Source organism: Streptomyces sp. NPDC002773 (assembly GCF_040295605.1).
In the GTDB taxonomy this organism is placed as follows: domain Bacteria; phylum Actinomycetota; class Actinomycetes; order Streptomycetales; family Streptomycetaceae; genus Streptomyces.
Genome location: NZ_JBEOVO010000007.1, coordinates 1 through 113843, shown reverse-complemented (window position 1 = coordinate 113843; position 113843 = coordinate 1). Strand labels below are relative to the sequence as shown.

Annotated in this window: 100 protein-coding genes and 3 pseudogenes (1 of these 103 running past the window's edge); 53 read left to right on the top strand and 50 right to left on the bottom strand. The window is 72.9% G+C overall.

Going from position 1 to position 113843, the window contains the following annotated elements:
* The 4 genes in view from ABT034_RS12015 to ABT034_RS12000 are tightly spaced (at most 2 nt apart) and all read right to left on the bottom strand, a layout consistent with a single transcriptional unit that may run on beyond the window.
* Positions 1 to 874: the 5' portion of a M20 family metallopeptidase gene (locus ABT034_RS12015; RefSeq protein WP_351213953.1), read on the bottom strand. The gene continues 341 nt to the left of window position 1, outside the view; 874 of the gene's 1215 nt are visible here — the first part of the coding sequence; it begins with the start codon at positions 872 to 874; the stop codon falls past the left edge of the window.
* On the bottom strand, positions 871 to 1635 hold the full coding sequence (locus ABT034_RS12010) for an amino acid ABC transporter ATP-binding protein (RefSeq protein ID WP_502972888.1): 765 nt from the start codon (positions 1633 to 1635) through the stop codon (positions 871 to 873). The genes ABT034_RS12015 and ABT034_RS12010 overlap by 4 nt, the downstream gene beginning before the upstream one ends.
* Positions 1632 to 2594 carry an amino acid ABC transporter permease gene (locus ABT034_RS12005; RefSeq protein ID WP_351213951.1) on the bottom strand — a complete coding sequence of 321 codons (963 nt, stop codon included), beginning with the start codon at positions 2592 to 2594 and terminating at the stop codon, positions 1632 to 1634. The genes ABT034_RS12010 and ABT034_RS12005 overlap by 4 nt, the downstream gene beginning before the upstream one ends.
* 2 nt (positions 2595 to 2596) lie before the next feature.
* Positions 2597 to 3541, bottom strand: coding sequence for an ABC transporter substrate-binding protein (locus ABT034_RS12000; protein WP_351213949.1), 945 nt, complete (start codon positions 3539 to 3541; stop codon positions 2597 to 2599).
* Between the two features lie 335 nt (positions 3542 to 3876).
* Between ABT034_RS12000 and ABT034_RS11995 the strand changes: the two genes are divergently transcribed.
* Positions 3877 to 5304: a pre-peptidase C-terminal domain-containing protein gene (locus tag ABT034_RS11995; RefSeq protein WP_351213947.1), complete on the top strand. Its 1428-nt coding sequence runs from the start codon at positions 3877 to 3879 to the stop codon at positions 5302 to 5304.
* Positions 5305 to 5961: 657 nt separating this feature from the next.
* Here ABT034_RS11995 and ABT034_RS11990 read toward each other — a convergent pair.
* Complete coding sequence (locus ABT034_RS11990; RefSeq protein ID WP_351213945.1) at positions 5962 to 6390, bottom strand: YdhR family protein; 429 nt, start codon at positions 6388 to 6390, stop codon at positions 5962 to 5964.
* Positions 6391 to 6429: 39 nt separating this feature from the next.
* On the opposite strand from ABT034_RS11990, the gene ABT034_RS11985 reads away from it, so the two are divergent.
* The 5 genes from ABT034_RS11985 to ABT034_RS11965 all read left to right on the top strand — a co-directional run bounded on the left by ABT034_RS11985 (position 6430) and on the right by ABT034_RS11965 (position 11350).
* Positions 6430 to 7584 (top strand): IS701 family transposase, encoded by a 1155-nt coding sequence (locus ABT034_RS11985; RefSeq protein WP_502972897.1) that lies wholly within the window; start codon positions 6430 to 6432, stop codon positions 7582 to 7584.
* Positions 7585 to 7987: 403 nt separating this feature from the next.
* Positions 7988 to 8431, top strand: a complete 444-nt coding sequence (panD, locus tag ABT034_RS11980; RefSeq protein ID WP_351213943.1) for an aspartate 1-decarboxylase — start codon at positions 7988 to 7990, stop codon at positions 8429 to 8431.
* A gap of 28 nt (positions 8432 to 8459) precedes the next feature.
* The gene (locus ABT034_RS11975) at positions 8460 to 8804 is read left to right on the top strand and encodes a GNAT family N-acetyltransferase (protein WP_351213941.1); all 345 of its coding nucleotides are present in this window, start codon (positions 8460 to 8462) and stop codon (positions 8802 to 8804) included.
* Positions 8798 to 9490, top strand: a complete 693-nt coding sequence (locus tag ABT034_RS11970) for an arylsulfatase (protein ID WP_351213939.1) — start codon at positions 8798 to 8800, stop codon at positions 9488 to 9490. Before ABT034_RS11975 ends, ABT034_RS11970 begins: the two co-directional genes overlap by 7 nt.
* Before the next feature lie 390 nt (positions 9491 to 9880).
* Positions 9881 to 11350 (top strand): transglycosylase family protein, encoded by a 1470-nt coding sequence (locus ABT034_RS11965; protein ID WP_351213937.1) that lies wholly within the window; start codon positions 9881 to 9883, stop codon positions 11348 to 11350.
* Here ABT034_RS11965 and ABT034_RS11960 read toward each other — a convergent pair.
* Positions 11231 to 12196, bottom strand: a complete 966-nt coding sequence (locus ABT034_RS11960) for a DMT family transporter (RefSeq protein ID WP_351213935.1) — start codon at positions 12194 to 12196, stop codon at positions 11231 to 11233. The two genes, ABT034_RS11965 and ABT034_RS11960, sit on opposite strands and share 120 nt — an antisense overlap.
* A 243-nt stretch (positions 12197 to 12439) precedes the next feature.
* Between ABT034_RS11960 and ABT034_RS11955 the strand changes: the two genes are divergently transcribed.
* The 3 genes from ABT034_RS11955 (at position 12440) to ABT034_RS11945 (ending at position 15189) form a co-directional block, all read left to right on the top strand.
* Positions 12440 to 13153: a (2Fe-2S)-binding protein gene (locus ABT034_RS11955; protein WP_351213933.1), complete on the top strand. Its 714-nt coding sequence runs from the start codon at positions 12440 to 12442 to the stop codon at positions 13151 to 13153.
* Between the two features lie 78 nt (positions 13154 to 13231).
* The gene (locus ABT034_RS11950; protein WP_351213931.1) at positions 13232 to 14716 is read left to right on the top strand and encodes an SDR family NAD(P)-dependent oxidoreductase; all 1485 of its coding nucleotides are present in this window, start codon (positions 13232 to 13234) and stop codon (positions 14714 to 14716) included.
* 302 nt (positions 14717 to 15018) lie between these two features.
* Positions 15019 to 15189, top strand: a complete 171-nt coding sequence (locus ABT034_RS11945; protein ID WP_198942251.1) for a hypothetical protein — start codon at positions 15019 to 15021, stop codon at positions 15187 to 15189.
* 57 nt (positions 15190 to 15246) lie between these two features.
* On the opposite strand, the gene ABT034_RS11940 is transcribed toward ABT034_RS11945, so the two are convergent.
* From ABT034_RS11940 to ABT034_RS11930, 3 genes are read right to left on the bottom strand one after another with little or no spacing between them, the layout of a single operon-like run.
* Positions 15247 to 16674 (bottom strand): lipase maturation factor family protein, encoded by a 1428-nt coding sequence (locus ABT034_RS11940; RefSeq protein WP_351213929.1) that lies wholly within the window; start codon positions 16672 to 16674, stop codon positions 15247 to 15249.
* 22 nt (positions 16675 to 16696) lie between these two features.
* The gene (locus ABT034_RS11935; RefSeq protein WP_351213927.1) at positions 16697 to 17248 is read right to left on the bottom strand and encodes a DUF1990 domain-containing protein; all 552 of its coding nucleotides are present in this window, start codon (positions 17246 to 17248) and stop codon (positions 16697 to 16699) included.
* Entirely contained in the window at positions 17245 to 18123 is an 879-nt protein-coding gene (locus tag ABT034_RS11930; protein ID WP_351214246.1) for a YndJ family protein, read from the bottom strand. The genes ABT034_RS11935 and ABT034_RS11930 overlap by 4 nt, the downstream gene beginning before the upstream one ends.
* A gap of 208 nt (positions 18124 to 18331) precedes the next feature.
* Here ABT034_RS11930 and ABT034_RS11925 point away from each other — a divergent pair, with 208 nt between their 5' ends.
* The 3 genes from ABT034_RS11925 (at position 18332) to ABT034_RS11915 (ending at position 23276) form a co-directional block, all read left to right on the top strand.
* Positions 18332 to 19624, top strand: a complete 1293-nt coding sequence (locus ABT034_RS11925; protein WP_351213925.1) for a DUF6777 domain-containing protein — start codon at positions 18332 to 18334, stop codon at positions 19622 to 19624.
* A gap of 49 nt (positions 19625 to 19673) precedes the next feature.
* Entirely contained in the window at positions 19674 to 21785 is a 2112-nt protein-coding gene (locus ABT034_RS11920) for a SpoIIE family protein phosphatase (RefSeq protein WP_502972886.1), read from the top strand.
* A gap of 99 nt (positions 21786 to 21884) precedes the next feature.
* On the top strand, positions 21885 to 23276 hold the full coding sequence (locus tag ABT034_RS11915) for a wax ester/triacylglycerol synthase family O-acyltransferase (RefSeq protein ID WP_351213923.1): 1392 nt from the start codon (positions 21885 to 21887) through the stop codon (positions 23274 to 23276).
* 23 nt (positions 23277 to 23299) lie between these two features.
* Here the strand turns inward: ABT034_RS11915 and ABT034_RS11910 are convergent, their stop codons facing one another.
* The 3 genes from ABT034_RS11910 to ABT034_RS11900 all read right to left on the bottom strand — a co-directional run bounded on the left by ABT034_RS11910 (position 23300) and on the right by ABT034_RS11900 (position 27193).
* Complete coding sequence (locus ABT034_RS11910; protein WP_351213921.1) at positions 23300 to 25015, bottom strand: alpha/beta hydrolase; 1716 nt, start codon at positions 25013 to 25015, stop codon at positions 23300 to 23302.
* Positions 25016 to 25097: 82 nt separating this feature from the next.
* Positions 25098 to 26435 (bottom strand): sensor histidine kinase, encoded by a 1338-nt coding sequence (locus ABT034_RS11905; protein WP_351213919.1) that lies wholly within the window; start codon positions 26433 to 26435, stop codon positions 25098 to 25100.
* Positions 26436 to 26521: 86 nt separating this feature from the next.
* Positions 26522 to 27193: a response regulator transcription factor gene (locus ABT034_RS11900; RefSeq protein ID WP_351213917.1), complete on the bottom strand. Its 672-nt coding sequence runs from the start codon at positions 27191 to 27193 to the stop codon at positions 26522 to 26524.
* 285 nt (positions 27194 to 27478) lie between these two features.
* Here ABT034_RS11900 and ABT034_RS11895 point away from each other — a divergent pair, with 285 nt between their 5' ends.
* The 5 genes from ABT034_RS11895 (at position 27479) to ABT034_RS11875 (ending at position 32760) form a co-directional block, all read left to right on the top strand.
* Positions 27479 to 28351, top strand: coding sequence for an Fpg/Nei family DNA glycosylase (locus tag ABT034_RS11895; protein WP_351213915.1), 873 nt, complete (start codon positions 27479 to 27481; stop codon positions 28349 to 28351).
* Between the two features lie 20 nt (positions 28352 to 28371).
* The gene (locus ABT034_RS11890) at positions 28372 to 29151 is read left to right on the top strand and encodes a LytR/AlgR family response regulator transcription factor (protein WP_351213913.1); all 780 of its coding nucleotides are present in this window, start codon (positions 28372 to 28374) and stop codon (positions 29149 to 29151) included.
* A 111-nt stretch (positions 29152 to 29262) separates the two neighbouring features.
* On the top strand, positions 29263 to 29676 hold the full coding sequence (locus ABT034_RS11885; protein ID WP_351213911.1) for a DUF485 domain-containing protein: 414 nt from the start codon (positions 29263 to 29265) through the stop codon (positions 29674 to 29676).
* A 37-nt stretch (positions 29677 to 29713) separates the two neighbouring features.
* Entirely contained in the window at positions 29714 to 31447 is a 1734-nt protein-coding gene (locus ABT034_RS11880; RefSeq protein ID WP_351213909.1) for a sodium/solute symporter, read from the top strand.
* Positions 31448 to 31548: 101 nt separating this feature from the next.
* A complete protein-coding gene (locus ABT034_RS11875; RefSeq protein ID WP_351213907.1) occupies positions 31549 to 32760 on the top strand; it encodes a histidine kinase in 1212 nt (403 codons plus the stop codon).
* 15 nt (positions 32761 to 32775) lie between these two features.
* On the opposite strand, the gene ABT034_RS11870 is transcribed toward ABT034_RS11875, so the two are convergent.
* From ABT034_RS11870 to ABT034_RS11860, 3 genes are all read right to left on the bottom strand, one after another.
* Positions 32776 to 33282 carry a hypothetical protein gene (locus ABT034_RS11870; protein ID WP_351213905.1) on the bottom strand — a complete coding sequence of 169 codons (507 nt, stop codon included), beginning with the start codon at positions 33280 to 33282 and terminating at the stop codon, positions 32776 to 32778.
* A 245-nt stretch (positions 33283 to 33527) separates the two neighbouring features.
* On the bottom strand, positions 33528 to 33950 hold the full coding sequence (locus tag ABT034_RS11865) for a PaaI family thioesterase (protein ID WP_351213903.1): 423 nt from the start codon (positions 33948 to 33950) through the stop codon (positions 33528 to 33530).
* A gap of 4 nt (positions 33951 to 33954) precedes the next feature.
* Positions 33955 to 34515, bottom strand: a complete 561-nt coding sequence (locus ABT034_RS11860; protein ID WP_351213901.1) for a sigma-70 family RNA polymerase sigma factor — start codon at positions 34513 to 34515, stop codon at positions 33955 to 33957.
* 270 nt (positions 34516 to 34785) lie between these two features.
* Between ABT034_RS11860 and ABT034_RS11855 the strand changes: the two genes are divergently transcribed.
* Both ABT034_RS11855 and ABT034_RS11850 read left to right on the top strand, forming a co-directional pair.
* Positions 34786 to 36003 (top strand): CapA family protein, encoded by a 1218-nt coding sequence (locus ABT034_RS11855; RefSeq protein WP_351213899.1) that lies wholly within the window; start codon positions 34786 to 34788, stop codon positions 36001 to 36003.
* A gap of 106 nt (positions 36004 to 36109) precedes the next feature.
* Positions 36110 to 36997: a polysaccharide deacetylase family protein gene (locus tag ABT034_RS11850; RefSeq protein WP_502972885.1), complete on the top strand. Its 888-nt coding sequence runs from the start codon at positions 36110 to 36112 to the stop codon at positions 36995 to 36997.
* A 63-nt stretch (positions 36998 to 37060) separates the two neighbouring features.
* Here the strand turns inward: ABT034_RS11850 and ABT034_RS11845 are convergent, their stop codons facing one another.
* Positions 37061 to 37723 carry a class F sortase gene (locus ABT034_RS11845; protein WP_351213895.1) on the bottom strand — a complete coding sequence of 221 codons (663 nt, stop codon included), beginning with the start codon at positions 37721 to 37723 and terminating at the stop codon, positions 37061 to 37063.
* Between the two features lie 439 nt (positions 37724 to 38162).
* On the opposite strand from ABT034_RS11845, the gene ABT034_RS11840 reads away from it, so the two are divergent.
* On the top strand, positions 38163 to 38648 hold the full coding sequence (locus ABT034_RS11840; protein ID WP_351213893.1) for a hypothetical protein: 486 nt from the start codon (positions 38163 to 38165) through the stop codon (positions 38646 to 38648).
* A gap of 122 nt (positions 38649 to 38770) precedes the next feature.
* Here ABT034_RS11840 and ABT034_RS11835 read toward each other — a convergent pair whose 3' ends face one another.
* The 3 genes from ABT034_RS11835 to ABT034_RS11825 all read right to left on the bottom strand — a co-directional run bounded on the left by ABT034_RS11835 (position 38771) and on the right by ABT034_RS11825 (position 40864).
* Positions 38771 to 39325 carry a hypothetical protein gene (locus ABT034_RS11835; RefSeq protein WP_351213891.1) on the bottom strand — a complete coding sequence of 185 codons (555 nt, stop codon included), beginning with the start codon at positions 39323 to 39325 and terminating at the stop codon, positions 38771 to 38773.
* A 168-nt stretch (positions 39326 to 39493) separates the two neighbouring features.
* Positions 39494 to 40258: a bestrophin-like domain gene (locus ABT034_RS11830; protein WP_351213889.1), complete on the bottom strand. Its 765-nt coding sequence runs from the start codon at positions 40256 to 40258 to the stop codon at positions 39494 to 39496.
* 18 nt (positions 40259 to 40276) lie between these two features.
* Entirely contained in the window at positions 40277 to 40864 is a 588-nt protein-coding gene (locus ABT034_RS11825; protein WP_351213887.1) for a hypothetical protein, read from the bottom strand.
* A gap of 540 nt (positions 40865 to 41404) precedes the next feature.
* Between ABT034_RS11825 and ABT034_RS11820 the strand changes: the two genes are divergently transcribed.
* Both ABT034_RS11820 and ABT034_RS11815 read left to right on the top strand, forming a co-directional pair.
* Positions 41405 to 42217: an SAM-dependent methyltransferase gene (locus ABT034_RS11820; protein WP_351213885.1), complete on the top strand. Its 813-nt coding sequence runs from the start codon at positions 41405 to 41407 to the stop codon at positions 42215 to 42217.
* Entirely contained in the window at positions 42214 to 44397 is a 2184-nt protein-coding gene (locus ABT034_RS11815) for a putative bifunctional diguanylate cyclase/phosphodiesterase (protein ID WP_351213883.1), read from the top strand. The genes ABT034_RS11820 and ABT034_RS11815 overlap by 4 nt, the downstream gene beginning before the upstream one ends.
* A 140-nt stretch (positions 44398 to 44537) precedes the next feature.
* On the opposite strand, the gene ABT034_RS11810 is transcribed toward ABT034_RS11815, so the two are convergent.
* The gene (locus tag ABT034_RS11810) at positions 44538 to 46715 is read right to left on the bottom strand and encodes a hypothetical protein (protein WP_351213881.1); all 2178 of its coding nucleotides are present in this window, start codon (positions 46713 to 46715) and stop codon (positions 44538 to 44540) included.
* Positions 46716 to 46788: 73 nt separating this feature from the next.
* Positions 46789 to 47700 (bottom strand): LysR family transcriptional regulator, encoded by a 912-nt coding sequence (locus tag ABT034_RS11805; RefSeq protein ID WP_351213879.1) that lies wholly within the window; start codon positions 47698 to 47700, stop codon positions 46789 to 46791.
* Between the two features lie 96 nt (positions 47701 to 47796).
* Between ABT034_RS11805 and ABT034_RS11800 the strand changes: the two genes are divergently transcribed.
* From ABT034_RS11800 to melC2, 5 genes are all read left to right on the top strand, one after another.
* Positions 47797 to 48522: a succinate dehydrogenase gene (locus ABT034_RS11800; RefSeq protein WP_502972884.1), complete on the top strand. Its 726-nt coding sequence runs from the start codon at positions 47797 to 47799 to the stop codon at positions 48520 to 48522.
* A 1-nt stretch (position 48523) separates the two neighbouring features.
* Positions 48524 to 50467 (top strand): fumarate reductase/succinate dehydrogenase flavoprotein subunit, encoded by a 1944-nt coding sequence (locus ABT034_RS11795; RefSeq protein ID WP_351213877.1) that lies wholly within the window; start codon positions 48524 to 48526, stop codon positions 50465 to 50467.
* Complete coding sequence (locus ABT034_RS11790; RefSeq protein ID WP_351213875.1) at positions 50464 to 51210, top strand: succinate dehydrogenase/fumarate reductase iron-sulfur subunit; 747 nt, start codon at positions 50464 to 50466, stop codon at positions 51208 to 51210. The genes ABT034_RS11795 and ABT034_RS11790 overlap by 4 nt, the downstream gene beginning before the upstream one ends.
* Before the next feature lie 368 nt (positions 51211 to 51578).
* Entirely contained in the window at positions 51579 to 51983 is a 405-nt protein-coding gene (gene melC1 / locus ABT034_RS11785; RefSeq protein WP_351213873.1) for an apotyrosinase chaperone MelC1, read from the top strand.
* Between the two features lie 24 nt (positions 51984 to 52007).
* The gene (melC2, locus tag ABT034_RS11780; protein WP_351213871.1) at positions 52008 to 52835 is read left to right on the top strand and encodes a tyrosinase MelC2; all 828 of its coding nucleotides are present in this window, start codon (positions 52008 to 52010) and stop codon (positions 52833 to 52835) included.
* Positions 52836 to 52846: 11 nt separating this feature from the next.
* Here the strand turns inward: melC2 and ABT034_RS11775 are convergent, their stop codons facing one another.
* Positions 52847 to 55213, bottom strand: coding sequence for an ATP-binding cassette domain-containing protein (locus ABT034_RS11775; RefSeq protein ID WP_351213869.1), 2367 nt, complete (start codon positions 55211 to 55213; stop codon positions 52847 to 52849).
* Positions 55214 to 55321: 108 nt separating this feature from the next.
* On the bottom strand, positions 55322 to 56341 hold the full coding sequence (locus ABT034_RS11770; RefSeq protein WP_351213867.1) for an MsnO8 family LLM class oxidoreductase: 1020 nt from the start codon (positions 56339 to 56341) through the stop codon (positions 55322 to 55324).
* A 228-nt stretch (positions 56342 to 56569) separates the two neighbouring features.
* Here ABT034_RS11770 and ABT034_RS11765 point away from each other — a divergent pair, with 228 nt between their 5' ends.
* Positions 56570 to 57058: a phosphatase domain-containing protein gene (locus tag ABT034_RS11765; RefSeq protein ID WP_351213865.1), complete on the top strand. Its 489-nt coding sequence runs from the start codon at positions 56570 to 56572 to the stop codon at positions 57056 to 57058.
* 40 nt (positions 57059 to 57098) lie between these two features.
* Here the strand turns inward: ABT034_RS11765 and ABT034_RS11760 are convergent, their stop codons facing one another.
* Positions 57099 to 57314: a dodecin gene (locus tag ABT034_RS11760; protein WP_351213863.1), complete on the bottom strand. Its 216-nt coding sequence runs from the start codon at positions 57312 to 57314 to the stop codon at positions 57099 to 57101.
* Positions 57315 to 57618: 304 nt separating this feature from the next.
* On the opposite strand from ABT034_RS11760, the gene ABT034_RS11755 reads away from it, so the two are divergent.
* The 3 genes from ABT034_RS11755 to ABT034_RS11745 all read left to right on the top strand — a co-directional run bounded on the left by ABT034_RS11755 (position 57619) and on the right by ABT034_RS11745 (position 60936).
* Entirely contained in the window at positions 57619 to 58869 is a 1251-nt protein-coding gene (locus ABT034_RS11755) for an extracellular solute-binding protein (RefSeq protein WP_351213861.1), read from the top strand.
* 136 nt (positions 58870 to 59005) lie between these two features.
* Positions 59006 to 59893, top strand: a complete 888-nt coding sequence (locus ABT034_RS11750) for a GNAT family N-acetyltransferase (RefSeq protein WP_351213859.1) — start codon at positions 59006 to 59008, stop codon at positions 59891 to 59893.
* Entirely contained in the window at positions 59890 to 60936 is a 1047-nt protein-coding gene (locus tag ABT034_RS11745; protein WP_351213857.1) for a lysophospholipid acyltransferase family protein, read from the top strand. The genes ABT034_RS11750 and ABT034_RS11745 overlap by 4 nt, the downstream gene beginning before the upstream one ends.
* On the opposite strand, the gene egtD is transcribed toward ABT034_RS11745, so the two are convergent.
* Genes egtD through egtA form a run of 4 tightly spaced genes read right to left on the bottom strand, consistent with a single transcriptional unit; the run spans position 60831 to position 65138 of the window.
* The gene (gene egtD, locus ABT034_RS11740; protein ID WP_351213855.1) at positions 60831 to 61796 is read right to left on the bottom strand and encodes an L-histidine N(alpha)-methyltransferase; all 966 of its coding nucleotides are present in this window, start codon (positions 61794 to 61796) and stop codon (positions 60831 to 60833) included. The genes ABT034_RS11745 and egtD overlap by 106 nt on opposite strands.
* Complete coding sequence (gene egtC, locus ABT034_RS11735) at positions 61793 to 62545, bottom strand: ergothioneine biosynthesis protein EgtC (RefSeq protein ID WP_351213853.1); 753 nt, start codon at positions 62543 to 62545, stop codon at positions 61793 to 61795. The genes egtD and egtC overlap by 4 nt, the downstream gene beginning before the upstream one ends.
* Positions 62545 to 63882 (bottom strand): ergothioneine biosynthesis protein EgtB, encoded by a 1338-nt coding sequence (gene egtB / locus ABT034_RS11730; protein ID WP_351213851.1) that lies wholly within the window; start codon positions 63880 to 63882, stop codon positions 62545 to 62547. Before egtB ends, egtC begins: the two co-directional genes overlap by 1 nt.
* Positions 63879 to 65138 (bottom strand): ergothioneine biosynthesis glutamate--cysteine ligase EgtA, encoded by a 1260-nt coding sequence (gene egtA, locus ABT034_RS11725; RefSeq protein WP_351213849.1) that lies wholly within the window; start codon positions 65136 to 65138, stop codon positions 63879 to 63881. Before egtA ends, egtB begins: the two co-directional genes overlap by 4 nt.
* A gap of 239 nt (positions 65139 to 65377) precedes the next feature.
* On the opposite strand from egtA, the gene ABT034_RS11720 reads away from it, so the two are divergent.
* Together ABT034_RS11720 and ABT034_RS11715 are read left to right on the top strand one after the other, a co-directional pair.
* Positions 65378 to 66208 carry a TIGR02452 family protein gene (locus tag ABT034_RS11720; RefSeq protein WP_351213847.1) on the top strand — a complete coding sequence of 277 codons (831 nt, stop codon included), beginning with the start codon at positions 65378 to 65380 and terminating at the stop codon, positions 66206 to 66208.
* Between the two features lie 77 nt (positions 66209 to 66285).
* On the top strand, positions 66286 to 66456 hold the full coding sequence (locus ABT034_RS11715; RefSeq protein ID WP_351213845.1) for a hypothetical protein: 171 nt from the start codon (positions 66286 to 66288) through the stop codon (positions 66454 to 66456).
* A gap of 77 nt (positions 66457 to 66533) precedes the next feature.
* Here ABT034_RS11715 and ABT034_RS11710 read toward each other — a convergent pair whose 3' ends face one another.
* From ABT034_RS11710 to ABT034_RS11700, 3 genes are all read right to left on the bottom strand, one after another.
* Positions 66534 to 67946: a flotillin family protein gene (locus ABT034_RS11710; RefSeq protein WP_351213843.1), complete on the bottom strand. Its 1413-nt coding sequence runs from the start codon at positions 67944 to 67946 to the stop codon at positions 66534 to 66536.
* Positions 67947 to 68029: 83 nt separating this feature from the next.
* Complete coding sequence (locus ABT034_RS11705; RefSeq protein ID WP_502972896.1) at positions 68030 to 68233, bottom strand: NfeD C-terminal domain-containing protein; 204 nt, start codon at positions 68231 to 68233, stop codon at positions 68030 to 68032.
* A gap of 149 nt (positions 68234 to 68382) precedes the next feature.
* Complete coding sequence (locus tag ABT034_RS11700) at positions 68383 to 69699, bottom strand: MFS transporter (RefSeq protein WP_351213839.1); 1317 nt, start codon at positions 69697 to 69699, stop codon at positions 68383 to 68385.
* 155 nt (positions 69700 to 69854) lie between these two features.
* Here ABT034_RS11700 and ABT034_RS11695 point away from each other — a divergent pair, with 155 nt between their 5' ends.
* Both ABT034_RS11695 and ABT034_RS11690 read left to right on the top strand, forming a co-directional pair.
* Positions 69855 to 70889: a LacI family DNA-binding transcriptional regulator gene (locus tag ABT034_RS11695; RefSeq protein WP_351213837.1), complete on the top strand. Its 1035-nt coding sequence runs from the start codon at positions 69855 to 69857 to the stop codon at positions 70887 to 70889.
* Between the two features lie 17 nt (positions 70890 to 70906).
* The gene (locus ABT034_RS11690; RefSeq protein WP_351213835.1) at positions 70907 to 71176 is read left to right on the top strand and encodes a hypothetical protein; all 270 of its coding nucleotides are present in this window, start codon (positions 70907 to 70909) and stop codon (positions 71174 to 71176) included.
* Positions 71177 to 71289: 113 nt separating this feature from the next.
* Here ABT034_RS11690 and trxA read toward each other — a convergent pair whose 3' ends face one another.
* Positions 71290 to 71655, bottom strand: a complete 366-nt coding sequence (gene trxA / locus ABT034_RS11685) for a thioredoxin (protein ID WP_351213833.1) — start codon at positions 71653 to 71655, stop codon at positions 71290 to 71292.
* Positions 71656 to 71771: 116 nt separating this feature from the next.
* Between trxA and ABT034_RS11680 the strand changes: the two genes are divergently transcribed.
* Positions 71772 to 73214, top strand: a complete 1443-nt coding sequence (locus ABT034_RS11680; protein WP_351213831.1) for a dihydrolipoyl dehydrogenase family protein — start codon at positions 71772 to 71774, stop codon at positions 73212 to 73214.
* Between the two features lie 7 nt (positions 73215 to 73221).
* On the opposite strand, the gene ABT034_RS11675 is transcribed toward ABT034_RS11680, so the two are convergent.
* Entirely contained in the window at positions 73222 to 73869 is a 648-nt protein-coding gene (locus ABT034_RS11675; protein ID WP_351213829.1) for a TetR/AcrR family transcriptional regulator, read from the bottom strand.
* Between the two features lie 148 nt (positions 73870 to 74017).
* Here ABT034_RS11675 and ABT034_RS11670 point away from each other — a divergent pair, with 148 nt between their 5' ends.
* Positions 74018 to 75436, top strand: coding sequence for a purine-cytosine permease family protein (locus ABT034_RS11670; RefSeq protein WP_351213827.1), 1419 nt, complete (start codon positions 74018 to 74020; stop codon positions 75434 to 75436).
* Between the two features lie 77 nt (positions 75437 to 75513).
* Positions 75514 to 77208: an amidohydrolase gene (locus ABT034_RS11665; protein WP_351213825.1), complete on the top strand. Its 1695-nt coding sequence runs from the start codon at positions 75514 to 75516 to the stop codon at positions 77206 to 77208.
* Positions 77209 to 77299: 91 nt separating this feature from the next.
* Here the strand turns inward: ABT034_RS11665 and ABT034_RS11660 are convergent, their stop codons facing one another.
* From ABT034_RS11660 to ABT034_RS11650, 3 genes are all read right to left on the bottom strand, one after another.
* On the bottom strand, positions 77300 to 77920 hold the full coding sequence (locus ABT034_RS11660) for a DUF305 domain-containing protein (RefSeq protein WP_351213823.1): 621 nt from the start codon (positions 77918 to 77920) through the stop codon (positions 77300 to 77302).
* A gap of 94 nt (positions 77921 to 78014) precedes the next feature.
* Complete coding sequence (locus ABT034_RS11655; protein ID WP_502972882.1) at positions 78015 to 78452, bottom strand: DUF6153 family protein; 438 nt, start codon at positions 78450 to 78452, stop codon at positions 78015 to 78017.
* A 109-nt stretch (positions 78453 to 78561) separates the two neighbouring features.
* Complete coding sequence (locus tag ABT034_RS11650; protein ID WP_351213819.1) at positions 78562 to 78909, bottom strand: tetratricopeptide repeat protein; 348 nt, start codon at positions 78907 to 78909, stop codon at positions 78562 to 78564.
* A 154-nt stretch (positions 78910 to 79063) separates the two neighbouring features.
* Here ABT034_RS11650 and ABT034_RS11645 point away from each other — a divergent pair, with 154 nt between their 5' ends.
* Together ABT034_RS11645 and ABT034_RS11640 are read left to right on the top strand one after the other, a co-directional pair.
* Positions 79064 to 80029 (top strand): pirin family protein, encoded by a 966-nt coding sequence (locus ABT034_RS11645; protein ID WP_351213817.1) that lies wholly within the window; start codon positions 79064 to 79066, stop codon positions 80027 to 80029.
* A gap of 431 nt (positions 80030 to 80460) precedes the next feature.
* Complete coding sequence (locus tag ABT034_RS11640; protein ID WP_351213815.1) at positions 80461 to 80823, top strand: PRC-barrel domain-containing protein; 363 nt, start codon at positions 80461 to 80463, stop codon at positions 80821 to 80823.
* Between the two features lie 158 nt (positions 80824 to 80981).
* Here ABT034_RS11640 and ABT034_RS11635 read toward each other — a convergent pair whose 3' ends face one another.
* Positions 80982 to 82676, bottom strand: coding sequence for an alkaline phosphatase D family protein (locus ABT034_RS11635; protein WP_351213813.1), 1695 nt, complete (start codon positions 82674 to 82676; stop codon positions 80982 to 80984).
* Positions 82677 to 82969: 293 nt separating this feature from the next.
* Here ABT034_RS11635 and ABT034_RS11630 point away from each other — a divergent pair, with 293 nt between their 5' ends.
* Complete coding sequence (locus ABT034_RS11630; RefSeq protein ID WP_351214240.1) at positions 82970 to 83887, top strand: NADP-dependent oxidoreductase; 918 nt, start codon at positions 82970 to 82972, stop codon at positions 83885 to 83887.
* Between the two features lie 471 nt (positions 83888 to 84358).
* A complete protein-coding gene (locus ABT034_RS11625; protein WP_351213811.1) occupies positions 84359 to 84970 on the top strand; it encodes a helix-turn-helix transcriptional regulator in 612 nt (203 codons plus the stop codon).
* Positions 84971 to 85006: 36 nt separating this feature from the next.
* Here ABT034_RS11625 and ABT034_RS11620 read toward each other — a convergent pair whose 3' ends face one another.
* From ABT034_RS11620 to lanKC, 4 genes are all read right to left on the bottom strand, one after another.
* Positions 85007 to 86842, bottom strand: coding sequence for an ATP-binding cassette domain-containing protein (locus ABT034_RS11620; protein WP_351213809.1), 1836 nt, complete (start codon positions 86840 to 86842; stop codon positions 85007 to 85009).
* Positions 86839 to 88659: an ABC transporter ATP-binding protein gene (locus tag ABT034_RS11615; protein WP_351213807.1), complete on the bottom strand. Its 1821-nt coding sequence runs from the start codon at positions 88657 to 88659 to the stop codon at positions 86839 to 86841. Before ABT034_RS11615 ends, ABT034_RS11620 begins: the two co-directional genes overlap by 4 nt.
* 150 nt (positions 88660 to 88809) lie before the next feature.
* A complete protein-coding gene (gene ramS, locus ABT034_RS11610) occupies positions 88810 to 88938 on the bottom strand; it encodes a mycelium formation morphogenetic lantipeptide SapB (RefSeq protein ID WP_015037662.1) in 129 nt (42 codons plus the stop codon).
* 43 nt (positions 88939 to 88981) lie between these two features.
* A complete protein-coding gene (gene lanKC, locus ABT034_RS11605) occupies positions 88982 to 91615 on the bottom strand; it encodes a class III lanthionine synthetase LanKC (RefSeq protein ID WP_351213806.1) in 2634 nt (877 codons plus the stop codon).
* 823 nt (positions 91616 to 92438) lie between these two features.
* Here lanKC and ABT034_RS11600 point away from each other — a divergent pair.
* Positions 92439 to 92603: pseudogene (locus tag ABT034_RS11600) on the top strand (pirin family protein); the annotation flags it as partial.
* Positions 92604 to 92786: 183 nt separating this feature from the next.
* Here the strand turns inward: ABT034_RS11600 and ABT034_RS11595 are convergent.
* Positions 92787 to 93254, bottom strand: coding sequence for a hypothetical protein (locus ABT034_RS11595; RefSeq protein ID WP_351213804.1), 468 nt, complete (start codon positions 93252 to 93254; stop codon positions 92787 to 92789).
* A 210-nt stretch (positions 93255 to 93464) separates the two neighbouring features.
* The gene (locus ABT034_RS11590) at positions 93465 to 94964 is read right to left on the bottom strand and encodes a cryptochrome/photolyase family protein (RefSeq protein WP_351213802.1); all 1500 of its coding nucleotides are present in this window, start codon (positions 94962 to 94964) and stop codon (positions 93465 to 93467) included.
* A gap of 250 nt (positions 94965 to 95214) precedes the next feature.
* Here ABT034_RS11590 and ABT034_RS11585 point away from each other — a divergent pair, with 250 nt between their 5' ends.
* Positions 95215 to 95793 carry a fasciclin domain-containing protein gene (locus ABT034_RS11585; protein ID WP_351213800.1) on the top strand — a complete coding sequence of 193 codons (579 nt, stop codon included), beginning with the start codon at positions 95215 to 95217 and terminating at the stop codon, positions 95791 to 95793.
* 36 nt (positions 95794 to 95829) lie between these two features.
* On the opposite strand, the gene ABT034_RS11580 is transcribed toward ABT034_RS11585, so the two are convergent.
* From ABT034_RS11580 to ABT034_RS11565, 4 genes are read right to left on the bottom strand one after another with little or no spacing between them, the layout of a single operon-like run.
* Positions 95830 to 96840 (bottom strand): Rieske (2Fe-2S) protein, encoded by a 1011-nt coding sequence (locus tag ABT034_RS11580; protein ID WP_351213798.1) that lies wholly within the window; start codon positions 96838 to 96840, stop codon positions 95830 to 95832.
* Positions 96837 to 97991 (bottom strand): phytoene/squalene synthase family protein, encoded by a 1155-nt coding sequence (locus ABT034_RS11575; protein WP_351213796.1) that lies wholly within the window; start codon positions 97989 to 97991, stop codon positions 96837 to 96839. Before ABT034_RS11575 ends, ABT034_RS11580 begins: the two co-directional genes overlap by 4 nt.
* The gene (gene crtI / locus ABT034_RS11570; RefSeq protein ID WP_351213794.1) at positions 97988 to 99511 is read right to left on the bottom strand and encodes a phytoene desaturase family protein; all 1524 of its coding nucleotides are present in this window, start codon (positions 99509 to 99511) and stop codon (positions 97988 to 97990) included. Before crtI ends, ABT034_RS11575 begins: the two co-directional genes overlap by 4 nt.
* The gene (locus ABT034_RS11565; protein WP_351213792.1) at positions 99508 to 101049 is read right to left on the bottom strand and encodes a polyprenyl synthetase family protein; all 1542 of its coding nucleotides are present in this window, start codon (positions 101047 to 101049) and stop codon (positions 99508 to 99510) included. The genes crtI and ABT034_RS11565 overlap by 4 nt, the downstream gene beginning before the upstream one ends.
* A 219-nt stretch (positions 101050 to 101268) precedes the next feature.
* Here ABT034_RS11565 and ABT034_RS11560 point away from each other — a divergent pair, with 219 nt between their 5' ends.
* The 7 genes from ABT034_RS11560 to ABT034_RS11530 all read left to right on the top strand — a co-directional run bounded on the left by ABT034_RS11560 (position 101269) and on the right by ABT034_RS11530 (position 108260).
* The gene (locus tag ABT034_RS11560; protein WP_351213790.1) at positions 101269 to 102465 is read left to right on the top strand and encodes a lycopene cyclase family protein; all 1197 of its coding nucleotides are present in this window, start codon (positions 101269 to 101271) and stop codon (positions 102463 to 102465) included.
* A gap of 66 nt (positions 102466 to 102531) precedes the next feature.
* Positions 102532 to 103251, top strand: coding sequence for a class I SAM-dependent methyltransferase (locus ABT034_RS11555; protein ID WP_351213788.1), 720 nt, complete (start codon positions 102532 to 102534; stop codon positions 103249 to 103251).
* Positions 103248 to 104804 (top strand): FAD-dependent oxidoreductase, encoded by a 1557-nt coding sequence (locus ABT034_RS11550; RefSeq protein ID WP_351213786.1) that lies wholly within the window; start codon positions 103248 to 103250, stop codon positions 104802 to 104804. The genes ABT034_RS11555 and ABT034_RS11550 overlap by 4 nt, the downstream gene beginning before the upstream one ends.
* A gap of 84 nt (positions 104805 to 104888) precedes the next feature.
* Positions 104889 to 106214 (top strand): NAD(P)/FAD-dependent oxidoreductase, encoded by a 1326-nt coding sequence (locus ABT034_RS11545; protein WP_351213784.1) that lies wholly within the window; start codon positions 104889 to 104891, stop codon positions 106212 to 106214.
* 45 nt (positions 106215 to 106259) lie between these two features.
* On the top strand, positions 106260 to 106700 hold the full coding sequence (locus tag ABT034_RS11540) for a DUF6325 family protein (RefSeq protein WP_351213782.1): 441 nt from the start codon (positions 106260 to 106262) through the stop codon (positions 106698 to 106700).
* Positions 106701 to 106704: 4 nt separating this feature from the next.
* Positions 106705 to 107046, top strand: coding sequence for an SHOCT domain-containing protein (locus tag ABT034_RS11535; protein WP_351213780.1), 342 nt, complete (start codon positions 106705 to 106707; stop codon positions 107044 to 107046).
* A 194-nt stretch (positions 107047 to 107240) separates the two neighbouring features.
* The gene (locus ABT034_RS11530) at positions 107241 to 108260 is read left to right on the top strand and encodes a TIGR00341 family protein (RefSeq protein ID WP_351213778.1); all 1020 of its coding nucleotides are present in this window, start codon (positions 107241 to 107243) and stop codon (positions 108258 to 108260) included.
* Between the two features lie 118 nt (positions 108261 to 108378).
* On the opposite strand, the gene ABT034_RS11525 is transcribed toward ABT034_RS11530, so the two are convergent.
* The 3 genes and pseudogenes from ABT034_RS11525 to ABT034_RS11515 form a co-directional block, all read right to left on the bottom strand.
* Positions 108379 to 109635, bottom strand: a complete 1257-nt coding sequence (locus tag ABT034_RS11525) for an extracellular solute-binding protein (protein ID WP_351213776.1) — start codon at positions 109633 to 109635, stop codon at positions 108379 to 108381.
* A gap of 455 nt (positions 109636 to 110090) precedes the next feature.
* The gene (locus ABT034_RS11520) at positions 110091 to 110981 is read right to left on the bottom strand and encodes a PhzF family phenazine biosynthesis protein (protein WP_351213774.1); all 891 of its coding nucleotides are present in this window, start codon (positions 110979 to 110981) and stop codon (positions 110091 to 110093) included.
* Between the two features lie 140 nt (positions 110982 to 111121).
* A pseudogene (locus ABT034_RS11515) lies at positions 111122 to 112221 on the bottom strand (ATP-binding cassette domain-containing protein); the annotation flags it as partial.
* A gap of 87 nt (positions 112222 to 112308) precedes the next feature.
* Here ABT034_RS11515 and ABT034_RS11510 point away from each other — a divergent pair.
* Complete coding sequence (locus ABT034_RS11510) at positions 112309 to 113700, top strand: Mucin-2 (RefSeq protein WP_351213772.1); 1392 nt, start codon at positions 112309 to 112311, stop codon at positions 113698 to 113700.
* Between the two features lie 48 nt (positions 113701 to 113748).
* Positions 113749 to 113843: pseudogene (locus ABT034_RS11505) on the top strand (lipase); the annotation flags it as partial.

Below are 113843 nucleotides of genomic sequence, written 5' to 3'. Positions count from 1 at the left end.
GGATGGCCCGCTTCACACGCCGGACGTCGGCCGTGGTGGCCGCGCGCACTTCGACGCGCAGTTCTGCTTCCGGGCAGACGATGTTGGCGCGCGTGCCGGCCCTGACCACGCCCACGTTGAGGGTGACGTCGTCCCAGTGGCCGTTGAGGGCTTGGAGGGCGACGATCAGGTGCGCGGCCGCGAGGGCGGCGTTGGCGCCGCGCTCGGGTTCGATGCCGGCGTGCGCGGCTCTGCCGGTGACGGTGAGGCGGAAGTCGGCGACGCCTTTGCGGGCGATGACGAGGTCGCCGTTCTCCCGGGCGCATTCGAGCCCGAGACCGTAGTGCATGCCCCGGGCGGTGCGTTCGATGAGACCGCGGCTGGCCGGTGAGCCGATCTCCTCGTCGGGCGTGGCCAGGAACACCAGCTCGTCGTAGGCCTCGGTACCGTGCTCGGCGAGGACCTCCAGGGCGGTGAGGCCTGCCAGCAGGCCTCCCTTGTCGTCGCTCACCCCGGGCCCGTGAGCGAGGGAGCCGTGCGTCCGGAAGGGGCGTGCGGCGGCGGTTCCGTCCTCGAAGACGGTGTCCATGTGGCCCGCGAGAAGGATCCTCCTGCCGCCTTGGGATTCGGGGAGCGTGCCTCGTCTGCGGCCGATCAGCGCGTCGCCGGACCGCTGTCCGGCTTCGGGGGGGAAGCTGACGCGCTCGACGTCGAATCCGAGAAGGCCCAGGCGTTGCTCCACCCAGTCTGCGACCTTGTCGACCCCTTCGGCGCTGTAGGACCCGGAGTCGATGGAGACGAGGGTCTCGAGATCGCGCAGGTACGGGGAGCGGTGGGCGCGGGCCAGGTCGAGGAGCTCCGTGGCCACTTCCCGCCGGCGGGCAGGGGCGCTCACAGGACCTTGGACAGGAAGGCGCGGGTGCGTTCCTGTTCCGGGTCGACGAGTACCCGGCGGGGGTCGCCGGCTTCGACGACGACGCCTTCGTCCATGAAGACGGCGGTGTCGCCGACCTCGCGGGCGAAGCCGATCTCGTGGGTGACGACGACCATGGTCATGCCGTCGGCGGCGAGCTGTCGCATGACGTCCAGTACGTCGCCCACGAGTTCGGGGTCCAGTGCGGAGGTCGGCTCGTCGAAGAGCATCAGCTTGGGCTTCATGGCGAGCGCGCGGGCGATGGCGACGCGCTGCTGCTGTCCGCCGGACAGCTGAGCGGGATAGTGGCGGGCCCTGTCCGCCAGGCCGACCTGTTCGAGGAGGCTCTGTGCGTGCTCGCGGGCGGCGCTCCTGGCGACGGCGCCGACCCTGACGGGGGCCTCCATGACGTTCTCCAGGGCCGTCATGTGCGGGAAGAGGTTGAACCGCTGGAAGACCATGCCGATGTCCCGGCGGTGTTCGGCGACTTCGCGCTCGCGCAGCTCGTGCAGCCTGTTGCCGTGCTGCCGGTATCCGACCAGTTCTCCGTCGACGGTGAGCTTGCCGCCGTCGACCTTCTCCAGGTGGTTGATGCAGCGCAGGAAGGTGGACTTGCCGGAACCGGAGGGGCCCAGGAGACAGCAGACCTGGCCGCGTTCCACGGTGAGGTCGATGCCCTTGAGCACCTCGAGCCTGCCGAAATGCTTGCGCACGCCTTGGGCACGCACCATGGGAGTGCTCATCGGCTCCGCTCCTTGTCGTTCTTGCCGATCCGCTCCATGGCTCCGCCGAGCATGCGCCGGAGCGGAGAGACCTGCCCGGCCCCCGTGGTACCGCGGCCGTAGCGTCGTTCCAGCCATGCCTGGGGGATGCTGAGCAGGGTGACGAGCGCGAGGTACCAGAGGCTGGCGACGACCAGCATGGGGATGACCTGGTAGTTCTGGGCGTAGACGTCCTGGATGTTCGACATGAGGTCGTGGGCGGAGATGACCGAGACGAGGGCGGTCATCTTGAGCATGTTGATGGTCTCGTTGCCCATCGGCGGGATGATGACGCGCATGGCCTGGGGCAGGACGATCCGTCGCATGGTGAGCGCGGGGCGCATGCCGAGCGAGTGCGCGGCTTCGGTCTGGCCGGGGTCGACGGACTGGATGCCGGCGCGGACGATCTCCGAGGCGTAGGCGGCCTCGTTGAGGCCCAGGGCGAGCAGGGCCGCGATCGCGGGGGTGAGGAGGGAGTTGGTCTCGGCCTGGAAGAACGTGATGTCGGTGAACGGGACGCCGATCTTCACGTACTGGTAGAGGGCGGCCGCGTAACCCCAGAAGATGATCTGTACGAGCAGGGGGGTGCCGCGGAAGACCCAGACGAACGCGGTGGCCAGGCCGTGGAGGACGGGGCTGGTGGACAGCCTCATGACGGCGATCAGTGTTCCGAGCGCCAGGCCGAGGGCCATGGCGGCGGCGGTCAGCCAGAGGGTGGTGGCGAGTCCGTCGAAGATGAGGTCGGCGAAGAGGTAGTGGCCGACGACGTCCCAGTGCAGGTTGTCGTTCTTGGCGAGGGAGCCGATCAGTCCGACGAGGGCCAGCAGCGACGCGACCGCGGCGATCCAGCGCCCGTAGTTGCGGAGGGGGACGACTTCGAGGTCCTGGGCGTGCGGATCACCCTTGGGGGTGGTCACGGTGGGCGCCTTGGTGCCGATCATCTCTAGTCCACCGCCGCGTTCTTGGTGGCCTTGGGGACGGCGATCGACGCGACGCCGTACTGGTTGTAGATCGCCGCGACGGTGCCGTCGTCGAGGAGGGCCTGCAGGGCCTTGAGGATCGCGTCGGTCAGCTCGGGCAGTTCCTTGCTGACGGCGATGCCGTTGGGGGAGGCGTTGTAACCTCCGGGTGCATCGGGGTCGTCGACGAGGTCGAAGGTCTTGCCGTCGTCGGCGGTCTTGGCGACCCAGCCGGCGGCGGGCTTGGTGAGGACCTGGGCGACGGCCTTGCCGGAGCGCAGGGCGAGCTGGGCGTCGGAGTCCTTGGGGAAGGTCTGGATGTCGATCTTCCCCTTGCCCGCCTTCGCGCAGGCCGCCTGATGGCCCTTCAGCAGGTCGAGCTGGTTGGTCGCGGCCTGTACCGCGACCTTCTGTCCGCACAGGGTGTCCAGCGTGGTGATCTTGGCCGGGTTGCCCTCCGGGACGAGGACGCCCGATCCGGACTGCGAGTAGTCGACGAAGTCCACGACCTTCTGACGGTCCTTGTTGTCAGTGATGGCCGACATCGCGACGTCGAACTTGCCGGCCTGGATGGCCGGGACGATGCCGTCGAACTTCTGCGGGGTGAAGGCGAACGTCACACCGAGCTTGCCGCCGAGCGCCTGGCCCAGGTCGTAGTCCAGGCCGGTCAGTTCGCTCCCGCCCTCCTTCACGAACATCTCGAAGGGCGGGTAGGGGACGTCGGTGGCCACCCTGACCTTGCCGGCCTTCTTGATCTTCTCGGGCAGCATGTCGTGCAGGGACTGGTCCTTCTCGATCTCCACGCCGGCGACGGAGACCTTGTCGGCCGCCTTGGGGGTGGAGCCGTCGCCCCCGCATGCGGAGAGGGACATGAGCGCTGTGGTCGCTACGGCGGCGGCCGCCGCGCGGTGGGCGAGACGCGTGTTCATCGGGGTGGATCCTCTCGAGGATTCTTGCCGGCGGATTCTGGCCGTCGGCCACAGCAGGGAAGTTACATATCAATCATCAAACTGGCTAGATGTATCTCACGTTACGTTCACGTAACGCGGACCTCAGGGTGTTCGGTATGCCGTTCAGTCCGTATTTGTCTGGTGCATTCGGCAGCTCTCAAGGGCTCAAGAGGTTGCCGACGTCTTACATCTTCCCGTTCCAGCGGATGGCTTGTATGTTCCGCTACCAATCCTCGGAGCCCGCGAGGGACACAGTTGCCCTCGTGGCGTCCGTCCGCGGTGCCGCATGCCCCACCCCTTCTTCTGGAGCGCAGATGACGTCACGCCTCTCACGCAGGACCGCACCACTCGCCGTCGCCCTGATAGCGGTGACCGCAGCCATGACGATCCAGCAGCCCGCCCACGCGGCCGCGGACAGGATCAGGCTGGGCAGCGCCTCCGACGTGAGCCGCGCCTCGTGGAACGGGCCCGCGTTCACGATGAACGGTGCCGGCGGTGTCGTCGCGGCCTCGATGACACGGGCCATCGACGACATCCGCGGCGGAACCGGCAGCATCGATGTCGTCGTCCTCGCCGGCTCGGCGCCCACATCGGGCAGCAAGACCCCCGAGTGCGACTCCGTCACGGGTCTGACGGGAGTCAACTCCTGTACGACCTGGACCCTCACCACGGCCGCGGACGGCAACAACAGCCAGGTCAACACGGACGTTCGCAACGCCGAGTTCGTCTACTTCGCCGGCGGCGACCAGTGCCGGTACGCCGCCTGGAAGGGAACCCCCCTCGAAGCCTCCGTGGAGTCCGTGGTGGCCAAGGGAGGCGGTTCGGGAGGAGGCAGCGCCGGCCATCACATCAACAGCCCCGTCGTGTACGACGCCTGCAACGGCAGCGTCACCAGCGGCGAAGCACTGGCCAACCCCTACGACCGGTACATCAGCTTCACCACCGGCATGTTCCAGTGGGCCAACTACGGCGGTGTCGTCAACGACTCCCACTTCGTGACCCGCGACCGCATGGGCCGCACCATGGCGTTCCTCGCCCGGGCGGTGAAGGACGGCCTCACACCGGGTGGCGCCGCCTGGGGCGTCGGCGTCGAGGAGGGCGGCGGCTCGCTGTTCATCGACCGCGACGGCAGGGCCACCCAGTACGGCAAGGACGCCTACGTCGTCCTCGCCGACCACCAGCCCGAGCAGGCCGTCGACCGCAAGCCACTGACGTACTCCGGCTTCAAGATCTGGCGCCTCACGCCCGGGGCGACCTTCGACTTCAAGAACCGCCCCACCTGCGGCTACTACCTGCGCAGCGTCACCAACGGCGTCCCCGACGCCAATCTCTACAACGGCACGCCCGTGACGAACTGCGGCAGTTCGGGCGGGAGCACGCTCGCCGAGAGCGAGCCGAACGACACCCGGGACACGGCCGACGACGCCACCGCCCTGGCATCACCCGGCTCCGTCACCGGCACCATGAAGTCGACGAGTGACCGCGACTACTTCAAGGTCGGGCTGGCATCCGGGCAGACCGCGTCCGTGCAGTGCGCCGTCCCCGCCGCGTACGACGCCGACGCCTACCTCCTGGACTCGGCCGGCAGCACACTGGAGCGCTCCGTCAACGACGGCGCCGGCACCGACGAGAACCTCACCTTCACCAGAACCGCCTCCGGGACCGGTACGTACTACGTCGATGTGGAGGCCTACAGCGGCAGCGGAACCGCCACCTACACCTGCACCCTGACCAAGAGCTGATGACAGCGCCGGATCTTCGACCGAGGCCCGACACGAAGATCCGGTCTGCCACGCCCGCCGATCCGACCCGGCTCCGATGGGTCGGATCTCCCACGGCTTCCCGCGGACGGGTAAGGGGGGCATGGCTCGCGGCCCCGAAGCCGCCCGCGTCGCGCAGCGCGTACGTCCCGATCGTGTCGCGCGGGACGGTCGGGCGTACGTACACCGTCTGGATCCCGGGCGCGGCGAGAGTAAGGGCTGGTCTGCAGACGACCGCGGGACAGCAGGTGATGCCTCAGATTCCCTGCCCGTCCTCTCTTGAGCCCTCCGGATCTCCAGCGAGTACCGACAGTGGATCTCGATCAATAAGCGAAGGTCAGTGGTTCGGGCCTTCGTAGGCTCGGCTGACAGTTTGGACGCGTTTGCATGCTGCTTCGGTCGCCTGAAGCAGCGTCCGTGCGATCGCCACCCAATTCGACAAACCTGCGGCCGCCACAAGGCTGGATTCCGCCTTGCCGCACTCGCCCTCTAGTTCCACGAACCCACCCCAAGATTCTTTGTCGGGCAGGTCCTAGGACTCCAGCCGTAGATCGTGATCTTCACGGTTGTTGCGCTGCTTGGCGCTGGTAGCGGCTGGCACGGGCTCGGTCTGATGCCCTCGCGCCAGTCGTCGGCGGGTCACGCCGCCGGGTGGCCGGACTCGGCAAAGGGCCCCCGGTCGGGCCGCAGCGAATAGAGCACTTCGTACACCTCGCGACGGACCTCGACCGCTTCGTACGCGGCAGGGATGGTGCGGGCAAGCTCGGTCTCCCGGAACGCGTCGAGCGCCTCCTGGCTCTCGAAGAAGTAGATGCCGCACACGTCGCCGGTCGCGCTGTCGCGGCCGTAGACCTTCTGCAGGAGACCGGGTACGTCACGGAAGCGGGGCCGCCGCTCCAGCAGGCGCCGCTCGAACTCCTGCGCATCGAGTCCGGATGTGATCCGGACGAAGAGGATAGCGGGCATGGAGTCACCTCCGACCTTGAGATGCCCCTGATTCGAGTCTAGCCAGTAGCGGCACTGCGTGACTTCGCTGGTCAGGGCCTGTGCCGACACAGGTGCGGCCACCGTTGATCATCGTGAGTCGTGTGGACTGACGAAGAGACGGTGGCCGCAGGTCACAGCATAGATCCCGCCCGCTGGCAGGACGCGTTCGAGGGCCTGGTGGGCCGGATCGCGGGGCGGTTCACGCGGGTCGAGCCCCGGCGCCGGGTGAGGTTGTTGGTGCTCGGTCTGCCGTCTGACCTGCCGCGCAAGAACTGCTGGACGATCGCCGAGTGGGCCGGCGATGCGACTCCGGACGGGATGCAGCACCTGCTGGGCCGGGCCAAGTGGGACGCCGACCTGGTGCGCGACGAGGTCCGCGAGTACGTGGTGGAGCATCTGCGCGACGACCAAGCGGTGCTGGTGGTCGACGAGAGCGGGGACGTGAAGAAGGGCACCCACACGGTCGGTGTCCAGCGCCAGTACACCGGCACGGCGGGCAGGATCGAGAACTCGCAGGTCGCTGTCCACCTCGTCTACGCGGGGCGGCGCGGTCACGCCGCGGTGGACCGGGAGTTGTACGTGCCGCGCTCGTGGACCGACCAGCCCGACCGCTGCCGGGCCGCCGGGCTCGGCGGGGAGACCGTGTTCGCCACCAAGCCGGAGCTGGCCGCCCGCATGATCGGCCGGTTCCTGGACGCGGGCCACGCGGACGCCCTGGCCAAGAAGCTGCCGAAGAGGGCCTGGCAGAAACTGTCCGCCGGGACCGGGGCGCAGGGACACCGCTTCTACGACTGGGCCGTCATCGACCTCGTCCACCCCGGCCCCGGCAGCTACCAGCTGCTGATCCGCCGCAACCGCGGCACGGGTGAACTCGCCTTCTACCGCTGCTACTCGACCACCCCCGTGCCGCTGCCCACGCTGGTGAGAGTCGCGGGGTCACGGTGGCGGGTGGAGGAGTTCTTCCAGTCCGGCAAGGGCTTGGCCGGACTGGACGAGCACCAGGTCCGCCGCTTCGCTTCCTGGTCCCGCTGGGTCACCCTCGCCATGCTCGCCCACGCCTTCCTCGCAGTCGTCCGAGCCGACGAGCGCAGCCGGCAACCCGGACCGGCCGACCTGATACCGCTCACCTGCCACGAGATCCAGCGCCTGTTCACCACGCTCGTCATCCGGTCCGTCCGCGACGCGGCCCACCAGCTCGACTGGTCCTGCCGGCGACGTCGCCACCAAGCCCGCGCCCAGGCCAGCCACTATCGACGGCAAGCCGGTCAGACGTGAAGATCACGATCTACGGCTGGAGTACTAGGCCATGGTCACGAGAAGAGCTGGTTTTGCTCGGCCGGAGATTGCTGCTAGACAGCCGCGCTGTCTGCGGCTTCCGGCGGCGGCGAGTTCTCGTGCTCACACGGATCGTGTGCCGCCGTACCGCGAGAGTGATGGTGGTCACGAGGGCTTCTGTGGGTGCACTGCGTAGGCTTGAGGTCGTCGCGGTGGAGCCGGGGCATGCCTAGGCAGCCCCTTGGCATCGCCTGATGATGCGTCAGTAAAGTCAGCAAGTGGTCAGCCTGAGTCCTGAAAAACCTGGGGACAGGTGCCCGAACTTGCGACTCGTTGTAAGGTGTGGAAACAGCCCTTGACCTGCAAAAACGCAGGCAGGGAGCCTATGTCCAGGAGTACCTCAATGCTTCGAACGATATTCAAGTCCAAGATCCACCGGGCGACCGTGACCCAGGCGGACCTGCACTACGTGGGGTCGGTCACCGTCGACGCGGACCTGATGGAGGCGGCCGACCTCCTCCCCGGTGAACTGGTGCACATCGTCGACATCGACAACGGGGCCCGGCTCGAGACCTACGTCATCGAGGGCGAGCGCGGCTCCGGAGTCATCGGGATCAACGGCGCCGCCGCTCACCTCGTGCACCCCGGTGACCTCGTGATCCTCATCAGTTACGCGCAGGTCGAGGACGCGGAGGCCCGGACGTTCGTCCCGCGCGTCGTGCACGTCGACGGCGACAACCGCATCGTCGAGCTCGGGACCGACGCGTCCGCGCCCGTCCCCGGCAGCGACACGGTGCGGGGTCCGCACGCCGTCCCCGCGCCGGCGCCCGTTTCCGTACAGAGCTGATCCGTCCGAGTCGAGGGAGAGCCGCCGCGTGGCCGAGTTGAAGATCCGTGACGACCGGGCGAACGGGCGCCTGGAGGCGTTCGAGGACGACGCCTTCGTCGGTGTCGTCGTCTACTTCGTCCTGGACGCCGAGCCCCACGCGCTCGTGGCCGTGCACACGGTCGTCGAGGAGGGCAACGAGGGCAAGGGGATCGCGGGGGCGCTCGTGCGCGAGTTCTACACGATCGCCGCCGACGAGGGCGTGCCCGTCGTGCCGCTCTGCCCCTACGCCGCCAAGTGGGCCGAGCGGCACCCCGACGAGGCCCCGGTCCCTCCGTCCGAGGTGGTCCGCGCGGCGAAGCTCCAGCTGAAGGCCACTCCGGAGCTGTGGTGACCCCGGCCGGCACCCTGGCCCTGCTGCACACCTCGCCGGTCCACGTCCCCGTCTTCGACGGGCTGCGGGACCTGGACCACCCCGGGCTCGCCCTCCGCCACATCGTCGACGAGGAGTTGCTCGTACGGGCCCGGGACGCGGGGCCCGAGGCGGTCACCGAGTCCGTGGCGACCGCGCTCGCGGCCGCCGTCGGGGACGGCGCCGACGCCGTCCTCTGCACCTGCTCCACGATCGGCGCCGTCGCCGAGCGGCAGGCGGGCCGCCTCGGCGTACCCGTGCTCCGCGTCGACCGGCCGATGGCCGCCGAGGCCGCCCGCTTCCCCCGGGTCATCGTGGTGGCCGCCCTGCGCTCCACCCTGGAACCCACCGTCGCCCTCATCGCGGAGGAGTCCGGACCGGAGACCTCGATCATCACCACCGCGGTGGTCGACGAGGCCTGGGAGTTGTTCGAGACGGGGGACCGGGACGGCTACCTGGACGCCGTGGCGGCGGCCGTGGACCGCGCCCCGTGGACCGGGACGGACGACAGTGTCGTCGTACTCGCCCAGGCGTCCATGGCGGACGCCGTCGAGCGGATGACCACCCGGCGGCCCGTCCTGGCCAGCCCTCGTCCGGGGCTCGCCGCGGCGGCCGCGGCGGTGGCCGCCGCGCGGACCGCCGCAGCCGGGGACCGCGACGCCCGCTGACCCGAAGGACGTGGCCCGGCGGGCGCGCCGGGTCCGGTCGGGCCACCCTGGAGACGGACGAACCCGTCGACAGAGAGGCCCGTCATGACCCGTCCCCCCTTTCCCGGCCCGCCCCCCACTCCCGTCCCGCCGCCCATACCCCCTCCGGTACCGCCGCCCGTGCCCCCGCCGAACCCGGTCCCGGTGCCTCCGAGCCCTGAGCCCGGCCCGGCTCCTCAGCCCGGCGGACCCGTACCGGAACCGGAGCCTCAGCCCCAGCCGGGCCCCGCCGACCGGCGCCCGGAGTCAACACGAAGGTGACGAAAGGAGCTTGAGCTTTCGCGTATCCCTTGTCACGGAGCGTGCGCCACCCCTAACTTGGGCGGCTGCTGCTGTGTTCAAGGGGGGCCCATGGCCGTACGCGGACGTCACCGCCGCCACCAGCCGAGCCGGATCAACCGTGCCTCGCTCACCGTCACCGCGGGAGGCGCCGGAATGGCGCTGCCGCTCATCGGCGCGGGCGCGGTGCAGGCCGCCTCGCTCGATGTCTGGGAGAAGGTCGCGGCCTGCGAATCCACCTCCAACTGGCGGATCAACACGGGCAACGGCTACTTCGGCGGGCTCCAGTTCAGCCAGTCCACCTGGGAGCGGTACGGCGGCACGCACTACGCGCCGCGCGCCGACCTCGCCTCCAAGGACCAGCAGATCGCCATCGCCGAGCGCGTCCTGAAGGGCCAGGGGCCCGGCGCCTGGCCGTCCTGCGCGCCCCGCGCGGGCCTCGCCCGCGGCGGGGACGCGCCGGACCCCGCCCCCGGCGCCACGGCCACGAAGGCAGCGGGCGGCGGGAACGACGTGAGGACCGCCTCCCTGCCGGGGCAGCGCGCGTTACCCGAGCAGCCCGCGAGGAACGTCGGCCCCACCGCCGTGCCGACCGTCCGCGAGATGTACACCGTCACACCCGGCGACTCCCTGTCGAAGATCGCCCGCGAGGAGCGGCTCCAGGGCGGCTGGCAGCGGCTGTACGCGACGAACCGGCCCGTCGTCGGCGACGACCCCGACCTCATCCACCCCGGCCAGCGTCTGACGCTGCGCATCGCCGCTCCGAGGGCCGCCACTCCGCAGGCCCCGACCCTGCCGCGGACCACGCCCCCGACGAAGTCCGCGGCTCCGAAGCCCCCCGCGGCCACGACGCCGCCGGCGAAGCCCGCCACGCAGGTCCCGGCACCCCGCACCCGGCCCGTCGCGCAGTCGGCGACGAAGCCCGCCGCGAAGCCCGTGACGAAGCCGGTCGCGAAGCCGGTGACGAAGCCCGCAGCGAAGCCCGCGTCGGGGACGGCCGCGAAGCCCAGCACCAAGCCGGCCGCCAGGCCCGCGGCGAAGCCGAGCACCAAGCCCGCCGCCAGGCCGGCCGCGAAGCCCAGCGCCAAGCCCGCCTCCCGGCCCTCCTCCACTCCGCGGCCCCCCGCGGCACAGGAGGACCGCTACTCCGCCCCCATCGCCGCCGGCATCGGCACCCGCTACGGCACCCGCGGCTCCTCCTGGTCCAGCGGCTACCACACCGGCGTCGACTTCCCCGTGCCCACCGGCACCTCGGTCAAGGCCGTGGCCGCCGGGCGGATCGTCTCCGCCGGGTGGGGCGGCGCGTACGGCTACCAGATCGTGCTCCGCCACGACGACGGCCGCTACAGCCAGTACGCCCACCTCTCCGCGCTCACCGTCCGCGAGGGCCAGCGGGTCCACGCGGGGCAGCGCATCGGGCGCTCAGGATCGACCGGCAACAGCTCGGGACCGCACCTCCACTTCGAGGTGCGGACGGGTCCCGGGTACGGCTCCGACATCGACCCCCTGGCCTACCTCAGGGCCCGCGGCGTCACCCTCTGACCCCGCCGACGACTCGACCGGCACCGTCATCCGGTCCAGCGTGAGCTGGACCAGGCCGCTCGCGGCGACCGCGCCGCAGATCAGCGCGGCGACGGTACCCGCCGTGCCGTAGCGGAAGCTCTCGCCGAACAGCGTCAGGCCCACGGCGGCGGCGACCACCGGGTTGACCACCGTGACGGTGGCCAGCGGGGCGGCGAGCCCGGCGCCCCGGTACGAGGCCTGGGAGAGGAGCAGGCCGGTCACGGCGAAGGCCGAGAGGACCAGCAGACCGGTCCACTCGGCGAGCGGCGCGGCGGAGGTCCACACCTCCGCGACCGCCTTCGTGAAGACCGAGGCCATACCGAAGGAGACACCCGCCGCCGCGGCGAGGACCACACTGCGCAGCACCGACCTGCCCACCAGGTGCGCGGCCATGAACAGGACGCCCACCAGACCGAAGGTGCAGACCGTGAGCAGCCACCGGTCGCCGTCGGCCAGGGACCGCGCCTCGGCGCCGCTGGTGAGGCTGAGCAGCCCGGCCAGGCCCACCGTCGCCATCAGGGCGCCGCGCCAGGCCCGCCGGCCGGCCCTGCGGCCGACGAAGAGGGCGGCCATGGGCAGCGCGAACACGATCGTGAGGGCCCCCAGCGGCTGCACCAGGCTGAGCGGTCCGTACGCGAGGGCCGCGACGTGCAGAGCCGCGCCGACGCCGTTGAGCAGGACGGACCCCCACCAGGCGCGGCTGCGCAGCGGCGCGTAACGCGGCCCGGTGGCGGAGGCCGCGACCCGCTCCTGCACGATCGCCGCGGCCGCGTAGGCGACCGCCGAGACCAGGGCCAGGAGGACGGACAGCAGAAGGGGACTCATGCCTTCCACGATCCTCCTTCCCGGGCGATCGCGTCGTCGTACCAGGGGACGTCTTCGGGGATACCGCCGACGCAGTACGAGGCCGCCGCGTACGCCTGGAGACGTACGCCACCGCAGGTCGGAACGGGTGCAAAGGGTCCTTTTCGAGCCGTGTCGGGCGTCTGTCCGAGGGCGGCTACGGTGGGCGTGAACCGTCGCGCCGGAGCCGAATCGACCGGCCGGACCGAACCAGGGGGACCTCGGGTGGATCTCGTCGAAAGTGGATCGGTGGGCGGGTTCTTCGCCCTGCGGACCTCCGCGCCGGAGAGCGCCGGCGCGCACCGCCCGCTCGCCCTGTTGTACGCGGGGGAGGACGGCCCCCTCCACGCGCGCGTGGACCGGGTCGCCGCCCGGCTCGGTGCCCCCGAGCGGCGCGTCGGGGCCTCCGTCGCCCACCTCGGGCTCGCGGCCAGGCTCTGGTCCACCGCCCTCGGCCCCGCCGCCCTCCACGGCCGCTTCCCCGACCTCGCCCCCGCCGAGCTGTACTGGGACGGGGCACTGACCTCCCCCGACGACCTGTGGTGGGCCGGCTCCGCGACCCGTCCCGCCACCGTGGACGAGCTCAGGGCGGCCGTCCAGGAGGCCCACCTGGTGCCGCTGCACGCGGCACTGCGCCGCGACGGCCGCGTCTCACCGCGCCTGCTCTGGGGCAACGCGGGCTCCGCCCTCGCCGGGGCCCTGCGCGAACTGACCCGCTGGGCGAACGCCCGCAGCCGCCCGGACGTGGCCGAACGGGCCGCCGCACTGGTCTCCGGGCTCCTCGACCACCCCGACCTCGCCGGTACGGTCCGCGGCCCCCGGCTGCGCCGCGCCAGTTGCTGTCTCTACTACCGCTGCCCCGGCGCGGGCCTGTGCGGCGACTGTGTCTTCGACCACGCCCCCCGAACGGGTTTGGAGGCGCGGCCCCCCGCTCCGTAAAGTTGCCCTTTCGAAAGCCCACGAACGGCGGCCCGCCCGCGAACGGCGACGCACGAGCGAACGAGGAACCCGAAGGCCATGACGGTGACCGAAGAAACCCAGGACTACGGGCCGGGCGTCGACCCCGAGCGCCTGGCCGTCTGCCTCGCCGTCCTCGACGAGCTCGACAAGCTGGACGTCGACCACCCGGACGCGATCCTCGTCCGGCGCGCCACCGCCGGGATCTACCGGACCGTGAAGCAGCGCCGCCGCCAGGAGCGCAGGGCCGCCAAGACCGCCAACGACAAGGCGGTCACCGAGGCGACCGCGACGGGCTCCGCGCAGCGCATCGACGACGAGACCGAGGGCATCCTGCCCTCCTCCGTCACCGAGGAGGGCCGGATCGCGGGGATACTCCAGCGCCCGCGCTCCTGCTACGTGTGCAAGACGCGGTTCGTCGAGGTCGACTACTTCTACCACCAGCTCTGCCAGAGATGCGCCGCCGAGAACCGGGCCAAGCGCGAGGCCCGCGCCGACCTCTCCGGCAAGCGCGCCCTGCTCACCGGCGGCCGGGCGAAGATCGGGATGTACATCGCGCTGCGGTTGCTGCGCGACGGCGCCCACACCACCATCACCACCCGCTTCCCCAAGGACGCCATCCGCCGCTTCAAGGCGATGGACGACTCCGCGGACTGGATGCACCGTCTTGAGGTCGTCGGCATCGACCTGCGCGACCCCGCCCAGGCCGTGGCCCTCGCCGACCAGATGGCCGAGGCCGGGCCCCTGGACATCCTCATCAACAACGCGACGCAGACCGTGCGCCGGCTGCCGTCCGCGTACGCCGCCCTGGTCGACGGCGAGAGCGCGCCGCTGCCGGCCGGTGAGCTTCCCGCCCATCACGTCATCGGCGCGTTCAACTCCGGCGCCGTCGGCGAGCTGGTGGGCGGCTCGTCGCTGCCCGCAGGGGTGAGCGGCCTCGACGCGCAGCAGGTCGCGGACCTCGCGCTCGTCGCGGGCAACGCGAGCATCGCCCGGCACCTCGACGGCACCGCCATCGACGCGGGCGGCCTGGTGCCGGACGTCGTCGAGAGCAACACCTGGGTGCAGAGCATCGAGCAGATCTCCCCGGTGGAGCTGCTCGAAACGCAGCTGTGCAACTACACGGCGCCGTTCATCCTGATCAGCGCGTTGCGGCCGGTGATGGCCGAGGCCGCGAAGAAGGCGGCCAGCGGCCGTTCCTACGTGGTGAACGTGTCCGCGATGGAGGGCGTCTTCAGCCGCGGTTACAAGGGTGCGGGACACCCGAACACCAATGCCGCGAAGGCCGCGATGAACATGGTGACGCGGACCAGCGGCCAGGAGATGTTCGAGACCGACGGCATCCTCATGACCTCCGTCGACACCGGTTGGATCACCGACGAGCGCCCGCACTTCGACAAGCTGCGCCTCGCCGACGAGGGCTTCCACGCCCCGCTGGACCTGGTCGACGGCGCGGCCCGGGTGTACGACCCGATCGTGCGCGGCGAGGAGGGCGAGGACCTCTACGGCTGCTTCCTCAAGGACTACGCCCGCGCCAACTGGTAGGAAGCGGCTCCCGCCCACTCGCGGGAAGCGGCTCCCGTCGTCCTGACAAGAGCGCCCCACCGGCCGGTGGGGCGCTCTTTCGGCTCACTTCACCCGATCGCGTCACACTTTCGAGCCCGGTAGAGCGCGGCCGCGCTCATTTGGTTACTCTGATGTTCACGGTCGGCCACCGGGGAGACACACCATCCTCACGGTCGACCAGGGACAGGCCTTCCACCAAGGCCGCGGTCCCGCCCGACGAACGGCGCCACCGCGACCGACCGGCACTTGTCCTACAGGTACGCGACACAGAGGAGTGCGCGGTGACACCCGAACTGACGAAGCAGGAACCGCGACCGGCCGAACGCAACGACCGGCCACGCAAGAACGGCGAGCTGGGGAGCCTCGAAGTGTGGGCCCACGCGGCCCCGATCCGACTCGCGGGCTACGAGGACGACCTCGCGGAGCCCCACATCCTGCCCGGCATCGACTGAGCCCCTGCTTCACCCCCCGGTGCCCCCGGCCGTTCGCGGCCGGGGGCACCGGTGCGTTCACCCGGGCCTGTGTGCCCGCTCCCGCAGCCGCGTCGGCGGCAGGTACTCCCGTACGAGCGTCCGGTGCCACCAGGCCCCGGTCTCGCGGAGCTCGCGCCAGGTCGTGTACCGGTAGCGGTACAGCCGGGCGCGGACGTAGGCCGGCGGCGCCTCGGGGAAGGGGTTGTGGGCCAGCAGCCGCAGGGTGTCCCGGTCGCCGTCGAGCAGCCGCTCCACGAACGGACCGAACCACGCGCGCGCGTACCCGGGGCTGAGCGCCGCGAACCACATCAGCCAGTCCAGCCGCAGGTGGTACGGGGCGAACTGCCGGGGCAGCCGGCGCGGATCACCGGGCTTGCCCTTGAAGCCGTACTCCCGCCACTCCGTGCCCGGATGCGGCGCCGGGTCGTCGGTGCCCTCGACGACGATCTCGTCCCGGACCCGGCCGACCGTGCCGAACGCTCCGTACGTGTTGACCAGGTGGAACGGATCGTACGAGCGGTTCATCGCCTGGTGCCTGGAGAGCAGGTTCCGCGCCGGGCGGTAGCTCCGTACCAGGACGAAGACGGTCACCGCGACGACCAGCACCACGTACCAGAGCGGCGGATCCGGCTGCGGGTGGTCGCCGGTGAGCGGGGAGGCGTCCACGGCGGACAGGGCGATCACGATGGTGATCCAGTTCAGCCAGGCGAAGTTGCCGGAGAGCACCAGCCACAGCTGGGTCGCGATCATCAGGCCGGCCGCGATCGTGGCGACCGGCTGCGGGGTGAAGAGCAGGAACGGCACGAGCAGCTGGACGACGTGGTTGGCGGCCACCTCGACGCGGTGCAGGGGGCGCGGCAGATGGTGGAAGAACCAGCTCAGCGGGCCGGGCATCGGCTGGGTCTCGTGGTGGTGGTAGAGGCAGGTCAGGTCGCGCCAGCAGTGGTCGCCGCGGATCTTGATGAGCCCGGCGCCGAACTCGACCCGGAAGAGCAGCCAGAGCAGCAGGAACAGGACGAGGACGGGTGGTCCCGTGTCGTCGTTGCCGAGGAAGACCGCCAGGAACCCGGTCTCCAGGAGGAGTGACTCCCAGCCGAAGGAGTACCAGGTCTGGCCCACGTTCACGATCGACAGGTAGAGGCTCCAGAGCAGCAGCCACAGCAGCATCGACACCGGCAGCGGCACCGCGTCCCCGGCGCCCGCCACGAGCGCGAGGGAGAGCGCGGCGCCGGTCCAGGCGACGGCCGCGAAGAGGCGGTCGGAGTAGCGCCAGTGGAAGAGCGAGGGGGTCTGCAGGGGCCGGGTCCCGCGCAGGTACTCCGGTACGGGGAGCATGCCGCGCTCCCCGATCAGCGCCCGGAACTGGAGGGCGGCCGACAGGAACGCGACGCAGTACAGCCCGGCGAGGCCCCGCTGGAAGGCGATCCGGCTCAGCCAGTGCTCGGGTGCGGTGAACCACTCCATCGCTTCCAGTATCGGCCCGGGATCACGTCCTGACGAGACGCCGGAGGGTCCGGCCCAGGTGGCGCGCGTACGCGTGCTGGAGCGGCGGGACCAGGGGGCCGCCGAGCCGCGTGTACCAAGTGGCCGGGCGGCTGAAGGCGGTGACCGTGAACCGGACCGTGCCGTCGGGGTCGAGGTCGACCATGAAGGACTCCTCGCCGCACTCCGGATGCCCGGTGAGGGTGCCGTAGGCGAAGCCGATCCGGTCCTTCTCGTACGCCGTCCAGATCACCGAGCAGGGGACGCGGATCCGCAGCGGACCGATGCCCGCCGACACCTCGACGGCGGTGCCCGGCCCGGCGCGGTCGGCGTCGGCGACGACACGGGCCCCGGTGGCGCGGTGCATCCGCCAGGTGGTGACGGCGGCGCCCGCTGCCTCGAAGGCGGCGCGGCCGTGCCCGACGGCCTCGGTGTGCCGGAGGTGGTGGTAGCCGTCGGGGAGCGCCGCCGGGGTACGGGTGGCGCCGACCTCGGGGTAGGTGAGGGCCGGGCGGGGGCGCTCGCGCCGGGACAGGCTGTTCAGGAGGCGGGTCATGCCGGAAGCTCCGTTCGCGGGCGGGTCGTGGGGGAGGGGGCGGGGGTGGCACCGCGGTCCGTGGTGAGGCGGCGGCGGGCGAGCAGGGCGCAGACGGTGAAGCCGAGCGCGTTGCCCAGGCCGTGCGTCGCGGCCGTCCAGGTCAGGTCGAGGTGGGGCAGTCCGGTCGCCTCGCCGAGGGCCCAGCTCAGGGCGAGCAGCATGGTGACGAAGAGGACCAGGGCGGAGACGGCGAGCAGCGCGCGGGTGAGGCGGTCGGCCGCGGTCTCGCGGCGCTCGCGCAGGGTCAGTACGGCGACCGCCGTCATGCCGGCCGTCAGGACGACGGCCCCGGCGAGTTCGGCCCAGTCGTCGATGAAGTAGCCGAGGAGGACGAGCAGGGTGCCCGCGGGGACGCTGAGCGCGGCGAAGCGGGCGGTGGGGCCGTCGAAGGCGCGGCAGAGGAGCCCGGCGACCAAGGCGGCGGCGAAGCCGGCGAAGTGGAAGTGCGGGACGGTCAGCGCGAGGATGTCCAGGTCGAAACCGAACAGCGGGTACGAGGCCCGCTCGGCGACGAGCGCGAGACCGGCGACGGACGGGGCGGTCAGGGCGGTGAGGACGGCGACCTCGCCGGGCCGCAGGGAGCGGGTCAGGAACAGGCGGGCCGGGGCCATGAGCGCGAGCGCCAGGGTGGCGAGGGCGTAGACGACGGCGAGCGCGGTCGCGAGTCCGGAGCGGGGCAGCCAGAGGGAGAGCGCTCCGGGGACCGCGAAGAGCGGCCAGGCGCGGCGGAGCGGGTCCCACCCCGGGGGCCGGGGGCCGTCGAGGAGGGCGAGCCCGGTCGGGACCACCCAGAGCATGCCGATGGTCACGACCGTACCCACGAGGACCGACAGCGCGGTCATGTGACACCACCCCGACTTGAACGTGTTCAACTGACGAGTCCGAGCGTAGAGCCTTTCTTGAACACGTTCAAGTGGGTGTTCGTGGCGAGAGACCCGGTCGGCCGCCCTCCGCTTGCGGCGGTCCGCGCACTGCGAAAGACATGAGGGACTGGCCGGTACCGGGCGCCGTGGGCCCGGGGAGAGAACGAGGGAGAACCAGGTGCGCTCAGCCCCCTGCCGAACGCGGCGGACCCCCACAGCTCCCCGCGCGACCTCCGGCGGGACAGCCCGCGCCGCGACCCCGGCCCTCGCGGCGCTCGTCGCCTCCCTGCTCATCACCGGCTGCTCCTCCGCCTGGGAAGGGGCGCGCGGCGGCGCCGAACCCGCCGCGGCCGGTTCGGCGCACGACGTCTTCCTCCAGCCGCTCGCCGCGCAGGGCCCCGACCCCTTCACGGCGTCCACCGCCCGGGCCACCGCCCGGTCGTCCTCCCGGGACCGGGAGCCGGACCCCGAGGCCGAACGGGTCCGCGAGGTCACCGGCTCCACCCCAGGCCTCTACGGCGGCACGCGCGCGGAGGGCAGCTGCGACGTCGAACGGCAGGTCTCCTACCTCGCCGCCGACCAGGACAGGACACGCGCCTTCGCCGAGGCCGCCGGCATCCCCGAGACCAACGTCGGCGACTGGCTGCGCGGCCTCACCCCGGTCGTCCTCCGCGCGGACACCCGGGTCACCAACCACGGCTACCGCAAGGGCAAGGCCCACGCCTACCAGTCCGTCCTGCAGACCGGCACCGCCGTCCTCGTCGACCAGTACGGCGCACCGCGTGTCCGCTGCGCCTGCGGCAACCCGCTGCGCACCCCGGCCAAGGCCACCGACGGCGTCCACCGGGGCGATCCCTGGGACGGCTTCGACCCCGACCGCGTGATCACCGTCCGGCCGACGACCACCGTCGTCACCAGCCTGGTCATCGTCAACGCCGCCGACCGCAGCTGGATCGAGCGGCGCACCGGCAGTGACGGAGACGCCGACCGCAAGCCCGCGGTGGAACCGGACTGCGACCCCGACGAGTGCCGCCTGACCGACTCCGGCAGGACCGACCCGGCGTCCCCCGACCCCAGCACCCCGGACCGGCCCACCTCCCCGGACCCGGCATCCCCCGAGGCTCCTTCCCGGGAGGCCGTCCCGCCGGCTCCGGAGAGCCCCGCCAGCCCCGACGCCTCGGGGACCGGCGGTACGGACACGGTGCCGAGCCCCGCGGACCCCGACCCGTACCCCGTACCCGACGCGGAGCCCTACCCCGACCCGTACACCGACCCCGACACGGAACCCTTCCCCGACCCGAACGCCGAACCGCCGGGCGAGCCGCCCACCGTGCCCGACGGCGAGCTGCCCGACGGCGAGCTGCCGGACGGCGGACTGCCGGACGGCGAGCTTCCCGACGGTGAGCTGCCGCCCGAGGATCTCTTCCCGGCCGACCCGGTCCCGGAGCAGCCGGAGACCTACGAAGGGTGAAACGGATCTTCGTGGTGCGCACGGGCGGGGCTGCGCCTAGCGTGGCCCCATGAACGCGGTCAGCGGGGGCGGGGAGGCGGTCGAGCGGCACCGCCGTGCGGAGGAGGGGCGGACCGCCGGGGATACCGCCGGGGTCACCGCCGGGGCCGACATCCTGGCCGCCTACGGCTCGTCCTTCCGGATGGGCGGCTTCGACTGGGACCTCGTCGCCGGCACGATGATCATGGACCAGGCGGCCCTCGACGTCTTCGACATGGACCGCGCCGACTACGACGACCGCCCCGAGACGCTCGGCTCACGGGTCCTGCCGGACGAGGGCCGCCGACTCGACACCCTGGTCGCCCAGGCGCTCAAGGACGGCAGCGAGCAGTACGGCGCGTACTTCCGCATCCGCCGCCGCGACGGCAGCCACCAGTGGACCCACACCCAGGGCCTCGTCCACCGCGACGACACCGGCCGTCCCGTGCGCATCGTCGGCGTCCTCCGCGACGCCACCCACGAACTCACCGAGTCCGCCGCCCGGCTCGGCCTCGACGAGGGACGGCGCAGACGCGCGGGCGTCGTGGAGGGCACCACCGCGGCCCTCGCCTACGCGCGGACCGTGCAGGACGTCATCGACCTGCTCAACGACTCCCACGCGCTCGAACACTTCGGCGCCGCGAGTCTCGTCATGGGCCTCCTCGAAGCCGGCCGCATCCATCTCGTCGCCGAAGGACCCGACGGCGCCTTCGTGCCGGGCACCCGCTTCACCCGGGTGGACGAGCCGTACCCGATGAGCGAGGTGATCCGCACCCTGCGCCCCCGGTTCATCGACTCGGCAGGGGACTTCGCCCGCTCCTTCCCGGTGCTCTGGCCCCACATCAGCGGACTCGGCATCACCGCCGCCGCCTATCTGCCGCTCATCGCCCAGGCCCGGCCCATCGGCGCGCTCGGGCTGCTCTACAGCGACAAGACCGGCTTCAGCGAGGACGAGCGGACCCTGCTCGTCGCCCTCGGCAGCAGCATCGCCCAGAGCCTCCAGCGGGCCATGCTCTACGAGCAGGAGCACGACCTCGCCGAGGGCCTCCAGCAGGCGATGCTGCCGCGTCGCATCCCCGAGGTGCCGGGCGCCCAGACCGCGGTCCGCTACCGCTCGGCCCGTCTCGGCCGGGACATCGGCGGCGACTGGTACGACATCATCCCGCTGCCCGGCGGGCGGGTCGGCGCCGTCATCGGCGACGTACAGGGACACGACACCCACGCGGCGGCCGTCATGGGCCAGCTGCGGATCGTGCTGCGCGCGTACGCCGCCGAGGGACACACCCCGGCGACGGTGATGGCCCGCGCCTCCGTCTTCCTGCACGAGCTGGACACCGAGCGCTTCGCGACCTGCACGTACGCGGAGGTCGACCTCCGCACCGGGGTCGTCCAGGTGGTCCGGGCCGGCCATGTCGACCCGCTGCTCAGGGAGATCGACGGCAGCAGCCGCAGGCTTCCGGTGGAGGGCGGGCTGCCGCTCGGCCTGTCCGCGGAGTTCGGCCGGCTCGACTATCCGGTGACCACCCTGGAACTGGACCCCGGGCAGACCCTGATGCTCTACACCGACGGCCTGGTCGAGAAGCCGGGCGCCGACCTCGACGAGGGCCTCCAGTGGCTCTCCTCCCTCGTCCGGCGCGGACCCGCCGACCTCCAGGAGCTCGCCGACCACCTGTGCGAGGTGGTCGCCGACCGGGGCGGCGAGGACGACGTCGCGATCCTGCTGCTCCGCCGCCACGGCGCGGCCTCCGCCCAGGGAGCCGGCCGGTTCCGGCAGCACGTGGCCCAGAACGACCCGGAGGCGCTGAGCTCGGCCCGGCACATGATCAGGGCCGCCGTACGGGCCTGGGGGGCGGGGGAGCGCGCGGACGAGATCGAGCTGGTCGCCGACGAGCTGATGACCAACGCGCTGATGCACACCGACGGCGGGGCGATCGTCACCCTGCGGGTCCTCGGCGGGCCCGGGCGACGGCTCCGGGTGGAGGTGGAGGACCGTTCGAGCGCCCTTCCCCGGCGCCGCGAGGCGGGGGAGGCGGGTGTGTCCGGGCGCGGACTCTTCCTGGTCGACCAGCTCTCCGACGTCTGGGGAGTGGAGTCGCGGGGCGGCGGCAAGTGCGTGTGGTGCGAGTTCACCTTGCAGGACTGAGACTGTTAACCGAGCGTGAACTGATCGTACTTGACCGTAACTGTCGGTACGCGATTGACTTCGCTCTCCCGCCTCTCCGCGCAGGACATGAGGACACCCGTGAGCAGCGAGCTACTGGCACCGCTTGACCTGGCCTTCTGGCATCTGGAATCCACCGCCCACCCCCTGCACCTCGGGGCCCTCGCCCACTTCGGCCCCGTGCCCCCGGAAGCCGGCCGCACCGCCCCCGGGCCCTCGGACGGGAGCCCCGGCCGCGAGTCCCTGGACGTCCTGGACCTCCTCGCCCGCCGCGCCGCCGCGATCCCCCGGCTCCGCATGCGCGTCCGCGACGTCCTGATCCCCGTCGGCGGCGCCGCCTGGAGCGCCGACCCCGACTTCGACGTCCGCCACCACGTCCACGAGCTCACCGTCCCCGGCACCGACTTCCCCGCCGAGACCGCCCGGCTCGCCGCCGAACTCATGGAACGCCCCGTCGCCCGCGGCCTGCCGCCCTGGGAGATGTACCTGCTCAGCGGCGCCCCCGACGGCTCCTTCGCCGTCCTCGTCAAACTCCACCACGCGCTCGCCGACGGCATGCGGGCCGTCGCCATCGGCGCCGGGATCTTCGACGAGATCGCCGCGGGCGGCCGCCCCGCGCGCCGCCCCCGCCCCGTACCGCCGCGCTCCTGGCTCCCCGGCCCCGGGCGGCTCCTCGGCCTGGCCAGGGACCGGCTCGGCGACCTCGGCCGGGCCGTCGAGGTCGGAGCCTCGGTCGTCGGCTCCTCCGTCGTCAGGGCCGGCCTCCTCGACGGCCGCCCCACGGCCGCGCTCGCCGCCGAGTCCAGCGGGACCCGTCGCGTCGCCACCGTGACGCTGCCTCTCGACCGCGTCCACCGGGTCCGCCGCGGTACGGGCGGCACCGCCAACGACGTCCTCCTCGCCGTCGTCGCCGGAGCCCTCCGCCGCTGGTTCGACGGACGCGACCTGCCCCTCCCCGAAACCGACCCCCGGGCCCTCGTCCCCGTCTCCCGGCGCCGCCCCGGAGCCCCGCCCGGACCCGGAAACAGTCTCTCCGGCTACCTCGTCGACCTGCCCGTCACCGAAGCCGACCCGGCCGCCCGACTCGCCGCCGTCCGCCGCGCCATGGACCGCAACAAGGCCGCCGGCCCCTTCCGGGGCGCAGGCGCCGTCGCCCTCCTCGCCGACCAGCTGCACCCGCTCGCCCACCGCTTCGGCGCCCCCCTCGCCTCAGGCGCCGCCCGGCTCCTCTTCGACGTCCTGGTCACCCAGGTGCCGCTGCCCCGCTCGGCGCTCTCGCTCGGCGGCGCCCCGCTGCGGGCCCTCTTCCCCATGGCCCCGCTCGCCCGCGGCCAGTCCCTCGCCGTCGCCATGTCCCCGTACGGCGGCCAGGTCCACGTCGGCCTCGTCGCCGACGGCGAGGCCGTCCCCGACCTCGACGCGCTCGCCGCCGCGCTCACGGCCGAACTCGACCTCCTGGACCCGCCGGTCTAGACGCCTGCCGTCACGCGCCCCCGTCACGCCGTGCAGGTGGTGCCCGGACGGACCTTCGTGAGGGCGATCAGGTACTCCTCGACCTTCTCGTCGACGCAGGCGCTGCGGCCGTAGCCGGTGTGGCCGGGGGAGTCGAAGGACAGCAGCATGCCGCCGGGGAACTGACGCGCCAGACCGACCGCCTCCCCGTACGGGGTCGCCGGGTCGCCCGCCGTGCCCACGACGAGGACCGGCGGGACACCCGGGGCGTCCACCCGGTGCGGACGCCCGCGACCGGCGGGCCAGTCCCGGCAGACCAGCTCGTTCGTCACACCGGCCGTGCCGTAGGCGCCCGCGGCCTTCTCGGCGGGGGCCAGCGCGTCCCAGTAGGCCTGCGGGTCACGCGGATGGGGGACGTCGAGGCAGTTGACCGCGATGAGGGCCGCGTCGCGGTTGTCCTCGGGCACGGTGCTCGCGGACCCGGTCTCTGCGGTGCCCGTGCCGGCGTCGACGGGTTCATCGGACGTCTCCGTTTCGGCGTCGGCGTCGGTGTCCGGGGGCTCCTCGCCTGAGGCCAGGGCGGCCAGCTTCGTCGCGTCCCCCTCGTCTGCCGCGCGCAGGGCCTCGGACAGGCCCTTCCACTGGTCCTCCGGCGTGTACATGGACAGACTCAGCGCGGCGACCAGTCCCGCCGCGTCCAGGCCGTACGCCGAGTCGTCGACCGGCAGCGGTTCGCGCCGCGTCCGTTCGAGGAGGCGGTCGATCAGCGCGCGTATCTCCTCGGGCGTCGCACCCGGGCAGCCGTCGCCGATCGCGTCGGCGCAGGAGTCGGCGTACTCCTCCACCGCTTTGCGGAACCCGGTGGACTGGCCGAGCATGCGCTGCCGCCAGTCGAGGGACGGGTCGACCGCCCCGTCCAGGACCATCGCCCGTACGCGTCGCGGGAACTGCTCGGCGTACGAGGTGCCCAGGCTCGTACCGTACGACCAGCCGACGTACGTCAGCCGTCGTTCGCCGAGCGCCGCCCGCAGCACGTCCAGGTCCCGGGCCGCGTCGTCCGTTCCGACGTGCGGCAGCAGCGGGCCGCTGGCCTTGCGGCAGTCGGCGGCCGTCGTCCGCGCGTCGGCGAGGGCGGCGACACGCTCGGCCTCCGTCCGGGGGTGGAGTGGTGCGCTCTCGGGCTGCTCGGCGACCGGCCGTTCCGCCGGTTCCACCGGTTTCATCGGATCCTTCGTGAGGCAGGTCAGGGCCGGCTTGCTCTCCCCGACCCCGCGCGGGTCGAAGGACACGACGTCGAACCGCTCGCGCAGGCCCCGGCCCAGGTCGTCGGCGACGCCGTCCTTGATGAGCTGGACTCCGCGCTCGCCGGGACCGCCGGGGTTGAGGACGAGCGAACCGACCCGCTTTCCCGGGGTCGCGGTGACCGTCTTCGCCAGGGGCAGGACGAACGTCTTGCCGTTGCCGGGGCGGGAGTAGTCCATCGGGACGGTGAGCGAGGCGCACCGGTGGTCGCCGCAGGGCCGCCAGGTGAGCTGTTGGCTGTAGAAGCGCCGCAGTTCGGGACGGTCGGCGGGATCGGCGGGGGCGGCCGAGGACCGGGGCCGGTTCCCGTCCGGGCCCGGCCCGTTCGTACAGCCCGCCAGGGAGGCGGCGCCGAGCACGGCGAGAGCGAGGACGAGTGTCTGACGGCGGCGACGGTGGCGGGCGGCGGCGGTGATCACGAGGTACTCCCCTGGATGGTCGGTCCAGGGAAGGATCACGTGCGGATGCTGAGGATTTGCTGAGGCGGGGTGGCGGGGGCCGCTGCGGCCCCTGTTGCAGTGGGCTCCGCCACGGGCCGCCTCACCGGTCCTTCGGCCCCCGCCCCTTCGTGTCCGGTGTCGGCAGCCGCAGGACGAATCTCGCCCCGCCGTGCTCCGAACGACCCGCCGTGAGCGTGCCGCCGTGGGCGTGGGCGACCCAGGACGCGATGGACAGGCCGAGGCCGGTGGAACCGGACCCGCTGCGGAAGCGTTCGAACAGGGCTTCCGCGACCTCCGGCGGGAGGCCCGGCCCCGCGTCCTCGACCGTGAGCGTGCCGTCCCGGGTCACCGTGATCCGTACGTTCGCCGGAACACCCGGAGCATGGCCGTGCGCGAGCGCGTTGCCCAGCAGGTTGCCGACGGCCCGGCGCACCAGATCGGGATCGGCGACGACAACCGTGTCCTCGGCGTGGACCCGGACGCGGTGGCCCGCCGTGGGCCCGGCCCCGTCGGTCGCGTCAGCCACGTCGGCCGCGTCGACGACGTCGGCCTCGTGGACGACGGCCTCCACCAACTGGTCCAGACGCAGCGGCTGGCGCGCCACCGCGGCCGTACCGGACATCAGCCTGGCCCGGGTGAGCAGCCCGTCGACCAGCCGGCCCATGCCCTCCGCCAGGCGCAGGGTGCGCCGGTGCACGTCCGTGCTGTCCGTCTCGCCGCGCAGGGCCGTCTCCGCGAGCGTCCGGAGCGAGGCGGCCGGGGTCCGCAAGTCGTGCGCCGCGTCCGCGAGGAACGCCTCCTGCTGGCCGAGCGCGGTGAGCGCGGGCCGGACCGCCCGCCCCGACAGGACATGTCCGACGGCCGCGGACAGCAGCACGAGCACCGCGCAGCCGCCCGTCACCATCCACACGAGCCGCCGGTGGTCGTCCCGCTGGGCCGTTGCGTCGGCCATGGTCACCAGGACGCCCTGCGGCCCGTCGTCCTCGGCGGCCTCCGGCGGGTAGAACGGCAGCGCGAACACCCGCACCGCCTCACCGGCCGTCGTGCGCCGGTCGAAGCCCCGGGCCTCCTCGGTCCGCGCCACGGTACGCCCTGCCTCCAGGACCACGTCGGGACTCACCGTGAGGCACGGCGCGGCCGGTGCGTGCTGGACGGTCAGGTCGCCGGGCTCGCCAGGGCCGGTGCCGGTCACGAGCAGCACGGTCAGCGGCGGGCAGCCGGTGTTCACCGTGTCCGCCAGGACGTCGGTGGCCAGCCGCCCGTTCTCGTCGGTCTCCAGGAGACCGAGGGCCCAACCGACGTCCACGCCCATCGAGTGGTCGAGCTGCTCCCGCCAGCGCGCGCTGTCGCTGCGTACGGCCAGTACGGCCATCGCGACCAGGCCCACGGCGCTGGTCAGCGCGAACAGCAGACTGATCCGCCTACGCAGCCGCAACACCCGCGCCGTCGGTGTGAGCGAAGGGGAGGACGAGCGCGAGGGCGATGGCGAGGACGAGGGTGAAGGCGTGCGCCTGGCCGCGCTCCTCACCGCGCGCCCTCGGGCGCGAGCCGGTAGCCCACCCCGCGCACGGTGTGGATCAGCGGCGGGTCGCCGAGCTTGCGGCGGAGCTGGGAGACGAGCACCTCCAGGACGTTGGACTGCGGCTCGGCCATCTCGTCCCAGCAGCTCTCGATCAGCTCGGCGCGCGGGACCGCCTGGTCGGAGCGGGCCGCGAGGACCTCGAGGACCGCGAACTCCCTGGTCGTGAGCGTCAGCAGCACCCCGGCCCGGCGGACGAGCCGACGGGCGGTGTCGATCTCCAGATCGCCGGCGCGGTGCACCGGCGGGCGGACGACGGCGGAGCGGCGGCACAGGCTGCGCACCCGGGCGACGAGTTCGGGCACGGCGAACGGCTTGACGAGGTAGTCGTCGCCGCCGCTCGCGAAGCCCTCCACCCGGTCCGCGACGGTGTCGCGGGCGGTCAGGAACAGCACGGGCACGGCTCGGCCGTCGCGGCGCAGCCCCTCGACGTAGGCGGCGGCGTCCCCCGACGGCAGCATCCGGTCGAAGACCGCGCAGTCGTACGCGGTGACGAACAGGGCCTCGTCGGCCTGGGGCAGGTCGGCGGCCTCGTCGACGGCGAGCCCGGCGGCCCGCAGAGCGGCGGCCACCCCGAACCGGAGGTCTTCGTCGTCCTCGACGAGCAGTACGCGCACGTCACCCACCCTAGGGTCTGTCTGACAATTCCCGCCGGGTCCGGGCCGCCCGGCACGCACGCTCGGCGCACGCGCCGAGAACGCCGAGAAATCCGGAGAACCCCGCCCGGACCACGCCGACGCGCTCGGCGCGACCCCGCCGGCCGGACCGCGCCCGCGATGCCCGCCGCGCGACTCCGTCGACCGGCCACCTCCGCCGCGCGACCCCGTCCCCCCTGCGGGGCGACTCCGTCGACCGGCCACCCCCGCCGCGCGACCCCGTCCCCCCTGCGGCAGGCTGGAGCCATGCCCGAACTCCCCGAGGTGGAAGCGCTGCGCGAGTTCCTCGACGCGCACCTGGTGGGCAAGGAGATCGCCCGCGTGCTGCCCGTCGCGATCAGCGTCCTCAAGACGTACGACCCGCCCCTCGGCGCCGTCGAGGGCGCCGAGGTCACCGCCGTCGGACGGCACGGGAAGTTCCTCGACCTCACCACCGAGGGGCCGGCGGGCGAACTCCACCTCCTCTTCCACCTGGCCCGCGCGGGCTGGCTCCGCTGGCAGGACCCGCTGCCCTCGGGGCCGCCCAAGCCCGGCAAGGGCCCACTGGCCCTGCGGACCGCGCTCACCGGCGGCGACGGCTTCGACCTCACCGAGGCCGGCACGACCAAACGCCTCGCCGTCCACCTCGTCCACGACGCCCAGGAGGTGCCGGGCGTCGCACGGCTCGGCCCCGACCCGCTCGCCGACGACTTCGGCCAGGAGGAGTTCGCCGCGCTGCTCGCCGGCGAACGCCGCCAGATCAAGGGCGCCCTGCGTGACCAGAGCCTCATCGCGGGCATCGGCAACGCGTACAGCGACGAGATCCTCCACGCCGCGAAGATGTCCCCCTTCAAGCCCGTCCAGAACCTCGGACCCGAGGAGACGGCCTCCCTGTACACGGCGATGCGGACCACGCTCCACGAGGCCGTCGAACGCTCCCACGGCCTCACCGCCGGCAAGCTCAAGGCCGAGAAGAAGAGCGGTCTGCGCGTCCACGGCCGCACGGGCGAGCCCTGCCCGGTGTGCGGGGACACCATCCGCGAGGTCTCCTTCAGCGACTCCTCCCTCCAGTACTGCCCGACGTGCCAGACCGGCGGCAAGCCGCTCGCCGACCGCCGCCTGTCGAAGTTCCTCAAATAGCGGGAGTTACACTCCGCCGCATGCTGCGCGTACTGGCCGTCGACGACGAGGAACCCGCCCTCGGGGAACTGCTCTACCTGCTGCGCGCCGACCCCCGCGTCCGGAGCGCCGAGGGAGCGGGCGACGCCACCGCTGCCCTCCGCAGGATCGGCCGCGCCCTGGAGACCGGACCCGACGGCGACGACGCCGTCGACGTCGTCTTCCTCGACATCCACATGCCCGGCCTCACCGGGCTCGACGTGGCCCGGCTCCTCGCCGGCTTCGCCCGGCCGCCGCTCGTCGTCTTCGTCACCGCCCATGAGGGTTTCGCGCTCCAGGCCTTCGACCTGAAGGCCGTCGACTACGTCCTCAAGCCCGTCCGCCGCGAGCGGCTCGCCGAGGCCGTCCGCCGGGTGCACGACCTGGTGCACGCCACCGCCACCCCCGCCGGCCCCGTCTCCCAGGCCGCGACCGCCGCACCCGCCGCGCCCGAGCAGATCCCCGTCGAACTGGGCGGGATCACCCGCTTCGTCTCCGTCGACGACATCGCGTACGTCGAGGCGCACGGCGACTACGCCCGCCTCCACACCGACCACGGCAGCCACCTCGTCCGCATCCCGCTCTCCACCCTCGAGGAACGCTGGGCGGCCCGGGGTTTCGTCCGTATCCACCGCAGCCATCTCGTGGCCCTCGCCCGGATCGACGAGCTCCGGCTCGACGGCGGCGCCACCTCCGTGCGGGTCGGCGACACCGACCTGGCGGTCAGCCGCCGGCACGCCCGCGACCTGCGGGACCTGCTGATGCGGCGAGCCGGAGGCTGAGCCTCCGTACCCCTGTCGCGGTCGGAGAGCGCTGCGTAGACTCCACGCGTCCCGGGCCCGCCGCCCGGACGAACTGACGGAAGTCGTCGAGAGAGGCCGGAGGGGACCCTGATGTCCGAGCACCACTCACCCCCGGCCTCCGCCCGGGGGGACCACCCGCGCAGACCCCGCCGCGAGACCGTCACCTACGCTTCCGCCCACGGCTCCGGGGCGGTCCCCGGCCCCGCGAGGCGGCGGCCCGTCCATCCCCCGGCCCGCTCCGAGATCGACGAGCAGACCACCCTCGGCCACACCTACGTCCGCTCCCTGATGCGCAGCCAGCTGCGTACCGCTCTCACCGCCCTCGGGGCCCTGGCCCTGCTCGTCGGCTCGCTGCCGCTGCTGCTCGCGCTGCCCGCGCCCGAGGCCTTCGTCTGGGTCGCCCTCGGCGTCGGGGTGTACCCCGTCGTCTGGGGGATCGCCCACTGGTACGTGCGACGCGCCGAACGCAACGAGCGCGACTTCACCGGCCTGGTCGAACGGTGAACACCGTGAGCACTCCGGGAACGGCGCAGCGCTCCGCGTGAACCAGACCTACGCCGTCGCGGCCGTCACCGCCGTCGTCCTCGCCACCGTCCTCATCGGCGCCCTCGGCCTGCGGATCTCCCGCACCACCTCCGACTTCTACGTCGCCTCCCGCACCGTACGGCCGGGCCTCAACGCCGCCGCGATCAGCGGCGAGTACCTCTCCGCCGCCTCCTTCCTCGGCATCGCGGGCCTCGTCCTCGTCCAGGGCCCCGCCATGCTCTGGTACCCCGTCGGCTACACCGCCGGATACCTCGTCCTGCTCGTCCTCGTCGCCGCCCCGCTCCGCCGCTCGGGGGCGTACACCCTGTCCGACTTCGCCGAGGCCCGTCTCGAATCACCCCAGGCACGCCGACTCGCCAGCCTCTTCGTCGTCGGCATCGGCTGGCTCTACCTGCTGCCCCAGCTCCAGGGCGCCGGACTCACCCTGGAGATCCTCACCGGAGCCCCCGACTGGGTCGGCGGGCTGCTCGTCGCGCTCGTCGTCACCGGGGCCGTCGCCGCCGGCGGGATGCGCAGCATCACCTTCGTCCAGGCCTTCCAGTACTGGCTGAAGCTCACTGCCCTCCTCGTGCCCGTCCTTTTCCTGCTCGCCGCCTGGTACGGCGACGGGGCACCCAGGGCCCGCTTCGACGCCCCCGCCGTCCTCCGGGACCACACCGTCGTCACGGTCGCCGACACGGTACGCATCGACCTCGACGCCCCGCTCACCCTCACCGTCACCGGCCGCGTCGACTCCGTCCCGTACGAGCGGCGGAGCGTGACCCTCGCCGCCGGCACCCACCACGTCCTCGGCGGCACCACCCTCGCCTTCCCGCCGGGCGCGCCCCTGCCGGAGAGGGTCGCGAGCGGAAGCGACCCCCTCGGCTGGTCGCAGCCGCTGGCCGGCGGACGCGACGGACACCAGCTGTACGCCACGTACGGACTGATCCTCGCGACCTTCCTCGGCACCATGGGCCTTCCGCACGTCGCCGTCCGCTTCTACACCAGCCCCCACGGCCGGGCCGCCCGCCGCACCACCCTCGTCGTGCTCGGTCTCGTCGGAGCCTTCTACCTGCTGCCGCCGCTTTACGGAGCGCTCGGCCGGATCTACGCCCCCGAACTCGCCCTCACCGGCTCCGCCGACGCCGCCCTGCTCGTCCTGCCCGACCGGATCCTCGGCGGTCTCCTCGGCGACCTCCTCGGCGCGCTCCTGGCGGGCGGCGCCTTCGCGGCCTTCCTCTCCACCGCCTCCGGGCTCACCATGTCCGTCGCCGGCGTCCTCACCCAGGACGTACTGCCCTCCCGGGGCGTACGGCACTTCCGCCTCGCGACCCTGCTTGCCACCGCCGTTCCGCTGGCCGTCGGGGTGGTCGCGTCGAAGGTGCCGGTCGCCGACGCCGTCGGCCTCGCCTTCGCCGTCTCCGCCTCCTCATTCTGCCCCCTGCTCGTCCTCGGCATCTGGTGGCGGCGGCTCACCCCGCCCGGTGCCATGGCCGGGCTGCTGCTCGGCGGCGGCTCCGCCCTCGCGGCCGTGATGGCGACCCGCGCCGGACTCGCCCCCGAGGGTTGGCCGCACACCCTGATGGCCTGGCCGGCCGTCTGGTCGGTGCCGCTCGGCTTCCTCAGCATGGTCCTCGTCTCGCTCGCGACACCCCGCCGGGTGCCCCCCGGCACCCCGGCGATCCTGGCGCGGCTCCACCTGCCGGAGGAGTTCACCGGAACCGTCCCCGCCCAGGAGGCCCGCCGATGAGCGCCACCGACCCCGCCCGGAAGGCCCGCCGATGAGCGCGACTGATCCCGCTCGGGAGGCCCCTTGATGAGCGTCCCCGTCCCCGTCCCGAAGGTCTCCCGATGAGCGGCTTCGCCCTCGCCGCCGCGGTCGCCGCCGGAGCCGTACTGCTCGCCGCGGGCTTCGTCCTCGGGCGGTTCACCGCCCGGCGCGGCGGCCGCGCCGCCGATCCCGATCTGGGCACGCCCGTCGAGCGGGCCACCTTCCACACCCTGCACACCGCCTCGCTCGCCGCCCCGCCGCTGCGCGCCGGACTCACCGAGGAGACCGCCCGCAAGGCGGCAGGCACCCTCCGTTCACTGCTCGGCACGGAGGCGCTCTGCCTCACCGACCGCGGCGGCGCCGTCCTCGCCTGGGACGGCCCGGGCGAGGACCACCACCGCGCCCACGTCCCGGAACAGGCCGCCGAGACCCTTGAGTCCGGCCGCAGCCGGTCCGCGCACACCGGCTGCGCCGACCCCGCCTGCCCCCTGCGCTGGGCGGTGATCGCCCCGCTCGCCGGGGAGGACGGGGTGCTCGGCACGCTCGTCGCCTACGGCTCGCGGGAGTCGGCCGTCCTGGTGCGGGCCGCGACCGAGGTGGCCCGCTGGGCCTCCGTCCAGCTGGAGCTGGCCGAACTCGACCGGTCACGGACCCGGATCGTGGAGGCCGAGATCCGCGCGCTGCGCGCCCAGATCTCCCCGCACTTCATCTTCAACTCCCTCGCGGCCATCGCCTCGTTCGTCCGCACCGACCCGGAGCGGGCCAGGGAACTCCTCCTGGAGTTCGCCGAATTCACCCGCTACTCCTTCCGCAAGCACGGCGAGTTCGCCCAGCTGGCCGACGAACTGCGGTCCATCGAGCAGTACTTGGCCCTCGCCGGGGCGCGCTTCGGGAACCGGCTCAAGGTGACGCTGCAGATCGCCCCCGAGGTGCTGCCGGTGACCCTGCCCTTCCTCTGCCTCCAGCCCCTGGTCGAGAACGCGGTGAAACACGGGCTCCAGGACCGGGAGCGGGGCTGCCGGGTCACCATCGCCGCCCGGGACGCGGGTGCGGAAGCCGTGGTGACCGTCGAGGACGACGGCATCGGCATGGACCCGGAGCTGCTCCGCGCGGTCCTGCGCGGAGAGCACCCGGCCGGCTCCGGCATCGGTCTCTCGAACGTGGACGAGCGGCTGCGCCAGGTGTACGGGACGGAGTACGGGCTCGTCATCGAGACCGGTGTCGGTGCGGGGATGAAGGTGACGGTACACATCCCCAAGTACCGTCCGGGAGTGCACCGTTCGGCGCACTGACCGGTCCCGCCCCGATCAGTGCAGGTGCAGTGAGAGGTGGGCCAGCGGCAGGCCGAGCTTCCAGGCGGGCAGCCAGATCTGCGCGTCCTCGTCGACCGGGGACTCCTGGGGGTCGCCGCCGGTCCGGCCGTCGAGGTCGGCGGCGCGCACCCAGGTGTCCCGCAGCCGCCGCCAGGCGGACTCCGCGAGCTCCAGGTCGGGGCCGTCGCCGCCGCCTGCGCGGCGCGCGGCGAGCCGCTCCTCGACCCAGGGCGGCCACGGCCGGTCGTACGCCGTGCGGCGCAGCCATTCGTCGATCCGGCCGGCGCCCCACGCGCCCGCGGGCCCGTCCGGCTCCTCCGAGAGGTGGACGGTGAGGGCGAGCGCCTGGAGGCCCGCCCGGTACTCCAGTGAGCCTGGGGCCACGAGTGCGGCGGCCCGCAGCACCTCGTCGGCCAGGTACTCGGCGCACAGCCAGGCCATCGGGACGGCGAGGCCGCCGCCACTCGTGCCGCCGGTGCCGTTCGTGCTCTCGGGCAGCAACGCTCCCACCTTCTCCCGGACATGGGGGACCCGGATGTACGGGGCCCGGGGAGAGCTTCCTCCGCGAAGGGCGCCCGCGGGTCCCGCTTTGCTCAACTCGCCCGTGTGGTTTCGGATACGTTTTCCGGCCGGATCGGTACCGGTGGGATTTCCGATGCCTCGGGAGGCGTACGGGACGGGGGAGGTGTCGCGGGGCGGGGTGGGGGAGCTGTGGGTGGCGGCCGACGGCCGGGCGCCGGGGCGGCTCAGCCGAGGAGCGCGTACACCGCGGTCGCGTGGGCCGCGGTCTCCTCCGTGCCCTCGGCCGTCATGACGATGTCGGCGAAGGCCATCCGCTTCCCCGCCTTGGTGAGCCGGGCCCGCACCAGGACGTCGGAGCCGGTGACCGCCCGCTGGAAGCTGATGGACTGCTGGACGGTGGTCATCGGCACGAAGCCGCCCCGGGCCGCGGCGACCGCGATCACCGTCGCCGTGTCGGCCGCGGCCATCAGGGCCTGGCCGGAGAGGCCGCCGCCCTCCCGGGCGAGCCGGTCCGACCACGGGAGCCGGAGGACGGCCACGTCGGTGCCGTGGGAAGCCACGGATTCGACGGTGAGTCCCAGATCGAGCACCCAGGGGGCGAAGTGGTCGGCGAGGATCTGTTCGGCGGCGGCGAGTGTCAGCGTCACGGCGTCATTGTGGGGCCCCGGTGCGGGGCCGGGCAACGGCCGTGCGGTGGTGGGGCCGGTAGCCGGGCAGGGACCGGCCGAGCTGCCGCAGTGCGTAGTGGGAGCGGGACTTGACGGTCCCGGCGGGGATGCCGAGGTCCACGGCGGCCTCGTTGACGGTGAGTCCGTGGAAGTAGAGCCGGACGAGGACGGCGCGGTGCTCGGGGCTCAGTCCGCGGACGGCCGCCCGTACGTCGAGCGCGGCCTCGGCCGACGCGGTGGCGTCGGCGGGGTCCGGTGTCACCGCGAGGACGCCGTCGCCGATCTCGGCGGGCCGGGCGAGACGTGAGCGCCGGGCGTCGATGGCGAGGCGGCGGGCCACGGTGAAGAGCCAGGGGCGCATCGACTCGTAGGGGCCGTCGAAGGCCTCGGGGTGGAGCCAGGCCCGTACCAGGGTCTCCTGGGCGAGGTCCTCGGCCCGCTGGCGGTCCCCGTAGGTGAGGCCGAGCAGGAAGGAGAGCAGCGCGGGTCCGTGGTCCCGCTGGAGCTCCTCAAGGGTTCGTTCGTCGGTGGTCGCCGTCGTCATGCTGCCCGCCTCTCCCGCGGCTCGTCGTCCGGGGCGTATACGAACGCATCCGGGCGGCGAGGGACAGGGAACGGACACCGGTGTGCGACGAACGGTCGCACCGAGCGGTGAATGGCACGGCGAACGGTCGGACGGCGATCGACCAGAGGCGCTGCGTCCGTTTCAGCGGGGTTCCTGCCCTGATGCGGCCTTGACCCTTGACTGCGGCTTTCCCGCGAGATCAATTCGTCAGAACAGCTGTTCATCACACGAATTGGGTGGAGTGCCGTCATGACCTCACGCACCAGACCCGCGGGGGTGGCGGCGCTCGCCGCCGCCCTGCTCGCGGCGGCGACCGGCTGCACCGACGGGAGCGGCCCGGCCGACGGCGCCGCCACCCCCGGGGCGACGGCCGGACGACCGGGGAACGTACGGCCCGCCGTCCCCTCCGCCGCACCAGGCGGCGCCTCCGCACCTGCCGGATTCACCCTCGTCGCCTCCGGTGACGTCCTCCCGCACGCCTCGATCATCCGCCGCGCCGCCCAGGACGCGGGCGGCGCCGGCTACGACTTCGCGCCCATGCTCTCCGGCGTGAAGTCCGTCGTCGCCAAGGCCGACCTCGCCATCTGCCACATGGAGACGGTGTACGGGAAGGACGGCGGCCCCTACACCGGCTACCCCGCCTTCAAGTCGCCGCCCGAGGTCGCCACCGCGCTCGCGGCCACCGGGTACGACTCCTGCTCCACCGCCTCCAACCACACCCTCGACGACGGCGCGGCGGGCCTCGGCCGTACCCTCGACGCCCTCGACAAGGCGGGCGTCCGGCACGCCGGATCGGCCCGTACCGCCGAGGAGGCGGCCCGGCCCACCCTCCTGAAGGCGGGCGGTGCCACCGTCGCCCAGCTGGCCTACACCTACGACACCAACGGCTACCCCCTGCCCGAGGGGCAGCCCTGGGCGGTCAACCTGCTCGACGAGCGGAAGGTGATCGCCGACGCCCGCGCCGCCCGCGCGGCCGGCGCCGACGTGGTCGTGGTCAGCGTCCACTGGGGCACCGAGTGGCAGACCGAACCCGACCAGCGGCAGCTCACCCTCGGCCGGGCGCTCACCGCCTCCCGGACCGGCGGCCGCCCCGACATCGATCTTGTGATCGGCACACACGCACACGTCCCACAGGCGTACGAGAAGGTCAACGGCACCTGGGTCGTCTACGGGATGGGCGACCAGATCGCCGGGGACATGATCAACCACCAGGGTGCCTACGACCCCCGGGGCAACCAGGGCAGCATCGGCCGCTTCACCTTCGCCCCGCCCAGGACCCCCGGCGGACGCTGGGAGGTCACCAGGGCCGAGTTCGTCCCGCAGTGGTTCGACACCGGGCGCGGCCGGGTGGTCAACCTCGGCGCCGCCGACGGCTCCGACCCGCACCGCACCGGCATCCGCGACACGATCCGGCAGGTGGTGCTGAGCCGCGGCGCCGAGCAGGACGGCCTGGTGATGGGGAAGTAGCCCGTACGGCCCTGGGCCCGCGCGACGATCGGCTCATCGGGTGTTTTCGGGCGGGCGGCCGGTGTCGATGAACGGCGCGGACCCTCATCCGTACGAACCATTAGTCATGAAAAAGGATCAGATGCCCAATGGGCGGCGTGCGGTGCTCCGGCTCGCCGCCGCCCTCGGGGCCACCGCCACCGCCGGGGTCCTCGCGGTGGACCGGCTCGCCGCACCCGAGCGGACCACCCGCGCCGCACCCCCGGCCCTGCCCGGAGGCCCGCCGGGGCGAGGAGGCACCGGAGCGGGCCCCGCCGCCGGACCCCAGGCCCAGGCCGCCCGGCTGCGTCCCAGCGCGTACCGGCTCCAGCCGATGACCGCGTATGCGCCCCCGTCCTTCCGGCGCGCGGTGCCGCCGGTGCGGCAGCGGCCCTTCCTCAGCATGTCCGGGGTGGGCCGCTCGATGGTCCTGAGCTTCGACGACGGCCCGGACCCCCGCTACACCCCCGGCATCCTGCGGACCCTGCGCAGGTACGACTGCCGGGCGATGTTCTTCGTCTGCGGCGAGATGGCCGTCGAGAACCCCGACCTGCTGCGGGAGATGGCCGAGGACGGGCACGTCATCGGCAACCACTCCTGGTCCCACCCCCTCATCCCCAAACTGCGGCCCTCCCGCATCCGCGACGAGCTCGGCTCCACGAGCGAGGTCGTCGAACGGACCCTCGGCACGGCCCCGCTCTGGTACCGCGCCCCCTACGGGGCCTGGAACCGGCACTCCTTCGAGATCGGCGCCGAGCTCGGCATGGAGCCGCTCGCCTGGACCGTCGACACCCTGGACTGGAAGGAACCCGGCACCGACACCATCGTCCGCCGGGTCCTCGACGGCGCCGCCCCCGGCGCGATCGTCCTCTCCCACGACGCCGGCGGCGACCGCGCCCAGAGCGTGGCCGCGCTCCGCCGCTATCTGCCCGAACTCCTCGACGCCGGCTACCACATCACCGTGCCCCGGCGCTGACCGGCACGGCACGGGGAAGGGCCCCGGCACCCCAGGGTGCCGGGGCCCTTCCCCGTGGGCCCGCTAGCGGGAGCCGACCATACGGGCGTACACCACGACGTTCCCGTCGTAGCCACGCGCGCGCGTGTAGCCGCCGCCGCAGGTGATGACCCGCAGTTCGGGCTCGCCGGTGTCGGAGTAGACCTGCACACCCGGGAAGTCGTCCTTCGCGTACACCTCGACGCCGTAGATCTCGAAGACCGCCACCCGGCCGTCGTACCGCTCGACCTCGATGTGCTGGCCCTTCTCCAGCGACCCCAGGCCGTAGAAGACCGCGGGGCCCTGCGCGTTGTCGACGTGGCCGACGACCACCGCGGTGCCGCGCTGGCCGGGGGAGATGCCGTTCTGGTACCAGCCGGCGAGGTTGGCGTCCTCGGGCGGCGGGGCCGCCACCCAGCCGTTCGGCTCCAGGCCCACGTCCATGATGGGGGCCGCCACCCGGATCGCCGGGATCTTGATCCGGGAGGCCGGGGCGAAGGTCAGCGGCTCGAGTCCGTCGCTCGCCCCGGGCGGCGGCGGCACGACGGGACGAGCCACCGGCCGCGCCGCGGCGGCGGGTTGCGGAGGTCCGAGCTCGACGTCCACCCCGTTGCGCATCATCGCGATCCCGGACAGCATGGCGAGGGCCAGGACGCCCCAGGGTTGGCGTCTCCTGCGCTCGAAGACGCGGAAGTCCTTCGGGGGCATGGTTCTCCCTTCGTGGCGTCGTCGAAACGGTAAGGGCGGCCGGCCGAGCCGTCGCGCCGGACGGTGCGAACGGGTGGGGGCCGCCGCCGGACGGGTGCCGGAGCGGGGCGGACCGGGCGCCCCGGACCCCTCGGGCGGAGGGCGCGACGGAGCGCACCCCCAGCAGCTGACGGACGGACGGCCGACGGGCTACGGGCGGACGACAGGTGGGTGACACGCGGCTGACCCATCCGAGTAATCGTCAGATAAGCACCCTGATTCGCCCTGACCTGCGGTTCTGTCGCCTCAGCGGCCCTGATCCCGGGCGTGTCGCCTCACCGGGGTGGACCAGTGCCGAAATGCGTGGTTCGCCATGACTTGTGATGGTTCGTCATGGAAGGCGTACTCGTCGAAACTCCCGGAGCACCGCTTTGGGGCGTCTTCCACTGGAGGTTCAACCATGCGTGCTGCACGCACTCTGGCGGTGACCGCCACCGCAATCGCTGCGGTCGGGCTCGCGGCTCCCCTCGCCGTCGCCACCAACGGGCCGAGCAATGTCCAGGTCAACCCCTACGACGTCCACGCGGGGTCGACGATCACGATCACCGCCAAGGGCTGCGGTCACGGTGGCACCGTCACGTCCAACGCCTTCCCCACGACCAACCTCTCGGTGAACTCCAACGGGCTCTCCAGCGCGATCGCCCGCGTCCACAACAACGCCACGCCCGGCAGCTACAACCTCGCCGTCAAGTGCAGCGACAACTCCAGGGTGGTCACGCACCCGTTCCGCGTCCTCGCGGGCCGCGGCGCGGCGGGTGGCCTCGGCGGCTCGCTGGCGCCCAGCTCCACCGAGATGGCCGTCGGCGGCAGCCTGGTCGCCGCGGCCGCCCTCGGCGGCGGACTGTTCATCGCCCGCCGTCGCCGTATGACCGGTGCGGGGGTCTGACCGGCCGAACCTCCCGGTCGGCCCGCCACACCCGCCACGCCGTCGCCCCCGAGTCCCTGCCGGGACCCGGGGGCGACGGGCGTCCGGGGACGCCGGGCACCGCTCCGGTCCACGGCACCCGCTCAGTGGCGGCGGGCGGCGGCGCGGCGACGGAACACGTACACGCCACCCGCGGTCGCGGCCAGCACGAGCGCCGCTCCGCCGGCCAGCTCGACCGGTTCGAGCCCGCCCTGCGAGCCGCCGAGACCGCCCTGCACCCCGCGCGGGGGAGTGAGCACGGTGGAGCTGATGGTCGGGGTGGCGGTGGGGATGCCGCTGATCGTCAGATCGACGGTGTCCTGCACTCCGCCGGTGCAGTTGAAGGACACCGTGTACACGGCGCCGCGCCGGGCGTCCCAGTCCACGACGGCGGTCGCGGCGGAGTTCGGCGCGATGGTCACGGTGTCGAAGATGCCGGCCGAGGCCGTCGCCGTACTGGCGCAGCCCGGGGCGCTGAGCGTCACCCGGCCGCCGGGGGCGACGAGCGTGGGCGACACGACGAAATCGCCCGGTGCCTTGGCCCGCAGTGCCCGCGGGTCGCTAGCGGGGGCACCGTCCGCCGCGACGGCGGTGGGGGCTGCCAGGGCGAGGGCGGCCGCCCCCAGCAAGGCAGTGGACGCGGCACGTATCGCGCGCATGGTGAATCCTCCGGGTCCCGAGGAGCAGCCGCGGAAGGGGGTTTCCGCCGAAGACCTTGCGTACACCTCGATGTCCGAAACGCTAGAAGCGCACTACCACAACCGCGATCCCAGACGTGCGAATGGGGCACGCATGTCCCCCGTGTGGCCCCGTGCGGACCCCTCGCCTCATGGTGTGAGCTGCGGGAACAGATCGGTGAACGGCGCGGCGGTGGCCGAGATGCCCCGGCCGAACGGCGCGTCGAAGTCCCAGATGAGGAACAGCAGGAACGCGATCAGGACGCTGAAGAGCCCGGCGAGCAGCAGTTCCCGCCCAGTCCTGCGGATCTGCAGTGTGAAGATCAGGCCGACCGTCACCAGGGCCCCGATGATCAGGCCGAACCACACCACCCCCGGCATGGTCGCCCCGGCGCTCTGCCCCCGGGCCCCCCGGGCGTCGTCGGCCACCGCCACCTGGTCCACCAGGGGCTGGTAGGCCTGTCCCTCGAAGTCGTTGGCCGGCTGGTAGTCGGTGACGCTGCGCCGGACGCGGTCGAGGAGCGCGGTGCCCTTCTCGCTCAGGGAGCCCTCCTCGGCCATGTAGGTCCACTCGTCCTGGACCACGTAACTCACGTACGCGTCGACGTCGGCCCGGATACGGGCCCGCACGTCCTCCGGGTACACCTCGACGCGGGCCGAGATCTCGTGCATCGCCTGCGCCTCCTGCCGCACCGTCTCCTGGGCGGCACCACGGGCCTCCCAGACGCCGGCGATGGCCAGACCGAGGACGATCGCGTAGATCACGCCGATCATCATCGTCATGTACTCGATGACGTCAGGGGTTTCGCTGGGATCGTCGTCATCGGCGATCCGACGGTTGTTGATGACGACGATCGTGAGGACGACGGCGCACGCGGCGGCCATCGCAAGGGCGAGAACAAGCCATTCAGACATGGATTCCTCCGGCGGGGGTCAGCGGGAGCGGGGGCGCAGGATGGCGGTCGCGAGGACCGCGGGGGCGATGATCACCAGCGTCATGGTGACGACGGACGTGCTGCCCTTCGGCTGGGGCCGCGCGGTGCGGCGGTAGTGGGGCAGCGCGACCGGCCCCGCGGCCGGCGGCCGCGGCCGCACGGTGGGCGGGGGAGCGGGCGCGGGCGGTGGCGGCGTGGACGCGGGAGCGCGCTCCGGCTGCTCCGTGACGGGCGGTACGGGCGGCGCCGGCTCGGGGCGCGGCGCCGGCGTGGTGACCGGGGGAGCCGGTGGCGTCGTCGTCCGTACGGGAGGCGGGGGCGGCGCCGGGACCGGCGGGGGCGGCGGCTCGGGCGTCGGCCGGGGCGCGGGTGTGGTGGGCCGCGGTGAGGGGGGCGGTGGTGGTGGCGGGGTGGGCTTGGGCGAGCAGGCGCCCGGCCCGATGACCGCCACCGAGGTGTTCGACCCGTCGGGGCCGGTGGTGGCGTAGGCGCAGGAGTCGGCGGCGGCCGGCACGGGTGCGGCGAGCAGCCACACGAGTGCCAGGGCCGCCAGCGGCCGCGCGAGGAGTGATCCGTACAGAGACACACCGTCGAGCTTGATCACTGACGCGCCGCGCCGGGGCGGAATCCGGCGGGATTCGCCGGATGGTGGGCATCCCGAGAGGCGCCGCTTTGACGTTTCGCCACCCGGGAGGCCGATGCGGCGCGCAGCGCGGGTGGCTACGCGCGCCGCGCTGCCGGAAGTCGGCCGACTTCCGGCGTTCCGGCCCCCGGATCGATATCTGTCCGGTTGTCGCCCTGTCGCCGGGTACGTTGAAGGGGGCATCCTGCACCGGCGGCGGGCCCCGACGGCGACAACGACCGAGGTACGGGCGGGACCTGGGCGCCCGGCAGAGAGAACCACCGCCGCCCGGAGAGCCGACGCACAGTCAGATGCACGTGAATATGCACGGCCTGAAGGCGTGAACTCTCCGTTCCGAGAGCACGTGCCAATGGCGTGTGACCAAGAACGGACCGCGAATTTCCGTTTCTACTCGCTCTCCCGGCGGGCGATCAGTAGCCTCACCTCGAACACCGGCCGCGAACACATGGCCGCATCCCCCATGGCGACTTGTTGGAGACATTGATGGAGCGTCCCGCCTGGGCTCCGCCGGGTATCGACATTTCGGTGCCGAGCGTGTCCCGTATGTACGACTTCTATCTGGGCGGCTCGCACAATTTCGAAGTGGACCGGGAAGCGGCGCGCAAGGCCATGGAGTTCATGCCTGGCCTGCCCAAGATCATGCAGGCGAACCGTGCCTTCATGCGGCGCGCCGTCCGCCACGCCGTTGACAACGACGTCACCCAGTTCCTGGACATCGGCTCCGGCATACCCACCTTCGGCAACGTCCACGAGGTCGCCCGGGCCGCCGACCCCGCCGCCCGCGTCGTCTACGTCGACCACGACCCCGTCGCCGTGGCCCACAGCCGCGCCGTCCTGGAGGGCGACGAGGGCGCCGCGGTCGTCGCCGCCGACCTGCGCAAGCCGGCCGACATCCTGTACAGCCCCGAGGTGACCCGACTCCTCGACCTGGACCGGCCGGTGGCGCTGCTCCTCGTCGCCGTTCTGCACTTCCTGGAGGACGAGGACCGGCCGTACGAGGCCGTCACCGAACTGCTGAGCGCCCTCGCGCCCGGCAGCCTCGTCGTCCTCACCCACGCCTCGTACGAGGGCATCCCGCTCTCCGAGGAGCAGGCGGGCGGCACCGTCGGGGTCTACCGGAACATCCGCAGCCCCCTGGTGATGCGGTCGCGCGGCGAGATCGCCCGCTTCTTCGAGGGCACCGAACTGGTCGAGCCCGGCCTCGTCCCGATGCCCCACTGGCGACCGGACAGCCCGGTCGAGGAGGAGGATCCCTTCGCCTTCTCCGGTTTCGCAGGGGTGGGGCGCAAGGCGTGAAGGTCCCGTCGCAGCCGTTCGGCGCCGTCGCCGAAGCCGACGGCCCGGAGGACAGACTCAGGCGGTTCGTCACCATCTGGAGCCGCGCGATCTTCCCGGTGACCGCCACCTCCCTGACCCGCGCCGAGTTCGAGGGGCACCTGCTGCCGCTGGCCCGCACCCTGTGCGACGCGCTGCACGCCCGGCCCTTCGACACGGCGCCGGCCCAGCGCGCCGGAGCCGCCCTCGTCGCCGCCCACTGCACCGACCCGGACGCCCTCGGCCGCAGCCTCGGCGTCGTCGACTCGTACCTGGTGCTCTACTGCGGTACGAGCACGGGTACGGGCACGGAGCCGGACCTCCCCGCCGAGGAGCTCCGGGCCCGCTGCTCCCGCCTCCAGCACGCCATGGCCACCGGCTACGCGGGGGCCCTGCGCGAGCGGACCCGTGCCGAGCAGGAGGCCATCGCCCGCTCCGCCCTCGCCGCCCGCAGCGCCGCCGAGATCGCCCTGCACGCCACGGAGAGCCGCTTCCGCGCGGTCTTCGACGGGGCGGCCATAGGGATCGGCATCGCCGACCTCGACGGCAACGTCCTGGAGGTCAACGAGACCCTCACCCGCATGTTCGGCGGCATGGAGGGCCAGGTCCGCAGCCGGAACGTCAGCGAGTGGGTCCACCCCGAGGACGGCCCGCACGTCTGGAAGCTGTACGACGAGCTGGTCCGCGGCGACCGGGAGCACTACCGGGTCGAGAAGCCGTACTACCGCGGTGACGGAACGGTTCTGTGGACCAACCTCACCGTCTCCCTCCTCCGGGACGCCGAGGGCAACCCCCAGTACCAGCTGGCCCTCATGGAGGACACCACCGAACGGCGCCTGCTCCATCTGCGGCTGCGGTACGAGGCCACCCACGACGCGCTCACGGGACTGCCCAACCGGACCCTGTTCTTCGAGCGCCTGGAGAAGGCCCTCGCGCCCGGCGACAACGCCCGCTTCGGCCTCTGCTACCTGGACCTCGACGGCTTCAAGGTCATCAACGACAGCCTCGGCCACTCGACCGGCGACCGGCTCCTCGTCGAGGTCGCCGACCGGCTCCAGAGCTGCGTCACCGGCTCCGGCGAGATGGTGGCCCGGCTCGGCGGGGACGAGTTCGTCGCCCTCACCACCGGCGCCGTCGGCGAACGGGACGTCACCGAACTCGCCGACCGCATCCTCACGGCCCTCTCCACCCCGCTCCGCATCGACGGCCGGGAACTGACCGTCCGCGGCAGCCTCGGCGTCGTCGAGGGCCCGTCGGGCGAGCGCACCCCCGCCGAGGTGCTGCGGAGCGCCGACATCACCATGTACCGGGCCAAGTCGGCGGGCGGCAACCGCTTCGAACTCGCCGACCCGGAGGCCGACGCCCGCGCCATCACCCGGCACGGCCTCACCACGGCCCTGCCGACCGCGCTGGAGCGCGGCGAGTTCTTCATCGAGTACCAGCCGCTCGTCCACCTCGACGACGGCAGCGTGCACGGCGCCGAGGCGCTCGTACGGTGGTGCCACCCGCAGCACGGGGTCCTCGGCCCCGACCGCTTCATCCCGCTCGCCGAGGACACCGGCCTCATCGTGCCGCTCGGCCGCTGGGTACTCCAGGAGGCCGTCCGCCAGGCCCGCTTCTGGCAGACCCGGCACGCCGACGGAGGCCCGCTGCGGATCAACGTCAACCTCTCCCCGACCCAGCTTCACCACCCGCGCCTGGTCGCCGACACCGTCGACGTCCTGGAACGGTCGGGACTCGATCCGGGCGCACTCTGCCTTGAGGTGACCGAATCGGCGCTCATCGGCGCCGACGAGGACCTGCTCAAGCCGCTGCGGCAGCTCGCCGAGATGGGCGTGGACATAGCCCTCGACGACTTCGGCACCGGCTACTCGAACCTCGCCAACCTGCGCCGGCTGCCCGTGAGCGTCCTCAAGCTCGACCGCTCCTTCACCCGGGGCATGCAGCAGCACCCGGTGGACCCGGTCGACATCAAGATCGTCGAGGGGATCGTCTCCCTGGCCCACAGCCTGGAACTCGCCGTCACCGTCGAGGGCGTGGAGACCGGTACCCAGGCCCGACAGCTCCGCGACCTCGGCTGCGACACGGCCCAGGGCTGGTACTACGCCCGCCCCGGCGCCCCGGACCGCATCCACTCGCTGCTCCTGGCGGACGCGGTCTGAGGACCGCTCGTACAGAGCCGGCCTCCCCGCGCGAAGCGGGGGGGCCGGGAAGAGAAGCGGGGGAGGAAAGCGGAGAGGCTATTCAAGGAATGGGTAGAAGGAAGCCTCTCCATGGCCTCGCCCCGGAACGACCGTAACACTCAGGCGGGCAGCAGGTCGCGGAGATTTTCCGGGGTGAACACCCGCGAACCGGGGGCGAGGCCCTCCGGCCGCTCCAGACCGATGTACGTGACCGGGACGTCCGGCACCGTCCGGCCGTCCCACCACGTCGTCTCGGACGCCGACTGCTCCATCAGCGCCACCAGATGACGAACCGTCAGATAGGTGCGTGCCATCAGGCCGCGCATCACGACCGCGATCGTCACCCGGTGCCCCTCGACCTCGTTCGCCGAGGGCGCTCCCCTCAGGTACAGGTGCAGCCAGTGCGCGTGCCAGCGGCCCTCGGCGTCCCGCCGGAAGGCGAGCGGCAGCGCCACCCGGCCGGGGCCCCGCAGGTCCGACTTCATCCGCACGGTACGCGGCTCGAAAGGCCGGCCCCGCTGCTCGCCCTCGCGGAGCATGAAGCCGAAGAAGCCCTCCGCCACCTCGTCGAAGCCCTCACCCGAGTAGACGTGCACCTGCGGGACGATGTACGTGCCCCGTACCGCGCCGAGCCGCAGGTCGATGAACTCCGAGGCCCCGTCCGGGGCTTCGGTGATGTCACCCGAGTGCCTGCCCTCGACGTCGGTCAGGGCCGTGTACGACAGCCACGTCACCGTCGCGTAGGCCTCGTCCAGGACCAGCGCCGACAGATCGAGGTCGGTCGTCCGCTGCGCCTGGCGCCAGTACGTGAAGAAGCGCAGCAGTTCCCCCTCGACCGGCGAGACCGATCCGCGCGGTAGCACGCCCAGCCCCGCCGAGGCCGCCCGGCCGCTCAGTGGCAGCGCCACGTCCAGGACGTCGGGGTCGATCAACAGGCGCCCTGAAAGGGGGAGTCGGCGCCGGCTCTCGGCATCGAGGACCGCGATGAGACGCTCCCGGTCGGCGTCATCGAGGGGCGGACGCGTGTCGTCGGCGACCCAGGCCCTGGCCTCCCGGTTCACGAACACGCGGGGCTCCCCGCCGCTCGTGCCGACGCGGTTCTGGACGTGCTCGCGCACCGACAGGACGACCCGGCCCGACACCTCGGGGGCGGCCCGCTCGACGGCCGCGAGGACCGCCTCCCGCTCCTTGCCCCCGCTCGCGCCGCGCAGGAGCCGGTCCAGGGCCCGGAACAGGCGCCCCGGAGCGTGGGAGGCCAGCAGCTCCGCCGCGCCCGCGACCTCGCCCCGGGCGAGCAGCTCCTCCACGCGGCTGTCGAACGACGGCACCTTCCGCTCGCCGCGCGCCACCGCGAACACCCCGGCGGCGTGCGGCCAGTGCGGGTACTCGTGGGGGTGCAGCCGCTCACCGAGGCGCTTCCACGCCTCCCCGTGCGCGGACACGTCCGACAGCTTCGCCGGGGACGCGGCCACGACCGCGTCGAGTCCCGCGAGCAGGGCACGGCGGTGGGGGCGGGAGAGCGCGCGGAACCGGGTGGGCTCGCGCAGGGTGACATCGCCGTCCGCGAGGGCGCAGGCCAGCCGCAGGACGTCGGTCACGGTGTCGAACAGCGGCGTGGCGCCCACCCGCAGCCGGGCGAGGTTGACGACGGCGCGGTTCTCCCGGATCGGGATCTCCTCGGGCTGGGGGCCGTCCGCGCCGTGCTCGGCCAGCTCCGCCAGATCGCGCAGGTGCTCCTCGCCGAGCGGGGTCGTGCTGCCGGCCAGGGCCAGATAGAGCGCGGTGGCCTCGGCGTCCGCGTCCGCGCCGAGGTGCAGCACCGTCAGCCGGTCGCCGGCCGCCGCGATCAACTCGTCGTGGACGGCGAGCATCTCCTCGTACGTGTGCCGGTAGCGGCCGTACGACGGGAGGGTCAGCAGGTCGAGGACGCCGACGCGCAGCTGGTCGACCACGCCGGCGCGGGCGCCGCCGTCGGCGAGCGCCTCGGCCACGCACTCCCGCCAGAAGTCGAGCGTGTCCGGCACGTTGGCCGGGAAGTCCACGAAGTAGACGTTGTGCCGGACGTGGTCGCCGACGAGTTCGCGGACGGTGGCGAGGGTACGGACAGCGGTCCCGACCACGGTCGCCTCGGCGAGCCCCGATAGACGCTCCAGAAGCTCGGCCGAGAGCTTGAACCCGGCCGTCATCAGTGCCGCGTCGAACCGTCGCGCGGCGGAGGCCCCGTCCCCGGCCGGGCCGGTGGGGGAGGGGAGGCGACGGGTGTGCCGGACGACCAGATGTTCGAGCGCGTGGACCATGCGGGCATGCTCGCAGCCGCCGGGTGGCGACCGCACGCGGATTTCGGGCGCGAGGCGGGGGGTGGCGACTGGCTCAGTCGGCATCCACCGTCCGGTCCGGGCCGCCCCGCCGCGAGGCGAGCAGCATCCGCTGGAGTTCCCGCGCCGCCCGCGGGGGAGCCACGTCGCTGCGGTGGGCCAGGGCGATCGTCCGGCGCAGGCCCGGCCGGGCGAGGGCGGTCACCCTCAGGTCCCGGCCCGCGCGTGCCGCCACCATCGCGGGGACGACCGCGAGCCCGAGCCCGGCCCGTACGAAACCGAGCACCGCGTCCAGCTCGCCGCCCTCGACCGTGAACGTCGGCTCGAACCCCTCCGCCCGGCAGGCCGCCACGGTCAGTTCCCGCAGGTCGTAGCCGTGCCGGAACATCACAAGGGGCTGGTCCCTGAGGTCCGTGACCCGCACGGGGCGGCGCGGCGCCGGGGCCGAGGCGGACGAGACGACCACGAGGTCCTCCCGGAGCAGCTCGACCGTCGTCAGGGCCGGCGACGGGGTCGGCAGCGGCAGCACCACGAGCGCCAGGTCGAGCGCCCCGCGTGCCAGCTCCCGTACGAGATCGTGCGAGCCGCCCTCCTCGATCAGGAGTTCGATCCCCGGGTGCAGGTCGTGGAAGGCCCGCAGCACGTCCGGAAGGAGCCCGGTGCACAGGCTCGGGGTCGCGCCGAGCCGCACCCGGCCCCGCTTCAGCTGGGCCAGCTCCTGCACCTCGATCCGCGCCGTCTCGGTGTCGGCGAGGATCCGGCGCGCGAGCGGCAGCAGCGCCTCACCCGCGTCGGTGAGCGTGATGTTGCCCCGGGCACGGCTGAACAGCTCGGCGCCCAACTCCTGCTCCAGGGACTTGATCTGCTGGGAGAGCGAGGGCTGCGAGACGTGGACGCGCTCTGCGGCCCGGGTGAAGTGACGGGTCTCGGCGACGGCCACGAAGTAGAGGAGCTGCTGGAACTGCATGGACCCAGCGTAAGCGAGGGGGATAGGCAGCGCCTATCGAGATCAGCCAGACCATGTCTTGGACCTCTCGGGTCCTCCGGCCCTAGCGTCATGGGCATGGCTCTGGCACCCACGAGGGACCGGACGACGGGCCGCCCGCCGTCCCCCACACCGTCACGCGGATTCCTGTCATCGACCCTCGGCAAGAAGACGGTCATGGCCGTCAGCGGGCTGCTCATGCTCGGCTACCTCGTCGCGCACGTCGCAGGCAACCTCAAGGTCTTCTTCGGCCCCGAGGAGTTCAACGCCTACGGCCACTGGCTGCGGGTCATGGGCGCTCCCGTCCTGCACCACGAGTGGGCCCTCTGGCTCGTCCGGATCGTGCTCCTCACCGCCGTGGTGGCCCACGCCGTCTGCGCGTACCAGCTCAGCCGCCGCGACCTGAAGGCCCGCCCCACCGCGTACGTCCACCGCCGCGGGCGCGCCTCCTACGCCACCCGCACCATGCGCTGGGGCGGGATCATCCTCGCCCTCTTCATCGTCTGGCACGTCCTCGACCTGACCACCGGCACCGTCCACCCCGGCGGCTTCGAGGAGGGCAAGCCGTACCAGAACGTCGTCGACACCTTCTCCACCTGGTACGGCAACGTCATCTACATCGTCGCCATGCTCGCCGTCGGCCTCCACGTCCGCCACGGCTTCTGGAGCGCCGCCCAGACCCTCGGCGTCGGCAGCGCCCGCCGCGAACGCCTCCTCAGGCTCCTTGCGAACGGCCTCGCGCTCGGCCTGACCGTGGGCTTCGTCTCCGTACCCGTAGCCGTCATGACCGGAGTGGTGGGCTGACATGAGCTTCCTCGACTACACGACCGGTGAGCCGGTCGTCGACCACAAGGCCCCCGCGGGACCCGTCGCCGAACGCTGGGACACCCGCCGCTTCCAGGCCAAGCTGGTCAACCCCGCCAACCGCCGCAAGCACCGGATCATCGTCGTCGGCACCGGCCTGGCCGGCGGCTCCGCCGGCGCCACCCTCGCCGAACAGGGCTACCACGTCGTCCAGTTCTGCTTCCAGGACTCCCCGCGCCGCGCCCACTCCATCGCCGCCCAGGGCGGGATCAACGCCGCCAAGAACTACCGCAACGACGGCGACTCCGTCCACCGCCTCTTCTACGACACCGTCAAGGGCGGCGACTTCCGCGCCCGCGAGTCCAACGTCCACCGCCTCGCGCAGATCTCCGTCGAGATCATCGACCAGTGCGTCGCCCAGGGCGTTCCCTTCGCCCGCGAGTACGGCGGCCTCCTCGACACCCGTTCCTTCGGCGGCGTCCAGGTCTCCCGTACGTTCTACGCCCGGGGCCAGACAGGACAGCAGCTCCTCCTCGGCGCCTACCAGGCACTGTCCCGGCAGATCGCCGCCGGAAACGTCGAGATGCACGCCCGTACGGAGATGCTCGACCTGGTCGTCGTCGACGGGCGGGCCCGCGGCATCGTCGCCCGCGACCTGATCACCGGCGAGATCTCCACCCACTACGCGGACGCCGTCGTCCTCGCCAGCGGCGGCTACGGCAACGTCTTCTACCTCTCCACCAACGCGATGAACTCCAACGCCACCGCCGTCTGGCGGGCCCACCGGCGCGGCGCGTACTTCGCCAACCCCTGCTTCACCCAGATCCACCCCACCTGCATCCCGCGCACCGGCGACCACCAGTCCAAGCTCACCCTGATGAGCGAGTCGCTGCGCAACGACGGCCGCATCTGGGTCCCCAGGGCCAAGGGCGACACCCGCCCCGCCGCCGACATCCCCGAGGACGAGCGCGACTACTACCTGGAGCGGATCTACCCCTCCTTCGGCAACCTCGTCCCCCGTGACATCGCCTCCCGCGCCGCGAAGAACGTCTGCGACGAGGGCCGGGGCGTCGGCCCCGGCGGCCAGGGCGTCTACCTCGACTTCGCCGACGCGATCCGCCGCATGGGCCGGACGGCGGTCGAGGAGAAGTACGGCAACCTCTTCGACATGTACGAGCGGATCACCGCGGAGAACCCGTACGAGGTCCCCATGCGGATCTACCCCGCCGTCCACTACACGATGGGCGGACTCTGGGTCGACTACGACCTCCAGACCACCGTCCCCGGCCTCTTCGCCATCGGCGAGGCCAACTTCTCCGACCACGGGGCCAACCGGCTCGGCGCCTCCGCCCTCATGCAGGGCCTCGCCGACGGCTACTTCGTCCTCCCCGCCACCATCAACGACTACCTCGCCCGCCACCCGCACGCCGAACCGGTCACCGACGACCACCCGGCGGTACGGGAAGTGCTCGCCGAGACGGAGGACCGGCTCCATCTCCTCCTCTCCGTGCACGGCGACCGCACCCCCGACTCCTTCCACCGCGAACTCGGCGAACTCATGTGGGAGTACTGCGGGATGGCCCGCACGGACGAGGGCCTCAGAAAGGCCCTGCGACGCATCCCCGAGATCCGCGCGGAGTTCTGGAGCCGCATCAAGGTCCCCGGGACGGGCACGGAGTTCAACCAGTCCCTGGAGAAGGCCAACCGCATCGTCGACTACCTCGAACTCGCCGAGCTGATGTGCCTCGACGCGCTCCACCGGGCCGAGTCGTGCGGCGGCCACTTCCGCGAGGAGCACCGGACCCCGGACGGCGAAGCCGCCCGCCGCGACGAGGAGTTCGCGTACGCGGCGGCCTGGGAGTTCAACGACGGCGCCGCCCCTGTCCTCCACAAGGAGGACCTCACCTTCGAGTACGTCCACCCCACCCAGCGGAGCTACGCATGAGGCTCACCCTGCGCGTCTGGCGCCAGCGCGACGCCGCCGCCCCCGGCGCCATGTCCACCTACGACGTGGACGGCATCTCCGCCGACATGTCGTTCCTCGAGATGCTCGACACCCTCAACGAGGACCTCATCCTGCGCGGCGAGGACCCCGTGGCCTTCGACCACGACTGCCGCGAGGGCATCTGCGGCGCGTGCAGCCTCGTCATCGACGGCGAGGCCCACGGCCCCGAGCGCACCACCACCTGCCAGCTCCACATGCGCTCCTTCCGCGACGGCGACACCATCGACGTCGAGCCCTGGCGCGCCTCCGCCTTCCCCGTCGTCAAGGACCTGGTCGTCGACCGCTCCGCCTTCGACCGGGTCATCCAGGCCGGCGGCTACATCACCGCGCCGACGGGCGCGGCCCCCGAGGCCCACGCCACCCCGGTCCCCAAGGCGGACGCGGACTCCGCCTTCGAGCACGCGGAGTGCATCGGCTGCGGCGCGTGCGTGGCGGCCTGCCCCAACGGCTCGGCGATGCTCTTCACCTCGGCCAAGATCAACCACCTGAACGTGCTGCCCCAGGGCTCTCCCGAGCGCGAGACCAGGGTGCTCGACATGGTCGCCCAGATGGACGCGGAGGGCTTCGGCGGCTGCACCTTGACGGGCGAGTGCGCGACGGCGTGCCCGAAGGGCATCCCGCTGCCGTCGATCGCGGCCATGAACAAGGAGTGGCTGCGGGCGCGGAGGAAGGTGAAGGGGTAGGGGCGGGGCGGTCGGACAGGTCCGGCGTACGGGTCGACGGATGCCGGTGGAGTGCGGGTCGACGGATGCCGGTGGAGTGCGGATCAGGACAGAATTCCCACGTGGGCGCCGCCACACTTCGCACCCCGGTTCGAAAGATTCTCCACGAAAAGATCATCTTCTCCGTAGAATCTTCGCTCCGAGGTGCCGTGGTCCGACCGGACAGTAAGATCAACTCCGTTCAAATCTGCACTTTCCATGGCAAGTTGACCACTTCGCAGCCAACCGTCCGCCGACGATTTCCGCCGCGCCGACGCCTCCGGGTACTGATGACCCCTGCCGGGGGCATATGACCAAACCTCCGGTCGCACAGACCACTTGGGGGTTCCATGTCCAGCATCACCCGCCGCCGGGCTCTCGGCGTCGCGGCAGGCGCCGCGGGCGCCGCCGCCGTCCTCGCCCGGACAGGGCCGGCCGCGGCAGCCGCTCCCCGCGCCGCCGCCCCGGCGGCCGGCCCCGACCCCGCCTCCTTCGACGAGGTCTACCAGGGCCGCCGCATCAAGGGCGGACCCTCGCACGGGGGCGGTCACCACGGGGGACATCAAGGGGGACACCACGGAGGCGGCTACACCGTGACGGTCGACGGCCAGGAACTGCACGTCATGCGGAACGCCGACGGCACCTGGATCAGCGTGATCAACCACTACGAGCCGGTCGCCACGCCCAAGGCGCTGGCCCGCGCGGCCGTCCGCGAACTCCAGGGCGCCCCGCTCGTACCCCTCACCCTCGCCTGACCGACCCAGGAGCGGCACACCGTCATGACCGTACGCAAGAACCAGGCCACCCTCACCGCCGACGAGAAGCGGCGCTTCGTCGACGCCCTCCTGGAGCTCAAGCGCTCCGGGCGGTACGACACCTTCGTCACCACGCACAACGCCTTCATCATGAGCGACACCGACACCGGCGACCGCGTCGGCCACCGGTCGCCGTCGTTCCTGCCCTGGCACCGGCGCTTCCTCATCGAGTTCGAGGAGGCGCTGCGGTCCGTCGACCCGACCGTCACCCTGCCCTACTGGGACTGGACGGCCGACCGCACCTCCCGCTCCTCGCTCTGGGCGCCCGACTTCCTCGGCGGCACCGGGCGCGTCCGCGACGGCCAGGTCACGGACGGCCCGTTCGCCCGGAGCGGCAACCGTTGGACGATCACGGTCCGGGTCGACGGGCGCGACTACCTCCGGCGCGACCTCGGCGCCGCCGGCCGCCGGCTCCCCACCCGCGCGGAGGTCGACTCCGTCCTCGCCATGGAGACGTACGACACCGCCCCCTGGAACAGCTCGTCCGACGGCTTCCGCAACCACCTGGAAGGCTGGCGCGGAGTGAATCTGCACAACCGCGTCCACGTCTGGGTCGGCGGCCAGATGGGCACCGGAGTCTCCCCCAACGACCCCGTGTTCTGGCTGCACCACGCCTTCGTCGACAAGCTGTGGGCCGACTGGCAGGCCCGCCACCCCCGGTCCACGTACCTGCCGGCAGCGGGCACCGCGAACGTCGTCGACCTCGGCGACACGATGCGGCCGTGGAACGACGTGACCCCGGCGGACATGCTGGACCACACCCGCCACTACACGTTCGACACGGCGGCCTGATCCGGCCTGAACTACAAGGCGCCCTCCAGTGACCGGGCCAGATATGGCGCGGTGCGGCTGTCCGCCGCCCGCGCCACCCGGTCCGGGGGCCCTGCCGCCACGATCCGGCCGCCCTCGTCGCCGCCGCCCGGTCCCAGGTCGACGACCCAGTCGGCGGTGGCGACGACGTCCATGTCGTGCTCGACGACGATGACCGAGTGCCCGGCGTCCACGAGGCCGTGGAGCTGGCGCATCAGGACCTCGACATCCGCCGGGTGCAGCCCGGTCGTCGGCTCGTCGAGCACGTACAGGGTGGGGGAGCGGTGCGGCCGCTGGAGTTCGGACGCGAGCTTGATGCGCTGGGCCTCGCCGCCGGACAGCTCGGTGGCCGGCTGCCCGAGCCGCAGGTACCCGAGGCCCACGTCGAGCAGGGTGCGCAGGCTCCGGGCGGCGGCCGGGGTGTCGTCGAAGTAGGCGGCGGCGGACTCGACGGTCAGGTCGAGGACCTCGGCGATGGTGAGTCCTCGCAGCCGCACCTCAAGGGTCTCGGGGTTGTAGCGGGCGCCGTGGCAGTCGGGGCAGGGCGCGTACGTACTGGGCAGGAAGAGCAGTTCCACCGACACGAAACCCTCGCCCTGGCAGGTCTCGCAGCGGCCGCCCGCCACGTTGAAGGAGAAGCGCCCCGCCTTGTAGCCGCGCGCCCGCGCCTCCTCGGTCTCCGCGAACAGCTTGCGCACGACGTCGAAGAGACCCGTGTACGTGGCGAGGTTGGAGCGCGGAGTCCGGCCGATCGGACGCTGATCGACCGTCACGAGCCGGTCCACACCGGAGAGTTCCTCGGTCAGCGTACCGACGAGGGTGGACTTCCCGGAGCCGGAGACGCCGGTGACGGCGGTCAGGACGCCGACGGGGAAGGCCGCGTCGACCGCCCGCAGGTTGTGCCGGGTGACCGGCCCCGTCCGCAGCCATCCGGCCGGCTCCCGCACCTCCCGGGCGGGTGCGGGCGCCCGGTCGAAGAGGAAACGCCGGGTCGCGGACGCCCCGACGTCCGCGAGCCCGTCCGGCGGGCCGCTGTGCAGCACCCGTCCGCCGTGGACCCCGGCGTGCGGACCGACGTCCACCAGCCAGTCGGCGTGCCGGATGACATCGAGGTGGTGCTCGACGACGAAGACGGAGTTCCCGGCGGCCTTGAGCCGGTCGAGGACCACGAGCAGGGCCTCGGTGTCGGCCGGGTGCAGTCCCGCCGACGGCTCGTCGAGGACGTACACGACACCGAAGAGCCCCGAACGTAGCTGGGTGGCGAGGCGCAGTCGCTGGAGCTCGCCGTTGGAGAGGGTGGGGGTGGCACGGTCCAGACTGAGGTAACCCAGGCCGAGTTCGGTCACCGTCGCGATCCGGGCGACGAGGTCCTCGGTCAGCACGCGCGCGGTCGCCGTACCCTCCGTGGCGCCCGCCGTCGCCGTTTCCGCGAGGAGCCCGGACAGGGTCGTCAGCGGCAGCGAGGCGAGATCGGCGATGGTCCGGCCGGCGAAGGTCACCGCGAGCGCCTCGGGCCGCAGTCGGCCACCGCCGCAGACCGGGCAGGGGGAGCTGGTGAGGAAGCGTTCCGCCTTGGTGCGCAGGGTCGGGCTCTTCGAGTCGGAGAAGGTCCGCATCACATAGCGCCGGGCGCTCATGTAGGTGCCCTGGTAGGGGCGCTGGATGCGGTCGGCGTCCCGTACCGGATGGACGGTGACGACCGGCTGCTCGTCCGTGAAGAGGATCCACTCCCGGTCCTTCGCGTCGAGTGCGCGCCACGGCCGGTCGACGTCGTACCCGAGGGTGTCGAGGACGTCCCGCAGGTTCTTGCCCTGCCAGGCACCCGGCCAGGCGGCGATGGCACCCTGACGGATCGACAGATTCGGGTCGGGCACGAGGAGTTCCTCGCTCGTGTCATGCACCCGGCCGAGGCCCTGGCACGAAGGGCAGGCGCCGGCAGCCGTGTTGGGGGAGAAGGCGTCGGAGTCGAGCCGCTCCGCGCCCTCCGGGTAGCGGCCCGCCCGGGAGAACAGCATGCGCAGGGAGTTGGAGAGGGTGGTCACCGTACCGACGGAAGAGCGGGCGTTCGGCGAGGACCTGCGCTGTTCGAGGGAGACGGCCGGAGGCAGCCCGGTGATCTCGCCGACCGCCGGCGCCCCCACCTGGTGGATCAGTCGCCGCGCGTACGGGGCCACCGACTCGAAGTAGCGCCGCTGGGCCTCCGCGTAGATCGTTCCGAAGGCGAGGGAGGACTTGCCGGAGCCGGAGACACCGGTGAAGACGACGAGCGCGTCACGGGGGATGTCGACGTCGACCCCGGCGAGATTGTGCTCGCGGGCGCCGCGCACACGGACGTACGGATCGTGGAGGGTCTCCTGCATGGGGCGATTTTATCCAATGAGGCGGGTTTGCCCTGATCGGGGGGCCAGGGCGTTCTGTGGTCGGGATGCCCGGGGCGTGAGCCCGCCCGGCGCGTGGCCGCCCTGCCGTCAAGCCGCCCTCGGCGTCAGGCCCACGGCGTGGGCCAGTCTCCGGTACGACTCGCTCAGTGCCGCCCGGTCGTAGGTGCTCGTCGTGACGAGGACCTCTTGTGCCCCGGTCTCCCTCACGGCCTGCCCCAGCGCCTCCGCCACCTGCTCCTCCGTGCCGTGCACATGGCCGCGCAGCCCCGACTCGTAGAAGCCGCGCCGCTTCTCCGTCATCGCCAGCCCCTCGACCCGCTCCGGTGGGACGAGCGGCGGGAAGACCCCCTGGGTGCGGGAGTACGCGAGGGACCAGGCCTCCGGGACCAGCAGCCGCCGGGCCTCCGCCTCCGTCGCGGCCACCGCGACCGTACCGGCGACGATCACGTACGGCTCGCCCGCCCACGGGGAGGGGCGGAAACCGGAACGGTACGTGTCGACGGCGGCGAGCAGCCGGTCGCGCCCCCGCAGGTCGCCGATGACCAGCGGCAGACCCGCCGCCGCGGCGATCGCCGCGCCCTCGCCGGTCGCCAGGACGAAGGGCGGCACCCGCAGGCCCTCCGCGGGCCGGGCGTGCACCTGCGGATGCGCGGTCTGCTCGCCGGTGAACCAGCCGAGGAGTTCCGCCAGCTGCTCCCCGAAACGGTCGGCGTCGTCCTTGTCCCGCCCGAGGGCCCGGCGGATGCCGTCGGTGAAGCCGACCGAGCGGCCGACGCCCATGTCGATCCGGCCGGGGAAGAGGGACTCCAGGACGCCGAACTGCTCGGCCACGACGAGGGGCTGGTGGTTGGGGAGCATCACCCCGCCCGTGCCGACGCGGATGCCGGAGGTGGCGGCGGCCACGGCGGCGGCGAGGACCGTCGGCGCGGAGCCGGCGACCCCGGGCACGCTGTGGTGCTCCGACACCCAGAAGCGGTGGTAGCCGAGGGCCTCGACCTCCCGCGCGAGGCGCACGGTGTCGCGCAGCGCCTGGGGGACGTCCTCGCCCTCCCGGGTGCGGGAGCGGTCGAGGACGGAGATGCGGATGCCGTCGGGAAAGGTGTTCACAAGGGGTTCAACGCCGCCGGCGGGGAGGGATTCCCGAAGCGGGACGTCCAGAGCGCGAGCGCCACGGGACCGCCCCGCGCGGGCGTCGGGACCGCACCGCGCGTGCGTCACGGGACCGCACCGCGCGTGCGCCGCGGACCGCACTGCGCGGGCGCGCCGGGACCGCACCGCGCGTGCGCCACGCGGCCGCCGGGGCGCCTCCTCCCCCGCGGCTCCTAGGCTGGGCCCGTGACAGCCGACCACCGGCCCCTGGCCGTCTTCGACCTCGACAACACGCTCGCCGCGACCGCCCACCGCCAGCACTTCCTGGAGCGGCGACCCAAGGACTGGGACGCCTTCTTCGCTGCGGCGCCCGACGATCCGCCGCTCGACGCGGGCATCGCGCTGTGCCGCGAGGCGGCGGAGGAGTGCGACATCGTCTACCTGACCGGGCGACCGGAGCGCTGCCGCCGGGACACCCTGGACTGGCTGGCCGCGCACGCGCTCCCGGAAGGGCCGCTGCACATGCGCCGTCACCGCGACTTCCGACCCGCCCGGGTGACCAAGGTGGAGATCCTGCGCCGGCTCGGCGCCGACCGTCCGATCAGGATGCTCGTCGACGACGACCCGCTGGTCTGCGACGCGGCGGAGACGGCCGGGTTCCGTGTCGTACGGGCCCTGTGGGCGACCCCGTCGCAGGAGCTGAGGGACGCTCAGGAGAAGGAGGGCCGGACCTGATCGGAGGCGTAACGCCGGCCCGGCCCCTCAAGCCTCGCGCTCAGGCCTCGTCCTCCAGGCGGAATCCGACCTTCAGTCCGACCTGGTAGTGCTCGATCGAGCCGTCGACGATATGGCCGCGGACCTGTGTCACCTCGAACCAGTCGAGGCCCCTCAGCGTCTGGGAGGCGCGGTTGATGCCGTTGCGAATGGCCTCGTCGACGCCCTCGGTGGACGTGCCGACGATCTCGGTGACGCGGTACGTGTGGTTCGACATGGGGGCCGGACTCCTCTCGCTGCGTTCCCTCCACCGTGCCCCAGGCCGCGACGCCGCGCGACACGGCGGGGGCCGGGCGGCCGACGGATCCGTCGACGCGAGGTGACCGACCGGTACTTACCGACGGTAAGGGAACAGATGGGTCGACGGAGGTGCGGAACGGGATGGTCAAGGACTTGACCATCCCGTTGGTCCAGACCAGAATCCAGGCCACATACCCGCGCGAACAACCCGTTCGGTCCCCCCATGCCGGGTCAGCCCCCATGCCGCACGACCCTGTGCTGAACCGCAGAAGGTGACCCACGTGAAGAACCGCCCTCTCGCCTGCCCCCTGGCAGCCGCCACCGCGCTCGTCCTCGCCGGCTGCGGGATGCTGCCGGGCAGCGGCGGCCGGACGCAGACCGTCGACATCTGGCTCATGCGGGACAGCGTCAGCGAAGACTTCCTCACCCGCTTCACCGAGGCGTACGAGGAGGAGCACGACGGCGTCGAACTCGAGGTCACCATCCAGGAGTGGACCGGCATCGGGAAGAAGGTCACCGAGGCGATCCAGGGCGGGGGCGGCCCCGACGTCATCGAGGTCGGCAACACCCAGGTCGCCCAGTACGCCGACACCGAGAAGCTGTTCGACCTCACCCTGGAGTCCGTCCGCGACCTCGGCAGCGAGGACTGGCTGCCCGGCCTCGCCGAGCCCGGCAGGATCGGCGGATCCCAGTACGGCGTTCCCTGGTACGCGGCGAACCGCATCGTCATCTACAACAAGAGCCTCTTCCGGGAGGCCGGGATCGGCGAGCCGCCGGCCGACCGCGCCGCATGGCTCGCCGCCACCGAGAAGCTCGACCGCGGCCGCTCCCAGGGCATCTACCTCGCCGGCCAGGACTGGTACACCCTCGCCGGCTTCATCTGGGAAGAAGGAGGTGAACTCGCCGTCGACAAGGGCGGCGAGTGGACCGGAGCCCTCGGCAGCCCCGAGGCCCAGCGCGGAATGGCCTTCTACAAGGAGCTCCAGTCCCTCGGCGAGGGCCCCAAGAACGCCGACGAGCAGAACCCGCCGCAGGCCGAGGTCTTCGCCCGGGGCGACGTGGCCCAGGTCATCGCCACGCCCAGCGCCGTCGCCGCGATCCTCAAGGCCAACCCGGAGCTCGAAGGCAAGCTGGGCTACTTCCCGATACCGGGCAAGAAGGCCGGTCAGCCCTGCGCCGTCTTCACCGGCGGCTCCGACCTCATCATCCCGGAGAACGCCCCCGAGCGAGGCGCCGCCATCGACGTCGTCAAGGCGCTGGCCGGCGAGAAGTGGCAGACCGAACTCGCCCGGACCATGGGCTACGTGCCCAACAAGAAGGGACTCGCCTCCGTCGTCGCCGGCCAGGAGGCCACCTCCGTCATGGCCGAGGGCGCCGCGCGCGGCCGTGCCACCCCCAACTCCCCGCAGTGGGCGAACGTCGAGGCCGACAACCCCATCAAGCCGTACATGACGGCCGTCCTCCAGGGCGAGGACCCGGCGCAGGCGGCGAAGCGGGCTTCGGCCGCGATCACGGACACCCTCGCCGAATAGCATTCAGCGGGTCCACACCCGCGGTCCCCCGGACGGTCACGTCGAATCCAGCCGGTCACGGAAGAAGTAAGGAGCCGGGCCACCGCTCACGGCCCGGCTCCGCCCCTTCCCCTTCCGTACGCCGGAGGAGCCCGACATGGCCGCACCGACCCCCGCGCTCGCCGTCCCCACCCAGCCGCAGCCCGACGCCCGGCTCCAGGTCCCCACCCAGCCGCAGGGCCCCGGCCGACTTCAGGCAGCCGCCCAGCCGCAGATCCCCGCCGAGCAGCCGGCCCTCCCCGCCGAGGAGCCCACGCCCGGATACGTCGTCGAGATCGCCACGCGCCAGGAGGACGTGCGCGCCGCCCAGCGGCTGCGCCACCAGGTGTTCGCCGGCGAACTGGGCGCCCAGCTCGACGGCCCCGAGCCCGGCCTCGACAGCGACGCCTTCGACGCGTACTGCGACCACCTCCTCGTACGCGAGGAGAGCACCGGCGAGATCGTCGGCACCTACCGCATCCTGCCGCCCGACCGGGCCGCCGTCGCCGGACGCCTCTACTCCGAGAGCGAGTTCGACCTCACCCGGCTCGCCCCCGTCCGGCACGACCTGGTGGAGGTCGGCCGCTCCTGCGTCCACCCCGCCCACCGCAACGGCGCCGTCATCGCCCTCATCTGGGCCGGCCTCGCCCGCTACATGACCCGCACCGGCCACAACTGGCTCGCCGGCTGCTGCTCCCTCCCGCTCGCGGACGGCGGCGCCCTCGCCGCCGCCACCTGGGACACCGTCAAGGCCAAGCACCTCGCCCCCGAGGAGTACTGGGTCACCCCGCACAAGCTCTGGAGCCCCGACGGCATCACCCGCCCCGAGGGCCGCACCGAGCTGCCCCCGCTGCTCCGCGGCTACATCCGGCTCGGTGCCTGGGTGTGCGGCGCCCCCGCGCACGACCCCGACTTCGGCGTCGCCGACCTCTACGTCCTGCTCTCCCTGCGCCGGACCAACCCGCGCTACCTCAACCACTTCCTCTCGCTCGCCCCGGCACGGTGAACGGGACCACGGCCCTCTCGCCGTGGCTCCCCACGGCGCCCTGCACCCCGGGCCGCTGCGCCGCCCACCCGGAGACCTTCCACCGGACCGGGGCGGCCGCCGCCGGGGCCGTCCGGGCCTCGGTCCGGCTGGCCGCCGGCCTCGTCACCGTCCTCCTCGGTCTCCTGCTCGCCCCCGCCACCGGTCTCCTCCCCGCCGCCCACCGGCTCGCCCTGGTCCGGTACTGGCTGCGGGCGGTGGTCCGCGCCTTCGGCGTACGCGTCCGGTACGAGGGAGCGCCCGCCGCCACCGGCCCGCTCCTCGTCGTCGCCAACCACGTCTCCTGGCTCGACATCCCGCTGATCGCCGCCGTACTCCCCGGCCGCATGGTCGCCAAGGCGGAGGTGCGCCGCTGGCCCGTCCTCGGCACGCTGGCCGCGCTCGGCGGCACCCTCTTCATCGACCGGGACGGCCTCAGGGCCCTGCCCACCACCGTCCGCGCCATGACCGCGGTGCTCGCGGCCGGCGGCCGGGTGATCGTCTTCCCCGAGGGCTCCACCTGGTGCGGGCGGGCCGGCGGACGCTTCCGGCCGGCCGCGTTCCAGGCCGCCCTGGACGCCGGGTGCGCTGTGCAGCCGGTACGGATCGACTACCGGCCCACGGACGCCGCCGCGTACGTCGGGGACGACGTGCTCGGGGCCTCCCTGTGGCGGGTCGTCACGACCCGCCACCTCACCGCCGTCGTCCGGGTACCGGAACCCCTCCCGGCCCTCCGGCACCCGGACCGCCGCGCCCTGGCGGCCGCAGCCGAGCAGGCCGTCACCCAGCGGGCCGTCACCCAGCTACCCGGCACGCCGTGCGCCGTCGCTCAGCAACCCGCCACTCATCAGCAGGTCCCTCATCAGCCGGTCCCTCAGCAGCCCGTCCCTCAGCGGGCCGCGGCTCAGCAGCCCGTCGCTCAGCGCGCCGTAGCCAACGACAGCGCGAACCTGCCCTCGCTGTCGGTCCACCAGCGCTCCAGGTCGAGGCCCTCCTCCGCCAGCTCGGCGCGTACACCCGCCTGACGGAACTTCGCGGACACCTCCGTCCGCATCTCCTCGCCCGCCGCGAAGGGCACCACGAGGTCCAGTTCGGGGATCTTCACGGTGAGCGCGCGGCGGGCCCGCAGCCGCATCTCGATCCACTCCCGCTCGCCGTCCCAGACCGCCACGTGGTCGAAGGCGTCCGGGTCGAAGTCCGCGCCCAGCTCACGGTCGATCACCGAGAGGACGTTCTTGTTGAACGCGGCCGTCACTCCCGCCGAGTCGTCGTACGCGGCCACGAGTGTCGCCTCGTCCTTCACCAGGTCCGTGCCGAGGAGCAGCGCGTCGCCCGGCGTGAGCATCGCCCGCACCGAGCGCAGGAACGTCCGCCGCTCGCTCGGCAGCAGGTTGCCGATGGTGCCGCCGAGGAAGGCCACCAGACGCGGCCCCGGCGACCCGGGCAGCGCGAGACCCCGGGTGAAGTCCGCGACCAGCGCGTGCACCTTCAGCTCCGGCCGCTCGGCCAGCAACGACTCGGCCGCCCCGGTCAGCGCCGACTCGCTCACGTCCACGGGCACGTAGTCGTCGAGGCCGGGCAGCAGCGCGTCGATCAGGAACCGTGTCTTCTCGGAGGAACCGGAACCCAGCTCCACCAGGGTCCTGGCCCCGGTCGCGGCGGCGATCTCCGGTGCCCGCTCCTTCAGGATCTCCCGCTCGGCCCGTGTCGGGTAGTACTCGGGCAGCCGGGTGATCTCCTCGAAGAGCTCACTGCCCCTGGCGTCGTAGAACCACTTCGGCGGCAGCTCCTTGGCGGATCGGGTCAGGCCGTGGAGGACGTCGGTCCGCAGATCGGCGCCGGCGGCGTCGGGGGCGAGGGTACGGGTCAGCTGGAACGGGCTCACGCGGACGGCTCCTTGAGCGGGGTGAGGGTGACATCGGCGCGGGTGGCGGTCACGAGCGTGTGCTCGGGAACCTCCCGCCAGCGGGGATCGTCGTCGTACGGTTCGGAGGCCACGACCACCCGGTCGGGACCCTTCAGGTACCAGAGGCCGTTCCCCCAGGTGGTCGCGGCGATCTGGACACCATCGGTGACCAGCAGGTTCAGCCGGGATCCCGGGGCCGCGGCGGCGGCCTCCCGGACCGTGTCCGCCAAGGCGGGACCCGGCGCGTCACCGGCCCGCAGCCGGTGCAGTACGAGCGCCCAGAGCAGCGCCGAGTCGGTGCGCGCCTCGACCCGGAGCAGCTCACCGGCCGACAGCGAACCGGCCAGCCCCACAAGGGAGTCCGGCCAGCCCGCGACGGCGCCGTTGTGGCTGAACAGCCAGGGCCCGGCGGCGAACGGCGCCGCCGCGGCCTCCCCGTCCGCGCCCGGCAGCGTCGCCCCCCTGACCGCCCCGAGCAGCGCCCCCGAGCGCACCACCCGGGCGAGGTCCGCGAACGACAGGTCGCCCCAGATGGGGGCCGCCCGCCGGTACCGGGCGGGCACCGGATCCCCCTCGGCGTACCAGCCCACCCCGAAGCCGTCGGCGTTGACCACACCGCTGCTCTGGGTACGGGGCTCCCACGACTGGCGCAGCAGGGCGTGCTCCGGCTCGACGAGCAGCTCGCCGAGCGCCACCGGCGCTCCCAGGTAGGCGACATGACGGCACATCAGTCCAGCTCCGCGCTGCGAGCCGTACGGAAGCCGGAGAAGATCTGGCGCCGCACCGGCAGGTCCCAGTTGCGGAAGGTGCCCCGGCAGGCGACCGGGTCCACGGCGAACGAACCGCCGCGCAGCACCTTGTGCTCCGGCCCGAAGAACACCTCCGAGTACTCCTTGTACGGGAAGGCCGTGAAGCCCGGGTACGGCAGGAAGTCGCTCGCCGTCCACTCCCACACGTCACCGATCAGCTGCCGTACGCCGAGCGGCGAGGCGCCCTCCGGGTAGCTGCCCGCCGCCGCAGGCCGCAGATGCCGCTGCCCGAGGTTGGCGTGCTCGGGGCCCGGGTCCGCGTCCCCCCACGGGTAGCGGCGCGAACGCCCGGAGACCGGATCCCACCGGGCCGCCTTCTCCCATTCGGCCTCGGTCGGCAGCCGCCGCCCCGCCCAGCGCGCGTAGGCGTCCGCCTCGTACCAGCTCACGTGCAGGACGGGCTCCTCCTCCGGCACCGGCTCCGTCACCCCGAACCGGCGGCGCAGCCACTGCCCGCCGTCCTGGCGCCAGAACAGCGGTGCCACGATGCCGTGCTCCCGGATCTGCGCCCAGCCCTCGGCCCGCCACCAGCGCGCGTCCGTGTACCCGCCGTCGGCCATGAACGCCAGATAGGCGCCGATGGTGACGGGTGTCGTGTCGATGTGGAAGGCGGGCACGGACCGGGGGTGCGCCGGACGCTCGTTGTCCAGGGCCCACGGCTCGTCCGACGTACCCATGGTGAACGGGCCTCCGGGTACGAGGACTTCGGGCGGCAGCGGGCCGGCCGTCCGGACCGGCGGCGGGGGAGCGGTCAGGGCGGCAGGGCCCTTCCGCAGCTGATGGGTGATCAGCATCGTCTCGTCGTGCTGCTGTTCGTGCTGGGCGACCATCCCGAAGGCGAACGCGGCGTCGAGCAGCGGCCGCCCCTCGAACGGAGTGCGCTCAAGGACGTCGAGGACCCGGAGCCGTACGTCCGCCGCGTAGGCGCGGGCCTCGCCCGGCGAGAGCAGCGGCAGCGAAGGACGGGTGGCACGCGGATGCTCGAAGGCGTCGTACAGCGAGTCGATCTCGGGCCGCAGCGCCTCCCGGCCCGCCACCGCCCGCCACAGCCACTGCTCCTCCTGGTTGCCGATGTGCGCCAGGTCCCAGACCAGCGGAGACATCAACGGCGAGTGCTGGGCGGTGAGGTCGCCGTCCCCGACGCAGGAGGTGAGCAGCGCCGTGCGCTCCCGCGCGGCCGTGAGGGCGTCGACCGCCCGCCGGCGCAGGGCCTCCGGATCGAGCCCCGTCCCCGTTCCCGTACCCGTGACCGTCATGGCGCCACCACCTCGAAGTCGTCGGCCGGGCAGCTCCCGGGGATCACGTACCGCTCGTGGAAGGCGGCGACCTGCCGCCGCAACTCCTCGCTCGCCCCGATCCGGGGCAGCGCCTCAAGGGCGGCCGAGAACACCGCGCGGGCGGCGGCGTGCAGCTCGGGATCGGCGAGACCGTCGCGGGCGGCGGCCAACCAGAGCGGATTGCGCGGGGCGGGACCGGCACCGGCCCGCTCCGCGAGCGGCTTCACCGCCCGGTAGACGCTCTCCGCCGCCTCCGGGTCGTCGAACACCGCCGTCGTCACCGCCACCGGCACCATCCAGCCGTCCCGTCCCGGCTGCGCGTCCACCATCCGCAGCTCCAGATGACCGCGCGGCCGCACCGGCGGGAAGAGCGTCGTCATGTGATAGCGCAGGTCGTCGGCGTCGGCCGGCCGCGGCAGGCCCGTACGCAGCCAGTCACGGAAGGTCAGCCCCTCCGGCACCGCCCACGGCCCCTCGTCGGCCCGTACGCACATCACCGGCGTGTCCAGGACGTGCGCGGCCCACTCCGCGCGGGGCTCCCCGTCCGGCGGGGGCGCGAGCGCCCGCAGCGGGTCGAGGTCCGTCCACAGCGCCTGCCGCGTCGAGCGCCATCCGGTGCGACGGCCGCCGTGCAGCGGCGAGTTGGCGAACGCGCCGACGAGCACCGCGCCCACGAGATGCGCGAGCTGCCATCTCCGGTGGTAGCCCAGCGGGCCCGGCTCCTCGACGCCGGCGTCCAGACAGATCTGCACCGAGGCCGATTCGCACATCATCGCCCGCCCGGCCGGACCCGTCCGGTCGAGGACGGCCTCCATGGCGTCGTACCGCGGCTCGTGGAGCACCCGGCCGCGCGGCGCGTGCCAGGGGTCCACCCCGTAGCCGCTGAGGGTCAGACCGAGCGGTCCGAGGGCCGACCGCACCGCGCGCAGGTCCGCGGCGAGGGAGTCGAGACATTCCATGAGCGATCCGGCCGGGCGCGAGCTGAGCTCCAGCTGCCCGCCGGGTTCGAAGGTGAGCGACGACACCAGCGGCATTGACCGCAGGCTGTCGATCGCCGCCGCGAGTCTCGGCGGCCGTACGGGAAGCCGGGGGTCACGCAGCTCGTGCACGAGCCATTCCAGCTCCACCCCCACCGTGCGGGGCGGGCCGGTCTTGAAGCAGATACATCGCAGCAGGTCCTCCGCCTCACGCTCGGTGAGAGGGGGCCCACCGCGCGGTATGCCGCTCGACGACATCCGTACACCTCCTGGTCATCGGGACCGGGCATCGGGGCCGGTCCCGGAGAGCCGCTGTCTCGTGCTGTCTCCTCGCTGTCTCCACCTAAAGCCACCGCCGAGCGGCGTGCAAGAGCGCCCCCGACCCGGCGGACCCCGCCCGTCCGAAACCGCCTGCCCCCACGGCGTGCCGGGAGACGCTCCTCCGATCCGGGAAATCCCGTTGTGCCGAACGGGGCGAAACGATCAAGCTGGACGGCATGAGTGCACGACTGCGCGCGATCGCGCGGCACACCGAGGAGATCGTGGCCGCCGGTCGGTACCAGGCTCCCGACGGCCGGACCGTCTCTCTCACCGACGACCTGACCGCCGCCCTGGCCGGGACCCGCCTCCACGGCCCCGGACCCGTCGCGGTCACCCCCGACACCGACCGCACCCCGGTCATCGACGTCACCGGCGAGAGCAGCCTGGTGGCCGCCCGCAGGATGACCGGCGCCGACGCGGCCCGCCCCGTCGCCGTCCTGAACTTCGCCTCCGCCCGGAACCCCGGCGGCGGCTACCTCAACGGCGCCCAGGCCCAGGAGGAGGCGCTCTGCCGCTCCTCCGCCCTCCACGCCACACTGCTGCGCGCCCCCGCCTACTACGCCCACCACCGAGAAGAACGGGACGCCTTCTACACCGACCGGGTCATCCACTCGCCCCGGGTGCCGGTCTTCCGCGACGACCGCGGGACCCTCCTCGCCGAACCCTTCACCGTCGGCTTCCTCACCTCGCCCGCCCCCAACGCGGGCGTCGTCCGCCGCCGCACCCCCGAACTCGCCCACCGCCTGCCCGCCTCCCTCGCGTCCCGCGCCGAGCGTGTCCTGGAGACGGCGGCCGCCGCGGGCTACCGGCGGCTCGTGCTCGGCGCCTGGGGCTGCGGGGTCTTCCAGAACGACCCGGAGCAGGTCGCCGGCGCGTTCAAGGCGCTCCTCACCGGCGACGGGCGCTTCGCCGGCCACTTCGAGGAGGCCGTCTTCGCCGTACTGGACCGGGCGTCGGGCACGCCGACGCTCGCCGCTTTCGCCCGCGTCCTGGGCCGCCCGCTCTGACATGCGGCCCTCCTGCCCCCGTGCCACGCTGAGGGGATACGGACCGCAGTCCGAGACCCGTCACGGGAGGCACGATCGTGGGCAAGAAACAGACCCGTACGAACCGGGGAGCCCGTACCGGCGGCCATGAACACCGTACCGACGCGGCCACCAAGGAGAAGTCCGCGACGGCCCCCACGAGAGAGCCGTCGATGCCCCTCGTCGAGCACGCGTCGCACCGCAAGGAACGCAAGTTCGGCCACAACTGAGGCCGCCCGAGCGCACGACCGGGGCCCGGCGCCGTCGTGACGGCACCGGGCCCGGCCCATGGACGCAGGTGGCGCGACTACTCCTCGTCGGAGGAGACCGTGATCTCCACGCTCTCCTCCGACGCGCGCGGTGACGGCACCGCCCCCAACCGCTCCTGGGCGCCCGGGTTCATCGTGGTGAGCAGCTGCCGGGCCAGACCGAGCCCGGTACCGCCCATGGTCAACGCCTTGGCGAACACGTCCGCCATCCCGTCGGCGCCGTTGAGCAGCACCATCTGGTCGACGTTCCCGAACGCCGACGCGCCCGCGGAGACGATCTCCGGCCACTTCTCGGCCAACTGCTGGGCGACCACGGCCTCCTGGTTCTCCGCGAGCGCCGCCGCACGCGCCTTGATGGCCTCGGCCTCCGCCAGCCCCTTCGCCCGCGTCGCCTCGGCGACCGCGAGCCCCTTGGCGTGCTGCGCCGCCGCCTCGGCCTCACCCGTGAGCCGGGTCGCCGTGGCCTTGGCCGCGCTCGCCAGCTCCGTCTCCTTCGCGTCGGCCTCGGCGGCCGAGATCCGGGCGTCACGCTCGGCCGCGGCCAGCGTCCGGGTCTCGTACGCCATCGCGTCGGCGGGCTTGCGGACCTCCGCCTGGAGCTGCTGCTCCTTGCGGTGCCCCTCCAGCTCGGCGACCCGGGTCTCCTGGACGACGACCTCCTGGCGGGAGGCCGCCTCGGCCAGCGGCCCTGCCTGCCGGGCCTTCGCGGACGCCTGGTCCCGCTCGGCCTGGTAACCCGCCTGGAGGATCTCGCTGTCGCGGGTCGCCTCCGACATGCGCGCCGCGGCCTGCTGCTCGGCCTCGGTCGCCCGCCGATTCGCCTCGGCCTGCGCGATCCGCGCGTCCCGCTGGACGGCGGCCGCGTGCGGGGCGGCCAGGTTCTTGATGTACCCGGTCGGGTCCTCGATCTCGTGGATCTGCAGCGAGTCGACGATCAGACCGAGCTTCTCCATCTCCGTGCCACAGGCCGAACGGGCCTGCCCGGTCAGCTTCTCCCGGTCACGGATCATGTCCTCCACGGTCAACCCGCCGACGATGGCGCGGAGATGACCGGCGAAGACGATGTGCACCCGCTCCGACATCAGCTTCTGCTGATCGAGGAAGCGGCGTGCGGCGTTGGCGATCGACACGAAGTCGTCACCGACCTTGAAGATCACCACACCGCGGACCTTGAGCGGAATGCCCTGGTGGGTGACGCATTCGACGGACAGCTGTGTCTCGTTGAGGTCGAGCGAGAGCTTGCGCACCGCCTGCACTCCGGGCATGACGAGCGTGCCGCGGCCGGTGACGATACGGAACCCCATACCCGCGCCGAGGCCCTCGTTCTTGTGGTTGGAACCGGAGATGATCAGCGCCTCGTTGGGTTCCGCGACGCGCCACATCATTTTGAACACACCGATGAGAACGGCGAAGGCGCCGACGACGACGCCCGCCAGAATGCCGATGCCCATGGACTGGGTCCCCCTTCACCGGAGCCGACACGGACCCGGTGGAGGGAGTGTGCGCCTGTGACGGGCGCCACTCAACGGTTTGGTCAACTGTCGTACGCGGCTGTGACATAGACGGTGCGCGGAGGGAGATGTTCCATGACCATCACGACCGTTCCGACATCGATCCGCTCCTTCGGGGCCGCCGGATGGGCGAGGAAGTGCTCGGCACCGCCCCGGATCCGGACGATCACCTCACCGACGAGACCGGGCCCGATCGTGCCGGTCACCCGGCCGAGCAGTCCCACCATCGAGGAGTCCATCGACGCGTCGTCCATGCCTGAACGGTACGTCAGATCCCGTCGCCCGGCGCGGACATGAACCCGTCGAACCCGTCCCGGTGGATGGTGTGCCCCGGCTTCGCCACCGTATGGACGGTTCTCCGCGGACGCCGGCGGGGTCAGCGCACGCTGCGGATGGGGCGCACGGCGAGCGCGCCGAGTACCGACAGTACGGCCGCGATCAGGAACAGCGCCGTGTACCCGCCACTGAGGGAGACGGCGAGCGAGGCCACGAAGGGGGCGACGATCTGCGGGCCCGCGTTGGCGACGTTGAGGACACCCATGTCGCGGGCCGCGTCCTCGGCCTTCGGCAGGACCATGGTCACCAGGGCGGTGTCGACGGCCATGTAGCAGCCGAAGCCGAGCCCGTTGACGACGGAGAACACCAGCATCGCCGTCCAACTCGTCGAGACGGCCGGGATGAGCAGGGCCACCGCGGCGAGCGCGGCGGAGGCGCCCACGAAGAGCTTGCGGCGGTCGTACCGGTCCGAGAGCCACCCGCCGAGCACGGTGGAGACCACCATCGCGACCGCGTTGAGCGGCATGAGGACCGCCACGGCCTCCTCGGCGCCGAGCTCGGCGGGCAGGTCGGTGTGGTCCTTGAGGATGTACAGCTGGAATCCGGCCACCGCGAAGTAGCCGAGGACGAGGAGGGCGCGGCCGATGAACGCCCAGCGGAAGTCGTGGTCCCTGAGGGCGCTGCCGAAGGCCGCCAGTTGCTCCCTCACCGGCAGCGGGGCCTTGGCCGGCATCCGCTGCTCGCGGGCGCAGGTCGTGAAGAGCACGGCGGTGGCCGCGACGACCGCGCCGAAGACGAGGTAGCCGGTGCGGTAGTCCTCGGAGAAGGCCGCGCCGACGAGGGCGCCGATCGTCGAGCCGAAGGGGAGCCCGAGGCCGACGGCCGCCGAGGCCCTGCCCCGGGCGGCCAGGGGCACCCGGTCGGGCACCACGGAGGTCAGGGCGGCCTGGTAGACGTTCATGACGGCCTGGCCGAGGCACCAGGCGATGGTGACGAGCAGGATCGTGTCCACGCTGCCGAGCAGCAGCATCACCGGCAGGGCGAGGAGTCCGCCGGCGAGGATCCACGGGTTGCGGCGGCCCGAGCGGTCGGAGAGAGCGCCCGCGACGGGGTTGAAGACGGTGGCGAAGATCGCGGATATGCCGGAGACGAGGCCGAAGTTGGCCACCTTGTCGGCGGGGTCGATGTCCTCGATCTGGAGCGCGAGGAGCATGCCGGGGACGCCGACGTACAGGGCGTACATCGCGGTGTTCCCGGCGAGGAGCAGCGGGAGCAGTCCGCGCGTGGGCCGGGCCGCCGAGGGCGATCCGGTGGGGCGGGTACCGGAGGCGTCGGTGCTGGAGGCGCCGGCGCCGGACGAGCCGGTGCCGGAAGGGTCGGCGTCGGACGCGTCGGTGCCGGGGGAGGAAAGGGCCACGGTGCCCTCCTGGGGAGATCGCCCCACGGAGGGGCGAGAAGCGGATCGAGCGGTAGGGTTACACGTGTCAGCGATGCGTGTGAGCACTGTGTAGCACTCGATTCCGGCCATCCGCCAGACCTTGCGCCGGATCGTTCTGGAAAGATGCCGGAGCGATGAGCCAGCCAACCGAACACTCCTCCGGACGCCCCGCCGGGCGCGCGGTCCCGACCAGCGCCGATGTCGCCCGCCTCGCGGGCGTCTCCCGGGCCACCGTCTCGTACGTCCTGAACAACACCTCGGCCGTCCGCATCAGCGAGCCCACCCGCCGACGGGTGCGGGAGGCGGCCGAGGAGCTGGGGTACGTCCCGCACGCCGCCGCCCGCAGTCTGCGCGCCGGCCACAGCCGGATGGTGCTGCTGCCGACCTCCCACGTTCCCGTGGGGCCGCTGTACAGCCAGTTCTTCAACGACTTCCAGTGGGCGCTGCGGCGCCTCGACTACACCGTCGTCCAGTACGGCAGCGTCGGCCTGGAGGCCGAGGAGGCCGCCCGCGCCTGGGCCGAACTCCGGCCGGTGGCCGTCGTCTCGCTCGGCGAGATCCAGCTCACCGGCCAGGGCGTCGAGATCCTGAAACGCTCCGGCGCGCGGGCGGTCATCACCCTCGGCACCGAGGGCGTCGAGGGCACCCACGCCCTCGTCATGGACCAGGGGCGCGTCGGTGAGGTCGCCACCGCCCACCTGATGGAGACCGGCCGCCGCAGGATCGGCGTGGTGATGCCCGAGGAGCCGGGACTCGCGATGTTCGCCGGCCCCCGCCTCGAAGGCGCCCGGCGCGCCGTCGCGGGCACGGACGCCTCCGTCGTACCCCTGCGGCTGCGGTACGAGGAGGAGTCGGCGGACGCGCTCGCCGCGCGCTGGCGCGAGCTGGGCCTCGACGGCGTCTTCGCCTACAACGACGAGTACGCGATGCTCCTGATGCGGGCGCTCCAGGACGCGGGCGTCGCCGTACCCTCCGACACCGCCGTCATCGGCGCGGACGACCTGCTCCTCGGCCGGCTCCTCCGGCCCCGGCTCAGCACCGTGCAGATCGACATGGTGCTGGGGCGCGAGCTGGCCGAGCTGGTCGACCGGGCCGTACGCGAACCGGCGGCCCCGCCCCTCAGCCGGGCCCTGCTGGCCTCGCGGGTCGTCCGGCGGGAGTCCAGCTGAACGCTTAGCGTCGGTTCATGAGCAACGTTCCGAAGCGATTCGAGATCCTCCTTGTACCCGCGCACGTCGAGGACCGGGGCGGCGCCTCGGTGACGGACAGCGCCATCCGCTCGGCCGTCGTCGAGGCGACCGGACGGCGCGGCGAGTCGGGCTATCCGATCTACGAAGGGCACGGCGTCATGGCCGACATCGACCCCGAGACGCGGACGGTCGAGGCGCTGCTCGTCGACGGGCGCGAACTCGACTACGGCCTGACGGCGCTCGTACGCCCCCCGGCCCGCGACTGACCCGCGAGAGGGGGGTACGGGAGACTCCTCCCGTACCCCCCTCGTGAGGGTCTACATTCCCTTCGGCGTCCTCGTGAGGGTCTACTCCCCCCTTGGCACCCTCGTGAGGGGGCCTACTTCCCCTTGGCGTCCTCGACGGACTTGCGGACCTCGTCCATGTCCAGCTTGCGCGCCTGCCCGATGACGTCCTCGAGGGCGGCCTCCGGCAGGGCGCCCGGCTGCGCGAACACGGCCACGTTGTCGCGCACGATCATCAGCGTCGGGATCGAACGGATCTCGAACGCGGCGGCCAGCTCCTGCTGCGCCTCGGTGTCCACCTTCGCGAAGACCAGGTCCTGGTGGCGCTCCGAGGCCGCCTCGAAGACCGGGCCGAACTGACGGCAGGGACCGCACCACGAAGCCCAGAAGTCGATCAGGACGAATTCGTTGCCACTGACGATCTCGTCGAAGTTGTCCTTGGTGAGCTCTACGGTGCTCATGCTTTCCTGCCTCTCGGGGGTCTCCTGGCGGTGTCCTCACGGTCCCCTGGGGACTCGCCCGGCACAACGGCGTATCGAGCCGCGCTATTCCGGCCCGCTGCGCCAGACTGGGACCCATGACGCGAACGGTGGAAGACGAACTCGAGTACGACGTGGTGGTCCTCGGCGCGGGCCCGGTGGGGGAGAACGTCGTCGACCGGGTGCGGGCCGCCGGCCTCAGCGCCGCGATCGTCGAGAGCGAGCTGATCGGCGGCGAGTGCTCGTACTGGGCCTGCATGCCCAGCAAGGCCCTCCTCCGCCCCGCCATCGCCCGCTCCGACGCCCGGAAGGTCGCCGGACTGCGCGAGTCGGTCTACGGCCCGCTGGACGCGCTCGACGTCCTCGCCCACCGGGACGAGGTCGTCGGCCACTGGAAGGACGACGGCCAGGTGGGCTGGCTCGACTCCATCGGCGTACGGGTCTTCCGGGGCCACGGCCGACTCCTCGGCCCGCGCCGGGTCGGGGTCACCGGGCCCGAGGGCGAGCGGCACGTACTCGCCGCCCGGCACGCGGTCGCCGTCTGCACCGGCAGCCGCGCCGTCCTCCCCGAACTGCCCGGCCTGCCCGGCGCCAGGCCCTGGACCAGCCGTGAGGCGACCAGCGCCGACCGGGTGCCCGAGCGCCTCGCCGTCGTCGGCGGGGGAGTGGTGGGCGTGGAGATGGCCACCGCCTGGCAGGCCCTCGGCGCGAAGGTCACGATGCTCGTACGGGGCGGAGGCCTGCTGCCTCGGATGGAACCCTTCGTCGGCGAGCACGTCGCCGCGGCCCTCGCCTCGCGCGGCGCGGACATCCGTACCGGCGCCGCGGTCAGCGCGGTCGTACGGGACGGGGGTACGGGACCGGTCACCGTGGTCCTGGAGGGCGGTGACCACGTCGAGGCCGACGAGGTCCTCTTCGCGACCGGCCGGGCCCCGCGCACCGAGGACATCGGCCTGGAGGCGGTCGGCCTCAAGCCGGGTTCATGGCTCGACGTCGACGACAGCCTCAAGGTCACCGGCAGCGACTGGCTCTACGCCGTCGGGGACGTCAACCACCGGGCGCTCCTGACCCACCAGGGCAAGTACCAGGCCCGGATCGCCGGTGCCGCGATCGCCGCCCGCGCACGGGGCACCGAGCCGCTGGACGAAGGGAGTTGGGGTGCGCACGCCGCCACCGCCGACCACGCCGCCGTACCGCAGGTGGTGTTCAGCGACCCCGAGGCGGCCGCCGTCGGCCTCAGCCTGGCCGAGGCCGAACAGGCCGGGTACCGGGTCCGGGCCGTGGACCTGGACATGGGGCAGGTGGCCGGAGCCGGGCTCTACGCCCAGGGGTACCGCGGGCACGCCCGGATGGTCGTCGACCTCGACCGGGAGGTCGTCCTCGGGGTCTCCTTCGTCGGCCCCGGCATCGGGGAGCTGATCCACTCGGCGACCGTCGCGGTCGTCGGCGAGGTCCCGATCGCCCGCCTGTGGCACGCCGTCCCCTCGTACCCGACGCTGAGCGAGGCGTGGCTGCGCCTCCTTGAGGCCTACCGGGGCTGACGTACCGTCATATCGCTTGCGCGGAAGGGCTGTTGAGGGCGCCCTTGGGGGCGTACGGGGGGACGAGTGCCCGTACGGCCGAGCGTGCCACCTCAAGGGCGGGCCGCGGATCGCGGCCGGACTCCTGGCCCAGGACGACACGGGTGCTCAACCCGTCGAGCAGGGCCAGGAGTTCGGAGGCGCGGCCGCCCGCGTCGAGCGGGGCGAACCGGCGTCGCGCGACGCCGGCCGCGAACAGCGCCTCCAGGTCCTCCTGCCAGCCCCGGTCGAGTTCCTCCTGGGCCTCGCGCAGCGCGCCGTTGCCGGGGGTGCGGGCCCAGAGCTCGATCCACAGGGTCCAGCGCGGGTCGCGCGGGCCGAGTGGCAGGTAGAGCCGGAGGAACTGGTCGAGCTTGCGCTCGGCGGTGGTCCGCCGGGCCAGCAGCGCGCGGCGCTCCTCGGCGAGCGCCGCCTCGCTCCACCGCAGGGCGGCGAGCAGCAGCAGGTCCTTGCTGCCGAAGTAGTACAGGATGTGGCCGCCGCTCGTGCCGAGCCGCTCCGCGAGCGCCGACATCGTGAGGGAGGCGAGGCCGTCCTCGGCGATCGCCGCCATGGCCTCCTCCAGCATCCGTTCCTGGGTGACGTGCCCGTCCCGCCGTCGTGCCGCCCCTGCCACCGCCGCTGTCCCCGTCCTGTTCGCTCCGCCATCACTCGACAGGTCGACCTTAATCGCAACCTCCGAAGGTCTTGACGTGGCCTGAACCCATCGCACATCTTGAATGCCGTTCTAAGACTTAGAACGGCATTCAAGACAGGAGTGCGGTGTGCTCGGACATGAGACGGCACCTGGGACCACGGGAGCCGCGGGAACCACAGGCGGCCGGGACGAGGTGTTCCGGGTCGAGGAGCACGGGATCGACCCCATACCCGACGCCGAGCGGCACGGAAGCGCCAAGGACGTGTTCTGGCTCTGGTTCGGCTCGAACCTCACCTTCACCTACGTCATCAACGGCGCCCTCGCCGTCGCCTTCGGGCTCTCCTTCTGGCAGGCCACCGCCGTCGTCGTCATCAGCGGCCTCTCCTTCCTCGCCATCGGCGCGGCGGGACTCGGCGGCGTGCGCACCGGCACCGCCACCCTCGTCCTCTCCCGGGCCGCCTTCGGCCGACGCGGCAACTGGCCCGCCGGGCTGCTGAACTGGATCGTCAGCATCGGCTACACCATCGTCAACACCGTGGTCGGCACCCTCGCCCTCGAAGCGTTCTTCGCCGACCTCGGCTGGAACGGCGGCCACGCCTCCCGTGCCCTCGCCCTCGCCGTCACCCTCGCCCTGACCTTCGCCGTCGCCCTCTGGGGCCACGCGACCGTCCAGTTCGCCGAACGCTGGATGGCCTACGTCCTCGCCGCCGGCTTCGCCGCCCTGCTCGTCCTCGTCCTGCCCGGCGCCGACACCTCCGCCCCCGCCGCCGCGCCCGGCGCCGCCGGCTGGAGCCTCGCCTTCGTCGTCATGCTCGCGGGCCCCTTCTCGTACCTCCCGATGCCCGCCGACTACACCCGCTACCTGCCCCGTACCACCTCCCTCAAGGCCGTGACCTGGAGCGGAGCCCTCGGAGGCTTCGTCTCCTCCGTCGCCCTCGGCGTCGCGGGAGTGGCCGCCGCGACCCAGACCGACATGACCGACGCCGTCGCGGGCACCGAGAGCCTGCTCCCCGGCTGGTTCCAGCCGCTCTTCCTCGCCCTGGTCCTCGGCGGCTCCGTCACCAACTCGATCATCACGCTCTACTCGTCGAGCCTGAACCTCCAGGTGCTCGGCATCCCCTGGAGCCGGGCCCGCGCCATCGTCATCAGCGCCGCCGTGACCGCCGCGGGCTCCCTCGGCGCCCTCTTCCTCACCGACTTCACCACCTCGCTCCTCTCCTTCCTCTCCCTCCTGATCATCGTCTTCGCCCCCTGGGGCGGGGTCTTCCTCGCCGACATGGTGCTCCGCCGCTGCACGTACGACGCCGCCGCACTGCACGCGCGCACCGGCGGGGCCTACGGGTACCGCTCCGGCTGGCACCCGGCGGGCCTGACGGCGCTCCTTGCCGGCCTTCTCTTCTCGGCACTCACCTGCGACTCCGCACTGTGGACCGGCCCACTCGTCGCCCCCCTGGGCGGCGCGGACCTGACGCTGCTCGGCGCGGTGGTCTCGGCGCTGGTGTACGTGCTCCTCGCGCGGGGCCGGGTCAGGCCGGTGGGTGCCTGAGCCCTCTACTCCGCCCCCGGATGCTGCCCGCGCCCCATCCCCCTCACCCTCGTACGTACATCACGGAGCCACCCCGCATGAACAGCGCAACCCCCGCCGCCGCCCCTGCCCCTACTGCCTCCGCTCCTGCTCCCGCTCCCGCCGAGTTGGTCCTCATCGGAGCCCGGATCCACACCGTCGATCCCGCGCTCCCCGAGGCGCAGGCGCTCGCCGTCCGGGCCGGGCGCATCGTCTGGATCGGCTCCGACGCCGGTGCCGGGGCCTGGACGGCCCCCGGCACCCAGGTCCTGGACGCCGGCGGACGGCTCGTCCTCCCCGGCTTCGTCGACGCCCACAACCACGTCCGCCTCGGCTCCGACGACGCCTGCGTCCAGCTCGCCGGCGCGCGCGACCTCGACGAGATCCACGCCCGGATCCGAGCCTGGCGCAGCGCGCACCCGGACGCCGAGTGGATCGAGGCCGAGGCCTTCGACTACTCCGCCGTCCCAGGGGGCCGCATGCCCAGCGCGGCCGACCTCGACCCGGCCACCGGTGACACCCCCGCCCTCGTCCTCAGCTACGACGTCCACACCGCCTGGCTCAACACCGCCGCCCTCAAGCGCCTCGGCGTCGACCGCGACCACACCGACCTCCTCTTCGGCCGGGCGGTCACCGACCCGGCGACCGGCGAACCGACCGGATTCGTCCAGGACTTCGCCATCAAGGGCCTCTCCCGCGACGGCCATCGGGCCCTGCGCGAACTCGGCGTCCCCTGGGCGTCGCAGGACCGGCAGTACGGCCGTCTCGCCAAGAGCCTCGACGACGCCATCGGTTTCGGCATCACCACCGTCGTCGAACCCCAGAACTCCCTCGACGACCTCGCCCTCTTCGACCGCGCCCGGGCCGAGGGCCGCCTGCGCTCCCGGATCGTCGCCGCGCTCTTCCACCCGCGCGGTACGACCGACGCGGACCTGGACGCGTTCGAGGCGGCGGCCGGCGAGTACGCCGACGACCGGCTGAGGGTCGGCCCGCTCAAGCTGTACATCGACGACGTCGTGGAACCCCGTACCGCCGCTCTCCTGGAACCGTACGCGGGCTGCTCCCACCATCGCGGTGACACCTTCTACCCGCCCGAGGAGTTCGCCGAACTGTTCACGCGCCTCGACGCGCGGGGCTTCCAGTGCTTCGTCCACGCCACCGGCGACCGGGGCATCCGAACCGTCCTCGACGCCGTCGAGCGGGCCCGTGCCGCGAACGGACCGCGCGACGCACGCCACCAGATCGTGCACGTCGAGTGCCTCGACCCGGCCGACACCCCGCGCTTCGCCGCGCTGGGCGTCGTGGCGTGCATGCAGCCGAGGCACGCGGCCCCGGACATCGCGGGCCCCGGCCAGGACTGGGCCGAGAACGTCGGCCCCGACCGCTGGCACAAGGCCTGGCCCCTGCGCAGCCTGCACGCGGCCGGCGCGGTCCTGGCCCTCTCCAGCGACTGGAATGTCGCTGAGATGGACCCGATGGTCGGCATCCACGCTGCCGTGACCCGCCGCCCGCCCGGCGGAGGCGAGGCCTGGACGGCGGGCGAGACGATCGATGTCGCCACGGCCGTCGAGGGCTACACGATGGGCTCGGCGTACGCCAACTTCCTGGAGCACGAACGGGGTTCGCTGACGGTCGGCAAGCTGGCGGACTTCGTCGTCCTCTCCCGCGACATCCTCCGCATCGCCCCCGAGGAGATCCCGGGGACGGTGGCGGAGACGGTCGTGGTGGGCGGGGAGGTGGTGGTGGAGCGCTGAGCGGGGCGCTGAACCCGGGGCGGCGGGACCGCCCCGGGGCTGTTCCGGGTCCGCCGCAGGCCCGCCCCGGTCCACCGCAGGCGGCGCCGGATCAGAGCCGGTCGAGGATCTTCCGCAGGGCGGTGACTTCGGCGGACTGGGTCCGTACGACGTCATCGGCGAGTGACTTGGCCGTGACGTTGCGGCCGTTCTTCTGCTCGTCCTTCGCCATGGCGACGGCGCCGTCGTGATGGGCGATCATCAGCTCGGCGAACGTGCGGTCGAAGTCCCTGCCCTTGGCGGCGGCCAGGTCCTTCATGTCCTGGTCGGACATCATCCCGGCCATGCCGTGTCCGCCACCGGAGGCGCCGTGACCGGCCGACTCGGGCTTGCCCCAGCCCTTCAGCCAGGCCTTCATCTTCTGGATCTCCGGGTCCTGGGCCTGTTCGATCGCGGTGACCAGCTTCTTGACCTCCGGGTCCTCGGCCCGGCCCTCGGCGAGCTTCGCCATCTCCAGGGCCTGCTCGTGGTGGGGGATCATCATCTGCGCGAACATGACGTCCGCGTCGTTGAAGGCGCCGGGGGCGGCGGCGGTGGCCGTGGCGGTGGGGGAGCCGGAGGCAGAGACGGACGTACCGCTGGGGTCCGAGCCGCAGGCGGAGAGCAGGAGCCCGGCTGCGACGGCGGCGCCGACGACGGACGTGCGGGTGGCGCGACGGGTGAAGGCATGCATGAGCGTGGTACCTCGTGTGATGTTCGTACGTACGGAAAGGGGCAGGCCGAAGGCATCCACGGGCAGCACGAAGCGCCCGCGGCGGCGGTACGGCCTAGATCCGCAGGACGGACAGTTGGGCGAGGTCGGGAGGCCGGGGCGGCGGCGCGTGCGGCCCCAGCGCGGGCGCCAGCCGGGCGAGGAGGAGGGCGAGCCAGTGGGGACGGCGCCCGAGTGCGGCCCGTACGAGCCCCGCGAGCAACAAGCCGGCGAGGACGGCGACGCACAGGGTGGTCATGTCGGTCCCGGTGCCGGGTTCGTGCGGGGAGCCGGAACTCGCGTCACTGGGAGCGTTATGGGCGTCGTGCGCGGAGGTGGTGAAGGCGGCGGCGCTCGTCTCCCCACCGAGGCCCCCGCTCCCGCTCCCGCCGGAACCCTCGGGATGGCCGACGGAGTGCATCAGGAACACACCGAGCGCGAGCACGACGACGAGCAGAAGGTGCGCGAGGGCGCCTTCCGCTCGTCTGCCGTGTTCTGCTCGATGGGTACGCAAAGCCATGACCTCCTGGCGGACCAATATACCGCCCAGGGGTATCAGCTCCGCGTCAGGACGGCAGCGTCAGGGGAGGCCGCGTCAGGACGGCGGTTCCGGGACGGCGGTCTCAGGGCGCAGGCGTCTCGCCGGCCATGGCGGCGGCCATCCGCAGATGCGGCGCGGCCTCGTCCGCGCGTCCGAGGCGTTCCAGCGTGCGGCCGAGCATCAGCCGGGCGTAGTGCTCGACGGGGTCGCGCTCCAGGACGGCCCGCAGTTCGGTCTCGGCCCGGGAGAGCTGGGCGGAGTGGTAGTAGGACCGGGCGAGGAGGAGCCGCTGGGCCGTCTGCTCCGGGTGCTCGGCGACCAGGCCGCGCAGGATGCGGACGGCGGTTCCGTACTCCTTCGCGTCGAAGAAGAACCGCGCGCGGTCCCAGCGCTCCCCGGCCGTTCCGAACTCGTAGTACGTGTCGCTCACTTGCTCTCCCCTTCCGGAGCCCTGGATCTGCCACCCTGTGGGGTGGCCGACCAGGTCAACAAGACAAGATGGTTGAACATTCCACTACAATCGGCCTCGTCTCCCCGGGAGGCGCCACGCACCCCGGAACCCGGACAGGAATAGGTTGAGCGACATGAGCAATCTTGATCGTCAGGCCACGCTGACCGTGTGCGGCGGCCGCGGCTTCGTCGTCGCCGAGCCGGTACGGGAACTCCTCAGTCCCCGGCGCGTCCGGCTCGGAGAGTCGACCGAGGTTCGTCGCCTGCTCCCCAACCTGGGCCGGCGGATGGTCGGAGCCTGGGCCTTCGTCGACCACTACGGCCCCGACGACATCGCCGGCGAACCGGGGATGCAGGTCCCGCCGCATCCGCACATGGGGCTCCAGACCGTCAGCTGGCTCCATGAGGGCGAGGTCCTGCACCGGGACTCCACCGGCAGTCTCCAGACCATCCGGCCGCGCGAACTGGGCCTGATGACCTCGGGACGGGCCATCTCCCACTCGGAGGAGAGCCCCAGGGAGCACGCCCGCCTTCTGCACGGGGCCCAGCTCTGGGTCGCCCTCCCCGACGCCCACCGTCACGTGGAGCCGCACTTCCAACACCACGCCGACCTGCCCCGGGTCACGGCCCCGGGCCTCACGGCCACGGTGATCCTCGGCGCACTCGACGGGGCCGCCTCGCCGGGCACCACGTACACCCCGCTCGTCGGTGCCGACCTCGCCCTCACGGCCGGCACGGAGACGAGCCTTCCCCTGAACCCCGACTTCGAGTACGCGGTCCTGGCGATGTCCGGCGAGGCCCACGTCGACGGCGTCCCGGTCCTCCCCGGCTCGATGCTCTACCTCGGCTGCGGCCGCACCGAACTCCCCCTCCGCGCGGCCTCGGACGCCGGCCTGATGCTCCTCGGCGGCGAACCGTTCGAGGAGGAGATCGTCATGTGGTGGAACTTCGTGGGCCGCACGGACGAGGAGATCCGCGAGGCGAGAGAGGCCTGGATGACGACCGGCCGCTTCGGCGACGTCAAGGGCTACGACGGCGACCGCCTGGACGCCCCGGAGGTCCCGGCGACCCAGCTGAAGGCGCGGGGGAGGGTGCGCTGACCTGGGGTTTTCTCCTCATGGTCGATCCCGAAGGAGGCTTGCTCGGCCACGCCTCCGGCTTTCGGCGTGCCACCGGGAGGGATGGTTCCGCACCCCACCAGCAGCCAGGAAGAGGGCGCTCGCCGGCTCGAAGGCGTACCCGGCGTCGGTTTCGAGGTCCTTGACCAGTACCGACCGCGAGGTCGGTGTGGCTCCGTCAGCTACCAGGCGCATGCCGAGAGGGTCCCACGCGGCCTGAGATCACCTCCGTTCAGCGGCTGACCAACGCCCCAGACGTTGAAGACCGAGCTAGCCCCCACACCCCCTACCAGGGCCGCGCCCGCGACACCCCCCGCCGCGCACGGCCCCCTACCCATGCCGGCCCCCGGGCATGGGAACGGCGCGACGGGGCACGCGTTTGCCAGAGGGTGACACGAAGGAGTTGTTCGTACGTGACTGAGAACGCATGGAATTACCGGCCGTCCTTCAACTACGCCGTCGGCACGGACCTCACCGGCTACAAGGTGGAGGCGGTCGACGGGAGCATCGGCAAGGTCGATAAGCACTCCGAAGAGGTCGACGACGCCTACATCGTGGTCGACACCGGTGTATGGATCTTCGGCAAGGAGGTCCTCCTGCCCGCGAACACGGTCTCCCGCATCGACGCGGAGGACAAGAGGATCCACCTGGACCTCAGCCGGGCACAGATCGAGAACGCCCCCGAGTTCCACCGCGAGAAGCACCTCGACGAGATCGCGTACCGCGACCAGGTGGCTGCGTACTACGGACACACCGGCGGGGCCGGCCCGCTGTAGGACAAGCCCCACCCCTCCCCACCGGCAAGCCCGCCCCCGCCGCCCACAGGCAGGCACCGCGCGCACCCGCCCGGACCCCCGCTCCCCCGGTACGGCACCGGGGGAGCGGCCCACGCCAGGACACGCAACCCGCCCTCCGGGACCCGCCCGGGCCGCCGTCAGCTTCCGTCCGTCAGACTCCGGTCGATGACACCGATGAGCCGTGCCCCCGCCCGGTCGGTCCCGCGCGACCCCCGCCTCGCCCCCGCCGAGGCCCTCTCCAGCCGCAGCCGCGCCGTACGCCCGCGCAGCGTCAGCGTCATCAACTGGTTGCCGAACCACGGCCCCCCGGTGCGCTCCCACCTGACCGCCGGCCTCGCGACCCGCCCGTGGCGGGCGAGGAGATGCCCGATCCCCTTCGCGAACCGGCTCCAGCCGAACCGGAACCCGACCCGCATGACCGCGGGCACCGAGTTGTGCAGCGGTGAACAGGTGAACTGGAAGACACGGGAACGCGGCTGCCCCCCGGCAGACCAGACGGGCTCCGCCACATACCCGTGGTGCACGTCCCCCGACAGCACGCACACCGTCGCCGGCGCCGTCCCGGCCCTCCCCACCTCCGCGACCGTCTCCGTCAGCCTCTCGAACGACGACGTGAACGCCGCCCAGTGCTCCAGATCCGCCCGCCGGCGCAGCCACTCACCGAAGCGCGCCCACCGCGGGCCGCGCTCGCCCCGGCACAGCGCCGCGTGCCACCCCTCCGCGAAATGGACCATCGGGGGCAGCAGCCACGGCAGCGAGGTCCCCACCAGCAGGTGGTCGACACGACCGGGGTCGTCGAACGCCTGCGTCCGCAGCCACGCCGCCTCCTCGGCGTCCAGCATCGCCCGGTCGTGCTCCTCCAGCACCCGCGCGGCCCGGGTGTCGACCATCAGCAGCCGGGTGCGGCCGAAGTCCCTGCGATAGCTCCAGCGCACCGTCGCCGGGTCGGCGTCGGCGCGTTCGGCGTACGCGCGCAGCACCTCCGTGCCGTCGTCGGCCGCCCGCACCGCCGCGTACAGCTCGTCCTCGGCGAGCTCGGCGGGGGAGAGGTTGCCCAGGTGCTGGTAGACCCAGTACGACATCAGCCCACCGGTGATCCGCTCGTGCCACCAGGGCGTCGCCCGCATGTCGGCCACCCAGGCGGCGCTGGTGTTCCAGTCGTCGATGACGTCGTGGTCGTCGAAGATCATGCAGCTGGGCACGGTCGACAGCAGCCAGCGCAGTTCGGGATCGCCCCAGGACTCGTCATAGAGGTGGGTGTACTCCTCGTAGTCGGCGACCTGGTCCGGCGGGGCGGCGGAACCGGTACCGGCGGCCCGCCGGTGCCGGGCGATCCACGCACGGGTGCCGGCCGACGTCTCGTCCGCGTACACCTGGTCACCGAGGAGGAGGAGAACGTCCGGACGCCCGTCCTCCGGGTCGGCGGCGAGCCGCGCGGAGAGGGTGTCCAGGACGTCGGGACCCACCGGATCGGGCTCGCCCACGGCAGGCGCCGCCCACCGGCACGAACCGAAGGCGACCACCGCGCCCGTCGCCGGGACGGGCGGGGTGCGGATGGTGCTGGGTGGCTGGGGCGAGCCGGCGAGGGGCCACACCCGCTCGCCGTCCAGGAGCACCTCGTACTCCGTGACCGACCCGGGGACGAGCCCGGTCACCACCACCAGCGCGTAGTGGTGACCGGCGACGAGGAACGTCGGAGTCGAACCCCCCGCGCCCCCGGGGCACCGGACCTCCGCCGTGCACGCCCGGTCGGCCTCGACCCACACCGTCGCGCTCGTGCCCGACTCCCAGTCCACGTGTCGCAGGAGCGGGCCCAGCCTCAGACCGGCCATCACGAGTCCCCTTCCAGCACTCCGCACGGTACGGAACGGCCGCTGTGCACAGTATTGAACGACGACGGAAACGGCGACCCAGCGCCCACCCGCCCTCTCCCGGACCGGGCCCCCAGCGCACAGGGACCGCCACGACCCGAGCGGCCCGCGCTCCGGCGTCACCCGGCCGGCCCCGCCGGCACGGTCGCCCGCCGAGGACGAGCGAGTCGTCCGCGGCGCCGGGGACACGCCGTGCTCAGATGGGCGGCGCAGCGAACGGCACAGGAAAGGTTGCGGAGATGTCCGAGGACACCATGAGGGCGATGGCGTACGAGACCTACGGCGGGATCGAGGTGCTCCGCGAGACCCGGCTGCCGCTGCCGAAGGTCGCTCCCGGGGAGGTCCTCGTCAAGGTCCGGTGCGCCGCGGTCAACCCGGTCGACTGGAAGATCATGGCGGGCGGGCTCGACAGCCTGATGGACGTCGTCCACCCGGCGGTCCCCGGCTGGGACGTCAGCGGCACCGTCGAGAAGCTCGGCATCGACGTGCCCGAGTTCGCGGTCGGCGACGCGGTGATGGCCTACGCCCGCAAGGACTACGTGCACGGCGGCACCTTCGCGGAGTTCGTCAGCGTGCCCGTACGCGCCCTCGCCGCCAAACCCGCCTCGTTGAACTGGGCGCAGGCCGCCGGACTGCCGCTGGCCGGCCTGACCGCCCATCAGCTCCTCACGCGCCTGGGCACGACCGCCGACGACACCGTCCTCGTGCACGGCGCGGCCGGCGGCGTCGGCTCCTTCGGCGTCCAGCTCGCCCGCGCGCTGGGCGCGCGGGTCATCGGCACCGCCTCCCCGCGCAACCACGACCGGCTGCGCGGCTTCGGCTGCGAGCCCGTGACGTACGGGGAGGCGCTGGCCGAACGCGTCCGCGAACTGGCTCCGGACGGGGTCACCGTCGTCGCCGACTTCGTGGGCGGTGTCTTGGAAACCACCCTGGCCGTCCTGGCCGACGGCGGGCGGCACGCCTCGGTCGCCGACCACAGGGTGCTCGGCGCGGGCGGCCAGTGGATGTGGGTCAGGCCGTCCGGCGAGGATCTCGCGGCTCTGGGCCGACTCTCCGACGAGGGCCGACTCACGGTCGATGTCGCTGCGACCTTCCCGCTCGGCGAACTCGGAGCGGCCTTCGCCCTCAGCCAGGAGGGCCACACCGCGGGGAAGATCGTCATCGAGATCTGAAGCCGACCCCGCCTGAAGCCGGCCCCCCCACGCCCGACCTCAGCCTCCCGGGCTGTGGGCACGCTGCCCACCGGCATGGGACGTGCTCGCAGTCCACCGACCGCTTCGGCGAGGTCAAGGGCTACGACGGGGGCCGCCTGGCCGCTCCCGAAGTCCCCGCGGTCCATCTGAAGGCCCGGGGCCGCCCGCGCTGACCTCCGCTGTGCTCTGCGGAGGATGTCGTTCCGCGACTGTTCAGGGGCGAGCCGCGCCGGGGTGGGATCCGGACAACCCCCGCGCGCGCCGGTCGGCACCGCACGTCGTCGGCCTGCGTTCCCGTGACGGGCACGGACCGGATCCGGCCGAGACGCTGCGCCGTGCGCCCTCCGTGCGCCCGGTGACCCGTTCTTCCCGGGGCGTCAAGGGCAGAGGGGTGGGGGTGACTGCTCGCGTCGTGCACCCCTGGCACGACGCAGGACCGAAGGGCTGGGAATGATACGAGTGACGGTGGTCTACGAGGCACAGCTCTTGCGCACCGCGCTCGAGGAACTGCTGCGGTCGAGCGAAATCCATGTGGCCTCCTCGCTGCCTCGGTGGTCCGACGGCCCGGCCGCCGGGCGGGCGGAGACGGATGTGTACGTCGTCGACGCCGAGTGTCTGCCACCCTCCGTCCTACCCGCGACCGCCTGCTTACCCTCGTCCGGAGCCGACACGGCGGGCCGCTCGGCGCTCTTGGCCCTCGTCCCGGGGCACCGGCCGGGGGTGCTGAGGCGGGCGCACGCGGCAGGAGCGGCCGGCTTCGTCGACAAGGACAGCCCCAAGTGTCGACTGGTGGAGGCGGTACACCGTCTGGCCAGAGGGGAGCGCTTCATCGACGAAACGCTGGCGCTCGGGTTCCTGCAGGCCGCGGAAATGCCCTTGACCCGGCGCGAGCTGAGTGTCCTGTCGCTGGCCGCCAACGGAGCGCCGATCTCCGAGATCGCCGCGACACTGTTCCTGTCCAAGGGCACCGTCCGCAACTACATGGCGAGCGTCATACGCAAGGTCGGCGCCCGCAACCGTGTGGACGCCATCCGGATCGCCCAGGGCGCCGGGTGGGCCTGAACCGCGGCCGCGTGAGGTCGCCGCGGCCGGGATGACTCACCGCTCGGTCTCGCCCCAGTGCCCCATGAGGTCGCGGTAGAGAGCGGAACGCTCCAGCAGCTCCGCGTGTGTGCCGCACTGGGCACGGGTGCCGTCGAGGACGAGGACGCGGTCGGCCCGGAGCGCGGACGACAGCCGGTGGGCGACGACGACCAGGGTTCCGGGCCGGGCCCGCAGGGCGTGTTCGGCCGTGGCCTCCGCGACGGGATCCATGTGGCAGGTCGCCTCGTCGAGCAGCAACAGCGGGGCGGAGGCCAGATGGGCCCGTCCCAGGGCGATGAGCTGGCGTTCGCCGAGGGACAGGGTGTCGGGCGTCAGCGTACGGTCGAGACCGCCCACCCGGTCGACGAGCGGCCGCAGGGCCAGCGCGTCCACAGCCCCGTCGACATCGGACCGACCGGCGCCGGACCGCAGGTAGCACAGGTTCTCCCGCAGGGTGCCCGTGAAGACGTACGCCTCCTGAGGAAGGAGCACGCGCAGGGCCGCGAGTTCCGGCGGCCGGCAGGTGCCGATCGCGCGGCCGAAGAGCCGTAGCTCCCCCCGATCGGGCGTCAGCAGGCCCGCCATCGCGTGCAGAAGGGTGGATTTGCCGATGCCGCTCGGACCGACGACCGCGAGGTGTTCACCCCGTTCGACGGTCAGTTCCAGATCGTCCAGTACGGGACGGGCCCCGGCTCCGTACGTGGCGCGCACGCGGTGCAGTTCCAGGGCCGCGGTCGCCCGGCCCTTGCGACGGGGACAGGTCGTGGGGGCGGCGGGGGAGGGGTCGGCGGGCAACGGCCGGGTGAGCCGGTCCAGGATGACGAACAGCCGCGCGCCCGCCGCGCCCAGCACGGTCATCAGGGTGTGCAGGGCGGGAAGCAGCGACTGGAGGACGTAGGTGAGCGCCCCCACCATGGCGCCCGCCGTGACACCCTGGCGGAGGAGCCACGGGGTCGCGGCGAGCAGCAGGAACACCGGCAGCTGCCCGGCCGTCGCCACGGACAGCGTGCGGACGGCCGCCCAGCGGGCCAGGACACGCTGGGCGGCCGCGGCCTCCTCGACGGCACGGCGGTTCTCCGCGGCGGTCGCCTCCTGGGCACCGCAGGCCACGATGTCGCGCAGGGCGGTACGGGTGATCTCGGCGCGCCGGCCGACCGCCTCGTCGGCGTCGAGGTAGCGGTGCTGGGCCCGTGCCATGGGCCGTAGCGACGCCGTGAACAGGGCGAGGCCCAGCGCCAGGGGAGGGATCACGACGAGGAGGAACTGCGGCGCGAGTGACACCAGGCCGGCGAGGGCTCCCACGGCGACGAACACGAAGGAGCGGGCCGCGAGCACCAGTCCGGCGAAACTGTCCCGGGCGATCTCGGTCTGGCTCGTCAGCCGGGACACCGCGGTGGTGTCCGCGCCGCGGCCCGCGGCGGTGGCCGAGCGCAGGGCCCGTACGACCGACCCTCGTACGAGGTCGTCCCTCAACGATTCCGCGAGGTGGGGGAGTTGCGCGAAGACCCCCCGGACGACAGGAGCTCCGAGAAGGATGGCCACGGCGGCTCCAGCCAGCCAGAGCAGTCCTGTAGCGGGGGAGCCCTTCAAGAAGCCGTCGTCGAGGGAGCGGGCCACGCAGTAGCCGCCGAAGAACGTCTGGGCGGACTCGGCGGCCGACCATGCCGCCAGTCTCGCCAGGGCGCCCTTGCGACGGCGCAGGAGGGACCGGACGGGCGCCATGGCGCGCCGGGCCGTGGCCGCCTCCCCGGAGGCCGGAGCCGGAGTCGGAGTCGGCTTTGACGCCGGAGTGTCCGCCTCCGTCGGCTCCGTCGGATCCTTCGCCTGCGTCGTGCGCGGCGCCGGTGTCACGTGCGCGCCTCCGCTCCGGTCGGCGGCGTCGACGTCTTCGTTCCGGGTGTCACCGCTTCCACCCCGGCTGTCGCGGCGTCCGCCTCGGCCACCGGCGTCGAAGCCTCCGCCGTGAACACCGCGCGGTACTCCGGGTCCTCCCACAGCAGACGGTGAGGTCCGGTCCTTCGCACGCGGCCCGCCTCCATCCAGACCACCCGGTCCGCTCGGGCGGCGGTGGACACCCGGTGGGCGACGATCAGCTTGGTGCACGGTCGCGGTGACGCGGCGAGGGCGCGCTCCACCTGCCGTTCGGTGGCCGTGTCGAGGCTGGACGTCGCGTCGTCGAGGATCATCAGGCGCCCATGGTTGACGAAGGCCCGTGCCAGGCCCAGGCGCTGGGCCTCTCCGCCGGACAGCGGCGCCTCGTCCACCGGGGTCTCGTAGCCGCGGGGCAGCAGCCGGAGGAAGGCGTCGGCGCGGACGGCCGTCGCGGCCTCCTTGACCCTCTCCGCTGTGGCGGGGCCCCGCGCGGGGCCGGTTCCGGCGGCCAGCGCCGCGCCGATCGTGACGGTGGCGCCGCCGTCGAAGACCGGACGTGCGAAGGCGTACGCGGTGGCCCCCCGCAGCTCCACGGCGGCCAGGTCGGCCAGGTCGACACCGTCCAGAAGAACGTGTCCGGCATCGGGGTCGGTCAGCCTGCCCGCGACGGCCGCCAGAGTGGACTTGCCCGCACCCGAGCGGCCCACGACGGCCACCGTCGAGCCGCCCGCGACGGCGAGCGTCACGTCCGTGATCAGGGGAACGCCCCCGCGCACCACCCGCACCTGGCGCAGTTCCAGATCGCCGGGCCCGTCGGGCGGCAGGACGGCGGCACCGTGGGCCATCGGTTCCAGACGGGCGAGCTCGGCGGTGCGGCGGCCCGCGCTGCGGGCCCGGACCAGGGTGCCGAGGGGCGCCGCGACGCCTCCGATCCCGGCGGCGAGCGCCGCGTACCGGGACGCGGCCATCAGCTCGCCCACGCTGACGTCACCCGCGGCGAGACCCATCCCCGCCACCGCGACGACGGCCGTGGTGAGCAGCGGGAGCAGGACTCCGCTGCGGGCCACGGCACGGCCGTGGACGAGCCACATGCGCGTACCGTGCAGGGTCAGTTCCGGCAGCGGGGCGAGGATGCGGTCCTCCTCGCGGCGTGCCGTGTCGGCGGCGGCGATGGTACGGGCGCCGCCCAGCGCTTCGGCTAGCCGGGCGGCCATGGCGCCCTGCGCCTGCTGGTACCGGCCGACCGAGTCGGAGGACTGGGTGGCGAACGCGCGCAGGAGCAACAGGAGCAGCGGGAGACCGGCGGCGAAGACCATCGCGGTCCAGGGATGGATGAGCGCCAGGGCCGCGAGCGCTCCGATCGGTACGAGCACGGAGGACACCGAGGTCGCGAGGGCCGCCGGGGCGGTGCCGCTGTCGTTGGCGTTGACGCACAGCCGTGCGGCGACGTCACCGCCCGAGTGGGGCGCCGCCCGGTGGGGGGCGGTGCCGAGGAGGCCGGCCAGGGCGCGCAGCCGGATCCACGCGGTGGCGCGGGCGTTGGCGAGCTGGGTCAGGAGCACGGTGCCGGTCTCCGCGAGGATCTCCACGGCGAGCAGCGCGGCGGTCCACGCCAGCCACGTCTCCGCCCCGGCCCCGTGGCGCAGCAGCAGGTCCAGGGTCCCGCCGGCGAGCGCGGGGACGGCGAGCGAGCAGGCGGCGCCAACGACGGAGCAGAGCAGCAGCGCCGCGGTGATGCCCGCGGTGTGCCGTGCGGCGCCGGTGAGCAGCCGGTCGGAACCGGTCGGCGAGGCCATCCGATCCCCTCTCTCCCTATGCGTACCGGAACGCGCCCCCGGGACCGCGGACGGTGTCCGGCCCCGACGGCCGGTGCCCCGGGAGCAGCGCTCCAGGGGCACCGTGACTCCACACCGGCGTTCAGGCGCCGCGCGGGAAGCCGGATCGGGTCAGTTACAGGTCGTCACGCTGAGGCTGCTGTCGCCGCAGAGCAGGAGGCTCGCGCGGCTCCCGGTCTCGACGTCACCGATGGCCTCGTCCTTGGGGGTCTCCAGCGACTGAAGGTCGAACAGGTTCATGATCGTTTCCTTTCGTAGGGGACGGATGGTGCGGACGACCCCGTCATGGGGCCGGTTCGTGGGGCCGCGGAAGCGGCGGGAGGAACGGCAGCTGCGCCGGGCGGTCGTCCAGCGCCGCCGCGAGGGCCAGCAGGACGCCGGCGGTGCCGGTGGAGAGGTCCATGGAGAGGCGCATCATCTGCTCGCCGGGGAAGGCGAGGTGACCCCGGTAGGACATGGCGTGCCAGGTGAGGCATCCGACCTGGCGGCGTACGTCCTCCGGCGCCGTACCGGGTCCTCCGACGTTCGTACGGGAGAGGTGGAGCACCATCCCGGCGACGCCTCGGAAGAGGCCCGGCTGGGCGTAGAAGGTGGCCTGCGCCGCCCGTACGATGTCGCGGCGGGCCCGGTCCAGGGCGTCGTCGTATCGGTGGAGGAGATAGTCGTCGAGCACCATGCCGATGCCGACACTGCCCGCGCCGAGGTAGGGCATCGTGCGCCAGCCCTCGTCGACCTGCAGGGTCCCGGAGGCCCCGCGGACGCAGCGGGAGAGGTCGTCGTGGAGCGCCTCGGCGGCGAGGTCGAGCAGCGCGGAGTCCCGCGCGCGTTCGTAGAGCCGTACGAACAGCAGGGCCCGGCCGGCGCCGCCGTGCAGCAGCCCCGTGCGCACCTTGCCCGGTGCCGCCGCCCCCGTCGTCCGGGCGGACGTCCGGAGCGGGCGGGCCGTCAGCTCGGCGCAGCGCAGGGCCGCCGCGTGCAGGGCGGTCTCGCCGGTGGCGGTGGCCAGGGCGTCCAGGGCGAGGCCGATGCCGGCGGTCCCTCCGTGCAGGTCGGGGGCGAGGGCGTCGTGGTCCTGTTCGAGGACGAGCGCGGCCAGTTCGAGCGCGGCGGCCGTGTGCCCGAGCCGGTCGAGGGTCCACGCGACGCCGGTGAGTCCGTCGTAGAAGCCGAGCGGCGTGCCGGAGTCGGGTGCCTTGGCGTACCGCAGCAGTCTGTCCTCGGCCTCCGGACACCGGGGAGCCCCGCTCTCCCGCAGGGCGTGGAGCACTCCCGCGGTGCCGTACGCGACGGACATGCCCCCGCCGGCGGTGGCGAACTGAGCGATGTCGCCGGGGAAGAAGCGGTCCTCCCTGTCCGGCGTCGCCGACGCGTGGACGGCGCGCACCAGGGAGTCACGGGCGGCAGGCCAGTCTCCCGGCTCCACGGGCAGGAACCGGGCGCCGTCCGGGTGTCGAGCGGGCACCCGGACGGCCTCCCGGGGCTGGTTCCCGGCCGGCTCGCGCGTGATCTCCCGCACCGCCTCGTCCAGGAAACCAGGGGGCACCGGGAACCGCGCCGCGGCGGCCTCCGCCAGGTGCGCGGCCTTGGCCCGGTCCACGGCCAGCAGACTCGTGAGGGGGATGAACAGGGCGATCCGGAGGCACGCGAGGGCGTACCGGTCCACGTCGAAGCCCCGTCGGTCGGCCGGTGCCACGAACGCCGGGTTGGCGACGGTCTGGCGCCCGCCCTCCGCGGCGGGCTTGGCGGCTTCGAAGTCCAGCAGCACCACCGAGGACTCGTCCTCGGACACCATGATGTTGAACAGGTGCAGGTCGTTGAAGACGATCCCGCGTGCGTGGACTTCGGCCACGGCCCGCTCGACGAGCCCGTGGATCCGCAGGGCCCACTCCGTGTACTCCGCGAGCTTCTCCGCCGGCGGGTCGGCCTCCATGAGGGGATGCCGCCGGGCGAAGAAGGTGTTGAGCGGCTTGCCCTCCACGAACTCCAGCGCCAGGAAGTGGTGGTCGCCCACCGTGAAGCCGTCGAGGACCTCCGGCGTGCAGGCGAGACCCGACAGTCTCTCCAGCGCCTCGCGCTCACGGCGCAGCCGCGTCACGGCGTCCGCCCCGTCCGCGGCCAGCCCGGCGTATGGGCGCGCCTCCTTCAGGACGACCCGCCGACCGGTCGGCCGGTGCAGGGCCTCGTACACTCCGCCGCCGTTGGAGAAGTGCAGCGCCTTCTCGATGTCGTACGGCAGATCCCCCACGGTCACCGCGGCCCGATCCGCGAGGTGCGGGAGCAGGAAGGCGGGCGGCGTCACCCAGTCGGGTACGTGGAAGACGGGACCACGGCGATCGGGCACGAGCGCCCCGGACGCGTCCTCCAGGGCCGGGCGCAGCTCCCCGTGCTCGTCGTAACAGTGGCGGCGGGTGAAGCTTCCGTACCGCAGGTGGACGGGGCCCCGGCCCCACCGCAGGTCGCTCAGGATGTACGGACCGGCCTCGCCGTCCAGTAGCCCGGCCAGGTCGGTGGCCACGCGCTCGCACTCCCGGTCGTCGGCCGGGTAGACGGTGATGAACTTGCCGCTCGCCGAGCGGTCCGCGTACTTGGCGTTGCGCTGGTGCAGCAGGTAGCGGCTGGGGACGAACTTGAAGGCGACGTCCTTCCCCAGGCAGTACTCCCGGACCTTGGCGAGGACCGCCTCCGCGTTGTCGAGACCGGCCGAGACGTGGATCTTCCAGCCCTGCGAAGGGAGCGGGCGGTCCAGCGGACGCAGGGCGAGCCAGTCGCCCGTCCGGTGAGAGGTCCAGCCCTCGGGTACGGGGAGGGTGGCGGCCCGGTAGAGCGAGCCGCTCTCGGCCTCGCCGAAGACGAGGCGGTGGGGCGCGTCGTAGAAGTGACGGTCGGCGTCGCAGAAGACCGCGTACCCCTTGTTCACTGCGCACTCCCTCGGTCGGTGACGGACACGACGTTGTCACGCACCCCACGAGCTCCGACAGTCGCCGCTGTCACCTTCCGTATGTGCGGAACGCACAGGTAACCAGGGCCCCGTGCATGCCCTTCGATCCCGCCCGGCCGCCTCGATGGACTCACCGTGGTGATCCGGCATCCGGCGGTCAGCCCTCCTTCGTCGCACGACGCACTGAGGTGCTGCGGGCCGGGCCGCGTGGCAGCTCTCGCCCCTCTCGACCGGGGCTGGTCCTTCGCTCTCGCCGGGCGGCGCACCAAGGCGTGGGAGGAGACCGCCGCCCTGTCGGGCGCCGGCCCCGACCAGGCGATCGCGGTGCCCACCGGCATCGGCCTGCGACCGCACCCTGTTCTGGTGCGAGGACGAGCCCGTCGACGACCGCCCCGGTCCACAGCCGTGCGAGGACCGCGGGGCGTCCCGGACGGCACCGTGCCGGTGAGTGACCTCCTCGGCCCCCTGGCAGACCGGCCAATGGCCGGTGTGAGGGTCCTCGTCAGCGGCGATCCCCAGGCACGGATCACGGTGACGCGGGCTTCGGTGCCGGCGGCCAGAACGGCGCGGATGGTGCGGACTTTCTTTGTCCGGCCGCTCGAGCGGCCGCAGAAGACCGGTCGGCGGCACCGGACCAGGAGCCTGCGTCGAGGAGGCGCGCGGCTTCCCCGGGGTCGCTCCAGGCGGTCAGCAGCCCCTGACACACAGGGCGCCACGGGCTCTCAGGCGCTCATGCCGACCTTTTGCTGACCGCGGACCTGGCGCGGGGTGATGACCCGCGGAAATCTCCGGGCTCTGCGGACTGTGGTGGAACGTCGTGGGCCGCACGGATGAGGAGATCCGCGAGGCGCGCGAGCAGTGGATGACCACCGCCCGCTTCGGCGAGGTCAAGGGCTACGACGGGGACCGCCTGGCCGCTCCCGAGACCCCGGCAGCACACCTCAAGGCCCGCAGCCGGGTGCGCTGACCTCGGAGGCGGTGCAGGTCATGCCATGGAGGAGCAGCGGCCCCGCGCCCCCCCCGACGGCGGCGTCGGCGCCCCCGCCACACCGACGACCTGGTCATGCGCGTACGCCGACTGCGCCGAGCCGGCGCCGCGCGCCCTCGGCGGCGAGTCCCGTTTCCCGCGCCGACTCGCCGCCCGCCGGGGCTACTTCGCCCGCGTCGTCAGTACGTCGCGCGTGAGGCCCTCGCGGAGCAGGTAGACGGACTTGCCGTACGAGTCGTCCAGCCAGATCCTGCTGCGCTCGCCCTCGCCGCGCAGGCTGGGGTGGACGAAGCTCTGGGCGCTGTTGGTGTCGGGGTTGACGGTCACCTCGACCCAGTCGAGGCACCAGGGCGCTTCGCTCCCGGAGGGCTCGAAGCGCAGGTAGACGGGGAAGTCGTCGACGTGGAGCGTGTCCAACTGCGGGGAATGCGGATCGTTGTACTCGGGATTGTTGACGTTGTTTCCCTCACCGAAGGTGAAGGTCTGGTCCGCTCCCACGGTGAAGTCGGCGCCGGTGCTGTCCAGGAGGAACTCCCGGCCGCCGATGCCGAGGTAGACCCAGGCGCCGGTGTCGGCTCCCGAGACGTTCGCCGTCTTCACGCGTGCGGTGATCTTGGTGATGGCCGTCATGGCAACTCCCTTGTCCGTTTGGGCTTCTCGCCCTTGGGTGGTGTCCCGGAGGGCTCCGGTGCCGCGGAGAACCCGCGCTTCGAGCCCCGTCCGGCGTCTCGGAGGGAGACATGCCCGCCACCCGACGCAGGAGTCGCGCTTGACGTGCACCGGCCAGATATGCGCACTGGAGAGTGAATGCGCCGAAATCGGTGTGTAAGGCCTGGGTATTCAGGGCGGGCCCTCGCCCCGGTCCCGCTCCTGCTCAAGGAGGGCCGGCAGGTCCTTCAGCCGGTCGAGGCCCTGCACCGCGCGGGAGATCCGGACGTTGTGCCGGAGCGTGCCGCGGTGGCGGTGCAGGAAGTTCCAGTAGCCGGCCGTGAACGGGCAGGCGTCCGTACCGACCCGCCGGTCCGGGCGGTATGCGCACGGCCCGCACAGATCGCTCATACGGTTGATGTAGGCACCGCCCGAGGTGTACGGCTTGGTGGTCATCCTGCCGCCGTCCGCGTACTGCGACATGCCCACCACGTTCGGCAGCATCACCCAGTCGTAGCCGTCGACGAAGCTGCGGTGGAACCAGTCGGTCACGGCCGCGGGATCCCAGCCGTGCTGGAGGGCGTAGCTGCCGAGGACCATCAGGCGCGGGATGTGATGGGTCCATCCCGTGTCCCTGACCTGGCGGAGCACCGTCGCCAGACAGCGGGCCGACACGGCGTCCGCGTCGAGCTCGTCCCACCAGTCGGGCAGGGGAGCGGTGTGGCCGAGCGTGTTCGACGTCCGGTAGTCCTCACCGAAGTACCAGTAGAGCTGCCAGACGTACTCGCGCCATCCGGCGATCTGCCGCACGAAGCCCTCGACCGAGTTCAGCGGCGCCTCGCCCGCCCGCCAGGCGGCCTCCGCGAGCTCCACGCACTCGGCCGGGTCGAGGAGCCCCAGATTGAGCGAGGAGGACAGCAGACTGTGGCTCATGGTGTCGTCGCCGGCCAGCATGGCGTCCTCGTGCGCGCCGAACCCGGCGAGCCGGTGGCCGAGGAAGCGGCGGAGCGCGGCGAGGGCCTCCCGGCGGCGGGCGGGGAACAACCGGGGGCCGGCACGGCCGACGAAGGAGACGTCCCCGTCGCGTTCCCAGCGGTCCAGGTCGCGGCGGACCTCCTCGTCGACGGCGTCCTCCCGGGGCCGGTAGGGGGCCGGAGCGCCCAGCGTCCGGGCCCCGCGGGGAGGCCGCTCCCGGTTCTCGTGATCGAGGTTCCAGGTGCCGCCGGCCGGCCCCCCGCCCTCCATGAGGAGGTCGTGGTCGCGCCGCACGTGCCGGTAGAAGCCCTCCATCCGGAGCCCCCGCTGCCCGTGCGCCCACCGCGCGAAGTCCTCGTGACGGACCAGGAACCCGCGCGGCGGGAGGACGGTGACGTTGTCCAGTGACCGTACGAGGGCCAGCGCCGCCCGCGACGTGGGGTGATGCACCGTCACCGGTCCGCCGCGCACCACCTGTTCCAGCCCTTCGCGGTACGTGTCGGCCTTCACGTACGTCACCCGGTCGCCGAGTTCCTCGGCACGGTGCCGCATCGCGGAGAGGACGAGATGGGCCTTCGCCCGGTGGAAGCGCCGACGGCGGAAGACGGCCCGGGATTCGATCATCACCACGGGGGCGTCACGGGAGACGTCGCCGTCGCCCGCCCCGAGGAAGGCCGGACCCAGCTGGTCGCCGAAGAGCCAGTGCGTAGGTGTCATACCGGTCCCGATCCGTCTCGTGCCCTGTTCCGTGCCCGTTTCGTGCCCGTGGGGCGTCGGGCGGCGCGCCCCCCATCCACTTCCGTGCGCGGGCGCCCTCCGGATGCGGCTGGCCGTGCGCTTCCGGGGAAATGCAGAAAGATGCCGCCGACCCCATCCGCGGACCCGTCCGGCGCCGAATGTCCCCATGAGAGGACAACCGATCCACGGCCGGGGCCGTTCGGCTCCCGGCCGGTGGAAGGAGCACGTCATGAACACCACGCTGACCCGACGTCGCGTCGCAGCCGCCCTGGCCGCCGCGGCCCTCTCGGTCTCGCTCGGAGCCCTCGCTCCGCCCGCGTCGGCCGAAGAGGGCGGCAGCCCCTTCGGCCCCGGGTGCGCCTCGGTACCGAAGGAGGGCGCCGGCTCGTTCGACGGCATGGCAGCCGACCCGGTCGCCACGGCCGCGTCGAACAACCCGGCCCTTTCCACCCTCGTCGCCGCCGTCGAGAAGGCCGGTCTGGTCGACACCCTGAACAACGCGAAGGACGTCACCGTCTTCGCGCCCACCAACGACGCCTTCGCCAAGATCCCGAAGGCCGACCTGGACAAGGTCCTCGCCGACAAGGAGATGCTGACCAAGATCCTCACCTACCACGTGGTCGACGAACCGGTCGAGAAGGCGGACCTCGCGGACGGGTCCTTCAAGACCCTGCAAGGCGGCATGCTGACGACGGCCGGCTCCGGGGACGCGTACAAGGTGAACGACTCCGCCGCCATCGTCTGCGGTGACGTGCGCACCTCCAACGCGACCGTGCACATCATCGACACGGTGCTCATGCCGAAGTAGGCCCCCGGCTGGCGGGCCGGACGTGTCGGCCCCGCGTCAGCCCGGGAACCGGCCCGCCGAGCGCAGTTGCCAGCGGCGTTCGGCGTAGGCCAGGTCGTCGCGCCACAGTCGGGCCGCCGCGGTGCGGATCACGGGGCGGAGGAGCGGGGCGGCCCGGCGTACGAAGCCGAAGCCCGGACGGTCGGAGGCGGCCACCACGGCCTCGGTCACCGCCGTGCGCGGACGGCCCCGCTCGTCCGGCCCGAGCGGGGTCGCGTGCGTCTCCACCACGGAGCCCACGCCCTCTCCTTCGGTGATGCGCATGACGACGGTACGCGGCTCGGGAGCCGTGAAGACCGCCCGTACCGGCACCACGAGGCGTCCCGCCACCTTGAAGGAGACGTCGACGGTGAAGCGGTCGTCGGCGGCCTCCTCCTCGGGCGAGCCGACCACCGTCAGGTCGACGAAGGAGTACGGGTGGAACCAGGCCCCGTGCCACGGATCCAGACGGTTGGCCACGACGTCCTCGGGTTCGCAGACCCCGGTGGCCTCGTACACGGCCGTCACCCCGCGCGCGGGGACCGGACGGACAGGGACGACGGGGGCGTCGAGGGGTTGCTCCCCGCCGACCTCGTCGAGCCGCACCCAGACGAGGACCCCGTCGTCGAACGCCGGCAACGGCTCCCAGCCCGCGAACGAGGCCCCGTCGAGGGCGAGCCCGTGCCAGTGGCACACCAGCGTCCCGCACCGGACCGGGCTGTCCGCGAGGGGCGCCCCGAGGTGCGGGCAGACCCCCGGCCCGGCGACCAGCCGCCCGTCGGCGCCGCGCCAGACGACCACTTCACGGCCCGCGATCGTACGGGCCAGGGGCCGGTCGTCGCGGAGTGCGGCGGCGGCCCCCACGACGAACCAGTTCCCGGACGGCCGGGCCTGCGCCCGCTTCAGCGCCTTCGCGATGAGGGCCGGCTTGGCATCGCGCCAGGTGGGCCGCTGCCGGTCCCACGGGACGGGCCCGCGGCGCAGCGACAGGGGCAGACGGGGGCGCCGTGCGGACGGTTCGGGGTTCACGCGACCTCCTCGGAGACCGGTCGGGCGGGGGCGGCGGGCGGCTCGGGCCGGGCCGGGGTGGCGGGTGGCGCCGGGCATGCCGAAGTGGCGGGTGGCGCCGGGCATGCCGAAGTGGCGGATGGTGCCGGGCACGGCGAGGTGGCGGGTGGTGCCTGTCGGGCCGGGCCGGCCGGCGGTGTCGGGCGCGTTGCGGTGCGTCGCGGCGTCGCGGTCCGACTCCGGTGGCGCAGGCGGGCCGCGAGCACCCGGACGAGGCCGTCCGCGGCGACCGTCGCCCGCTTCCGGCGCGGCACCGCGGCACGGCGGTGGAGCACCGCGTACCCGTCCCGGGCGACGGCGTCGAGGATGCCGCCGTACAGGATGAACGCGGTGCGGATGCAGGGGCGGGACAGCGGATCGAGCATGGCGAGGCCGGGCTCCGCCTCGCGGTAGACGCGGCGGGTGAGGGCCTCGAACTCCCGCAGCGCGGCCACGACCCGCCGGTCCTGGCGGCCGGTGTCCCGGCACCGGCGCAGCAGCTCCCTGTCGACGCCGTGCCCGGCCAGCAGGTCGGCGGGCAGGTACACCCGCCCGCGGTCGAGGTCCTCGCCGACGTCCCGCAGGAAGTTGGTCAGCTGGAACGCCACCCCGAGGGCCGCCGCGTGCGGCTCGGCCTCCTCGCGCGGCACCACCGTGCCCAGGACCGGCAGCATCTGGAGGCCGATCACGGCGGCCGACCCGTGCATGTAGCCGCGCAGGTCGGCGTAGGTGGCGTAGTCCGTGACCTCCAGGTCGGACCTCATGGCGGCCATGAAGTCCGTGAAGTGGCTGTGCGCGATGGCGTGGCGGCGTGCGGTGTCGGCGAGGGCGAGCACCACCGGTTCGTCGCCGCCGCCCTGCCGCAGGCCGTCGTTCAGCTGCCGCTGGAGCGCCGCCAGACGCGTACCGCGCGGGCTGTCCTCCGCGTCGGGTTCCATCGCGTCGACGATGTCGTCGGCCCACCTGGCGAACCCGTACAGCGCGTGCACGGCGGGTCTGCGATCGGTCGGCAGCAGCCGGGTGGCGAGGAAGTACGTCCTGCCGTGCGCCGCGTTGAGCTGACGGCACCGGCGGTACGCCGCCCGCAGCGCTGGGTCGGTGATGCCCGCGGAGTCGAGTTCGCGTGCGGTCATCGCGCTGCCCCCTCGGTACGGGCGGAGCGCCGCCGGGCCCCGCCGGTGACCCGGGCCGCCGCCAGCTTCCCGGACACCAGGGCGGTCGGCACACCCACGCCGGGGGTGGTGCCGCAGCCGGCCAGGACGGCGTTCTCCGTGCCCCGCACCAGGTTGCGGGGCCGGAACGGCCCCGTCTGCAGGAACGTGTGGGCCACGGAGAAAGGAGTGCCCGCCGCATGCCCCTGGCCCAGCCAGTCGGCCGGGGTGACGAGGGACTCGTCCTCGACGGCCGCCTCGATGCCGTGGAGACCGCGCCGCTCCAGCTCGGCCAGCAGCTCGGCCCGGTAGCGCGGGCCGAGCTCGCCCCAGGCGGCGCCGCCGGGGCCGATGTCGGTGTTGGGGCAGGGAGCGAGGATGTAGTGCAGATGGCGGCCCGGTGGGGCGAGGCCCGGGTCGGTGGCCGTGGGCCGGGTGATGAGCAGGGAGGGATCGCTCATCAGCCGCCCCTGACGGGTGAGTTCGTCGAACGTGGTCCGCCAGGCGGCGCCGAACGAGATGGTGTGGTGGGCCAGCTGCGGCCAGGTGCGGTCCGTGCCCGCGTGCAGCACGACGGCGGACGGCGAGTGCCGCAGCCGCGCCGGCCGGCGGGGGCGGCGGCCGAGGAGCCGGTAGGCGACGGGCAGGTCCGGCGTGAGGACGACCGCGTCGCAGGGGATGCGGTCCTCGGCGGTCACGACGGCGGTGACGCGCTCGCCCGACCGTTCGAGCCGGGTCACCGGCGCGCCGAACCGCAGCTCGGCGCCCGCGTCGGCGGCGGCGTCCGCCATGGCCTGCGGCAGGGCGTGCATGCCGCCGCGCGGGAAGTACACCCCGGCGACCGTGTCCATGTATGCGATGACGGCGTACGCGGCGAGCGCGCGGGCCGGTGGCACACCCGCGTACAGGGCCTGGAAGGAGAAGACCCGCTGCAACCGCTCGTCCTTGAGGAAGCTTCCGATACGCCGGTCGAGGCGGCCGAAGCCGCCGAGCGCCGCCAGCCGGGCGAGGTCTCCGTTCAGGAGGTCGAGGGGGGAGTCGAAGTTCGCGTCGATGAAACGGCGCATCTGGGCCCGGTAGAGCCGCTCCAGCCAGACCCGCAGCCGCCGGTAGCCCGCCGCCTCACGGGCCCCGGCGAACCGTTCCACCTCGGCGGCCATCGCCTCGCCGTCGGTGTGCACGTCCAGCGTGCCGCCGTCCGCGAACGAGGCCCGGTAGGCCGGGTGGAGCGGGACGAGGTCGACCCGCCGGCGCAGACTGTCGCCGACCGCCGCGAAGGCCTCGTCGGCCAGGTCGGGCATGGTCAGGACGGTCGGGCCGGTGTCGATCCGGTATCCGTTCAGATGCAGACGGCCCGCACGGCCACCGGGCAGGTCGTCCCGTTCGACGACGGTGACCCGCCGCCCCGCGCCCAGCAGATGGAGGGCCGCCGACAGACCGGCCAGGCCCGCGCCGACGACCACCACGTGGTCCGTACGGCCGGACAGCGAGCGAGGCGTCATCGACGGACCTCCGGCGCTCCGGAGCCCACCGGGGGGAGAGAGCCGGGTGGGGTGGGGGAGCCGGGCAGGGTGGAAGAGTGCGTTGGAGTCGCGGCGGACGCCGGAGCCGGAGTCGCAGCCGTAGCGCGTGCCGGTGCCGGTGCCGGAGCCGCAGCGGGCGCCGGCGCCGTGGACGGCCCCGGATGCGAGCGGGCCGGCGGGCCGTCCGTGGCGCGGGACACCGTCGCCGCGGTCAGCAGCCCGCGCAGGCGGCCCTTCGCTTCCGTGTCGGGCAGGGCGCCGTCGAAGTGGCGCAGTCCCTGCGCCGACAGGCGGTCGATCTTCGACTCGACCGCCGCCCGGGCGCCCGTACGCACCAGGACGTCCCGCACCTCGTCGAGCCCGTCCGGAGTCAGACCCTCGTCGCCGAGCGCCTGTTCGAGCACTTTCAGGGCCGCCCGGTCGCCCGTCGCCTCGGCGCGCTCCACCGCCACGGCGACAAGGAACGTCGGCTTGCCCTCGCGGATGTCCCCGCCGCAGCTCTTGCCGGTGCGCCCGGGGTCACCGAAGACGTCGTCGAGGTCGTCGCGCAGCTGGAAGGCCATGCCGATCCGGCGTCCCGCCGAGCACAGTGCCCGTATGATGCGGTCGTCCGCGCCCGCGACGGCGGCGCCCAGCGCGAGGGGACGCTCGACCGAGTACAACGCGCTCTTGAGGCAGGCGGCGCGCAGGGCGCGCGGCTGGGAGCGCGAACCGGTCAGCTGGCCCTGGAGGTCGAGGAACTGGCCCGCCACCATCTCCGTGCGCATGTCGCTCCACAGCCGGCGCACCACGCCCGCCGTCCCCGGGTCGAGCGGCGTCTCGGCCACCGCGTCGTCCGACCACGCGAGCGCCAGGTCCCCGGCCAGGATGGCGGTCGCCTCGCCGAACCGGGTGACACGGGCCGGTGACGTGGTGCCGCTGTAGCGGTCTCGCACGTCCGTGTGCAGCGCCGGACGGCCGCGCCGCAGCGTCGAGCCGTCCATCACGTCGTCGTGGACGAGGGCGCAGGTCTGGAGCAGTTCGAGCGCCGCCCCGATGCGCAGGGCTGCCGTGGACGTCGACGCGCCTGACCCGCCGCACGCGCGCGTCGACCACCAGAGGAGCTGCGACCGGGTGCGTTTGCCGCCGTCCTGGGTGAAGTGGGCGACCCGTTCGGCGAGTTCGCGCGCGAAGAGGGCGTCCAGGGCGCCGGCCCGGGTGAGCCGGTCGGCGAGCAACCCCTCCAGGACGTGCCCGACGGCGGCGGGCACGTCCGCGTCGACGGACGCGGGGTCGACCGTGTCGGCGGACGTGGGATCGACCGTGTCGGCGGCGTGGGGTCCGACCGTCGTCAGGGCGACGCCCTCCGGAGGGCCCGCGCCGTGCGACGCCGAGCCGGCGCCCGCTCGGCCCGGGCGCGTCCGCCGCGGCGAGGGCCCCGCGGGCGGCCCCGCCGAGGACCCCGAGGGGCTCGCCAGGCGGGGGAGGAGGGGCGACGGCGTGGCCGCGGGGTGGTCCTTCGCCTGGGTGGGGCGCATCCCGGTTCCTCTCGTCGTGGCATCGATCGGTCTCTACGCCTCTTCGGTCCCTTCCCGCGATACGGATGCGGTGTCGGTCGGGTACCCGCAATGCGCGGTATTGCCGCCGTCCGGACTCGTCTGTCCGGGTGGCCTGTCCTCGATGACCGCATCCGAACGCCCGCCCAGGGGGGAATCGGTACGGGTCGGGGGCACCAGAACCGGGACGGAGGGAGCCGCGTGCTGAAGGCGGATGTGGTGGTGATCGGGGCGGGGGCCGCCGGGCTGTCCCTGGCCCACCGGCTGAACGGCCACGTGCCCGGGGCCCGTACCCCCTCCGTGATCCTCGTCGACGCCCCGCCCGGCCCGCTGCGGCCGGCCCCGCGCACCTGGTGCTTCTGGGAGGCCGGCCGGGGCCGGTTCGACGCCGCGGTGCGAGCGGACTGGCGCCACCTGCGGGTACGGCCGCCGACCGGCCCCGCGATCGAGGGGGACATCGCACCGCTGCGATACAAGATGATCCGCTCCGACGACTTCGAGTCCCTGGTCGCCCGGGACCTCGCGCGCAGCCCCAACGTCCGGCGCGTGGAGGCCGTCGTGGACACCGTGGAGGAGACCCCCTCCGGGGCCCTCGTGCGGCTGGCCGGGCCCGACGGACGCCCCCACGGCCCCCGCGTCCTGGAAGCCCGCTGGGTGTTCGACTCGCGTCCTCTGGGCAGCCTCCCGGCCGCGCGCACCACCCTGCTCCAGCACTTCCACGGCTGGTTCGTCCGCACCGCGCGGCCCGTCTTCGACCGGGGGACCGCGGACCTGATGGACTTCCGCACCCCCCAGCCCGCCGCCGGGCTCTCCTTCGGCTACGTCCTGCCCACCGGCCCGCGCGAAGCTCTGGTGGAGTACACGGAGTTCTCCCCGCGCGTCCTGACGGCGAGGGGCTACGAGGCGGCGGTACGGCACTACGCGGACGACGTGCTGCGCGTCGGTGACCTGGAGATCGTCGCGACCGAGACCGGGGTGATCCCCATGACGGACGCTCCCATGCCGCGAAGGGTCGGCGCTTCGGTGTTCCGGATCGGGGCCGCGGGCGGTGCGACCCGGCCGTCCACCGGATACGCCTTCGCCGGACTCCAGCGCCAGACACGGGCGGTCGCCGCCGCGCTGCGGCAAGGGCGCAGACCGGTGCCACCGGCCGCCTACTCCGCCCGGGCCCGCGCCATGGACTCGGTGCTCCTGCGCGCTCTGGACAGCGGCCGGGTCGACGGCCCCGATCTCTTCGCCCGGCTGTTCACCCGCGTCCCGATGGGCCGGCTGCTGCGTTTCCTCGACGGGAGCACCGGCCTGTTCGAGGACCTCTCCATCGGCCGGCACACCCCGGTCGGCCCCATGCTGCGCACCGCCGCCGAACTACCCGGCCTGCAGCGCCGCCCCTTCGGCTGACGCCGGACCGCCGCCCAGCCCCTGCGACTGGCCCACCCCCCCCACCGCCCCGCCCCTGGAGACCGCATGACCCTGTTGCGCGACGAGGACCTCGCCGCCGCGTTCGACCACGCGTCCCGCAGTTACGACGCGCTGGTGGCCGTGAATCCCGGCTACCACGGGCAGCTGCGGCGCTCGGTGCGCCGCCTCGGCCTGCCGGGACGGGGGGAGGGCCTGCGTGTGCTCGACCTCGGCTGCGGCACCGGCGCCTCGACGGCCGCGATCCGGTCCGTCCTCCCGGCCGCCGCCGTCACGGCCGTCGACGCCTCGGCCGGCATGCTGGAGCGGGCCGCCGCCAAACCATGGGCGGACGGCGTACGGTTCGTCCACGCACCGGCCGAGCGACTGGCGGACGCGGGGGTCGAAGGGCCGTTCGACGCGGTGGTCGCCGCCTACCTCTTCCGTAACGTCGCCGATCCCGACGCCGTCCTCGCCACGGTCCGCGCCGTCCTTCGACCGGGCGGGCGGCTCGGCGTGCACGAGTACAGCCTCAGCGGGCGCCGCGCCGACCGGGCGGTGTGGACGCTGGTGTGCCGGGGCATCGTCCAGCCCGCCGCGACCCTCCTGGGGGACGGCCCGCTCTACCGCCACCTCTGGCGCAGCGTCGTCGGCTTCGACACGGCCGACCGGTTCGCCGACCGGATCCGCGCGGCCGGCTTCGACCAGGTCCGGGCCCTGCCCCTGCCGGGCTGGCAGACGGGCATCACCCACACCTTCGTGGCCGCGCGCGGGGAGGACGGCCGATGACCGTACCGGCGCACCGCCTTCCCGCAGCGCGCAGGGGCCGGGACCGCCGGGCCCGTGTCCTGCCGGCCCGCCCGGGAGCCGGTCACGCAACCGACCGGCCCTCGGTGGCCGTGGTCGGCGCCGGGATCGCAGGACTCGCCGCCGCCACCGCGCTGGCCGAGCGGGGCGTGGCGGTGACGCTGTACGAGCGCGAGCCCCACGTCGGCGGCCGGGTGGGCGGCCGGCCGACCCGCCTGCGGGACGGCAGCAACGTCACGATGAGCCGCGGCTTCCACGCGTTCTTCCGGCAGTACTACAACCTGCGCGGCCTGCTGCGCCGTACCGATCCCGCCCTGGCCCGGCTGGGAGGACTGCCCGACTACCCCCTGCTGCACGCGGACGGGCTGCGCGACAGCTTCCGGCGCGTGCCGCGCACCCCGCCGTGGAGCGCGCTCGGCTTCGTCGCCCTCAGCCCGTCCTTCGGGCTGCGCGACCTGCGTGCCATGGACCCGGTCGCGGCCCTGCCCCTGCTCGACGTCCGCGTGCCCGACGTCTACCACCGCCTCGACTCCGTCAGCGCCTACGACTTCCTGGAGGCCGTCCGCTTCCCGGAACGCGCCCGCCACCTGGCCTTCGAGGTGTTCTCCCGGAGCTTCTTCGCCGACCCGCGGCACCTCTCGGCGGCAGAGATGGCGCTGATGTTCCACATCTACTTCCTCGGCTCCGCCGAAGGCCTGCTCTTCGACGTACCCCGCTCGCCCTTCCCGACCGCGCTGTGGGACCCCCTCGTCGGATATCTGCGGCGGCACGCGACCGAGGTGCGCACCGGCAGCGCCGTCGAGCACGTCGCCCCCGCCCGGGGCGGCGGGTTCGAGGTCGCCGGGGACCACGGCGAGCGCCGGTACGACGCCGTGGTCCTCGCCCTGGACACCGCCGGTCTGCGGTCCCTCGCCGCCCGCTCCGAGCGGCTCGGCGACCCCGCCTGGCGGGAGCGCGTCGCACGCCTGCGTACGGCCCCGCCCTTCCTGGTCACCCGGCTGTGGCTGGACCGGCCCGTCGCCCCCGACCGGCCAGGCTTCCTCGGCACCAGCGGCTTCGGCGGCCTCGACAACATCAGCGTCCTTGACCGCTGGGAGGACGAGGCGGCCCGCTGGGCGGCCCGTGCCGGAGGATCCGTGGTCGAACTCCACGCCTACGCCGTCGACCCGCGCACGCCCCGCACCGCCGTACAGCGGAGCCTCGTCGAGCAGCTGCACCGCGTGTACCCGGAGACCCGGACCGCCGCGGTGGTCGACGCGCGCCACGAATGGCGGGAGGACTGCCCGCTGTTCCCCGTGGGCGGCTACGCCGACCGCCCCACCGTCCGCACCTCCGATCCCAGCCTCGTGGTGGCAGGCGACCTCGTACGCACCGACCTGCCCGTCGCACTGATGGAACGGGCGGCCACGACTGGGTTCCTGGCCGCGAACGCCCTCCTCGAGCGGTGGGGCGTACGAGGGCAGACCCTCTGGACGGTGCCGGAGCGTGGCCGCGCCGCCGTCCTGCGGAAGGCCGCCGCGTGGGCGGGCCGCTGAAGAGGCGGCGGGCTTGGCGCATCCGGGTGCCGTCGGCGCGCGAAAGGCAAGGAAGGGGGAACGAGCGGTGGGAGAGGTGGTCGTGTGTCCACAACCCAGGACGTGACGGACGTGCTGGTGATCGGAGCCGGTGTCGCCGGACTCGCCTGCGCCCGGGACCTGCTGGCGGCCGGTGTCGGTGTACGGGTGCTGGAAGCCGGCGACGGGGTCGGCGGCCGGATGCGTACGGACCGGGTCGAGGACTTCGTGGTGGACCGCGGATTCCAGGTCTTCAACACGTCCTACCCCCAGGTCCGGCGCCGACTGCCCCTGAAGGACCTGCGACTGCGCCCCTTCACCCCCGGCGTCCTCATCCACACTCCCTCGGGCCGACTCCGCTTCAGCGACCCCACCCGCAGCCCGCGCACGCTGCCCGACCTGCTGTCCGACTTGCGGCCGGGCCGCCTCGCCGGGCCCCGCGACCTGGCCGCCCTCGGCCTGCTGTCCGCCCGGGACATGCTGTCGCCACCCGCTCGGCTCAAACGGCGTACGGACACCACCACCCGCACCGCGCTCGCCGACGCCGGCGTCTCCGACGGGCTCGTCGAGAGGTTCTTCCGCCCCTTCCTGTCAGGGGTCTTCCTCGAAGACGACCTGGAGACGTCCGCCCGGGTGTTCCACCTGGTGTGGCGGAGCATGCTGCGCGGCACCCTGTGCCTGCCCGCCGCCGGCGTCGGAGCGGTCCCACGGGCACTCGCCGCCGCCCTGCCCCCGGGCACCGTGCGGTTGGAGAGCCCCGTGGCGGGGCTCACGGACGAGGGCGCGCTGACGGTCGCGGGCCGCGAGCACCCCGCACGCGCCGTCGTGGTCGCCACCGGCCCCGGCCCGGTCGCGGCACTGCTCCCCGGTGTCGCCCTGCCCGGATACCGGACCGTGACGACGTACTACCACGTCGCCCCACGTTCTCCGCTCGGCGAGCCGACGCTGCTGGTGGACACCCGGCGCCGCTTCCTCAACACCTGTGTACTGAGCGACGTCGTGTCCGCCTACGCCCCGCCCGGACACGCCCTCGTCGCCACCTCGGTCCTCGGCCGGGACAGTGAGGGCCGCGAACGTGACGTGCGGGCGGCGCTCGGCGAGGTGTACGGATCCGGCACCGGCGGCTGGGACCTGCTGACCGTCCGTACCGTCGAGGACGCGCTCCCCGCCATGCCCCCGCCACAGCCGCTGACCCGCACCGCGCGGGTGGCACCGGGCCGCTACGTGTGCGGCGACCACCGCGCCACCGGCTCCGTCCAGGGCGCGCTGGCCTCCGGCGCGAGGGCCGCCCGCGAGGTGCTGCGCGACCTGGGGGGCGGGGTTGCCGCGTCCGGGGTTGGCTTTGCTTCTTCGGGGGTCGCCCCACCGTGCAGAGGACGAGATGCCGCATAAGATCAGATTTCAGGACGTAATGGAGCCGAGTGAAGAGGGATGGCGATGCCCGAAGGTCTTTCCGCCGACACGGTCGGTCCGGTCGATGTCGCCGTCTTCGCGTTCGACGGCAACCGCTTCAACGGCGACGTGGCGCCGGCGCTGCGCGAGCTCCAGGACGGCGGAGTCGTACGGATCCTGGATCTCACGTTCGTCGCCAAGGACGGGAACGGGGGCGTCACCACCGTCGAGTTGGCCGACTCCGATGTCTCCGAGGCGTTCGAGCGGCTCACCGGAGCCGAGTTCGACCTGCTGAGCGACGAGGACCTGAACGTCGTCGGCCAGGGGCTGGCGCCCGAGTCGTCGGCTCTCGTGGTCGTCTGGGAGAACTCCTGGGCCGCTCGCCTGGCCTCGGCGGTCCGGGACTCCGACGGACGGCTGGTCCTCATGGAGCGCGTACCGAGCGAGGCCGTGGTGCGCGCCGTCAGTGCCCTGGAAGGGGAGTGATCGTATGATCCGCCGACGCATCGGACGCCCCGGCCTGCTCGGGACCGTCGCCCGCACCGCGGTGATCACCGGCACGGCCAACGCCGTATCCCACCGGATGCAGCGGGGGGCCGACGAGCGGGCCGCGCAGCAGCAGCTGGCCGCCGAAGCCCAGCAGCAGGCTCTGGTGGACCAGGCCGCCGCACAGGCGGCGGCCCAGGCCCCCGCGCCGGCGACGGCGGGGCCCCCGAGCGGCGCCGGGAGCGACCGGATCGCGCAGCTCACCGCCTTGGCCGACCTCAAGGCGCAGGGCATCCTGACCGAGGCCGAGTTCGTCCAGGAGAAGGCCCGCATCCTCGGCTCCTGAGGTGAGGATGCGGGCCTGAACGCAATGGCCCCCGGTGCCGATCTTCGACTCGGCCTCGGTACCCACTGGCGGAAGGGATCCGATGGGGCGGCCCACACCGAACCGGCCGCCACCGCCGACGGCTGACCCTCGCGTCCGCGCCGGGGGCGTTGTGCTGCCCGGCTCGTCACACTCCTCGCACGGAACGGCGGAACATGACCGGTGTGGACACGGGTGCGGCGCAGCGCATGTCCGAGGCCCTCTTCATCGAGCGGGAATGGCGCAGCCGCAGCTCGACCAGGTTCTGGGTGCTGCTGACCCTGGCCGCGGTGATCGCCTCCGCGGGCGTCGTGGGCGACTCGACCGCGACGGTGATCGGCGCCATGATCGTCGCCCCGCTGATGACCCCGATCCTCGGCAGCGCTCTGGCCCTCGTCCTCGCCGACCGCGAACACCTGCTGCGCAGCGCCCTCCTCGTACTGGGCGGGGCGGCGGCGGTCATCGTCATCGGGCTGCTCTTCGGCTGGCTGCTCTCCCCGCCGGACGCGTTCGCCTCCAACAGCCAGGTCTCGTCGCGGATCAGTCCGCGCTTGATCGATCTGGTCGCCGCCCTGGCCACCGGCACGGTGGGTGCGTTCGCACTCGTCCGCACCGACATCTCCGACACCCTCCCGGGCGTCGCGATCGCCATCTCCCTCGTCCCGCCGCTCGCTGTGACCGGCCTGCTGATCGCCGTGGGCCGCTACCACGACGCCGGAGAGGCCGCGCTGCTCTTCACCACGAATGTCGCCGCCATCGTCGCCACCGGCACCCTGGTGTTCCTCGCGTACGGCGTGCGGACCGCCGCCGAGGGCGCCGGTCTGACCGTGGGCGCGTTCCACGGCCGGAGCCTCGTCGCGGTGGCCGCCGTCGTCCTGCTCATCGCCGTGCCGCTCACCACCGGCACGCTCACCGTGGCGCGGGACCGGGCCCTGGCGGCGGAAGCACGGCCGGTCGCCGAACGCTGGGCGTCGGCCGGAAGCTGGCAGATCGCCTCGGTCGAGGCCCGTAACGGCATCGTGGTCATCGGCGTCCTGGGCCTGCCCCCGCAACCCGCCCCCACCGCCCTGCGCGCGGCCCTCGACCACAACGGCATGCGCGACGCCGACCTCGAACTCCACCTGGTCGGAGGCCGTACCCACTGGTGCCCGGCGGACAGCACGACCTGCACCGCCCGCGAGGCCTCACGCGGCTGACCAGGGACCGTGCCCGGCAGCGGCCCTCAGGCGTCCTCAAGGACGCCACCGGTGACGAGCCCCAGGCTCACAACCGCGTCGTCGAACCCCAGCCACGCTTCCCCACCTCACCGCGCCGCTACCTCTGCTGCTCCGCCTCCCGGGCCTGCTCGGCGATGTTCTGCAGCACGACCTTCGGTTCGGCGGACGGCGCCACAGCCTTGCCGATGTTCCGCTTGACGGTGTCGCTGACCTGCAGCCACGTCGGATCGTCGACCGGATAGAGCCGGGCGCCGCGCAGAGCGCTCAGGAACTGCTCGGCGCCGGGGTCCGCCGCCGAGTCCTGGGACGTCTCGGTAGCGGTCACGGTCGACGGCAGCAGGTGGTAACGCCTGGCGAACTCGGTGAGGTTCTTGTCCTCGTAGACGAAGTCCAGAAAGTGGCCGACCAGTTCCCGGTTGTCGCCGCGCTTGAACGCCATCATCCAGTCGGCGACGCCCACGGCCGGCGGGGCGACCTCGGCCTCCAGCGTGTCCGACACCGGCATGCGCGACGTGGCGACCTTCATGCCCTTCTGCCGGGCTTCGTGGAGGAGCGAGGGGTAGCCGTTGACCATCCCGACGTCGCCGCGCAGAAAGGCCGCGAACGCGTCCTTCCGGTTGAGCTGGGCCGGTGGGACAGGGCCGGTCAGCTCAGGTGTGACCAGATTGTCCTGGATCCAGCGGAACGTCTCTATGTTCTGTTCGGACGCGAGGTTGTAGTTGCCCTGGTCGTCGGTGTAGCCGCCGCCGTTGCTGAGTTCCCAGATCAGGGCTTCGGCGTGTGCCTCCTCGGGGCCGAGCGGTAGGGCGTAGGGGTAGAGCACGCCCTCCTTCTTCAGTGCCATGGCCGTGTCCTTCAGGTCGGACCAGGTCTTCGGCGGCTTCGCCCCCGCGTTCTCGAACAATTCCGTGTTGTAGAAGAGCAGCCGGCTGCTGGCTACGAACGGGAAGCCGTAAAGGGTGCCGTCGACCGATCCCGCGTCCGCGAGCGCGGGCAGGAAGTTCGCCTCCGTCCTGATCGACATCACCTCACTGGCGGCATGGAGGCGGCCCTGCGCGGCGAAGTCGGAGTACGCGCCCATCAGCGCCACGTCCGGGGCGTTGTCCTCCTGGACCATGCGGGTGACCTCGCGGTCGACGTCGGCCCACGGGTGGATCGTCACCTCGACCGTCGTGCCCGGGTGGGCCGCGGTGAAGGCCGTGGTCAGCCTGTCCCAGTACGCCTTGGAGCTGGTCGCCGGGGTGTCGCCGTACTCCGGGACCACCAGGCGCAGCGTCGTCCCCCCGCTCTCGTACGAGCCGCAGCCGGTGACGAGGGAGCCCAGCAGTCCGAAGGCGGCCATGGAGGCGGTCACGCCGAAGAGTCTTGGTCGCACGGATCGTTCCTCTTGTTCTTCTGGACAGTGCGCCGGGAATTCTCTCCGACCCCGGGGCGAATTGCGCCCCCCGGCCGACGTTTGTGGTCGTATCTCCAACAGAGACGTTTCCGAGTGGTGTTTTCCGATATGCCGACGCTGATTCCGGCGCGGGTAAACCGTGCCACGATGTCCAGAACGACTCCGGAGAGGAGCGTTGACGGATGACGAATGGGAAAGGACGTCACCGACTTCGGGGGCGGCCATCAGTGGTCGCGATCCGCGAAACGAGGGGTGCGGCCCGGAGGCCTCCCGGAAGCGTCGTCCTGGACGGGGTCGGCGGTGGGCCGTTCGTCCACCGCCCCCGCTGTCGCGCCACACCGGGGACGGTAGGGAAGGGAGGCCGCCCGCCGACCGACTCGGCCGACTCGACCGGTCACGGCCTGTCGTCCGGATCAGGCCGGGATGCGGGCCCCCGCCCCGCCGACCCTGACCCGCCGGTCACCGGCGCGCAGCTCCACCGTCAGGACCCCGGGGCGCCCCATGTCTTCCCCCTGGTGGAGGGTGAGAACCGCCGCCTCGGGTACGACGCCGAGTTCACGGGCGTACGCGCCGAAGGCGGCGGCCGCCGCCCCGGTCGCCGGGTCCTCCACCACACCGCCCACCGGAAACGGATCCCGGACGTGGAAGACCTCGGCGGCGGCACGCCAGACCAACTGCACCGTCGTCAGGTCGAGCCTGTGCATCAGGGCCTCCAGACGCGCGAAGTCGTACGTCAGGCGGGCCAGGCGCTCCCGGGTCGCGGCGGCCAGGACCAGGTGGCGGGCGCCCGCGTACGCGATACGGGGAGGCAGCGACGGATCGAGATCGCCGGCCGGCCAGTCGAGCGCGGCGAGAGCCTCGTCCAGATCCCCGGCCGCGATCTCCTCGACGGACGGCTCCACGCTGGTGAGCGTGGCTTGTGTCGCCCCTCCCTCCTGCTTCACGGTGACCGGCACGGTCCCTGCCCGGGTGAAGAACACGAGGTCGCCGGGGCCGAGCCGCTCACCGAGGGCCACGGCTGCCGCGACGGTGGCGTGACCGCAGAAGGGCACCTCCGCCTTGGGGCTGAAGTAGCGGATGGTGTAGGCACGCCCGGTGCTCCACGACCTGCCGGAGTCCGCTCCATCGGACGGCGCCGTGAGGAACGCGGTCTCGCTGTAGCCGACTTCGGCGGCGATCGCCAGCATCTCCGCATCGCCGAGGCCGGTGGCGTCGAGGACGACCCCGGCGGGGTTTCCTCCCTCGGGATCGTCGGAGAAGGCGGTGTAACGCAGGACCTCGGGGGATTGCAGTACGGAGTTCATGCCGTGGGAACGGCACGGCGCCCGAAGTCGGTTCCCCGGCCGACGACCGGGCGACCGTTGAGCCGGCCGCCGCTCACGGTCAGCAGGCCGGCGGAGTACCGCGAGCGTGCCTGGTGCCGGACGGGCGATGACGGGCTCGATCAGCGGTCCTGGGACAGGGCCAGCAGTTCGGCGAAGGTTCCGCCGCCATGGGCGAGGTCGTCGTATTGGCCCTGTTCGGTGATCCGGCCGTGCTCCATCACGATGATGTGATCGGTGATCTTGGTGTTCTCCAGCCGGCGCGTGACCACGATCGTGATGCGGTCGGAGGTGATGGCCTTGATCTGCTCGAAGATCTGGTGCTCGCCGCGCGGGTCCATCTGGGAGGTGGGCTCGTCGAGGATCAGCAGCTCCGGGCGGCGGTACAGACTCTGGAGCATGCGGTGCGCTGCCCTTGGCCGCCGGAGAGTTCGGTCCCGCCGAAGATGTTCCGGGCGAGGAGGGTGTCCAGGCCCGCAGGGAGGTCTTCGACGGCATCCCGCAGACCGACCGCGTCGATGGCCTCCCACACCGCGGCGTCGTCGTGGCCGCGGGGCTGGCCGAGGGTGAAGTTCTCGCGGACGCGCAGCGGCCACTGCGCGAAGATCTGCGGCACCAGACCGGTGTGCGCCCACACCGTGGCGGGGTCCACCCGGCGAGGTCGGTGCCGTTCCACGTCACCGTGCCTTTGTCCGGCAGGTAGATCCCGGTGAGCAGACGGGTGAGGGTGGCCTTCCCCGAGCCGTTCGCACCGACGATCGCGAGGATCTGGCCGCGCCGCAGGGTCAGCGAGACACCGTCGACGGCGAATGTGCCCTTGCCCGGGTACGGGTAGACGACCTCGTCCAGGCGGATCTCGTCGACCGGCGCCGGGACCGCGAGGGCGACCCGCCCGGAGACCGCCAGCCCCGACACCGGCGGGGAGTACGGCGAGCAGGAGAAGGGGCAACATCAGGGGGTTCAGTACCGTCAGAACGCCCCCGGCGGTGACCATACGGATCACCGCGGACACGAGCCGTTGCGCGTCCATCACCATCACGTGGGTGCGCACCACCCCCATCTCGGCCGCCTCGCGTCGGTCCGAGAACCCGTCCTCCGCGTACGCCACCGCCTCCACCAGCGCCGAGTCCGTCTCCGTCGTCAACCGCGGCGTGATCCACCGCTCCGCGTACGAGGCCACCGCCCCCGCCGTACGAGCCAGCGCGGTGGCGGTCAACAGCACGGCGGCACCGACCTCTGGCAACGGTGGCATCCTGGTTGCGGACGCACCGGGAAGACAGAAGACGCAAGACGCAGGGGTAGGGGAATCATGGTCGCGTTCCACGCATCCGCACTGGACGGAGTCGCCGCCAATCCGGCGCTTCCGACACCGCTGCTGCTGCGCCTGCTCGCCTTCGGCGGCGCCAGTGACCGTCCGCCCCGTCAGGCCCTTGAGCGGGCCGAACTTCCCGAGCCGGCCGTCGCGGTGATCCTGGCCCATCCGAGCCCAGGTGTCCGGATCGACTTCGCGATGAGTGCCAGAGCCGAGCCCGCACAGCGGGCCCGGCTCGCGAACGACCCCTCTCCCAAGGTGCGCGCCGCTCTCGCCTACGGACCCGAGCTGTACGACCCGCGTACCAAGGTCGCGCCGCTGGCGGACGCCGTGTGCGCCCGCCTGCTCGACGACCCTGACCCTTCCGTTCGGGCGAATCTGCTGGAATCACCCCACCTGGCACCACCGTTCGTGGCCTCGCTGGCTACGCACCACCAGCCGGCAGCACGCCGGAGTTCGGTGCGCGCATGGGAGGTGCTGCCGCCGGGCGAGCGGTCGGCGCTGCTGGTCGACCCTGACCCGGAGGTCCGGCAAGCCGCCGCGCTGTGGGAGTGCCGGCGAGACGCACGCGTGACCGCCGAACTCCTCCGCGATCCCAAGTCCGCCCCCCAGGCGCTGCGCCGCGGACTCCTCCACCGTGCCGACACCGAGCGGTGCGTCGCCGAGCGGACGCATCTGACCGCCCTCGCCGAGAACCCGTCGCTGCCCGCCGACCTCGTGGAGCGGCTCGCCGTCGACCCCGACGAGTCCGTACGGCTCGCGGTCTCCCTCAGGCCCGAGTTGGACGAGTCGCGGCGCATGGCGATCGACTTCACGGTGGGGGACTTCGCCAGGGGGGAGGTGGAGTGGGTACGAGACGGGCTTGCCGACCCCGGGGTGCTGCGCCGGGCCGTGACCTCCGCCCACCCGCTGCTCCGGCGCGCCGCCGCCCGGAGCCCCCATCTGCCGCCCGACCTGCTGCGCCTGCTCGCCCGTGCCGAGGACCCTCTGGTGGATGAGTCCTTGGGCAGGTGGCACCCCGAGACCTCCGAGGAGGTCCTGCTGCGTGTGTTCGCGCGGTTCGGCGGGACGTTCTCCGCCTGGATCGCGGAGACGCACCCCCGTTTTCCCCGCGAGGGTCTCGCCGCGCGCTACGCGGACCATCCGGACGGGAACTACCGTCGGCTGGCCGTCCGGGACCCGGCCGCCACACCCGCACTGATCGAACGGCTCAGCCACGACCCCGCCGTGTGGACGCGCCAGGCGGCGGCCGGCGACCCCCGTCTCCCGCTCCACCGGCTCCGCGAGGCGCTGCATCTCCCTGAACTGGCCTCCAGAGCAGGCGCCAACCCGGCGCTCCCCGAGGACGAGATGGCCGCGGTCCTCGACCGGGCCGGCGTCCCCGCCTGACCGCCGAGCAAACCGCCCCACCCTGCGCCGCCTCCCTACCCGCCTCGGCTCATCCAGGACAAGTGCGCGCTCGACCTGTCCGAGCACGTGGCGATCGGCACGGTCGACCGGGTCACCTTCCACGAGGTCGCCAACGCCCTCGA

Bases quoted from the DNA above. Each gene is read 5' to 3' on its own strand.
- ABT034_RS11575 (WP_351213796.1), bottom strand. From the start codon at position 97,991: ATGACCGCACGCGAACTCGACTCCGCGGGCATCACCGACCCAGCGCTG.
- panD (WP_351213943.1), top strand. From the start codon at position 7,988: ATGCTTCGAACGATATTCAAGTCCAAGATCCACCGGGCGACCGTGACC.
- ABT034_RS11535 (WP_351213780.1), top strand. From the start codon at position 106,705: ATGATCCGCCGACGCATCGGACGCCCCGGCCTGCTCGGGACCGTCGCC.
- ABT034_RS11950 (WP_351213931.1), top strand. From the start codon at position 13,232: ATGACGGTGACCGAAGAAACCCAGGACTACGGGCCGGGCGTCGACCCC.
- trxA (WP_351213833.1), bottom strand. From the start codon at position 71,655: ATGAGCACCGTAGAGCTCACCAAGGACAACTTCGACGAGATCGTCAGT.
- ABT034_RS11895 (WP_351213915.1), top strand. From the start codon at position 27,479: ATGCCCGAACTCCCCGAGGTGGAAGCGCTGCGCGAGTTCCTCGACGCG.
- ABT034_RS11520 (WP_351213774.1), bottom strand. From the start codon at position 110,981: ATGAACTCCGTACTGCAATCCCCCGAGGTCCTGCGTTACACCGCCTTC.
- ABT034_RS11625 (WP_351213811.1), top strand. From the start codon at position 84,359: ATGATACGAGTGACGGTGGTCTACGAGGCACAGCTCTTGCGCACCGCG.
- ABT034_RS11850 (WP_502972885.1), top strand. From the start codon at position 36,110: ATGAAAAAGGATCAGATGCCCAATGGGCGGCGTGCGGTGCTCCGGCTC.
- ABT034_RS11835 (WP_351213891.1), bottom strand. From the start codon at position 39,325: ATGCGCGCGATACGTGCCGCGTCCACTGCCTTGCTGGGGGCGGCCGCC.
- ABT034_RS11775 (WP_351213869.1), bottom strand. From the start codon at position 55,213: ATGCAGGAGACCCTCCACGATCCGTACGTCCGTGTGCGCGGCGCCCGC.
- ABT034_RS11585 (WP_351213800.1), top strand. From the start codon at position 95,215: ATGAACACCACGCTGACCCGACGTCGCGTCGCAGCCGCCCTGGCCGCC.
- ABT034_RS12000 (WP_351213949.1), bottom strand. From the start codon at position 3,541: ATGAACACGCGTCTCGCCCACCGCGCGGCGGCCGCCGCCGTAGCGACC.
- ABT034_RS11795 (WP_351213877.1), top strand. From the start codon at position 48,524: ATGAGCTTCCTCGACTACACGACCGGTGAGCCGGTCGTCGACCACAAG.
- ABT034_RS11550 (WP_351213786.1), top strand. From the start codon at position 103,248: ATGACCGTACCGGCGCACCGCCTTCCCGCAGCGCGCAGGGGCCGGGAC.
- ABT034_RS11630 (WP_351214240.1), top strand. From the start codon at position 82,970: ATGAGGGCGATGGCGTACGAGACCTACGGCGGGATCGAGGTGCTCCGC.
- ABT034_RS11790 (WP_351213875.1), top strand. From the start codon at position 50,464: ATGAGGCTCACCCTGCGCGTCTGGCGCCAGCGCGACGCCGCCGCCCCC.
- ABT034_RS11660 (WP_351213823.1), bottom strand. From the start codon at position 77,920: ATGCATGCCTTCACCCGTCGCGCCACCCGCACGTCCGTCGTCGGCGCC.
- ABT034_RS11940 (WP_351213929.1), bottom strand. From the start codon at position 16,674: ATGGAGTGGTTCACCGCACCCGAGCACTGGCTGAGCCGGATCGCCTTC.
- ABT034_RS11595 (WP_351213804.1), bottom strand. From the start codon at position 93,254: ATGACGGCCATCACCAAGATCACCGCACGCGTGAAGACGGCGAACGTC.
- ABT034_RS11800 (WP_502972884.1), top strand. From the start codon at position 47,797: ATGGCTCTGGCACCCACGAGGGACCGGACGACGGGCCGCCCGCCGTCC.
- ABT034_RS11875 (WP_351213907.1), top strand. From the start codon at position 31,549: ATGAGCGGCTTCGCCCTCGCCGCCGCGGTCGCCGCCGGAGCCGTACTG.
- ABT034_RS11820 (WP_351213885.1), top strand. From the start codon at position 41,405: ATGGAGCGTCCCGCCTGGGCTCCGCCGGGTATCGACATTTCGGTGCCG.
- ABT034_RS11935 (WP_351213927.1), bottom strand. From the start codon at position 17,248: ATGACCCGCCTCCTGAACAGCCTGTCCCGGCGCGAGCGCCCCCGCCCG.
- ABT034_RS11590 (WP_351213802.1), bottom strand. From the start codon at position 94,964: ATGACACCTACGCACTGGCTCTTCGGCGACCAGCTGGGTCCGGCCTTC.
- egtB (WP_351213851.1), bottom strand. From the start codon at position 63,882: ATGACGGTCACGGGTACGGGAACGGGGACGGGGCTCGATCCGGAGGCC.
- ABT034_RS11885 (WP_351213911.1), top strand. From the start codon at position 29,263: ATGTCCGAGCACCACTCACCCCCGGCCTCCGCCCGGGGGGACCACCCG.
- ABT034_RS11540 (WP_351213782.1), top strand. From the start codon at position 106,260: ATGCCCGAAGGTCTTTCCGCCGACACGGTCGGTCCGGTCGATGTCGCC.
- ABT034_RS11810 (WP_351213881.1), bottom strand. From the start codon at position 46,715: ATGGTCCACGCGCTCGAACATCTGGTCGTCCGGCACACCCGTCGCCTC.
- ABT034_RS11720 (WP_351213847.1), top strand. From the start codon at position 65,378: ATGAGTGCACGACTGCGCGCGATCGCGCGGCACACCGAGGAGATCGTG.
- ABT034_RS11530 (WP_351213778.1), top strand. From the start codon at position 107,241: ATGACCGGTGTGGACACGGGTGCGGCGCAGCGCATGTCCGAGGCCCTC.
- ABT034_RS11510 (WP_351213772.1), top strand. From the start codon at position 112,309: ATGGTCGCGTTCCACGCATCCGCACTGGACGGAGTCGCCGCCAATCCG.
- ABT034_RS11645 (WP_351213817.1), top strand. From the start codon at position 79,064: ATGAGCAATCTTGATCGTCAGGCCACGCTGACCGTGTGCGGCGGCCGC.
- ABT034_RS12010 (WP_502972888.1), bottom strand. From the start codon at position 1,635: ATGAGCACTCCCATGGTGCGTGCCCAAGGCGTGCGCAAGCATTTCGGC.
- ABT034_RS11840 (WP_351213893.1), top strand. From the start codon at position 38,163: ATGCGTGCTGCACGCACTCTGGCGGTGACCGCCACCGCAATCGCTGCG.
- ABT034_RS11805 (WP_351213879.1), bottom strand. From the start codon at position 47,700: ATGCAGTTCCAGCAGCTCCTCTACTTCGTGGCCGTCGCCGAGACCCGT.
- ABT034_RS11855 (WP_351213899.1), top strand. From the start codon at position 34,786: ATGACCTCACGCACCAGACCCGCGGGGGTGGCGGCGCTCGCCGCCGCC.
- ABT034_RS11695 (WP_351213837.1), top strand. From the start codon at position 69,855: ATGAGCCAGCCAACCGAACACTCCTCCGGACGCCCCGCCGGGCGCGCG.
- ABT034_RS11635 (WP_351213813.1), bottom strand. From the start codon at position 82,676: ATGGCCGGTCTGAGGCTGGGCCCGCTCCTGCGACACGTGGACTGGGAG.
- ABT034_RS11960 (WP_351213935.1), bottom strand. From the start codon at position 12,196: ATGAGTCCCCTTCTGCTGTCCGTCCTCCTGGCCCTGGTCTCGGCGGTC.
- ABT034_RS11690 (WP_351213835.1), top strand. From the start codon at position 70,907: ATGAGCAACGTTCCGAAGCGATTCGAGATCCTCCTTGTACCCGCGCAC.
- ABT034_RS11555 (WP_351213788.1), top strand. From the start codon at position 102,532: ATGACCCTGTTGCGCGACGAGGACCTCGCCGCCGCGTTCGACCACGCG.
- ABT034_RS11830 (WP_351213889.1), bottom strand. From the start codon at position 40,258: ATGTCTGAATGGCTTGTTCTCGCCCTTGCGATGGCCGCCGCGTGCGCC.
- ABT034_RS11565 (WP_351213792.1), bottom strand. From the start codon at position 101,049: ATGCGCCCCACCCAGGCGAAGGACCACCCCGCGGCCACGCCGTCGCCC.
- melC2 (WP_351213871.1), top strand. From the start codon at position 52,008: ATGACCGTACGCAAGAACCAGGCCACCCTCACCGCCGACGAGAAGCGG.
- ABT034_RS11665 (WP_351213825.1), top strand. From the start codon at position 75,514: ATGAACAGCGCAACCCCCGCCGCCGCCCCTGCCCCTACTGCCTCCGCT.
- crtI (WP_351213794.1), bottom strand. From the start codon at position 99,511: ATGACGCCTCGCTCGCTGTCCGGCCGTACGGACCACGTGGTGGTCGTC.
- ABT034_RS11920 (WP_502972886.1), top strand. From the start codon at position 19,674: ATGAACGCGGTCAGCGGGGGCGGGGAGGCGGTCGAGCGGCACCGCCGT.
- ABT034_RS11965 (WP_351213937.1), top strand. From the start codon at position 9,881: ATGGCCGTACGCGGACGTCACCGCCGCCACCAGCCGAGCCGGATCAAC.
- ABT034_RS12005 (WP_351213951.1), bottom strand. From the start codon at position 2,594: ATGATCGGCACCAAGGCGCCCACCGTGACCACCCCCAAGGGTGATCCG.
- ABT034_RS11705 (WP_502972896.1), bottom strand. From the start codon at position 68,233: ATGGTGGGACTGCTCGGCCGGGTGACCGGCACGATCGGGCCCGGTCTC.
- ABT034_RS11760 (WP_351213863.1), bottom strand. From the start codon at position 57,314: ATGTCGAACCACACGTACCGCGTCACCGAGATCGTCGGCACGTCCACC.
- ramS (WP_015037662.1), bottom strand. From the start codon at position 88,938: ATGAACCTGTTCGACCTTCAGTCGCTGGAGACCCCCAAGGACGAGGCC.
- ABT034_RS11845 (WP_351213895.1), bottom strand. From the start codon at position 37,723: ATGCCCCCGAAGGACTTCCGCGTCTTCGAGCGCAGGAGACGCCAACCC.
- egtA (WP_351213849.1), bottom strand. From the start codon at position 65,138: ATGTCGTCGAGCGGCATACCGCGCGGTGGGCCCCCTCTCACCGAGCGT.
- ABT034_RS11890 (WP_351213913.1), top strand. From the start codon at position 28,372: ATGCTGCGCGTACTGGCCGTCGACGACGAGGAACCCGCCCTCGGGGAA.
- ABT034_RS11995 (WP_351213947.1), top strand. From the start codon at position 3,877: ATGACGTCACGCCTCTCACGCAGGACCGCACCACTCGCCGTCGCCCTG.
- ABT034_RS11710 (WP_351213843.1), bottom strand. From the start codon at position 67,946: ATGGGCATCGGCATTCTGGCGGGCGTCGTCGTCGGCGCCTTCGCCGTT.
- ABT034_RS11860 (WP_351213901.1), bottom strand. From the start codon at position 34,515: ATGACGACGGCGACCACCGACGAACGAACCCTTGAGGAGCTCCAGCGG.
- melC1 (WP_351213873.1), top strand. From the start codon at position 51,579: ATGTCCAGCATCACCCGCCGCCGGGCTCTCGGCGTCGCGGCAGGCGCC.
- ABT034_RS11750 (WP_351213859.1), top strand. From the start codon at position 59,006: ATGGCCGCACCGACCCCCGCGCTCGCCGTCCCCACCCAGCCGCAGCCC.
- egtC (WP_351213853.1), bottom strand. From the start codon at position 62,545: ATGTGCCGTCATGTCGCCTACCTGGGAGCGCCGGTGGCGCTCGGCGAG.
- ABT034_RS11680 (WP_351213831.1), top strand. From the start codon at position 71,772: ATGACGCGAACGGTGGAAGACGAACTCGAGTACGACGTGGTGGTCCTC.
- ABT034_RS11615 (WP_351213807.1), bottom strand. From the start codon at position 88,659: ATGGCCTCGCCGACCGGTTCCGACCGGCTGCTCACCGGCGCCGCACGG.